This is a genomic window from Fluviispira sanaruensis, assembly GCF_004295685.1.
Lineage (GTDB): Bacteria > Bdellovibrionota_B > Oligoflexia > Silvanigrellales > Silvanigrellaceae > Silvanigrella > Silvanigrella sanaruensis.
Window position 1 is genome coordinate 2,781,201 of sequence record NZ_AP019368.1, and the last position, 81,300, is coordinate 2,862,500.

Sequence of the window (81,300 nt, forward strand, 5' to 3'; positions counted from 1 at the left end):
CAAATAGCTTGAATCATTTTTTATTCCATATTTTTAGATATGCATCTTTATAATTTGAATTCACTTCCAAACCTTCGAGACCAACTATTTTTTTGAGTGTTTCAGAAGAAAATAAGATAGGCTCAGATACATAACCACTGGGTTTTTCACCTGAAAAAGCTCTATTTAACTCATCAATAATTTGCCATCCTTGTGCATTTAATGGTTCACCAATTGTTGCTTGCTGCTGTGAATCAGCGGATTTAATTCTCTTAAATGCTTTTAATGAACCATCCCCTGCAGCAACGTTGATTATATCCGTTCTTTTGTTACTTTTTAGAGGACCATCCATTTTTATAAAGTAGTAATCATTAATTGCCAAAGTAAAGGTCCATTCCATACCATATTTTGCAATTAAACGTGGAACAGCTTCCGGTACAAGGACATCTGCTTTAGAAAGAGGAATGTCTTCAATCGATAATAGTTTGCATTTTTCACACTTAATCAAGGTGTCTTTCATTTGTTCCGTTTTTGCATTTGCCACAGCAAAACGGCTATCATTAAAAATAATCACCCCAATTTTATCTTTTCCAGAATTGATTATATAATCTGTAGCCATTTTAGCTACAACAATGGGATCTGTAGAAATATTTACAAATAAATCATAATAAGGCCCTGGATTTTCAGATGCATGCCAACCGACTACGGGTATTTTTGCTTTCCGGGCTAGAACTAAAATATCTCTATAATCATCTGGCTGAAAACCGCCTAAAATAATTCCGTCTGGTTTAGAATTAACAGTATCTGATAATCCCTTGCGCAATCTATCTGGATTGCCTTCGCCATCGAAGGTTTTTACTTTCCAGCCAATTTCATCTGCAGCATTTTCAACAGCCTTGTAAACCCCTAAAACCCCCCCATTTTTAAAGTCAGAGGCCACAAATACAACATATTTAGACTTCATTGCTTTCGGGCCATCGACAGGGCCTTTCCACTCTCCTGCTTTGATATCAAAAGACGCTAAAAACATTATTAAAAAGATGCACAAGAAGCGAATGCACTTAGCAAATGTATTCTTCAACATATTGCTCTCCAATGAATTGAAAAATATTATAAAGCTTCTTTGATATCTTGTAATAAATCTTCGCAGTCTTCAATGCCAATGGACAGGCGCAAAAGCGTCTCTTGAATGCCAGCACTTCTTCTTGCTTCTTCTGACATAGATGCATGAGTCATGCTTGCAGGATGAGCTATTAGACTTTCAATCCCCCCCAAAGACTCTGCCAAAGAAAAATATTTAAGTTTTGCAACAAATTCTTTGAGTTCTTGAAATCCCCCTTCAATTTCAAAACTGAGCATGGCTCCAAAGCCATTTTGTTGTTTTTTTGCGATCAAATGATCTTTATGACATTTGAGTCCTGGATAATAAACTTTTTTAATTTTAGGCTGTTCATTTAAATATTCAGCTATTTTAAAAGCGCTTTCCTGTTGCTTTTTAATTCTCACTTCAAGTGTCCGTAAACCTCTCAACGTAAGCCAGCTGTCAAAAGGAGCGCCTGTTAAGCCTGAAGCATTCGCCCACCAAACTAATTTTTCAAAATCATCTTGAGCTTTTGCAACGGCACAGCCTCCAACAACATCACTGTGTCCATTTAAATATTTTGTAGTCGAATGAATAACATAATCAGCGCCCAATTTAAGAGGGCTCTGGCCCAAAGGTGAAAGAAAAGTATTATCTGCGATGACTTTTGCTCCAACTTTATGAGCCAAATCAGCTACTTTTTCAATATCAACAATTCTTAATAAAGGATTGCTGGGAGTTTCAATCCAAACCTGCTTGGGTTTGAGCTCAAGCGCTTTTTTAAATTCATCAGGATCGTGTTGATCTACAAAAATAACATTTATTTGCTCTTTTTCTTTCAACGCATTGAGGAGTCGCCAAGTTCCACCATAACAATCATGTGGTGCTACAACGAGATCACCTTGCTTTAAAACTTGTAAAAGCAAATTGATCGCTGACAAACCTGAAGAAGTCACCACAGCACCATAGCCACCCTCAAGCTGATTGATCGCTTCTGCCAATAAATTTCGAGTTGGATTGCCACTCCGCGTATAATCATATTCTCTTCTTTTACCAATTTCTTCGAAAGCATAGTTTGCTGATAAATAAAGTGGTGGTATAACGGATCCATATTGGGAGTCTGATTCTATTCCTGCACGAACACAATTCGTTACCAACTGAGTATTCATTTAAAATCCCCTTCTAAAAAAAATTAAATTAAAAAATCATTTTACATAATATGTTTTAATATATTTGATATCTTTTCTGTTTCATTTAAATACGAATCATGCCCATAAATAGAATCAAAATCATAAACTTTTGTTTTTGATTTTATTTCTTTTGCAAATTGTGTAATTTGACTGAGAGGGGTTATTTGGTCGGATTTACAACAGATAAGACTCACATGTTTAGAAGAAATTTTCACAGCAGTGACTTTATGCTCGTTAATTGACTTTGAAAGATTCAAAAATCGTTCCGACGAGAATGAAGAAACGAAATCATCACCCTTTTTCTTAAGATAACTCACAACTGAATTGTCATGACAGGCAAATCTCGAATTTATTTCTTCACTGCTTCTGTAAGTGATTATTCCAAGTTGTCTTGCTGTTGCAAGAGCTTCTTTTTCGTTATCTGTTCCTCTATTCAATTCGACTATTTTTTGTTGAATGAGGCGCAGAGCATAGCTTTGCGGAACACTTTCATGCGAAGCACCTAAGGCTATAATATGCTCAATTTTATGTGGATACAATTCTGAAAAAGCTAATGCCACCATTCCACCATAAGAATAGCCAATAAAATATTTTAACTTTTCAACTCCGAGTTGTTTTAATAAAAATGAAATTGCTTCTGCTTGATCATGGGTCTTAACATTAGCAAAATTTAAATAATCAATACTAATAATGCAAAATTTATTGAGATCTATACATTTTTCATAACCAACAATATTGTCCCACCAGCCTTTTATTTGTTTTGCTTGCGATGAAAAAATATATTTAGTTGAAGAAATACCACCTTGAATAACAATTACCGGACCATTTAAATTGCCAGAAATTAAATAATCAATATCGATACTTTGTTTCTGTAAAGACCGATGATAATTTATTTTTCCACACCCAGCCTGAAATAAAACACTCTTTGCCATTTTTACACCTCTTTTATCGGACATAAAAAAGAAAGATCTTCAAAGATTGCTTTTGCAGTACCAACAGGTCCAAGACCTTTACCTAAGTAAACAATTTTTTTATTTCCAGATAAATTATATTGATAAGCCACACTCTCAGGTGTTGTATTTAATGGGGAATATAAATCAATTTCTTCATATTTAACGTTAATACTTCCAAACCTATCAACTCTTCCAACCAAACGTGTGGTTTTACCTTCTTCTTTGCGTTTCTGTAGTAAGTTTGGATTGAGACTTTCTATATGATCTCTCTTTATATTTTCAGGTAATATTTTCAGTCCAAAAACAATTTTAGCCACTATTGCAAGTTTTATTGCTGCATCGGTTCCATCAAAATCAAATGTAGGATCTGCTTCTAGTAAACCAAGTTTGCGCGCTCTCGCAATTCCTTCTTGTAAACTTAATCCCTGTTCAATTTGCTTTATGATTGCAGTCGTTGTTGCATTACCAACAATTGAAATATCTTGACAATTGTTTTTTAATTCTTGCAAATTTTTAACTAAATTAAGACCGGTGCCACCAATGACTGCATTGAGACCTATTTTATCGGGAAATTCTTCGATCAGTTCATCGGCTCCATAAGAAAGCGCATCCTTAGCAGCCCAAATAAGGTAACTACCACGTTTTAAAATTTCGCGAGAACGCATAAGACTTGTTCTAGCATTTTTAAGATCTGTAGGTGTTGCATCTATAACAATATCAGAATGATTTATAAAATCATAGCTGTTATCCGATATATATTCTGCATTTTTATAGGTTGAGAGCTTATATTTATTTTTCCTTTTAATATTTAAAATATTATCAATATCCAGTCCTGTAGAATCATATAAAGTGGATTTAGAATCTGAAGCACCAGTTAATTTATAATTATTTGAATTTAACAGCTCTAAAAAAGAGCTTCCAACATTTCCAACGCCTAAAATATGTATCGTAGAAGGTGCGATTTGCTGAGAAATATGAGACATATGTGTTACTCCAAAAAAAATTTAAAAAGTATATAAAATACTTTTGAACTCTGAAAATCAGAATTCTTTTTATAAAATTGGAGAACCCAGATGAATTACCTAAGAAGTGAGGATCTTTATGGGAGACGTGCATAAATAAAGATAAGCTTATGCACACTCTTTCGATCTCATCTACCGGCAAGCCACAATGGGCATCCGAAGGATTTGGCACCGTTCCAAAATCACTTAAAAAGTGTTTGGAGGTTGCCCCGGCGTCGTAGGGCCTGTCCCTCTGCCGGTCTTGATGAGTCAAGATGTTTTTTACTATACTGAAAAAAATTAAAGACGCAACAGTCAATCTTGAAAAGCGTCAAAATGACCTGAGCGATATATTTTCAAGCGAATCCATCTTTAATTAACAGTGAATTTCTTATCCCCTATGCGCAAAGAATAATTCATTGTTTTCTTCTATACTCTCAATTGCAGCATGACCTGGGAAAATATAGTATTTATTTTTTTCAATAATTATCAACATTTGATAAAGTTTTATTGGATAATACTCTGCTGGCTGTATATAATAATCCATTGGACAAAGATTTGAAATTCTTTTAGCTTCTGATCTATCAACATAAAAAAGTTCTGCTACCAGAGGATTTTTAGTGACAACTTCTCCGCTAATAGCATGAAGCGGTTCTCCCATAACATAGGCAACAGAACGATCTTTTGTCGTTGCCCAAATATAATCAAAAGTATTATCCTTATGCACACAAAGAAGATATTTTTTTTCACCTCGCTTGCTTTTTTGAAAATCTCTAAAAGACTTAGTTTTATTAAATGTTGATGAATATACATAAAATTGAGAAAAAATAGTGAGAAAAAATATTCCTAATTTTAAAAATTTCAATGAATAACTCCTTTTAATTAAAATAAATAGACAATTTTTTCAATCAAATTAATCAAAGCAGAATAGCAGCAAGAGTATCCATATTTAGGTTTGATTCATATATACCTCCACTCTAATGGGTTAAAAAAACCTATACCCTACATTACTTAATAAAATTTTAAGAAAATTCATCTGTATGTTTTTGCGTAATAGTTTTCTTTAATATATTTTTTTAATTTTATAATTTCTTCACATAATTAACCGATTGCCAAACCCGATAATGGGTCTATGTTAGATTGTGTATTGTTAATTTCTTTAATTTCCGAATATCCTGGAAAAATATAATATTCATTTTTTGCTTTAATAAGAATCATTTGATAAAATTTTTTCGAATATAAATCAGTGGGTTGCATATAAAAATCCTTTGAACAAAGGTATACAATATTTTTTAAAGAATCTATATTAACTTTAAAAAGATCCGCCAAAATGGGAGTGTTAAAAGTATTAACTCCCGTTACTTTGTTATGAACATTACCTTGAAAAAATGCTTAGGGGCCATCCATATTATGAGCACAAAAGAAAATTTTACTCTCTTTATCATTCACACAGAGTAGATATTTTACATCTGTGCTGCTCATTTCACGAATCTCATGAGGAGATACAAAAGCATAATTTTGTGAATATGCAAATCACTGTCCGTATACTGCTAGCATAAATAATATTAATTTTAAAATCTTCATAGAAGCTCCTTTCATCTGAGAAAAATTTACCCAATTGCCATTCCAGCTAATAAATCTAAATTGGAATTATTGCTTTTCTTATCACTCACTTCTTCTTGACCAGGAAAAATATAATAATCATTACTTTCACTAATAAACAACATTTGGTATAGCTTTTTTGAATTTGAATCAGCTGGTTGCATATAATAATTTTCAGGACAGATATTTAATATTTCTTTAGCATTTATTATAACGTTCACTTTAAAAAGATCCGTAAAAATAGGTGTGCCTAGTTTATTAATTCCAGTTATTTCATTATGAATTTTTCCACGAACATATGCATAGGAACCACTCGTATTCCTTGCCCAAAAATAAGATGAATTGTCCTGAGCATTTACACAAAGAATATATTTTGTTTCTGCATTCAAAATTTTATACCTTTCATAGGGTGGCATAAATATAACTGGTGCTGAATATGCAAAAGACTGTCCATAGACCGCAAGCAAAGACAACGCTATTTTTACAACCTTCACTAAAAACCCCCATTTTTTTTTAACTTCACGAAAAGTTAAACATTTATAAAAATCCATATTTTATTATATATAATAAATATTAAAAAATTTACTATATAAACAGTATATCAATCAATATAAAATGAAATTCTAGTTTAAGAAAAATATACTCATATTAATTAAAATTTTATTCGAAAATCTTTACCACAATAGACAAAGCAAAACCTCGTTTACACTAAACATTTAAAATTATTAGTCAACCGCATGAGAATATCATAACCATATTCAATGAAAATAATTTAAACAAAATAAAAATATTTGAAAAATTTAATAAAACAATAATTTGACTGTTTTAAAATCTACCCAATACTATCTTTGGATCTAAATTAAGAAAAATATGCATTTTATCTTCATTAAAGGCACTGTAATCCCACAATTAATACCTAAAGCAATACAAAGTAAGTTAAAGGTTTGAGATAGATGTTCCACATCCATCAGTGTTACTCGGTAAGTTCTGGAAACTGGGTATTTCCAATCACTTAATTCAAACCGAGTAGTAAGAAAAACATTTATACTTGAATTTTTAGAAAAACATTGTCCGTCTATTATTTGTGAAATTTCAGAATCACTGATGTTTTCATTTATAAAATTTAAAGAATGCTTTGCTGCGTTGTAATGATAAAGCTTCACTGTCACTATGAATATATCCGAATGTTAAATATAGTAATACGGGTAATTTTTCACCGCTAAGTGTTTCATCGATGAATTCTCGGACTGTTTTTCTTTCTAATAAACTATCCACGAGTTTTGAATGATCTAAAATATTCAATTTAGGTTCTGGTAGCTGAATTCATTAGTCTGATTTTCTTTCATATTCGAAAGATACAACTATTTTGTCATCTATCTCATTACAGTAAGATATATAGTTATCTGAAAATTCTTCTATAGTGAGTATACTATATTTTTTGGGTATACAGCTTTTGCCAATATGAAATATTTTTGTAATTGCTCCCATTTTCCATTCATATAGGCAATATTTTTCAAGTGGAACTAAAATTTTATTTTCAATAAGATCAGACTCTATTTGATTAAATGCATTAAATTCTACAAAATTCATTTAATTTTCTTTTACCATAAAAGTATCCTCGACTCTCATATGCTAAGTTTTTAAATGCCCTGCCTTTTGTTCTCTTTTTAAGCTGCTACAAAGCTGAAATTTCATTAACCAAAAGAATCCTATGTTTCTTTCATTTGAGTAGCAGCTGTGCTGGGTACAAAGGGGTTACAACCCACAAAATCTCTTCATTTCGTCAATTATCAATTTCTCTTCTTGTATAATAGAAAGATGAGTTGCATCATGAGCACAAACCATTTTAAACTGCTTCTTATCATAAATAACATTATGAATGTTATTCTCTTTTAAATCAGTTAAATATTTTAATACCATATTAACTTTTTCATTTGCAGAGCTTTTTTTGTACTTCATTGCTTTAAACAATAAAATTTTTGAATATTTTAAAGTTGAGCTGATTTTTTTATCTAAATAACTATTTTCAATATCATAATTTTCCACGACTCTATCAAAATCTTTTAAATTAACTTCATCAGAAGTATATTCTATAAATGCATCTAAATTTAATTTATTATTTACTAAAAATTCGTCATAATAAAACGAATCTAACAAATAAATATTAATTTCCTTAATATCTCTTTTTTCTAATATACTTGCTATTTCCAAAGCAATATAACCACCAAGAGACCAACCAAACAAATGATATTCTTTTTGTTTGGTCTGGCTCATTATCTTTTCAATTTTTCTAAGATAGTATTCAGCTAAAACATAAAAATCCTTAATTTTATTTTCATGAAAAATATTAAAGTACTCTACCCCATAACACTGAAAATCATTACTTAATGCAGAAGATAATTCAGAATATACTTCACAACTAGTTCTTGCAGGATGAATCATAAATAGATCTTTTTTATTGACTGCCTCATTCAGCTTTAAAATTGGATTATAATCATAATTTTCAAATATTTTATCCCCATAAATAACCTCATAATTGGCTTGTGAACGTTGAACCTCTAAACAATGGTTAATATTTTCTATTAAAGCATTATGAAAAGCATGGCCCAAATCTTCAGTTGTTTTTTTATTAACACCAGTTTCTATAAAGAAGGATAATTCACCATCTATAACAACTCCATTTGCCGAAATATAATTGTTTTTTAAATTCATTGAATACATAGATAATCCACTTTCTTCATTAACGATTTTCCAAGCACGCTTTCCATTTTCTTGTGGAAGATCACTTTTGAATTGTCCAAGATAATTAAAACTGATACTTGGTAAATCATCTGGAGAATAGTCGTGCAAAGCACCAAATCCGATTCCATTGTTTGGAACTTTATTTAAAGTATCTTTTACATTATTTATTTGCTTAGCAAGATCATTATTTGATTCAAAAATTACAGGATACATGCTTGTAAACCAGCCAATAGTTCTAGTAACATCACAACTAGAATCAATCTCTTCTCTTCCATGTCCTTCAATCAATATACAATGCATAGAGGCACCCATTAATTGCTTTAATGCTGAAATAAAGCTTGAAAGAAGAATCTCATTAATTTGAGTTCTATACGTTTTATGACAATCTACTAACAATTTCTGGGTCATATTATAATCAAGTTTTATTTCAATTTTATTTCTTATTCCATTTGGATCCATATATTTTTTAAATTCATTAGTGATTAGTGAATTTGCTTCTTTAATCCTAAACAAAACTTCATTCCAATAAACTTTTTCGCTTTTGTTCAAAAGTTTGTATTCTTCAATACATTGACTCCATTGTCTATAACTTGTTCCTTTGGTACATAAATTTTTATTATCATATAATGCTTGCAAGTCTTCTACTATTATACGCCAGCTTACAGAATCAACAAGTAAATGATGCAGAGCAACAAATACTCTTGTGCTTTTATCTGCAAAACCATGAATAAAGCCAAAAGCATACATTGGACCTTGTTCAAAATTAAAATCATCTTGCCATGATGTAAATATTTGATTAAGTTTTTCTTTAAATTTAATACTATTTTGATCTTCATTTAAATTTAAAATATCTAAATTTTTAATCTCTATTTTAGGTGCATCACTATCATAATACTGAGTCCATTTGTTTTCACAATTTTTAAACCGAAGTCTAAATGAATCATGATACTCAACTAACTTATAAATTGATTCCTTTAATTTCATAAAATTTATATCAGGTGTTTTTATAAGAAAAGAATGATTCCAATGCTCTTTCTTAGCAATTTCATTTACAAAAAACCACTTTTGTATAGGCATTAATGGAACCAATCCAGAAAGTATTCCTTGTTCGCTTATTTTAGGTATATTATTATTTTTTTGTTTATTTTGCATAAAAATAACTATTGAGGAAATAGTTTTGTATTTAAAAATATCTTTAACACTTATTTCAACATTCAGTTTATTGCGCATACTCGCTACAATCTGAATGCAAATAATACTATCACCACCTAAGCTAAAAAAATTATCTTGGAGGCCAATAGAACTATTTGGTAAGCCTAAAATACTTTCCCAAATACTACAAATATTTTTTTCCAGTTCAGTAATCGGAGCAATATAATTTTTATTATTTGTAAAAATAGGAGCAGGAAGAGCTTTTACATCTAATTTCCCATTAAAGTTTAACGGCAATTTATCGAGTGGTATATAAAATTTTGGTACCATATAATCTGGTAATTTTTCAGAAAGATAACGAACTAAAATTTGTTCAGAAATTTGATTTTCAGGGACATAATAACAAACTAAAATTTTATTATGGTTAGTTTCGGTACATTTATGCTCAGACTCCTTAACTATAACAGCTGCATGCTTTACACCCTGAAAACTTAAAACAGCGCTTTCGATTTCTGCAAGTTCTATCCGAAATCCATTAATTTTTACTTGACTGTCATTACGCCCTATGTATTCTAAATTTCCATTTGTTAATAACTTGACCAAATCGCCTGTTTTATAAATCCGTGAATTGACACAAGCTAGCTCTTCTTCATGTGTCTGGTATGGATTATTTAAATATTTTTCAGCTGTTAATTTATCTTTATTTAAATATCCACGACTTACACCAAGACCACCAATATAAAGCTCTCCTACTGCTCCAATAGGTAATAAATTTAAATTTGCATCTAAAACATATCCTCGAGCATTTGCTACTAATTTTCCAATCCAGTTTGCTTCGTAAGAATTTTTATAATTGTGAGCACAGCACATAACAGTAATTTCAGTCGGTCCATAACCATTAATAACTCTTTTATTTTTATATAAATATGCTTGAATAATTTCCTTAGGAGTTTTTTCTCCACCAACAACAAGTACATCTAAATTTAATATTTCAATTCTATCTAATAGAGCAGGAGGCATCACCGCAAATTGAATTTTATTTTCACTTATATATTTTGATAATAAATTAAAATCTTTACGAGTTTCATTATTCACTATAAATAAACAATTTCCTTGAAAAATACATGAACTTAATTCCAAAATATTCGCATCAAAAACATAATTTATAAAAAATAGACAATTAATAAATTTATTTCCAAATTCTTGAGAAATAAATTTTCGCTGATATGCAATAAGATTTGCAAAACTGTTGTGTTCAACGAGTACTCCCTTAGGTTTTCCAGTTGTGCCGGAAGTATATATCACATAAGCGAGATGATGGCTTCGAGTTTGAGTAATAATATTATTGCTGCTTTGGAGTAAGATCTCTTTTTCAGTTTTTTTAGAATCTACAAAAATAATTTTAATATCCAGTTTTGAATTTTCTATAACACTAAGTATGTTATTATCATAATTTAATAAATTTCTATATTTATCATTTGCTATTAATATTTTAGTATTAGTATCTTCTAATATAAATTGCATTCTTTCCGTTGGAAAGTCAGGATCAATAGGAACATAAGCCGCTCCTGCTTTTAACACAGCTAGAATACTTATTAACATGTATTCATTTCTTTCCAAACATAAAGCAATAAAACAATCGGGCATTATTTTATAATTTTCTCTTAGATAGTTTGCCAATTTATTAGCTCGCTGATTTAATTCCAAATATGTGAGTTTATTGCCATCTGCTACAATTGCAATATTGGAAGGGGTTTTTTCAACTTGCTCTTCAAAAATTTGAGATATTGTCTTATTTTTATCATAATATTCATAAGGATTTTTCCAGGATTCAGAAATCTTTTGGAAATGATCATTTGTTAAATAATTAATTTGCTTTAATCTAAATTCTTTATTTAAGTAAATAGTATTTAGTAAAGAAAATTCTGATAATATTTTTTTATATACAGATAAATAATTATCAATTGTTTCTTCATGAAAAAGGCTTGTAGCATAGTTTATACATATTAAAAAGCTCCCGAAAGAGTCGTCAATAAAAAGACTTAAATCAAATTTAGCCGGACTATACAAACTATTTAAAATAAAATCACATTCTTGTAAATTATAAAATAGATTTTCAGTTTCCTTTTCATTGAAATTTGAATGCTGCATACCAAATAGTGCTTGAAATAAAGGATGTTTACCTTGATCACGATTAGGAGCAAGTTCCTTTAAGAGCATTTCAAACGGTAAATCCTGATATGTTTGAGCTTCAATCACTTCACGGCCCACTTTTTTAATAAAATCAACCAAATTATACTCAGGATCTAAATATGCTCTCTGTACAAATGTGTTTACAAAAAATCCTATTAGATTTGAAAATTTATTATAATGACGATTAGAAATTGGCGAGCCAACAATTATATCTTTCTGACCACTATAACAACTTAACAATAAATAAAATGCAGAAAGGAATAAACTATAAAGGGATACGTCCAATCTTTTTGCAAGTTTTTTTAATTCATTTGATAAATTTTCATCAATTTGTAAATAAACATTTTTCCCATTATAATCAATTTGGGATGGTCTTTGTTTATCAATAGGAAGCTCTAATGCTTCATAACAAGAAAGCTTATTTTTCCAATATTCCAACTGTCTCTCTAAAATATCACCTCTGATAAAGTCTCTTTGCCAATGAGCAAAGTCCTTATACTGAAATTCTAATAATGGGATTTTATCTAATAAATTTGCTCTTTCAATTTTACTCTCATAGTAATCATATAAAGCGATAATTTCTTTTAAAAATATTCCAACGGACCAGCCGTCAAAAGCAATATGGTGTACAACAATATTTAAATAATTATTTTTTATATTATCATTTTCGAGAACATTAAACAATGAAATACGAATAGGTATATCTTTAGAAAGATTAAATGTAAAATTTATTTCATTTTTCAAGAGATATTCAAACTCATTTCTTGAAGTACAATCAATTTTATTTACCGTAAATAAATAACCTTCTTCAAACAATACATTTTGATATGTTTTTCCATCTTCAGACTCTATAATTACAGTCCTTAAAATCTCATGCCTGGAAATAATTTCCTTTAATGATAGTATTATAGAATTAACATTCACATTGGGTTTGATCTTATAAAGCATTGGAATATTATAGCTATTTATATTTTCGCTAATTTTTTCAATAAACCATAAACGTTCTTGAGCAAATGAAAGAACTTGATTCTCAAGTTTTGAATCATTAAATTTATGAATTATAATATCAGCGTTATTTTCAAATTTATTATCACTTAATAAATTATTTATATTTTTACAATCTAAAATATTTTTTAAGGAAATATTTATTTCTAATTTTCTATTCAACTGATTTACAAGTTTAATTGCAAGTATGCTATTTCCACCTAAGCTGAAAAAATCATCTTTAATTCCAACAGTACCTTTTGGTAAACTCAAAACCTCTTCCCAAATCAAACACATTTTATTTTCGATATCATTTCTTGGAGCCAAATAACTTTCATTCTCTTTCAATTTTGCATCTGGAAGAGATTTATAATCAAGCTTTCCATTAACAGTTAAAGGAAGTTTATTTAAATGAATAAAAATACTCGGAATCATATAATCAGGAAGCTTTTTTGAAAGATGAAGAGAGAGTTCTGATTCATTCACTTCTTTATCAGAAACATAATAACAAACTATTATTTTACTTGAATTTTGTTTGCTAAGCTCTTTTGCTAATAATGCAACATGCTTTATATTTTGAAAACCAATGAGAGCATTTTCAATTTCTCCCAACTCTATTCGATGACCTCGAATTTTAACTTGAGAATCATTTCGACCTAAGTACTCAAGATCACCTGTTTCTAGTAAACGAACTAGGTCTCCTGTTTTATATAATTTATTATTTATATTTTCTTTTTTTTCAAGTTCTGTTTGAAATGGATTATCTATAAACTTTTCACATGTTAAAATTTTATTATTTAAATATCCTTCAGCTACATATATCCCACCAATATAAAGTTCACCTGTAGCATAAATTGGCAGGACTTGAAGGTTTTTATTTAAAACATAAATTTTGCACTGATCAAAGGCTTTACCGATGAATGATCGATTTGAATTTATTTTAAGTTCTAAACTATCTGATGAAAATTTTTTAAGAGTCACTTCACCTGTCTCAGTTGGGCCATAGTAATTATAAAATGTTTTTCCTTTTGTTAAATACTTTTTAAGTGTTGTAAGTTCAATAGCTTCCCCACTAAGCATAACTTTATTTAATGATGTGAGTTGATTTATATCCACTTCTTCAAAAAACACTTTAAACTGTGAAGGTGCAAAATGGCACATACTTATATTATATTTTTTTATAATTGACTCAATTTCTTGAATATTAAAAGTTTGTTCTGAAATATAAAGCTTTATTCCTGAAATGAGTGCACAAAAAATATCCGAAAATGAAACATCAAAAATAATATTTGTTTTAAATAAATATGAATCATCTTGAGTGATTTCAGCTTGATTGATCATATATAAAATACGATTGATACAACTATCCTGACCCATCATGACACCTTTAGGTCTCCCAGTAGTACCAGATGTATAGAGTAAATAAGCTAAATTATTATTACTCGTAATTTCAAATGGGTTTTCCTTTTTCTGCATAGATATATCATAAATTATATCCTTTGAATCAATACAAATAGATTTTTTAGGATAAATAATTTCTATAGGTAATGAGTTTTCTTGATCAACCAGCACTAGAGTTGGCTTAGCGTCTTCTAAAATATATTGAATGCGATCATTTGGAAGATTTGGATCAATTGGTAAATAGGCTTTGCCAAGCTTTAAAATTGCAAGAATTGCTACGATTATTTTTTCACTTCGGTTTAAGCATATAGCAATAAAAATATTATCATTAATTTCAAATTTATCTTTTATAAAATGAGCTAACTGATTAGCCATTTCATTTAGCTCATTATAACTAAATTTTTTATCCTTATATATAAGAGCTACACTATTTTTAAATATTGAAACTTTTTCTTCAAAAATACTTGCTAATGTCTGCTTATGCAGTTTTTTATTCTCTGTTTTATTCCAATCATATACAATTTTATTAAATTGATTATCACTCATAAATTTTAGCAAATGACTTTCAATGAATGGATTATTTATAATTTGATTTATTATTTCTTTAACTACTGAAATTAAATTATGAATGGTTATTTCTTTAAATAACTCACCAGCATATTTAATTTTGAAATTAATAGAATAACCTTTCTCATAGACCATTGCAGTTAATGGATAGTCAAGCTTTTCAAAAATATCATCCATTCTTACTTTAATATTAATTCTATTTTCAAATTCTTTTGGTGTTACATTTGGATAATTTTCATAAACAAAAATATTATTAAATAGTCTTTGTCCATTATTATTAATTTCCGATAAATTTACATTGCTTCTTGAATTTATTTCATTAATCTGTTCTTGAATTTCTCTAATACAATCTATAACCTTCTTATTATATGAGTTTTTATGATCAACATAAATAGGTAATGTATTTATTAAAAGCCCGACAGCATTTTCAATTCCATCTATAGGAAGATTTCTTCCTGAAACCGTCACTCCTACAGTAGTTTGTTCACTATTAGCATAAAGACTGAGAGCTTTATGCCATGAAAATTGGAAAACAGAATTTAAATTTATTGAATTATTTTGACACATTTCCTTTAGATTTAAATAATCTTCACCATCTATAGAAAATGAATACTCCTTCGGACACTGTATATAACTATAACTGTTACATGATATATTTTGCTCTTTTGCTTCATCTGTCATTAGAGCGCATAAGTCTAGATGGTCTTCAATTTTTGAAATATATTCTTTCCAGTAATCCCTATTCTCATTTTTTTTGGTCATTATATACTTTTGAATTTCACTATATTTCTTATCTTGATTCAAATTGATTAATTTATTATCTATTAAATTCAAATATACCGAATGCACATAGTTTAATAAAATTGAGTTACTCCATCCATCTAAAATTGCATGATGGTTGCTAAACAAACAGATATATTTATTATCATTAAATTTAATCAAGTAAATTCGACTTAATTTCCCTTCTTTTAAATCATATCTTTTTAATCTATCATTTACTTGTAGTTTTTTTAAAAAATTATCTTTATTCTGCTCGTTTAAATCATAGCTTAAATCAATATAATTCCATTGTAATTCTGAGTCTTTTTCTATTATTTGAATAATTTCTTCTTCCCATGCAAAACGTAAACGAAGGTTTTCGTATTTTTGTACAGAAATTTCCCATGCCTTTTTTAATTTATCTATTTGTATATCATTTTTATATTCCCAAACAATTTGCTCCATATATGCATCATCTTTATCTCCTTGTTTTATAGAATGATACACAAACCCTTGCTGCAAACTATTAGCAAATAATACATCCTCAATCTCATTTTCATTCTGTAATTGATTTAAATATTTTTGACTTATTATATTATCAATATCACTACTAGTCAGGTATGTTCTATTTATATTTTTTGTAAAATTTACCAGTTCTTCGATTGACTCTTCGAAGTAACTACAAAGTTTTTTAGTAGATTCATTGCTAAATTGAGTTTCAATAATAAAAAAATAGATATCATTATAAACACCACAATTAACAGTAATAAAATTTTTATCTATATTTAAATTATGAATAGATCTCCCGCTATTTTCTATAGAAATTTGCCAATCTTTATTTTCAGACAATGATTTACGGCTTGAGTTATCAATCTTTCCTAAATAATTAAAGCTTATAAGTGGAAAATTATTTGAATGATAATTATAGAATGAACCAAAACCAACGCCATTAGCAGGTACATTCCTTAATTGCTCTTTTGTTAAAATTATTTGCTTTTTATAATCACTATTACTAGATAAACAGATTGGGTACATAGTCGTAAACCAACCTATTGTATTGTTAATATCAATTTCATCTTCTAAATCTTCTCTACCGTGATTTTCAAGTGCAACATATGGATTCGTAATATTTGTTAGCTTTGTAATTGCAAGAGAAAATGCTGATAATAGAATATCATTTATTTTAGTTTTAAATGTTTTATGACATGAATGTAATAAATTATGAGATAAATCTTTTGAAAGTTTAAATTCTTCTCTATGATTCTTAGAGTCAGATGAAATAAGTTTTGATAAAATTTGATTTTGTATTGAATTAACGCTATTGAAATCTAAAACTACTTTATCCCAATATTGCCTTTCTTCAGCATGAAATTTATGATAACTATTAATGTATTCAGTCCACTGCCTATAGCTTGTTGCTTTTTTAGCTAATTCTTTTCCATTGTAAAGAGAGTGCAGATCTTCTTTTATAATTCTCCAACTAACAGTATCAATTATTAGATGGTGAGCAGCAACAAACACTCTAGCGCTGCCATCTTTGTAACCTTCAATATACCCAAATGAATATAAGGGTGAATTTTCAATTGAAAATTCACCCTGCCAGCTTGTTAATATTTTATCTAGCTTTCTAGAGAATAAATCACTTTCTTCATATTCTGACAATGTTGTAATATCTAAATATTTTAAAACCACTTGTTGATGCTCAATACTGTAAAATTGTTTCCAATTATCTTCATTTTTATAATAATTGAAGCGAAATGCATCATGATGTTCTATCAATTTATTAATAGAACTTTCTAACTTTATTATATCTAATTTTTCTGTAATTATGAGAAAAGATTGATTCCAATGATGAGCATTTGGAAATTCGTTAGAAAAAAACCATTTTTGTATAGGCAACAGTTGAGATTCTCCTATTAACAGCCCTTGTTCATTTTTTACATTTATCAATTTATCATTGCTTAATATTTTATTAGCTAATATTTGAGCAATTTTTTCAACATTTTTGTATTTAAAAATTTCTTTCACGCTAAGAGAAATTCCATATCTATTACGTAAACGAGCGACAATTTGGATACTAACAATACTATCTCCACCAATTCGAAAAAAATCATCACGAATGCCAACACTATCTTTTGGTAAACCAAAAACTTCTTCCCATATAGAGCAAATTTTATATTCAAGATCGTTATTTGGCTTTATGTATTTTTCATTAATAAATAAATTCTCTTTAGGTAGAGCATTTTTATCTATTTTTCCACTTGAATTTATAGGTATTTCCTTGATAGGAATAAAAAAATGTGGAATCATGTATTCTGGAATTTTTTCAGACAAAAATTGAAATAATTCATTCCCATCTATTTTATTTTTAGAAATATAGTAGCATACTAATTTTTTATTAACAGAATCACTGTTCAAATCGTCAAGGCTTTTAGAAATAACAATTGCATTAATAATTTCACTATGAGCTAGGAGTGTATTCTCAATTTCACCAAGTTCAATTCTAAATCCACGAATTTTAACTTGAAAATCATTTCTGCCAACATATTCAATATTTCCATCAGGTAAATAACGTGCTAGATCTCCAGTTCTATAAACGCGTGAATTTTTATTATTAAATTTTTCATCTTCTGATTGGAACGGATTTTTTATAAATTTTTCTTTAGTTAAATCATTTCTATTTAAATAGCCTCGAGCTAAATTTTCTCCACCAATGAATAATTCTCCTATTGCTCCAATCGGCATAGGTGATAAGTCTGAATCTAAAATATAGCCTTTATTATTATACGTTGGTTTACCTATAATATTAACTTCATTTGCATTATTATAATGATAAATACTAAATTCAATAGTAGATTCTGTTGGTCCGTAGGCGTTTAACACAGTTATTCCATTATTTAGATATTTATCAACAATTTCCTTATTAATTTTATCTCCTGCGACGGCAAGTAATTTCAGTTTTATAATATTTTCTTTGTTTAAAATGACGGGAGGTAAAACAGCAAAATCTATTTTATTAGCACTTATATATTCTGATAATATATTAATATCATTTCGCATTTCTTCGCCAACAAGATGCAAACAATGCCCATTTAAAATACTTATACATAATTCCCATACATGAGCATCAAAAATATAGTTAGCATATGCTAGTGTATTTATATATGAATTTTCAATATATAAATGAATTGTTTTAGCTCTTTCATTTGCTATATTTACCACTCCTTTGTGCTCTATTAAAACTCCTTTTGGTTTTCCTGTAGTACCAGAGGTATAAATGACATAGGCTAAATTATTTTCTGTAATATCAATTGATGGGTTTATGTCTTTTTGGTTTTGCAACTTCCACTCTAATTCAGATGAATCTAGAGAGATTAATTTCAAAACAGATAGATAATTTTTAATTTCAGAATTGAAGCAAAGTAAATTTTCTTCAATTCTTTTATTTGTTAAAATTAATTCCAATTTTGTATCTTCAAGAATATATTGAATTCTTTCTTTTGGGTATTTTGGATCAATAGGTACGTAAGCACATCCTGCTTTAAGAGTTCCTAATATACCAATATACATGTATTCACTTCGATCCAGGCAAAGACCAATCATTGTTTCTGGTTTTAAATTAAAATTAGCTAAAAGATAATTAGCTAACTGATTAGATTTTTTATTTAATTCATAATAACTTAGAGAATTTTTTCCATAAACCAAAGCTTTTTGCGAAGGATTCTTTTCTACAAAATCTTCAAACCTTTGAATAATTGTTTGCTCAATCGATTTTGTATTTTCGAAACTATTCCAATTATTTATAATTTTATTATAGTCATTTTTATTCAAAGCAGAATATTTTTTTATATAGTTTTTATTTAATTCTTTATTATTGTATAATAAATCATTCACCACTTCGTAATAAATATATTGGTAAGTTTCAATAAATTTCTTAATTAATTCTTGAGAAATGATTTTATTCTTATAATCTATTCTAAAATTTATTCCTTGACTTGTTGTTTCTATTTCGAAAATAAATTCGATTGTTAACGCAATATTTGAATTTTCCATAATTATTGATTTTATTCCGTCAATTTCTAATAATATATTTTGAAAATTTGCGCTTGAGAAACTTACATTAGTTAAATTTTTCTTGGTTTTTGAAATAAGTTCTTGTATAGGGAAATAGTTATTTCTAATTTTTTCATCCTTCACAGATTTTAAAAATAATTTGGATTCATCAATAATTTCTTCGACTGTAATGTCATCATGAAAATTGAATGGTAGTAAATTAATGTTTACATTTGCTCCAAATATTAAATCAGCCCCTTCCTTAATAGAAACCGGGTAAGAAATGCAAAAGTTTTTCTGCTTAGTATACTTAAAAATAGTTATTGCAAAAATAATTTTAGAAAATAGATATGGAGTTATAACATATTTCTTTTTGATTTCATACATTTTTGAAAAAATCTCTTTATTTAAAGAAAATTTAATTTCACTGATTCCAAAGTATTCTTGGATACTTCTTTCAATTTCTAGACTAGACTTTTCTTTTAAGCGCGGGTCTTTTAAAAATGAAGTGTCTATCGATTCACATTCTAATATATTTTTTTTCCAGAAATTTAAATAAGACTCTTTGTTTAAATTAAGTTCGTTATATAATTTGCCAGAGGTATTTAAAATATTTTCATATTGGCTTGATAAAGAAAATTTATTATCTATATTTTCTGAGTTATAATATTTGATAATTTCGTTATAGTATTCTTTTGTGGACGCACCATCAACTAAGGCATGTTGAACCACATTAATAAATCTATATTTGTTATCCTTTATTTTAAATATTCCATATCTATATAAGGGCCCTTTTTCAAGATCAAACGGTTTCTCAATAAATGTATAAATATCATAATTATTATGAATTTCTTCAAAATATTCTAATTCAGAAATTTCATTATTCTTCACCCAATAGAACTCTCCATTATTTTCTTCTATGTGGGAGTTTATAATATAGTACTCTGAAATAAATTTTTTAATACTTTTCCTTAATTTATAAATATCCAAATTTCCTTCAAGTACCTGATCAAGAACCATGTGATAATCAGTACGAGATGGATCTAGTTTCCATTCAAAATAAAATGTTTTTTGAAAAGGAGTTATTCTTACTTCTCTATTCATAATTATTGTCCTTATTATATAAAGATTTATTTAAAATAAAATCTTGTAATTTTTTAATTAATATTTTCATATAGATCAGTTCCAAACAATTTTCAAGTTATGTGAGTGAGAGTTTATTTTATCTTAAAAAATTTAAAGTAACGAAGGAATCTTTAGAAAAAGGCTTGAAATTATACATAGAGTAGTACTCAGACATTGTCATATCAAAGAAATGCGAAACAATAATATAAATTTTATTGATAACAATAAAAATGCATTTTTATATTGCATAAATATCTTGAATTTATTCAAGATATTTATGTTGCCAAGCTCAAATTTGTAAGTATAATGTCTGAAAATTTAGTTTCACCTGCTATTCTCTTCTTTCATTAGTAAGAGAAGGCTGTCCGCTCAGGTATTTAGGTTTATAAAATTTTTCAGTCATAAAGTGATTTTAAGCAAGTGGAGACAAAAAATGAATAAAGAAGTTTTTCATAGTGACATTGCTATTATCGGTGCAGGTGCTGTTGGCTTATCTTTAGCAGCAAATCTTGCAAAAAAATACCCACAAAAATCTGTTGCACTCCTTGAACGACATGATGGTTTTGGTAGGGAAATATCTTCACGTAATAGTGAGGTTATTCATGCTGGAATTTACTATGGCAAAGAATCACTGAAAGCAAAATACTGTTTAAAAGGAAAGGATTTATTATATAATTTTTGTCGAGAATATTCAATTCCACATATTAAGTGCGGCAAATATATTGTCAGTTCATCTGAAGAGCAAAATGATGCTTTATTTGAAATACAAAAAAATGCTGCTGAGAATGGAGTCTCGCTTGAATTGTTATCAGAAAAGCAACTGAGCAAGGAAACAAAATTAAGTCATTTTAAAAATGCTCTTTATTCGCCTGAAACAGGAATTTTTGATAGTCACAAATATATGCAAACGCTTGAAAGAATGGCACAGGAAAAAAACGTATTTCTTGCATATAAAAACTCTTTTAATAAAATTCTGGACATTAACAATGATGAGATTATATTTGAAGCTTATGATGAAAAACAAAATTACTTCTACATGAAGTGTCAATATTTTATAAATGCAGGAGGACTCTCCTCTGCCAAAATTGCCAATCAGTTTTATCCTCACGAAATTTATAAAAACAAAGCCTGTCGAGGACGTTATTACTCATTATCATCAAAATACAATAATTATTTTGATAAGCTTATTTATCCCATTCCCGATAATGACTGTGTTGGAATACATACAACCAATGAGCTCGATGGCAAAGTTAAACTCGGGCCCGACTCCGATTGGACATTTGCTGAGACATATGAAGCAAGTGACCCAAGCCTCTGCCAATTCTTTGCTAAGGAAGATGATGTGAAAGAACTCTTTTTTACTGAAGGTAAGAAATTAATTCCGTCACTTACTTTAAATGATTTGACACAGAATTATATTGGCGTACGACCTAAACTATTTATAGAAAATCAACCAGAAGAAGATTTTAAAATCTTAAAGATTATAAATGGCAACACCCAAGCCATCCATTTGCTGGGTATTGAATCCCCAGGACTCACTTCTTCGTTAGCGATTGGGGATGATATTAAATTAGAATAGAACTCCCATTTATTTAAATGATGATATTTTAATCAAAAAAAACCAATTTATTATTAATATTATAAAATCATTGATTTTTATATATAATTTTATTTATTTTATAAAATATATTTGATTTTTACTTTATTTTGCATTATATAAAAAATGCCATGGCAAAATTAATTTTTCTTATAATTAAAAGTTATTTATTTAACTTAAATAAGGGATTTCATATTTATGCCAACTTTAAAATATTTATTTATACAATACTTTGCCCGAATAATTGCCATTAAAAAAGGCAAAGAAAAATTAATCTTCTGCTTTTCTATCCTCACTCTTCACTCATTTTCAGTCAGAGCAAACGAAATATCTGCGAATATTCCAGAACGTGTTTACAGATCCACACCCAGTAAGCCAGATAAAGTTTTTTCACAGGGTTTTCAGCGCTCACGGAATGAGCATACAGATTTATCAAGACATATTAATGGTGAAACTCAAGATGCTAGCGGCTTGATCAGTACAACATCAAGCATACAATATGCTTTTGATTATGCCGAAAGTTATGCTATGGGATGGTGGCGTGTTTCAGAGTTTTTTGTCTATGAAATTATTCCTGACGAAAATTTTGTCAGCGTCAGCAACACTTATTATCGAACTCTCCGTAACGAAACAGAAAGTGCTGCAAGAACTCAACTTGTGGAACAGCAATATACTTTTACGCGAGAAGATGAATACAGCGCTCTTTTTACGATTCCTCCAGAAAGAGTTATTGCGGCAACTCGCTTTGAATTTGATCGTGCTCTTAGAAGATTTACCCAACGCGAGAGAATCATAAATACGATTACCCGCGAGAATGAACACTCTCCACAATTGCAGGCAGCCATTCATCCAAACACATATTCTTTAGGAACTTTAGGAAATAGACAGTTTACTTATAACGGTATTTCATCGGGTTTCGCTTGCGTTGAACATACACAATCCTCTTCTTTCTCGATGAGAAAAAAAAGAAGCGCAATTAAAAACAGAATCTGTCCTTTGACACAGCTTCAGGTATTAGAAGCTCTCGAAGAGCCAGAAAAATTCTTAACAAGAAAATCTTTAAAAATTGCAGCTTCTGTTGATGGATATACTTACTGTCTTACAACTTATGAAAATTATATTTACTTAGATTATAAATGCAAAACGCCTCAAAAATGGAACTATACAGAGTTTGGTCAATTTATTTCAGAAATCAATGATGGAAAAAACCAGCAATACTATTGTATGACTGCACCACAAGATGATTCCGCCGAAGATTATGCAAGAATGCAAATTTGCGATCTTAATAACGACAAACAAATATGGAAAATTAAAAAAACTGAAAATGGTAATTCATTGATCTTTTCCTCAAATGGTTATGTTCTTTCAAGCTATAAAGAATATGCATATCTTAGAAAAAACTTTAAGGAAAACATGGCCATTAAATTAATGAATGCAAGCATGTTAAAAGAAAAACAAGCCAATGCACTCATACAATTTTCTGTAGATCCCCTGCAAATAAAAGATAAATATATTTTATATCCAACTTCAAATGGAAATGCTTATTTAGAAGTTGCAAGTTCACTTGTAAATTATACAAACTATTATAACGCTCACAATAACGCTTTATTCTCAAGTTATGGAAATAAAAATGCAGGACCTCAGGTTTGCTATTTTTCCTCTTTGTTAAGAGAAGGAGGAACTTCATGGGGCTGGGTGAAAGATGAATATTGTTCAACAAAAGGAAAAATGAAGAATGAACTCAGATGGATATTTGGCAAAAATGCAGTTACTCATAACGCCTATTCTTTATATGATATTGCTGACAATATCCTTCGTATAGATGATATCACTGGTTCAAAAAATAGATATTACGCATACACTGCTTTTAAATATTGGCCTGATAGTGATTCATTTGTAGAATTTTTTAATCTTACAGATATTCCTAAACTATATGCTGATACTTATAATAGTTCAGACTTATTTAATCCCAGCAAAGAACAAAGGTTATCATATGCATTTTCTGTGATCAAAGAAAAATATAAAACAAAAATTCATAAATTATTGGACTAGTTTTTTTGATCACTTAAAAAATTTCACTTACCAATAATAAATCATAAACTTATTTTCACTGAAATTATATTGACTAAATTTAACATATTTTGTAATAAAATTTTATGGAATTAAAATAAGGAAATAAATATGAACTTAGCAATTGATTTTTCTAAAACTGCACAAGATTATGCAAAACATCGAGTTGGTTTTCCAAGTGCACTGATTGCCCGATTAAAGCCTTTTTCCATTGGGATAAAGGGACAAAATGTATTAGATATTGGGACATCACTTACACCCACACTAATAACGTAACCAATGCTATCTCCACTGAACTCCCTACCATTATAAACTTTTCCTTTCACTGCACTGATGGCGAATTCATGGACAAAAGGCAATTCACAAACCGATGGAGCTTCAACAAATTTTCCACATTCAGGTTTTAATAAAAAGAAACCTGTATAAATTTTAGGTTTCGCCAAATATTTTTTCTCAAATACCTGTTCAGCTTTAAGCTCCTTATTATCCGCAAATATAAATTAAAGAAAAAAATATATGGGTTACCAATTTTCTATTAATTTCTATTTTTTGATTTTGCGCCTGAACTTGGACTTGCAGCGCTATAAAATAAAAAGGAATAATCGGACGCAAACGGAGCTGTGCTACTCTTATTTGAATTAACTTGTTTATTATTTTTTAATTGCAATAAATGCAGAATTTCGTTTGAAACTGATTTTAATTTATTTGCATTTGAACTTTGACTGCTTGGCATCTTTAAACTTGCATTTTGGTGACAAAATAAACAGGTTTTTGTTTGCTGAAAGTATGTTTCTAAGGTCGTATTTGCAACAGTCGTATTGGCAGGATCGGGTTGTTGATTACCATCTGGTAAAGGAATTCTTGCCCCAGGCTCAATCACTTCAGGACTGTTTGCCCAGACAACATTGACCAATTGGTAATTCAGAAATACGGAATTTGGATTAGCTTGTGCAATTACATTTTTCTGAACCCATGCATTCAAACCAGCAACGTTATTAGTAGAATCACTTGGAATAGGAGTTAAACGGACAACTTGTATAGGTGCATCATAAGGATCTTTAGGATAATTTGGGAAATAGGGATTTTGTGGAGTCGCACTTGCTGGTTGTGCATTTGGAGCACATTGATAATGATCTGTTTTTGGATCACAGTTTAAATTATAAAAAGTATACCAAGCAAGCATATTCTGTTTATTTGCATTGGGTGCATTGTTTATATGTTCAAACGTTGCCCAAATAAATTGGGGAGAGCGTTTGGTTTTATGAATAATATGCAAGCCCGTCAGCCCTACTGTCACTTCTTTAGGATTTTTTTCGTTTGGATAACTTACAATAGCTTTAGAAATTTTATAATAAGGCCAGGTTTTTGGATCAGGGAGTTCAACCCACGAAGCTTTTAATTCTATCGCACCTATCTTTCCATATTGTGAAAAAGTTGCTGAACCGTCGGGTAAGTTTATACCTTGAGTCGTAACAAATTTTTGTTGAACTTGTGCATTATAAAGTTGATTATCATTGATATAATTAAACTCATCTTGATTCACCCGTATTTCATACAACGCAAGTTTTCCTGCTTGTGAAGTTATCCATGAATTATTTGTTCCGGCTTGCCCAAATTCATTTAAATTTAACACTTCCGCATTATTTGCTGCTTTAGAAATGGAAGCCATGACTTTAAAACCATGCTTGGAAGTTTTTGCCATTGATTTTAATTTACTCTTCCATTGCTGAGGCAATGCCTGTTGACTGCACCAAGGAGCGGGTTTCTGTGCCTGAGCCAAGAATATTTCAGCGGCTTCTTTATATGTTTCCCACACAACAGGTGCTGTATTATTCGCTTTGCCAAAATCACTCGCTTTTACAGAATTATCTGCAGCACATGTACTTGTATCTGCAACCCAATTTAAAGCAAGAAATTGTTGCCAAGCAAAACAGTTTGCATTTGCTTGGGAGTTTGGCACCCCCATATCGGTAGGAATTGTAGAATTTAATTGTGGAGGCGCTGAGCAATTTCCAGGCACACTTCCTTGAGCGTATGCTTTAAATGATAAAAAATTATTTGAGGATAATATATAAGAAAAAATGAATACTAATAAAACGTTTATTCGTAAATAATAAATTTTCATTAATTTATTTCTCCTCAAAAATTAAAACTAAAAAAATATTAATTTGGACAAATTTTCTCACATATTTTTATTTATTCTTTTAAAAATTTTAGAGCGTCATGAAGGGAAAACATATATATATCCTGGTCCTGTCACGGCGGGGGGCATACCTGTTCCTGGATTATTGACTTGAATTCCATATAGTCCTGGAGTTGTATTTTTATCAATATTAACCGTTAAAGTAAGCATATTAAACACACTCGGGTATGAATTCCCTGGTGCAGCATAAGTCACATCTTGCAATCCTGCTTTTTGATCGACCGTAATAGCAATTCCTGAATTTGGCGCAGCAACCACTGTTGGCAGTGAATTTCCAGCCCCTTTAACGGCAGTAGAACAAATCAAGACCATTCTTAATCCCTGATCACCTTGCTTAACAGGAACAGGCACAATGACGGAATTCGTTGCGAGAGACATAGGGATATTGACTGGATTTGGAATTTTTGTTCCGTAATATGCATTCCAAATTGACTGATACACCATTTGCACTGGTTGCACTTGCGCCGGTGGTAGTTTTGCATCTTCAGTCGGATTGCTTAAGTTAACAGCGCAACTCACAGGTTCTAAATCTTTTGCGGGAAGACCACGCGCGAATAAACCAACATGATACGTTTGGGCAATTTGCCCAGCCCACTGAATAGGTGATGTCACTCCGCCTGAAGTGATTTTTATATCACCAATGGTTTTTGTCACACCCGCTGCGATCCATTTCGCAGGTATTTGAAAGACAGCATGGAGAATAAAATTCCCATTAAAAGGCTGATTGGTTACAGGATCAATTAACATTTCATGGCCACGCACAACTTGCCAGCAATCCGCTACGCTAGCACCTTTCGGGAGTTTGGGATCATCAAATAATTGATAATTACTGAAGTCTGGCTTCTGAATATATAAACCAATGGGATTGGCGAGAGAGACTCTTGCAGCTGGAGTGCCTCCTACCACTTGATTAACGGATTGACCGATAAAAGGATCGCTGTTGCGAAAGGATTGCCCATACTGACTGCAACAAATAAGGGCTTGAGGATTTACATTTCCAACGTTTCTTTGCACAGTGGCCGCTCCTGCCAATCCCACTTCTGTTTGCAGTGTATTTGGCGAACTTGTGAGGTGCATGGCACCGCCCGAAGCCGCGCTTCCACGCACAGACAGCGGCCCAGAGTTCCATTTATTTAACGGGTTATATGCTGGCTTTTGAGTAAAGGGATCGATAACAGGATTTCCAGAAATTGGATCGCGCAAATAAAGTTCTTCAACCTTCACACTGATATTATTTGGACTGTTTGTTGGTAAACCAAAATTAAGAGTTTCTTCATATTTTTTTGCCACTGTGTTGGGGTCAACACTCCATAGCGTGTACCAGTATTCTGGATTTTCACAGACAAAATCAACCCGGGTGATTTTCCCTGCGCTATTGCGTGTGACACTCCATTCACTGTATTCATCTTGCCAACCTCTCGGACCGTAGGGGCCATAAGCTTGCAATTCGCCTTTCCAATTCGGATTTGGACATAAATTAACAGGTATTTGTGGAAAAGAATGCCGAGCACCAGAACTATCTGTGTAATAACCAGTGTCTGCTAATTCAAACAATTTTTGTTGATCTAAATTATAAGGATTGGTCTCTGGATTATTTTTACCAAGAAAATAAAGAATTCGACGAGGAAAAGCGACCCAAGTGACTGGCAAAGCTGCTGTACCAGCAGGAATATCTGTTGTTGCTAAATTGTAATAATAAGATTGAGGTGGAGATGAAATAAACTTTCCTGTGTTATCAAGATAACCTTGATTCCAAGGATCGCCTGCGATGGATTGCTCTGTAAATGCATTGGCATTTAAATTCCATTTAAAATTGAGATCCACCTGAGCACTACCTGTTAAATCTTGAATAAAGGCAGGTGTGGAAAAGGGTGTATACGTAATTTTGTTACTTTTTGCTGTTCCTTTTGTTTTCTTTTCTACTGTTTCATTTTTAGTGCTTTTCTGAGTCATTTTTTGGGTCTTATTTGAACCGCTAACCATAAAAATTCTCCATCCTTTTTTAAAATTAATACTTACTTGTTCCTAAAAGTGGCATTAAAATTTGTTAATATAAAATCGTATAATATAAGAAATTTAAAGTCTCATAATGTCAATTTTTTAACTTATTACCTGAGGATTCAATACTCTTCAATTTAAAATAGATGATCTGATTTATAGTGAACTCATTAGGTCTGTTTAATAATTTGAGAATTTCACAGATACGAAGGATAATTGCTATGACTTATAGATTTTTATGCCAATTGGATTATTAAAACCTGTTCCTGACGATATACAATTATTTAAAGTACCAATTTCACTCACTTCACTAATGTAAATAGGTCCTTTATAAATTTTAATATCTGTTGGATTTACCAAACAACTTCCTGATCTTACTCATGAACATAACATACCATTTTCATTTTGCTTACAAACACTCACTGAACTACATACAGCATTCGCTATGAGTGCATACCCTTTATTAAAAACAATGCCGTTTGGTATTGAAAACTCACCACCTCCCGCATTTGCGCATAAAGGTAACTGACCATTATAACTTGCAGGACAAAATACAATAGTATAATTATTATTTGTTACATATAAATTATTAAAATAATCAAAATCGATGCCACTTGGATTATTAATACTATTTCCAGTATTTTTACACTCAGAGAGTGAACCATCGCTTTTGACTACACATGAAGTCACTATAGAGTTTGAATATTTAGATATATAGGCATATGTTATATTCTGACTTGCAGTTATCTTTTTACTCATCTCTTCTATTTCTTTTTTAAAAGAAAAAACATTATTACTAAAAATTACCGTAAAAACAAAGAACGCAATATATAATATTATTTTACTAAGAAAATACATCATATAAAACCTCCAAGTTTTTTTAATAAATTCTACTTTCTTTATTGTAAATTCAATAAAAGTCTCCCTTAAGTACTTCATTAAAAGTTAAAAAAATTATTTATTTTGAAAATAATATTTTTAAAACAAAAAAAAGAGCCTTAATTAAATTAAGACTCTTTTCAAATACAGATTATTTAATTAACAAACGATTAACCGTTCATGCTGTTAAGGAAATCATCGTTGGTTTCACAACGTTCAAACCTTTGGAGTAAGAACTCCATAGATTCAATCGGTGACATAGGATGAAGAACCTTGCGGAGAACCCACAAGCGATTGAGAGTTTCTCTACCGAGAAGAAGATCTTCACGACGGGTTGCACTTTTGTTGATGTCGATAGCAGGAAACACACGGCGTTCTGCTAAGCGGCGATCGAGTACAAGCTCCATGTTACCTGTCCCTTTGAATTCTTCGAAAATAACTTCGTCCATACGGCTGCCCGTATCGATCAATGCTGTTGCAATAATGGTAAGGCTTCCACCTTCTTCCACATTACGCGCAGCACCGAAGAATCTTTTTGGTTTGTGTAACGCGTTGGCATCCACACCACCTGTTAAGATTTTTCCACTCGGTGGCACTACGCTGTTGTAAGCACGGGCAAGGCGCGTGATTGAGTCAAGCAAAATCACAACATCTTTTTTGTGTTCTACAAGGCGTTTCGCTTTTTCAATGACCATTTCTGCTACTTGCACATGGCGTTGCGCAGGTTCATCGAAAGTACTGCTGACAACTTCTCCACGCACAGAACGTTCCATGTCCGTAACTTCTTCCGGACGCTCATCAATAAGCAAAACAATGAGAACAGCTTCGGGATGGTTTTGTGCAATGGAATTCGCAATATTTTGTAAAAGAATTGTTTTACCGGTCTTTGGTGGCGCCACAATAAGAGCACGCTGTCCTTTACCAATAGGCGCAAAGAGATCGATAAGACGTGTGCTATAAACTTGAGGATCGTGTTCAAGTTTAAAACGGAAGTCAGGGTGAATGGTTGTTAAGTTATCGAATAATATTTTCTCACCTGTGAAGTCAGGTGTTTCACCATTCACAGATTCAACTTTTAACAAGGCAAAATAACGCTCATTGTCCTTTGGTGGACGGATTTGTCCAGAAACGGTATCGCCCGTGCGCAGGTTAAAGCGACGGATTTGCGAAGGAGAGACATAGATGTCATCTGGCCCAGGTAAATAATTATAGTCAGGTGCTCTTAAGAAACCAAAACCATCGGGTAAGGTTTCAAGCACACCTTCAGAATAAACAACACCATTGCGCACAGCTTGTGCTTCGAGCAAAGCAAATACGAGATCTTGCTTTCTTAAGTTTGCAGCTCCGTCAATGCCCATTTCTTTTGCCATATGGACAAGGTCACTGATGTGTTTTTCTTTGAGTTCCTTAAGATTCATAACAGGAACTTCAGAGTTAAATTCAGGCTCTTTTTCATCACCGCTCACAACTGGACGAGGATTTTCTGATCTTCTGCCCATGTTTGGATTGCGATTCAAGGGTTGAGAAAAATTGTTTTGTCCTTGAAAAGAACGATTTTGATGCGGAGCACTTCCACTCTGCTGCATAGCAGGAGAAGCAGGGTGACTGGTTGAGCCTCCTCCTGCGTTCATAGAAGCTTGAGGAGAACCCATTCTATTTGGGGGAGGCGCATTCATACCAAACGGACGTGGTGAAAAGGAAGCTGCCGAAGAGCCCATTGAAGAGTTTGAAGAGTTTGAAGATGACATGCTCGGATTATTTGGAGAAGAAGGAGCATTGGATGAGTCTTTTGACCGCGTAAAGATACGACGTGAAGGCGTATAAGTAGAAATCCCTTCAGAATCCGAACTATCATTCGAATTTGCAGAAGTGTTGTTGTTCTCGCTGAAAAGATTGTTTTCATCGGGCGTTCTACGAATGTATCTTCTTGTTGTCGTTGTATTTGTTGTACGTTTACGGGATGAAGGTGACTCATTATCGAAGTCATCATTATTTTTGTCATCTGCCATGCTGAATGATTCCAAAAGAAAAAAAGTTGAAGGGAAAAATAAGAAGGGATTTTGGCTGGTTGCGCCATTTTAACGGACGGCTATGAAAGCACATATTTTTATAACAACCAACACTGCAAATGTCAAATCTTATTTTTTGTTCCACTCATCCTGAGTTTTAGAAAAAACTTCGGTGATTGTTTTTAAAGCGAAATCTAAACTTGACTCCTGAATAATTAACGGAGGAGCAAAGCGAATGGTAACGTCGTGTGTTTCTTTTGCCAGTATACCTCTTTCTTGTAAAAGTTCACTGTAAAAACGTCCATGTCCAGCATCTTTTTGAATTTCGATGGCATTAAGCAGACCTTTTCCACGCACTTCTTTCACAACATGAGATGGTAGGGAGGACAGAGTTTTTCTAAATTTTTCACCAAGTTTATATGCTCTTTGAGAGAGATCTTCTTCAACAATTATATCCATAGCTGTTTGTGAAAGAGCGCATGCAAGAGAGTTCCCACCAAAAGTTGAGCCATGATCGCCTGGTTTCAACACACCAATGACATCTTTGGAACCAACGACCGCTGAAATAGGATAAAATGCTCCGCCGAGTGCCTTTCCAAGAATAAGCATATCAGGATGGCAATCCTCGTATTGATGGGCGAAAAGCTTGCCCGTTCTCCCCATACCTGTTTGAATTTCATCTGCAATACATAAAATATTATTCTTTTTACATATAGAGCTAATTTTAGATAAGTATCCCTCTGGTGGAATGATAATGCCAGCCTCGCCTTGAATCGGCTCAAACAGAAAACCGACTGTATTTGGTGTGATTGCTTTTTCTAGGGCTTCGGCATCGCCGAAAGGGACTGCGCGAAAGCCACCACAAAAAGGGCCAAACTCTTGTTTGTACTGCAATTCACTTGAAAAGCTGACGATTGTTGATGTGCGACCGTGAAAGTTATGATCGCAGACGATGATTTCAGCGCTGTTTAACGGGATTTTCTTAACGACATAACCCCATTTACGCGCTATTTTAATAGCTGTTTCAACAGCTTCTGCTCCAGTGTTCATAGGCAATGCCATATCCATAGAGCACATTTCTGTGATCTGTTTGAGCCAAGGCCCCATTTGGTCGTTGTGAAAAGCACGGGAAGTCAAAGTGATTTTTTGCGATTGATCCATAAGAGTTTTTTGTAAACGTGGATGACAGTGCCCCTGATTGACAGCACTGTAAGCACTCAACATGTCCAAATATTTTTTCCCATCGATATCCCATACCCATTCACCAAAGCCTTTTGTCAGAACAACTTCTAGTGGATGATAATTGTGCGCACCATATTTATTTGCCAAATCTATATATTTTTTTGCTGACTCTGAACTCTTTGGGTTTGTCATAAGGTCACCTTTGTTCTATGTGATGCTGTGGATAAAAAAGAGAAACAAAAACATTGGATCTTTTTTATATCTTTGTTTCTCGCTTATCGCCAAAAAATTGAGGAATAAAAAATGAGCGCATTTCCCCACAACAATAAGCTACTAAAAAAACAAGAATTCTGTTGGATACACATAACTGACCTAAGAGTTTTTCTTTACTTAGGAGCCAACCAATATGAAGAGAAAATTGGGCAAAATTTGCGACTTGATGTCTCTCTCAAAATTCAACTCAACGATACCAATGATAAGCTTGAAAATACGGTCGATTATAGCTATGTGTGCGAATATATCACAGAAAAGATAAAAGAACTAAATAAAATTAAACTACTTGAGTTTCTTGCAGAACAGCTGCTCAATTCCATCGGCAGTAAATTTCCAAAAATTGCAGCGGCTCGAATTGCCATTGAAAAAGGCTATGTCCCTCTGCACAACTTTACCGGTAAAATAAAAATAGAAGCCGAAAAAGAATTTTATTAAAAAAAGGTGTTTCGCTGTTTACACGAAACACCTTTTCTTTTAGCTTTCTATAAAAGCTTTTAACTTTTTAGAACGACTTGGATGACGTAGCTTTCTCAAAGCCTTGGCCTCAATCTGACGAATACGCTCGCGCGTTACGTCGAAACTTTGCCCCACTTCTTCGAGTGTGTGGTCTGTCTTTTCACCGATCCCAAAACGCATGCGCAATACTTTTTCTTCACGAGAAGTTAAAGTCGCCAAGACTTTTTTGGTTTGGTCGGAAAGACTTTGGTTTGCCACGATATCGATAGGCGCACCATGGGTTTTGTCTTCCAAAAAGTCTCCGTAGTGATTGTCTTCTTCTTCGCCAATAGGAGCTTCGAGAGAAATAGGTTCGCGGGCAATCTTCATCACCTTACGTACTTTTTCTATACTCATGTCCATGCGTTGTGCAATTTCTTCGGGAGTGGGTTCTCGTCCCATTTCCTGAACAAGCTGACGGCTAGTCCTTACCATTTTGTTAATAGTTTCAATCATATGCACAGGAATACGGATCGTGCGTGCTTGGTCTGCAATCGCACGTGTTATTGCTTGGCGAATCCACCACGTTGCATACGTACTGAATTTGTAACCACGACGGTATTCAAATTTTTCGACTGCTTTCATCAGGCCAATATTACCTTCCTGAATAAGATCGAGAAACTGAAGTCCACGGTTCATGTATTTTTTAGCAATCGAAACAACAAGGCGCAAGTTTGCTTCAATCAGCTCACGTTTTGCTTCTTCCGCAAAGCGATTTGCATTGTTGATCACTTGGTACTTTATCGCAATTTCACTTCTGCTTAAGAAACATGCTTGTTCACTGGATAAAATTGCGTTTTGCGCAGAGATATAAGTGTTTTTAAAGTTTTCCCAATCTCTTTCAGTCAAGAAATTCACTTCGATAGGTCGAGAAGCGTTGTTGTTACAATAAGCGGCCAAACGAGCTTCATCGAGGCGCGTTCTCACTTTAACTTTATTGATTTCTTTCATGCAGTCAGAGACAGACTTTGCATGCGTATCGAGCTCTGTTACGATCTGCTGAATAATACGACGATTTACGTTGATTTCCTTGATAATTTCAAACATCTGACTGCGTGATTCATTGAGAATTTCACGTTCATGGTTAGAAAGTTTATCAAGCCCCTGTAAGCCAAATTTATCTTCAATTTCCACAGCTGTGTTCGCAAGCTTCATAAAGCTTTCGACAAGGACGCGCACGCGTTGCGATTGACCTTCGTCGTTGGCTTGATCTTGCTCATCATCAAAACCTTTAACCAGGTTTTTGGCTTTGATAATACCGTCGATAAATTTCTGCCCCACATCGCACATATGGTTGATACCTATGCGCAATGAAACCAAATGCTCGAGCAGCTTATTTTCTTCATTTTCAATTTTCTTAGCAATTTCAACTTCGCCATCGCGAGAAAGAAGGGCCACTTGACCCATTTTTCTAAGATAGACACGCACGGGGTCATTGCTACGGCCCGCGGCATCGAGATCTTCTTCTTCACCACCAAGGTCAGCGCCAAACTCTTCCGCTGCTAAGAAGTCATCTTCTGGCAATGCAGTTGGGTCTTCGGATTCGGAGTCGACTTCTGCGAGAAGATCTTCTTCCTCATCTAGGGTAAAGTCATCTATTTCTTCATCAACAGCTGCTTCATCGAAAGAATCTTCCTCTTCGGAATCTGCTCCTTTGCCTTTTGCTTGCTTTGTAGGCTTTTTGGTGAGATCTGGTTTTGCATCTTTCTTTTTGGCATTTGCAGCTGCAGCGGGAGATGCACTGGCAGACGCTGTTTTTTTGTCTTTTTCTTCGATTTCTTGCACAGCAGGAACTGCAGCCTTAGCTTCTTTTTTGATCAAAACAACTTTATCTGCAGACGGTTTTGCCTTTTTATCTTTGCTAGAGTCCAGGTTCTTTAAAGAATCTGCAGGCTTAGCTGATTCTACAATTTTAGCAGCAGGAGATTTTCGCGCAGGGCTTTTTTTAGCCACGCTTGCTTCTGCGGTTTGTGCTTTTTCAGTTGCCGAGTATTCATGAGACTTTTCAACGGCCCTTTTCGCTGGGCTTGCTGCTTTTGCAGCAGTTGTTTTCCCGCCGGCACCCTCTGCTTTTGCCCGCACTATTTTGACTTGTTTAGGCGCTGCTAGGGACGCTGTTTGCTCATCCTTGCCTTTTGCCACATTGGCAGCAGGAACGGATGCAGCTTGGGGCTCTTCTTTCCCTTTTGCTGCTGAAGCGACTGGAGAGGTTAGTTTAACTGATTTTTTTGCCGCAGACGGGACTTTGCTCGTTTCTTTATCACTCACTTTTCCACTTTTCTCTAACTTAAAAGGACTTGATTTCTCCCCAAGTTTTTCTGCCTCTTTAGGCTCTTTTTGGGGTTTAACGACATGATGTTTCAAATCTTTTTCAGATTTGACTGCAGGAGTTTTTTTTACTTCCTGAGCAGCCTCTGGTGAGTCTTTAGAAACATGTTCAGATGATTTTACAGATTGTTTTTTAGTCAAAGGCTGATTCTCTTTTTTTACTGTCTTAGATGGTTCCGCAGACTTTGCTTGAGGCTGAGCTTTCGCAGGAGTCTTTTCTACTTTTTTTGCCTGTGGTGCAGGCTTTGCGTTCATAGTTTTTTCTTTGCTTTGGGTATGCTCAGAAGCACGTTTCTGACTACCAATGACTGCTGACTTTGACTTGGAATTCGTCATATTTTAAAAACCCCCAAGAATCACAAAACAAAAAACTATTCGAACAGCGATGCTTGAATAGCACAAAAGAAATAATTTGAAATGATTTTTCTCTCATTGCAAACTAAAAGATTCGAAATTGCTAAATTTTGTACGTCGTCGCATTCTCTCCTTGACAAGATCTTGAAATTGCTTATCTATCTCGTTATCAAAATGAAAACTCGAAAATGCCCGAAGAGCGTTATCAATATATTCGAGTTCAAGGTGGAGTAAAGTCTCTGCAACAAATGATCTCAATCCACCGCGTTGCGATGATAATTTTACGTTTCGCAGCTGAAACCTTAAAAACCCAGAGTTTTTTAGATCCCAAATATTTTTTAATGATATCATGGACACATTGCCAGGCAAGCCTTCCTTCAACAATTCCTCCTTATGAAATTGTAATAATACATGCGCTTCCGAAGTCATATAAGCAATAAGGAGCTTCGCATGAGAAGAAAATTCCCAAGAATTCAAGCTTTCTAAATCTAGCAAACAAACATAAGGATTTTCAATCATTATGGCTATGAATTCAAGAAAAACTACAAAACTTTGCGCAGTCATTTGATGATTAAGTGCTAAAGCACAATATTTTTCATCACTCTCTTCACCGCTGCAAAGACCTTGAGCCACATTTCTGAGTCGCTCCGGCAGCTCAACAAATTTTGAGTGCACAAGGGTAAAGAGAAATTTAACTTCATGAGCATTCAGAACGGGCCAGTCATCAAGAATATCTGATTTCTGAACAGAGTGTTCTTTCGCAAGCAGAGGTCGATTTGCAACGAAAGAGGTTTTCCCCATTTCATTGCGCAAACTCGAAACTGTCATATTAGAAAAATATCTTTCACACAAAAAGCTCAAGACTTCATTTTGGGTAGAAAGATCAGGATGCAGAGCAACCAAAGAGAGCACTTGTTCTTTCACTAAACTAAAAAACCGCTCGGGTTGAGAGTTTGACTCAATCTGCAGCCATTCGCAAATTTTATGCAACAAAGGTATGCGCTGCTCTGCTAATTTAAAAAACCGCTCCACCCCAAATTTTTGGATAAATTCATCTGGGTCTTTTCCACTGGGTAAAAGCATATACTCTATATCTATCCCAGAGTAAGGAAACGCAACTGAAAAAGATCTTTTTGCAGCATTTTGTCCCGCATTATCACTATCAAAACATAGGACAATTCTTTTTGTCACTTTAGTTAAGATTTCCATATGCGCTTGAGTCAATGCTGTTCCCATGACAGCAACCGTATTGGTGACTCCAGCATTAACCAATGAAATACAGTCCATATAGCCTTCAACGACAATAACATATCCATAGCTGACAATCGATTTTAATGCACCATAAAAATGGAATAAAACCTTAGATTTTGCAAATAAATCGGACTCAGGTGAATTAATATATTTTGGCATTTCTTTTGCTTGCAACACAGAGTTTTTTATAAACAATCTTCCTGCCAAAGCAACAGGAGATCCATCTGCCCCATAGATTGGAATAATAATGCGATCATGAAAGAGATCGAAATATTTTCCCTGATTCAATCGAGGTTTTATCAATCCCAATTTTAATGGTGTTTCACAACCGATAAAATTATTTTCGACTTTACGGGATAAATCATTGCTCCCGGGGCAAAAACCCAAATTCCACGCAATGATTTGCTCATGCGAGATCCCTCTTTCTAAAAGATAAATCTGCGCTTCCTTGCCTTTCTCGGACATTAAGATTTTATGGTAAAAAAGAATTGTTTTATTTAAAAAATCTTTTTCACTCGCAACTTTTTTTAAATCTTTCGCAGGTAATATCTCTACTTTCTCAACCATTTTTATATCTTGAGAGTTTAGCTTCTTTACTTCCTTTATTGCATCTTTATTATCCTGTTTATACTTTAAGTTATATCTAATGTTACTTTGCGTTTGAAATAAAATTTCTTTCGCCGAACCAAAAAATACTTGACTTAATTCACTAAGAATTCGATTTCTCCGTTCAATATTTTCCAATTTATTTAAAACGGGTAGTATAATTTTCTTAAATTCTTCCACTCTTTGCGGTTGAGCAACCGATCCCGTAACACGTGCGGTTACTTCATTTAAAACTAATTTTATCTGCCCAAGCCAATTCTGCAGACCATTGCTATCATAATTCATTAAAAACGCACTGAGTCCATTTGTCATTTTTGGAAATCTTATGATCTGTAAAGAAATATCCTCAATATGAATATTATCAACAAAGGTTTTCCATAAATATGCGTTGGCAGATTTGGAATCATCGAGAATTAATGTAACAACAGGAACTCTTTTAGCAAAGGTTTTCGTTAAATTTAAATCTAACTTATCGCCAATACATAACACGGTATTTGCAATATTTCTCTGTGCTAAAAAAAGAAAATCATTCATATTTGTTACGACAAATAATTGTTTTGCTTTTGCTGCATAGGAACGCGCATTCTGCCAATTTAACACCGGTAAAAAAGACTTAGGATAGGGGCTGTATTGTTCGAGCTCTGTAAATATCTGCTGACAATCTTCTGCATTTTTAATGGAGTCAAGCGCTATTTTCTTTGAAAAAAGAAAACCTGTTACTTTTCCACTGTCTTTATAAACAGGAAAGACCAGACGTTCAGACAAGTCAAACGGTTTATGATTGCCAAAATCTCTTTTACTTACAAAATCACGGCACGCCTGTATTGTTCCAGAATAAGCAAAATCAATTTTACATTGGTTTATTAAAAATAAATAGAATGCACAATTTTCTTTTTCTGCTTTTTCTTTAAAGGTTAGTAGATTTTCTTTAAAGAAAGCTTCCATATCCATTAAATTTTTATTCTGCTTCTCAAAAAAAGCAGCGCTCAAATGACTTTTAGGACCTTGATCGCTTGGGCTTTCATACTCTAAGGGCAGTTGATACATTTCCGCTAGACTTTGCACAGCCTCACGAAAAGAAGCGCCTGTCCTATGCATTTCATAATCGATTAAATTGCCATGTGCTTTGCAGGCAAAACAATGATAATTATCTGTATAAATACATAAGCTTGGGGAAGTATCTTGATGAAATGGGCATTTGGCAACGGAGTGACTGCCCGAACGCTTAACCTCTAAGTAGCGTTTGAGATGGTCTGGTAAGTTGACAGAATCAATAATATTTTGAATAGATTGCTTGCGAAGCCTCAAATAAGAACCTCACCATTTGTTGAAGTTTTTCTTCTCCACTCCGAGGAGTTTGAACCTATCACACTTTGAGCTCTGAGGAAAAAAAAGAGAGAGCCGTTTTTCACAACTCTCTCTTGCTTTAAAGCTCTCTTTTAGCTCTCCAAAGACTCATTAAGACATGAGTTTCTTTTGTTTTTTTAGAGCGCGCTTACGAGCAGCCATACGTTTTCTCTTAATTTTAACAGAGGGTTTTTCATAGTGCTCACGTTTGCGAATTTCAGAGAGAATACCTGCTTTTTCGCATTGCTTCTTAAAACGACGCATCGCGCTTTCAAAGGTTTCACCTTCTTTAATCTTTACAACTGGCATATTGTTCACCCCCCTTCTATATATTCTTCCGAGCATTAAGCCTCAGCCCTGAGCTCGAGAGGAGTGCATATCTTATAATTTCAAGAATGACAAGGGTTGTTTGGAGGATTTTGCGGAGAAAGATGTATATTGGTATCCACTTTCTACCCCAGCCTGTGAAGCTCCTCTTGAGGAGCTAGTAAATTACTTAGATTACATCTGCAAAGCACTGACAACGCCATCAACGGATGATATTTTTATTTGGATTGGTTCGTTAATTGTATCATTATACCAACTCTTCGCAATTAAATTTAATACTCCTTCATAAGTTCCTGCGGATTTAATAATTTCAGGATTATCTACAGAAATGAACTTAATTGATAGTTTTTCTTTAGCAGGGAAATTATCAGCATATATACCTGATTCCATATCAAACAATTTTTCGTCGCTGTTTATAAATGCTTTTAATTTAATTTTTAATTCAGAATTGTTCTGATTATTAGTCAATTTAATTTTTAAAACACTGCCTGAAGTAACATTTACCCAACGCCTTTTAGTTGGACTTACTTTAGAATCTTCTGCTAGGAAATAATGAGAAGAATATTTAGGACTGTATATTTTAGAATTAAATATTGTTTCACTAAATGGAAACACTTTGAATATAGGGCTGTTATTGTTTTGAATTTTATCATCTATCATATTAAATACATAATAACCTAAATATTTATTGTTACTTCCTTTTTTATAAAAGAGAATTTTATCAGCAAATTTTTGAATTAAATCTGTATTCTGAATTTCATTGTTACCAATATCTGGAAATTGACTTAAAAAAGCTTTTTTATATTTATCAGTAAAAGCTTTTTCTTCTTTATCATTAACATCTGAAATGATAACTGGAAGAGGCAATTTATTTTCATTTTCTTGTGATGGACCAGCGATATCTATTGAAGACAATACTCTATTTTGATTATTAATTATACAAGAAATTTCAGCTTTAGTATATGTTATATTCATAGTTGGTAAGTTCACATGATAAGCATTCATCATTCCATCACGTAATTGCTTATCATTAAGCTTAAATGCTTTGATCTCATTGTCTGACTTAGTGATAGCTAACCAACATCCTTTATCCATATTAGATGTTTGTAAATCATAAATATATCCCATATTCCCATATAGCCCTGGATACATGTGACTGGGCAACACACCCTTTGGGTCATATAAACCAATTAGCGTCAAGATAGGCACTTCAAATTGTTGAGGAATAGGGCGCTCAGAAGCAGATATGATCATTTCTTTTAAATCATCATCCCAATGTTTATAGCCTGTTGGACTATCACTCGTTATTATGTCAAATGTAGATAAGTTTTTTTGAATAAGTTCTGTCGTAAATGGAGTATATTGGGTAAATTTAGAAATATTTCCATTTATCTCTGCACCAGCCATAGGATCAGTATTAAAAGAAAAACCCTGCCATTTAGGTCTTGGATATACTCTCCCATTTTCCTCAACATCTTTCAAATTTTTTCCCCATACCAAGGTACTTATCATTTTATTCTTATCGGCATTATAACCCCATCCAGAATTCGAATTAAAGTAATAATTTTCAGGACCTCCTGGATAATAACCCAATTCATAATTATGCCCTAGTTCGTGGCTAAATTCATTACCTTCTGCTTCAAAGAGAGTTGCTAAACCGCTGCCTCCGCTCCATCCATGTATTACATTACTTTTATTTTGATAACTTCCAGTCCCCCTATGTATTTGGATTTGTTTAAAATACTGAGGATCTTTTGAAGAGCTATCTGAGCTTGAAATACCTGAGTTTGCTTTATTTATTCCATATCCAAATAAGTTTTTGAGAATTTCCTCTCTCATATCACCATTATGTCCATCACCCGTCGTAGAGCTTAAATTATTAGAATCATAAATAATTCCATTTGGCATTACAATTTTATCCGATATTTTAAGAGGCTGGTAAGTACCAACTTTTAATTTTGCAACTGGGATAGTTTGAAAATAATCTAAAGCGAACTTATGTGGATTTTTTTCCATTTCCCCTTTAGGCTGTAGTTCACTTAACATGGCTAATCTAAAATTCGTTAAAAATAATTCAGTTGGCGGAGAAAATTTTAAATTCTCAGCTTTTAAGCTCCCTTTCTGTTTTCTTTGATTTACAAAAGTTAAAGAAAGACCATTTTTCATCCATGATCCTGGTAATTGCACGCTCCAAGACTTTGTTGAATACTTAACCTCATGTTTATTTAAACTATCAGGAGTCTGATCGCTCTTGGGAAAGTCTATTGGAGTCTTCATATCCAATATTCCAATTTCATTTCCATTAATGTAAGCAATGACTTTTAAACTCGTTATATAATCTTGATCATCTTTTTGCGGTGTGAATATTAATAAAGCTTTACGGTTTGGAATCAGTTTTATTGCATCTGTTGGTGAAATTGTTTTAGTTTGAGCAAATTCAATCATCCCCATTAGATCATTACCATCCAAATTGTTATTGAAAGGTCTATCATCTATAAATCCAAGAATTTTAAGCTTATTACCATTATCTACTGAAACTATGGACTTAAAACCTTCTGCTTTGGACTTGGGATCTTCTGCTAAAGATTTATAACCCTCTGCTAAAGTATTAGGACCTTCTGCTTTGGACTTGGGATCTTCACCTAAAGTATTAGGACCTTCTTCTGTGGACTTGGGAACTTCTGCTTTGGACTTGGGATCTTCTGCTTTGGACTTATGAGCTTCTGCTTTGGACTTGGGGACTTCAGATTTGGATTCAGATTCATCAACTTTGGATTTAGAATCTTCTACTTTGGATTTAGAATCTTCTACTTTGGATTTAGAATCTTCTACTTTGGATTTAGAATCTTCTACTTTGGAATTAAGTGCTTTCTTCTCATCAATAAAATCTTTTTCAGGTTTTTTTTCAAAATTTATTTCATTTTTCTTATTATAACTATATAATGCAGTTGTTAATATGCATACAGGAATAAAATATATCACATTTTTAGAAATCATAAAAACCTTATAAATACATTAATATATGAATCAAAACATTTTATTTTTAAAAAAATAAAATGTTTTGATTCATATATTGCAAATCATGAAATGTAAAGGTTATGGATATTTATACTTTCACAACAAAGTATTTTATGTTTATTTGAAAAATAATTGTTTAAATTGAATATATACTATTATGCAAAGAATTAATAATTCTCTAGGATATGTTAATAAAATTTTATTCCGGTGAAGAACAAAGAATTATTGCTTTTGGAGTCAATATTTATGGTAGGGCAATGGTTGGTGCTTTTGTTTTAAGAAATAGAAGGGAGTCGATTTAAAAGACCATTTACGGAAATTTTTATGCATAAAAATCAGCTAAAACAGTATGAAGAAAAATTTAATGCTGAAGGTGATATAAGTGAGTTTATGAAAGATCCTGATTTTGAGATCACCACAATTGAATTTGAACCTAAAACTATAACCGTTAGATTATCTGATCCATTACTTAATTATGTTCAAAGTTTTGCGAAAAAAGACAATGTATCATAACAAAAAGTTGTGCGCCAAGCACTTGAAGAATTCCAGCACAAGTCTAAGAAGAAAAATAAAAAAGATTGTTAAATAAAAGTACAAATTATGTGTCAATAGAAATAAAAAAGATAATTTATAATGAAATGAAAAGAAATTATTTATAAATTCTTTTGGTTATGATTTATATTCTTGATCTCTTTATTCTACTCCTAACCTTCAAAAAAAATGACAAAAAATAATAAAGATTATATTTTTTATTAAATTTCACTTAGAATAATTGTGAATTCATATTTCTAAATGATGTCGAAAAAATCTCTATAAAATATCCTACATTTAAAGGAGATCTATTTAAGATTATTTATATTTGGTTTTGTATTTGCTATTAAAGTCTTTTTTATTATTAACCGTTTCAGTAAAAAACACAAAAAAAGCACATATAATTCACCTGCAAAAGAAATGGAAACAAAAAAAGTCCAACCATCCGTTGGAATTATGCCAAAGAATCTGTCATCACCCTCGCACGAAAATTTAAAGTTTCATTAAATTGATTTTTAAAACGGAAGATATTTATGAATAATAGCAATAATAATCCATATGAAAATAATTTAAATTTCGAAGAAACCGATTTATTTGATGATAATTCTTATAAATATTTTCTTGATCAAAAAATTTCATCTGTTACATTAAAAGCTTCTAATCATGCGTTGGATTGCTATAATTCCATACACTTCCATTATTGAACCAATCTTCTATATCATTGAGACGCTTTTTTACAATTTCCTCCGAATCTCCTTCAATAATAAAAGATGCAATATTATCTGTACTTTTTTGCGCATCCATATAATTTTGACCAATTTTCCCCGTTATGTTATATTCAACTACCCATTCTGGTAGATTGCTACTTGCTAACTTTTCAATTATTCCATTTTGTGGCGGAATTAAAATGAAACCAGCAAGAGTTTTTGGAACATTTGGAAATTTTAATTCTTGAAATGTATTGATTTTACATTGACTTTGAATCCAATATTTATCAATATTAATACCATATGCAAATTCCAGTGTTTGTCTAATTTTACCCCCGCCACTTCTAGATGCAATCTCACATAAAACGAGTTTGTCTTCCGGAGTGTGAAATATTTCTGCATGAAAAGCTATATTTTTATATGTTGGTAAAGCATTAATAACTTGACAGGTAAATTCTTTAAGCCTATTAAAAAGTGGATTATCTTGGCTAAAGTATAACTTTTTAACGATTTTTTACTCTGAAATTCAAGACATCCAGATTCGTAAACTGATGGAGAACTAAATACAATATTATCATTTAAATATAAACTATCTACATGATACATTTTTCCATCTATAAACTCTTCAAGCATAGTATTTTTAAAAGAATTGACATTATACATATCGTTCATACAATTTATCTTTATTGTATTGAAAGAACCTGAACCATCAATTGGTTTGAGTATTAAAGGAAATTGATTATTTTCTGCAAATGTAATAGCTTCATTTAAGTTCTTAGGTTGACAAAAATTTGCGATTAAAATATTATGAGATTTCAAATAATTTTTCATTACAATTTTATTTCTATATGGCAAAAATTGTTTATATGTTTGTCCATCAATATTAAATTCATCTCTTAATTTTGCACATCGCAATATATCACATTCTGATTTACCTATAATGAATCTAACTCCATATTCTTTAATTATTGATTTTGCATACTCCAAAACCTGATCATTATTATCATATTTAGAAAATTTTTTTATTGCTTTATATTTCGTATGTGTTACATTATAGGTATTATCACAAATTAAAAATAACTCATCTTTTATTGGATCAAGCCATTCTCCAAAAGGAATATGCATATTATTTGAATTACTAAAAATTAAAATTCCCATAAAATTTCCTTATGATCTATTTATGAAATAAAGAATGAGATGCATCATAAATAAGAATTGTTGTTTTAGGAATAACTTCTTTAATTTTTTCATAAGAAAATTCTCTTATTGGACAACTATCATCGATTAAAATAAGAGAAGGTTTTTCAATAGAACACTGCTCTTTAAGCCAATTTATATCAATTTCACTTTTACAATCTAAAATTTTTAGATATTGCGAGCGTCTTTCTGATCGCTTTATTATTGATGTAGTAGCAAAATGACCACCTTCTAACGGATTCAAAGATAATATTAATTGTCCTGGTTCAGTTAAAGATAGGACAGTAGTTATTGTAGCATGAACTCCAGACAACAATCTAAAATCAATAAAATTTGCGCTTAGTAATTTATATGCAGTTTGTTTTGCATGTAATTCAAACTCACGAATTTCAAAAAAATTTTTAAAAATAAATCCATTCTTATTTGTTAGGCAGAAATCTTCTTTTTCATTTGATAAATGATACCTCTCTCCTAAATTCATATGCAGAAAATGCTTAGAAAAATTTGACAATTTATTTTCGTTTGCATGCAAAACTATACTTTTGTCAAATTTTTCTTCCAATTTTTTTGATTCACTTAAAAAGCGGTTTATCTTTTTATATTCATTAGAAAGGGAAGGAATAAAGTATTTATCATCACAATCTAAATTTTTTTTAATATCCAAATAAATGTATTTTTCCTAAAATTTTGGGTGTTAAAAATTGCTTAAACCTCCTTATCACAAATTTTTTTAATAAACAAGTATTGCAAGGATATATTTTAAATTCCCTGAAAGAATATATTTACATTTGCTAATTTATATAAAATATTATTTATTAAATAATTTATATAATTGATAATCTATTATTTAAATTGAACTGTATTTAATATATTGAATGAGATTTTTAGCTCAACTTAGACTAAACTTGGAATTTAACATACCATTGACTAACTTCTTGATTGCTCAAAATGGAGAATAACCAATGGCGGAACCGATTTTGTTCCCGTTCTCACCGACGTCATTAACCAACATTTTAATCACTCCGACAAACCCACTTCTGTAATAGTTGTAACAGATGGAGAGCCGACCGACGGAGTACAAGGTCAACGCAGTTTGACAAACTTGATCCTCGAAACAAGCAAAAAAATGGAAAGTAACAATGAATTCGGAATTTCGTTTATTCAAATTGGCGATGACAAATACGCACGGGATTTCTTAAAAAAACTCGATGATGATATGGTTTCTATTGGCGCGAAGTTTGATATCTGCGATACAAAAACCTGTGATGAAATAGAAAATATGTCCCTCGATCAGGTTTTACTCGATATTGTGAACAACTGAATTATTGAAAAAAACAATTGATAAATAAAAAAAACCCCTGGCGATTTATCCAGAGGGTTTAAAATTTAAGGCTGCACAGAGCTACTCTCCCACACTTAAGAGTGCAGTACCATTGCCGCAGACGGGCTTGACTTCGGAGTTCGGAATGGGATCCGGTATTTCCCCGTCGCAATCAGCACAGCCAAAGCGTTAAAACTTTGCTAGAAGGTAGCTAACTGGCTTATGCGAATAAGTCAAGGGAAATGGGGAGAAATTAAAAAGTTGTATGAAATAATGCACTTACCCTAGACAATCAAAGCTTTAAAATTCTTCATTGACATGCCTAGAGTTTAGTTTACTTTAGTAAAGCAGTTTAGTATACTAAACTTAAACCGATAGGTGATATCAAGGATGAATAGTAATTATCGTGTGTTATTTTGGGTAACAAAAAACTGTGAAAAACCAGTAGCTAAATGAATGAAAAAGTTAAGTAAAGAAGACCAGCATTATGACTAAAATGAATTTTAACAAGAATGATTATGACAAATTTCAAACTTTAGATGAGCTTGAAAAAGAAATATTTTCTGAAGATGAAATAAACGACATTCATGCACGTGCTTTAAAAAGAGCAAAAGCTCGAAATGAAATGACTGAAGCCGTTTCTAAAGCGCTTATACAATACATGGCGAGCCATCACCTTGGGTTCAATCAATTCAAAAAACAACTGCATATGAGCTCTGCAACGCTCGCAAAAATTCTAAAAGGCAACTCAAATCTCACATTAGACACCATCGCTGAAATCAGCGAAGCCACAGGTCTGAAAATAAGTCTTCATATTGGCTAATTAAATATCCCTACCCTATAAAAACCTCATAAATGTGTCCAATCGGACGATAACATCCGTATGTTATTAAGGAACTACGGATGCAAAAATGAGCAATAACAGTGAATTAAACATTTTTGTCAGTACATTCTTAGAAGAGGCGCGTGACAACCTTGAGCTTTGGGAAAAGACATGCCTTGACTTGGAAAAAAATCCTTCCCAAGAATTATTTGCGACTTTATTTCGCTTAGCGCACAATTTAAAAGGTTCTGCACGATCAGTAGGTCTTGAAACCTTTGGATCTTTCATCCATAAAGTAGAAGATATTATTTCACTTCTTCGCGATGGGCAAAGAGAGTTTAATATCGAATTCATAAGTTTATTCTTTAAATGTCATACCATTTTAGATAACTGGTGTGAAGAATTACATAAAGATTTAAATTATACGCCAAAAGATTTATGTGAATTCGAAGACTATATACGTCAATTTAATCCCTCCATGAGTGAAAATAAGACTGAAGATCAAAGTTTTGGTGTTTTTACTGAAGAAGCACAACCAGACAAAGTCGAAATTAAAAAAATAGCAGAGCCAATTACAAAAATAAATTCAAGCAATAAAATAGATACTATAAGGATTCCTATTAATAAAATTGAAACAATTATGAATCATATAAGTGAACTTTGCTCCAATCACTCCATTATTTTTCACTGTAAAAATAATAATAAATATAACTCAAATTCATTTAATAATGCAGTTAATATTTGCAAAAAAATAATTAAAGAATTACAATCAAATGTTTTTTCCCTGCGAATGGTTCCACTCACTTCTATCTTTCAAAGACTTGAAAGAACGGCCGTCTCTTTGGCTATTCAGCAAAATAAAAAAATCGAAATAATAATGGATGGATCGCATATTGAAATTGATAAAATTATTATTGAAAAAATAATGGATCCTTTGGTCCATGTCATTCGCAATGCTGTCGATCACGCCATAGAGCATGAAGAAGAAAGAATAAAAAAATCTAAACCTTTGATCTCGAGCATTAAGATTTCAGCAATGCAAAATACAAGCCATGTGATCATAACAATTACAGACGATGGAAGAGGGATCAATGCAAAAAATGTTTTCCAAAAAGCAGTGCAGAAAAATATGGTCGCAGAAAATGCTAAACTCAGTGAACAAGAAATTTACCAGTTTCTCTTTTCTCCAGGTTTTTCAACTGCAGAAAAAATAACAGAAGTTTCTGGCCGTGGTGTTGGTTTAGATGTCGTAAAACAAGTATTACATGAGATAGGTGGCCATGTAAATATTCAAAGTCAAGTTGATATTGGTTCAAAATTTGAATTTCATTTGCCATCAAATCTTTCAATTATAGAAACTCTTATTATTAAAACTGATAATTTAAATTACGTCATTCCTATTTCTGAAATAGAAGAAGTTCTCGATTTATCTAAATTCAAAATAGATAATGTCACAAACAGTGAAAGAATGCTTTTTTTAAGAGATACACCCGTCATAATTAAAAATCTCAACAGTTATTTATTAAATCATAACAAAGAAGAATCGGATATTAAGATAAGTCATAATTCAGCAGTTTTAATTGAATTCAATAAACAGCTCTATGCATTTGAAATCGATCACATCATAGGAATTGAATCCATTGTCTTTAAAAAGAAAAGTGAAAAGCTGAATGAAATAAAATTTTTCACAGGATCGGCTGTTTTACCGAATGGAGAACCTGCTTTTATCTTAAGTCTGAAAGAATTAATTTCTCAGTTAGTTCTTCCAAATATTAGTATTATTCATAATGAAATATTTGAGAATAAAATTTGATTCAAGAAAATGACAATCAAAATCTATTTTTAGTCTTTCACTTAAATAATGAGATTTATGGCACAAACTTAATGCAAGTGCGTGAAGTTATAGAAAGACAAACTCCCAAACCCGTGCCAAATACCATTCAATCTTATCTTGGTGTTATCAATGTCAGAGGCGAGATTATTGGGGCTATTGATTTACGCTTACGCTTTGGCTACCCAAGTTTGGGCACGCCAGCAAATAATTCAGCAATGATAGTCATAAATTTACCATCTGGAACTTTAGCAGTTATAACAGATCAATTGGAAGGCGTCTTCCACCTAAATTTTTTAGAAAATGGACAAAAACCTAAAATCGAATCCTCGATCCGAAATGACTATATTCTAGGAATGTGTGAATTTAAAAATAAAATTATTACAATTATAGATCTCTATTCAATTTTAAATACACAAGAAATAACGAGCTTAAATCAAATTCATAATGAAAGTAAGGAAGCAATATGAACTTCAAAAAAATTTATTTTTCCATGCGATTTAAAATAATTTCTTCTTTACTTATAATTATATTTACTCTATGTTTTGTCTCAATTTACCAACAATTAAACAATAGCAAAGATATAATGAAAAAGATGGAGTATATTCTGGAATCAGAATCACTCAATTTAGGAAATGCAATTGCAGCTCAATTTTATGAACGCTATGGGGATGTCCAAGCTTTTGCCATCAATCCTGTCTTTGCAGAAAATGACAGAAAAAAAATGCAAGAAGCTTTAAACCAATATTCAAGTCTGTATGGAATTTATGATGTCATTTTATATGTAGATATACATGGAAATTATATTGCCTCAAACTCTTTATCACCAAAAGGTAAAGAAATTAACAATCAATTATTAAAAACTGAAAACTACGCAAAAGAAAAGTGGTTTCAAAATGTATTGATGAAGAAATTTACTGAAGATTCTGAAAAAAAATTTCAAGGCACATATTTTGAAGGACCAAGTGAAGATCCAATTGTTTCTAAAGTTTTTGGCGATCATGCATACACAACATCTTTCAGCGCTCCCGTATATGATAAATCTAAAAAAATAATTGGCATAATTACCAATCGAGCCAATTTTTCCTATTTGGAAGATGAATTAATTCAAGTTTATAAAAAACTATCTAAACAAGGATACTCCAAAGCAGATATTTCTTTGCTTGACGCGAATGGTTTTGTTATCTCTGAATATGACCCTTCTTATAATACTTCAACAGAAGTAAAAAGAGATTTTAATGTCCTTAATAAATATAACTTCTTCGAACAAAACTCAAGCCAAAAAGAACTTTTTAATAAAACAGGTATGGGCATTACATATTCTTATAATTTAAAGAAAAATTATGACTCTATTGGGGGATATGCTCTGATCGACTCCCCTAAATGGATCCCATCCATAGGCTGGACTGTGCTCATCCGCTCAAATGTAGATTTTTTCTTCAGCCATATTTATAATTTAAAATATAAATTTATTATGACAGTTCTTGCACTTGGCTTACTATCGATTTTAATCGGTTTCATTATCATCAATGCAATTAGTAATAAATTTATTAATATCAGTGAACATCTCAAAATATCTGCAGCCAAAACCTTTGCAACCGCTAATAACATCGCTATATCATCAGAAACCGTAGCAAATTCGACAAACGATCAATCCGATGCCATGCAACAAAGCGTGAGCGCAATGAGTGAAATATCAAGTATGATCACTCAAACTGTTGAGCATGTTAAAGACTGCAGTATTTTTGCTTCCACTGTGCAAGAAAAAACTGATAAAGGCAATTTAATAATGGATAAATTAACAAACTCAATGGAATCCATTCAAAATGCAAACACAGATCTACAAAATATGCCAAACATTATAACCGAGGTTGCAAATAAAACTTCAATCATTAATGAAATTGTTTTTAAAACACAGCTTTTATCTATCAATGCATCAATCGAAGCTGCCCGCGCGGGCCAACACGGAAAAGGCTTTTCTGTAGTAGCCGAAGAAGTTGGTAATTTAGCATTAACAAGCGGAAATGCTGCAAAAGAAATTCAAATTCTTCTGCAAGATAGCCACAATCAAGTTTCTCGTATTATAGAAATCACATCTAAAAAAATTGTTGATGCCCAATCTGTTTCATACGAAGCAGCAAAAGAATTTGTTACTATTTCACAGGAAATTCAAAGTATAAATGATCGTCTTAAGGGTATTACTCTAGCAACAAAAGAGCAGCAAATTGGAGTTCAACAAGTCGTGAAAGCAATGTCAAAAATGGATCAAGCTACAAAGCAAAATAATTCCTCAGCATTTGAAGCAAAGCATCTTGCTAAGGAGTTAAAAAATGAAGGTATGGTTGTTGAAAAAATTATGAAAGCGATACAAGTACTTATTCTTGGCAATTTTAGATTTAATCATAAAACAAACAAACAAACACAATTGATCGATAATCTATCGGAATCTTGGGAAGAGCAAGTGCCACGGAACAATAATGAAGTTGAAAACATAACAAATTCTAATATTGAGGTTAATAATTTAATTGCAAATATTGAGAAAAATGTCACTAAATCTCAAAATGATGAATATGATAAAAATGAATTAACTGCAGAACACATTTCATTCAAAGAAAATAAACATTTATGAAAATTGAGTTAGATTGCGATGAAGTTCAGTACTTATTAAATCTTACTTATGAACTAACAGGAATGCAATCCAATTCACCTCAAATCCGAGATTATATTCTAAATAACGTGAGTCAACTTATCTATCTTGCAGAACTATCAAATTTAAAAGAGTATTTAACCCTTATTCATAATAGCAAAGATGAGTATCATAAATTCTTATCTGCTATAACGGTTCACACAACAGGATGGTTTAGAGAAACCGAGCATTTCACTATTATGGTTGACGAAGTTAAAAATTTAATTCAGAAACACAATCGAAAATTCATTCGCGTTCTCTCAATTCCCTGCTCAACGGGTGAAGAAGTCTATTCCGTCGCCTTAATTCTAAACTCAATTTGTGAAAACATGGATAATATAGATTTTATCATATATGGCTTCGATATCGATAAAAATTCAATTAAAAAATGTAAAAATGCCGTGTATCTAAAGTCAAATTTAAATAATATTCCTTATCAATTTCACAAAGAACTTCTGCTTGGAGAAAATGAAGCGAAAGATTACTTTGCACTCAGTAAAAAAATCCGCTCACATTGCACCTTTATAGAAGGTGACATCAGAAATTGCAGTTTTTTACCTCAGATAGAAAACTTAAATCCCACAGATGATCAGAATAATATTTTTGATATTATTCTATGCAGAAATTTATTTATCTATTTTGATCAAGCAGCTTCAGAAAACGTAGTCTCAACGTTTAAAAGTATCATGCATGAAAACAGTCTCATTTTCCTAGGCCACAGTGAAAAAATAGATGCAAAGAAATTAAACCTTATGCACATTGGTAATTCAATATACAAGAAAAATTTAGATAAAAATACAATTAATATGGAAGAAAAAGTTGAATGCATTGCGGTTTATTCTTGCGCAGAGATCCATAAAATAAAACCATTTACAGATCGAATCCAAAAAGAGTTCAAAAATTTTATATTAATAAATTCTCTTGAAGAATTGAAAAGTCCGCAAGTGTATAAGAAGATAAAAATATTAATTATTGACAGTGAATATAAGACGCAAGAGTTAATAAATTTCTTATTTCAGTTTATAAAAGATATTAAAAAAAATTTTATTCTAGAAGCGATTCTGTATCCGAATTCTAAATCAAAACAAAGCTTAAGTGCTTTCTATGAAAGCCAAATTTTTAAAGACTTTCATGATTGGAGGGATTTCGAAGCTCAGTCATCTAAAATTATTCTTTATTTAAAGAATTTATTTTTATCTCTGGAAGAGACCACCTTTGATTCTAACGATTCAAATACATTGACTCTAAAAAATCAAAAGGTACGCAAATATTTAAATTCTTTGCTCCCCCAGTTTATTGCCATTGGCGCAAGTACAGGTGGAACAATTGCCCTTGCAGAGTTATTAAAAAATTCTCCACAAAATTTCCCGCCTATACTTATCGTTCAGCATTTACCCCACATATTTGCCCAAGAATTTATTGATAAACTTCAACAGACAACAGGATTGAAGTATATCTCTCCCAAAAAAAGACCAGAGCTACAACGCGGACACATTTATCTTGCCGATGGAGATAATCATATCGTTGTGAAAAAATATGGAGAGAAATTGCAAGTTGAACCTGATTTATCACCTGCAAAAAAAGAATTACGTCCCTGTATCGATATTTTATTCGATTCCCTTGCGCGTACAAACGCAAAAGGGATTGGCATACTTCTTACAGGAATGGGAGACGATGGTGCTCAAGGGCTTCTTAAATTAATGAAAAATGGATGCTTAACAATGACACAAGATGAAGCTTCTTCAGTTATTTATGGCATGCCAAAAGAAGCAGATAAGCTTGGCGCCAGTTGCTTTAGTGGCAATTTATATGAAATTCGTCATATTCTTAATAGTCTTAAGATAAAGTGAGCTGAAAAAAAACTTTATGAAAAAATAATCCACCATAAGGCCTAATTTATAAAATACATTGAAAATATTGATATTTCCACTGCATTTTTCTACTATACGAGAACGTTCAGGACAGCCTATTATTTTCTCTTGGAGAACTAAAGTTAATATGCTCGAAAATATATATGAAAAAAAAAGAACTCAATTACCCAAAATGTTCTTCAATGAAATAAAATCCATTTTACCCAAGGATAGAATTCATAACGACCCACTCTATCTCAATGCCTATGCTCACGATGCCAGTCACTATGTCCTTATTCCAAAGCTTGTTCTTGTGGTTGACGACGAAGATGAAGTGCAAAAAATATTACGGCTTGGCAAAAAATTTCGAGTCCCCATGACTTTCCGCGCTGCGGGTTCATCTCTTTCGGGCCAAGCCATCACCGATTCCGTCCTTCTCGTGCTCAGTTGGAAATGGCGCAAGCATAAAATTTTAAATGAAGGTAACGAAATTTCGTTGCAACCTGGAGTCAAAGGCAAAGACGCCAATCTCTATCTTGCAAAATACAATCGGAAAATCGGCCCCGATCCCTCGTCCATCGATTTTGCGAAAATTGGTGGTATTGCCGCGAACAATGCCAGTGGGATGTGCTGCGGAGTAAAAAATAACAGCTATCACACTATGAAATCCATCCGAATTATTTTAAATGACGGGACTCTATTAGACACTTCCGATCCAGAATCTATCAAGAGTTTTAAAAGAACACATAATAAATTATTAACTGAACTACTCCAAATACAATCTTCAATTAAGCAAAATGCTAACTTAACAAAAAAAATTCGGGCAAAATACGCGATAAAAAACACAGTCGGTTATGCCCTCAACTCCTTTCTTGACTTCACCGATCCAATCGATATTTTAGCCCATCTTATGATTGGCTCAGAAGGAACATTAGGCTTTATTTCTGAAATCACTTACACGACCCTTCATGAAGAAAAATATAAAAAAGCGTCCCTTTGTTTTTTTAAAAATATCCGCTTTGCCATGGAAGCAGTTTTACTTTTAAAAGATTGTGAAACCTCGGCCGTGGAGTTTATGGACAATGTTTCGTTAAACTGCACAATCGAGCATCTTGGGGAATTTATGCCAAAGGAGTTTGATCCCACAGCAACAAGCGCGCTTATAATTGAAATTCGTTCTGACTCAGAACGTGAGTTAAGTAGAAAAAATTTAGATCTGAATGATATTATTTTAAACAGTCCAGGCTCTATGGGAATGACAGAATTTTATGCCGATGAAAAGTATAAAAAGATTCTCAAAATTCGCAAAGAAATATTACCCATTGTCCAAGGAAATAGAAGTGCAAATGCAATGGCACTGCTCGAAGATATTGCTTTCCCACTCGAAAAACTTCCGGAAGCCATTGACGATCTCAAAACACTTTTTATCCAACACAATTATGAAAAAACCTGTTTGTTTGGCCATGCAAAAGATGGAAATTTACATTTTATTATGGAACTCGATTTTGCCAGCAAAGAAAGTATAAAAAATTACGAATTATTTATGGAAAATTTAGCCACACTGGTTGTCCAAAAACACAACGGTTCGTTAAAGGCAGAACATGGCACAGGCAGAAATATTGCCCCCTTTGTCGCATTGGAATGGGGCGAAGAGGCTAATGCCATTATGTATGCTCTCAAAAATGCTATCGACCCAGAATTTATTTTAAACCCCGATGTCATCTTATCCAGTGATAAAAAGATTCATTTAAAAAATTTAAAAACAATGCAAGAAGTAAGCAATGCTTTTGATAAATGCACAGAATGTGGAGCGTGTGAAAGAATATGCCCTTCCTATGGGTTGAGCCTGACACCGCGCCAAAGGATAGTTTCCTTACGCACTATGCATGAACTTAAAATTAATATGCAAACTAGAATTTTTAAAAAAATGCAAAAGAAATTTAAGTACCATGGTTCGGAAACATGTGCTGCGAGTGGAATGTGCGCTGTGGTTTGTCCCGTTGGGATTGACACTGGAAAAGTGATTAAAAGCTGGCGCGCAGAACAGCAAAATATTTTCAAGTATATTTTCTGGAATACACTTGCTCAATTCCACGCAGTAACAAATTTTATTGCAAAATATTTTTTAAAATTATTAAGAAAAGTTCCTTAACAAAGGCTAAAACAATGAGTGATAAAAAAGTTTATATTTTCCCTTCGTGCGCAAGTAAATTGTTTGATAATAATCATAAAGAAACTATGATTTACAAACTTGAATCCATTTTGCGTAAACTCAATTACGAAGTGATATTCTTAAATCTAACCAATGAATGCTGTGGTCTTATGTATGACAGTATGGGACAAAAAAAGATTGCCGAAAAAAAATTGAAAAATATTATCAAAAAAATAAACGCATTGACAGGCAATAGCAATGCCCCCATTTTAGTTGAAAATTCGAGTTGTGTGCTAGAAATTCTAGCTTATGAAAAACTGGAAGAGGAGTTACCAAATTTTAAAGAAACAATTGCGTTTATACACAATGAACTTAAAAATTATCCTCTAAAAAAGCAAAAAATAACAGCCATGCTCCATGTCAATTGCAGTGTGACCAAGTTAAAAAAAGGGGGGGAAGTTGTTTCTTTAGCTAAACGCTGTGTCTCAGAAATCATTATTCCAAACGATATTTTATGCTGTGGATTTGCTGGCAGCAAAGGCTTTACTAATCCTGAACTCAACATAAATGCTCTTAAAAACCTGCGAGAACAGATCCCAGAAAGTTGCCACATCGGTTACACATGCCTCGAGACCTGCGCTCTCGGCTTTTCAAAGCACAGCGGAATTCCCTATTCCTCTATTTATCATTTACTCGATGAAAGTATGTGATAAATTTTTTAAAAAAATATTCATATTGTTTTGCTTAAAATTTTTCCATTTTTCAATTCACAAACTTCATAAAATTTGTTAATAAAATCTAAGAACGTCGATTTTAGATTTTATTTTTTAAGAATTGTAAGGAAAAATAAAATGACACTTTATAAAGAAAAAGAAGTGCTTAAAATTGCCCAAAAAATAGAAGATGAGTTTCAGACTCTTTACAAACTGCCTGAGCGAATAGAACCATGGAAGGGCTATTTAGTGCCCGTCCAGAAATACCTTATTTTAAACATTTATTTATCTAACATTAAATTGATATTTATTTTTTAAGTATAGGATACTCTTCAGTCTATTAAAAATAGATTGATATTCTAATAATTTAGTTTAATATCGTACTATATTTTCTCTTTTTATATATAAAATTTACACTTTGTTTGCGATAATTGTTAAATTATATGAAAATAACACAGACCAAATATAGCATTTATAACCAGATAAACCTTTCCATGTTGTGCGATCTAAACCAAACTCTCTTTTTAATGCCGAAATTTTGCTTTAAATTACAGCACAAAACTTTTTTAATTTATTATAAACGTAACTACTTTTAACCATTTCCAAGATTTTTAATCCACATATTTTTGTAAAAAATACATCTGTAACAAAGGACTCTTTGTATTTAATACATTATCTTTAGAAGAAAACCCGCCATCCGCTTAAATCTGAAGAGGAAATCTTTCATAAATGATTATTTTGTGCGTTTACAAGATCCATGAATTTAATTGCGTCTGATGGATTTCCTTGTTCAATTTGACAATCCAACACTAAATTACTTTTGCCAGTGATTAAAAATATTTTATACCCAAACTCAACTTCCCTTCGACTTTTTACAATAACATCTGTGTGTTCTTCAAATTTTGAAACTACTTTTTCTTCTGATTTAAAAATCTTATGATCTATAATCCTAAATATAGTTTGTGCTATAATTGCTTCTAAATGAGTTCTTACATGTTAAAATTACTCAATTATTTTTAAAACTTTTTTTCTTTTTTTTAAGAGATTCTGCTACTTTAATATAAGTATTAATATGATTATAATTATCACCAGACTTCACTATTAAATCCCTGTAAAATCTTATATTTTGATCATACCCCCCATTTCAAGTTGACACTTTTTCACCGAGAAATGGGGAGTCAATGGACAAGTTAGCAGAGCCGCGTAGGCGATTCGGGTACCAAGAAAAACGTGCAATTTTGGAAGAACATTTCAATTTGGGGTTGAGTTTATCAGTACTTTCTCGTAAGCAGCAGATCCACCCTGTTACTCTGTATAGCTGGAAAAGGAGCTTAAGTATTACTGAAAGTACAATGAAATCAAAGGACAAAGAATGGCTCAGTGCTCGAGGCTCGATTTATAGAGATAAATCAGTTCAAAATATTGCGAGAAGCCTTGGTTTAAAGCCTTGCTATGCCGCTCCATACAGCCCTTTTCTAGCAATGGAATGGCTGAAGCATTTTTAGGCACATTTAAAAGAGATTATGTTTTTGTCAATGATTGTTATTTTGCTGATTGGGTTTTAGAGCATTTAGAAAAATGGTTTTACGATTATAATCATTACGCACCTCATTCAGGACTTGCAATGATGAGTCCAGTGCAGTATCAAAATTCACATTAATCATGTGTCAACTGAATTGTGGTCCATTGCAATTTTTTCTTCGGTATTTGTATTCAGAGTTAAAATAACCATGCTTTTATCAGGTTTACAACTATATTTCAATTTCTTTTTTTTCAAATAATTATTATTACTCAACTCATTTTACTGAAATACATTTCTTGATAGAACTGTTATACAATCATAAATTAAAGAAGAATCCGTTGGTCTATGTATATTTGTTTCCACCACAGTGCTATCAACTCGTACAGTTCGTCCTTTCTCATATCCTTTTTTCCTGCATATTTTAGCAATATTATATTTATCTTTTCCCATATTTTAAAAGATATTTCTTTAATATTCTCTTGAAGTGATGAGTCTGAGTAATATATACTAAATGGTAACTTTACAAAAGCTCTTCCAGACTGTAAATCTGCTAAATGAAATTCAAGCTCTTTATATGTCCACTGCCTTTGCTGTTTTAAAATTGCTGCGCGAAATACCATCTCAGATGACATTCCTGCCGCCCCTTTATTGCTTACTATTTTCCTTCGGAGAAGATCCTCGTGAACCCAATCTAGTATTTCTTCATGTTGCTCTAAAATTTCACATGTGTGCATCGCTGATGACTTACGTTTGTCATGGTACCCCAATCACCTAGGTGGCTCTGCTAACTTGTTCATTGACTTCCTTTTCTTGCTGAAAAAGTGTCAACTTGAAATGGGGGTTGCGATCATATTCCTTTATTTCTTGTATGATTAAATCGTGTGCGTCAGCAATACTTATATGGTTTGTCCCATATGCATTTATAATATTTAATTGACTATTTGAGTTTAATAATTCTGCAATTCTATTATCTTGTATATTTAATAATAAAATTTCATTTTCTAATGTTTCTATATGATCACTATATAATTCCTTCGCTTTAAATAATATAACTCTGGAAAAATTAAGTTTGTTTGGAATTTTTTGATTTGCTAATAAATTTTCAATTTTTGTGTTTAAATATACCTTATCTAAATATTCTTCGTTATGTATAACATTATTCATATTTTTGAACTTATTCAGGTTTTTAATGAATTCATAAAATTGATTTTTATCTAATTTCATTTCGAATTGTGTTCCACCATGATTGAATGTATCAAGTAAATATATATAAATTTGTTTCCTGCCCCTTTCTTCAAGTTGCCTTGCCATTTCTAAACAAAAATAGCCACCAAGTGACCATCCTAGTAAATGAATAGTTTCATTATTATTTATATTTTCATCCATAATTCTTAAATATAAAGCTGCTAATTCTGAAATATTTTTTATTTTATTTTCATGATGAAGATTATAGTTTTCAATTCCATAACACTGAAATAATGAAGTTAGTTTTTCTGCTAATGGAATATAAACTTCACTCCCCGAATGGGCGGGATGTACCATAAACATTTTTTCTTTGGCATATGAATTGTTTAGTTTAATAATTCCTTTCAATGAATTTATTTCATTCTTAATTAATTCAGAAAGTTTCATTATATTTTTATGAATATAAAATTCAGCTAAACTAATATTAACATCAAAATTTTTATTAATTTTATGAAGTAATTCAATTGCATTAATACTATTGCCACCAATTCTAAAAAAGTCATCAGAAATTCCAATTTTTCCGCTAGGGAGTGATAACACCTTTTCCCAAACATCACATAAATTGCGTTCCAATTCATTCCTTGAAGGCATATATTGTTCATTTTTTTCAAAACTAGGTTCAGGTAGTGCTTTAATATTTAATTTACCACTGGAATTTAAAGGCAACTGGTCTATTTTTTCATAAAAACTAGGAACCATGTAGTCGGGCAATTTAGTACTTAAATACGAATTTAAATTCTCAATAGAAATTGGATTATAAGCAACATAGTAACAAATTAATGTTTTATTATTATTATCATTTTCACTTGTTTCTTTTTGTAAACTTTTTGCAATTACCGCAACCTGATTCATACCAGGATAAGTTAACATAACATTTTCAATTTCACTCAGTTCTATTCGATGTCCTCTTATTTTGATTTGATTATCAATACGACCTATATATTCAATTTCACCGTTTTCCGTTAAACGAACTAAATCACCTGTTTTATATAATTTAGAATTAATATTTAAATTTTTTTCGATATCTGTTTGATAAGGATTATCTATAAATTTTTCGTTTGTTAATTCACAATTGTTTAAATATCCTTCGGCAATACAAATTCCACCCAAATATAGCTCTCCAGTAGCATAAATCGGAAGAAATTGAAGGCTTTTATCTAACACATATATATTTGTATGATCAAATGATTTTCCAATATATGAAACATTAGACTTTAATTTATTATCAGAGCGAGGAGAAGAAAACACTTTGACTGTTACTTCACCTGTTTCAGTAGGGCCATAATAATTATAAAATGACTTTCCTTGATTTAGGAATCTTTGAAAATGTCTAAGTTCTATTGATTCACCACTAATCATAATTTTATTTAATGATTTTAGATGATTCAAGTTAACATTATTAGAAAATATTTTAAACTGTGAGGGAACAAAATGGCAAATGTTAATATTATTTTCTTTAATTAATGTTTCAATTTCATTTATATCAAATATTTTCTTTGTTATATAAAGTTTTCCGCCCGATAATAAAGTGCAAAATATATCAGAAAAAGAAACATCAAAAATGATATTAGTTTTAAATAAATATGAATCATTATCGGTCATTTCATTTGTTTTAATCATAAATAAAATACGATTCACACAGCTAGCTTGGCCCATCATGACACCTTTTGGTCTTCCAGTAGTTCCAGAGGTATACAATAAATATGTTAAATTATCACTGTTAATTGGTTCATTTAAATTGTGATAAGGTTGCTTATGAATTTTAAGTAAAATGTTTTTTGAATTAATGCAAATCTGTTTCTCTGGATAAATATTTTTTATAATATCTTTTGTATCATTTTCAACCAAAATTATATCAGGATTAGCATCATTTAAAATATATTGAATACGTTCTTTAGGAAAATTTGGATCAAGTGGACAATAAGCTTTACCAAGTTTTAATATAGCGAGTATTGAAATTATCATTTGTTCGCTTCTGTTTAAACAAAAAGCTACAAAATGTGTTTTACCTATTTCAATATTTGTCTTTATAAAGTTAGCAAGTTGATTCGCTCTAATATTTATTTCCTTGTAACTAAATTGTAAATTATTATATACAAGGGCAGTTGAATTTGGATTTTTATCTACCTGCAGTTCAAATAATTTAGTTATATTTTGAGATTTATTTATAAAATTTAAATTAGAGAGTGGATGATTAAATAATTTTAAATTTCCTTTAGCATTATTAAATATAAATCGAGAAATTAACATATCTAATTTTTTATCTTCTAAGAAATAAGTAAGTGTTTGATTATAAATATTCATATAATTTTGTATAAATAAATTTATTAAGTATTTAGAAACATTTTGATGTTTATAATCAAGCCTAAATTTAATTTTTTGTGCATCAGCTTCAAATTGAAATATAATATTATGTGAAAATCCTATATTAGAATTTTTAACAACAGAAGCATCAATATCATTAAAACTTAAAGAATATGATTGAAAATTAGAACTTGAGAAAATAATATTATCATATTTACATTTCATTAAATTATTAACTTCATAGTATGGAATATATCCATAGTTAACATTATTTTGTTTTAATTGTTTTATAAATAATATTGATTGATTCATAAGTTCTTCAAAAGTTAAATTTTCATGTATTGAAAAAGGCAAAAGATTTAAATTAACATGAGCACCGAATTGTAAATCTATTCCTTCTTTAATTGAAATTGGATAACAAATACAGAAATTATTTTGTTGAGTATATTTATATAAAGTAACTGCATAAATTATTTTTGAAAACAAGTACGGTGTGATTTTATATTTTCTTTTGATATTACTAATAATTTGTATTTGCTCTTTGTTTAGTTCAAAATAAATTTCACTAATTCCAAATTTACTTTGAATTGAATTATCATTTATTATATTTTCTTCAAAATGACTAGAAATATTTAAAAAATCAAGCGATAATATTTCGCAATTTTCTAATTTAGTTTTCCAAAATGATTTAAAATTTTTACTATGCTGATTAATATATTGATGCAAATTCTCAGACAGATCATTAATTGAATTAATTATTGATAAGTTTGTAAATAATTCTTCACTATTATTATTATAATAGAATGATAATTTGTTGTAGATATCAATAGTAGATAGGGCATCTAGTAAAATATGATTACCAATTAGTATGAATCTAAATTGATTCAATCCTGTTTTAAATAATAAAAATCTATATAATGGTCCATTTTCTAAATCAATTGGTTCTTTTATGTAATTATGATAGTCATACGTTAATAATTCATTTTCAATGTATAATAATTTTGATATATTATTATTTTTTACCCAATATAATTCATTATTTTCCATTATAATATGTGAATTAAAGAGGACATGATGATTTACAAATTGAACTAACCCTTTTTCTAACTGTTCAATGTTTAAATTTCCATTAAGTTCTTGATCTAATACTATGTGATAGTCTGTTCGATTTTGATTTAATTTCCACTCATAATAAAATGTTTTATGATATGGGGATAATTTAATTTTATATGTCATGTTTTAGCTCCAATCATATATTTAATATTTAATCATGATAGTTATAATTAGTACAAAAAGTTTCTTCCCTATAATATCTATCCAAAATAGCCCAAGTTAACCGCAGAATACAAAAGAAACTCATAAATACCTATAGAAATTTAAAGAGACTTGCTTTCCGCAGGCTTAAAATATAGACAAAATGAGTAACTAAAGATAAAGGTTTAGTCGCAAAAAAAAATCTATCCAAGAGTCACCTATGATATGTATTACAGTACCAAATGAAATTCGTAAAGTAGCAGACCGCTATAAAGATTTAATTTTAAAACTCCAAGCAATTATAATTGTATTTGTGTTCTTTTATGCTTGCATCTGTTTGGGATGAAGAGTTTATCTTCTACCGCAAGGGAATTAGGATGGAGTCAATCCCTTTCGACCATTCAAAGTAATTTATTACATAAGTTTACTGCAAATCGATTTATGAGAAGGTTACGTTCGGGAGCTTTGAATAAATTATAAAATGAAATAAATAATGAAGATTTTTGTTATGCAGTTGATGAAACTTCAAATATAAAGACAGGGAAAAATGTGTTTAGTATTGGTAATTGGGGTAAAAGCAATAATAACGTATATACGGGCCAAAAAAAATTTGTCTTTTCTCTTGTAAATAAAATAAAAGGTTATGTATTATCTTTTACTTTATTTTATCTGTGAAAAAATTGATGGTAAAGTTATTCAATTTGGATATGAGTTAGAAATCAAACTTTTAAAAAATATTTTTGACAAAGGATATCCAATTCTTCCTGTCGTATTAGATTCTAGTTTTGACTCGATATCTTTAATGAAGAGTTTAGATGACATGAAAGTTCCTTTTTGCATTCATACAAAAGATAATCGAAAGGATAGGCATTGCAAATCACCTAAAATGCCTTGGAAAACATGGAAATCTCATTATAAAAATAAAACGAGATACAGTGTCAAACTTTTAAAAACTGAGCATCAAAAAAGGTCAAGGAAAACAAAGTACATACAAGAAAGCTTTGTATATATTAAGGGAAGAAAATCAATATTAAAATTAATTGCAGATTACAATAAGTTAACTGATTTCTGCCATTTTGCAATTTACGTAACTAATGATCTAAAAATGAGTGGCGGATTTCTATATGAACTTGGTAGAAAACGCTGGTTGATCGAAGAGCTATTTAGAAAATTAAAGCAAAAATTATCTTTTGGTAAGCTTTTGTGTACGGGTAAGGTAGCAGCAGATCTTTCCATCTGTCTGCCATTTGCATTAATTATCTCCTTACATTTATCACCGAATGAATGACACCAAAAGAATGTACAATCTATAACGATTGGGACTAAGATTGATAGAATTAAAGCTGAAAATTTTGAAATAAGTCTTTATATAATTATACATAATACAAGTCATTTAATCGCCAATAAACTAAAAATAAGAAAGAGAAAAGACCGAATCAATAAAAAACCCATGGATTCCTTTGCGGAAGAACGAATTGCTTGTTAAGTCGTTGGAGGAGAAGAATATTTTTTGTTTTTATAAATTATTTTCTGGAAACTTGGGTTAATTTTGATGACTACGCAATTTTACTTCGTTTAATTCAACTAAACTGTGGTGGACTTCCTGATGGAGCACAAGGAGAAGAAGTCTTTAAATTTGATCACGTTGTCATAGACGAAGCACAAGATTTTGGCGCTTTGGAACTGATTGTCCTTTTAAATTCGGTCAATTCTCGCACAGGTGTTACTATAGTTGGTGATGTCAATCAAAAAATTGCTCCTGGAAAAGAATTTGTCAGCTGGGATGAACTCGCAAAACTTTTAAACATGGGCGAAGCAAAAGTCACTCGCCTTGAACTTGGCCATCGCTCTTCATTGCCTATTATGTGGCTTGCCGACCATGTCATTGAGTCTGAGCCTATTTTACAGGGTCGAGAAGGAACGTATCCAGAAGCAATTTCCTTTGCTTCACAAAAACTTATTATAGAATACCTTGCACAATTTATTTTAAAAAGAATCAGTGAAGAACCCAATGCGCATATCTGTATTGCCATGCGTTATAAAAAACTTCGACCTACGTATTTAGCAGAATCAAATAAATTATTGGCTGATAAAAATATCGATATAAGAGCGGCTGAACGTGATAATTTTGCCTTTCGTAAAAGTGTTACGTTAACAAATGTTCACCAAATAAAAGGACTCGAATTCGTCTCCGTAATTGTTGTCGATGGCGATATTTACACTTGGACGTGCGATGCCGAATCGTGAAGACTGCTCTATGCGGCTCTCACGCGTGCCCAAGAAAACTTTATCGCTGTGTGCGAAGGACAACCAACCCGCCTCCTTACTTTTCTCGATGATCAAAATTTTTGTAAACCCTTCGAACGCTTTATTACTCAACAAAACTATAAACCCGTTGAACTCAGAGATGAAGAAATTGAGGATGCATTTCATATTACGGAATTGTGAGAGTGGGGGTTAAATAAATTTACTTTATATGCATCTGTTTACAGATATACAAAATACTTACCAGTATAAATATTTTACACTAAATCACCAGGAAATACTGTATTGTCCTTAATAATAGGATAATAATTATATCATAGAGGGCACGATGAATGTTTTTGAGTTCAATGAAGAGAAAAGTATATCTAACAAATAAAAACACGGCATCGATTTCGTCGAAGCACAAGAGCTGTGGGATGATAAAGAAGGGATTGAAGTTAAAGTTAATTATCCTATCGAAGAACGATTTATTTATATTGGTATGATAAATAGCAAGACATGGAGCGCTGTATTCACTAAGAGAGGGATTAAAATTAGACTTATTTCTGTACGTAGGTCAAGGGATAATAGAAATAGCCTTAAAAAAAGTTTCCTAAATTTATCTTTCATCATTGAGGATAAAGCCTTTGACAACATATTCTTTCAGAGTTTGGGTGGCCCAAATCCTAAATTGAGTGGCTTGCTTTGCATTGACTCGATACCAAACAGCGATAGTCACATCGAGGTTATAAAAATCGACGTCACGATTTACCTTGCGATCTCGATCACTTTGAACTATCCGGAAATTCCGGATAGTTCTATCTTCTTGTAATTATTGGTATTATAAATTGACTTAATATGCTTATTTATTGTGCGAACATCAATTTCAAAAACCTCTGCCACTTTCTTTTGCGAAAGCTAAGAGCTTTCATTTTGGAAAAAGACATCGATTTTTCTCTGCCCTTCATTGCCAGCATAAAAAATAATTTCAGATTCTATAAATTCTTCCATAGTTCACCTCTTTAAATATTGTCTTTGAATTTAAAAAGTCATTTAATACATTATTTATTTTTGGAAAACATTATAATTATTACTTTGATTTTCAAATCTGCAAGAAAAACATACTCTATTCAGAAGTTTTGCACAAGCCATAATGCCCCATTAACAAGCAATTATTTTTTGTGCCTTGTAAAAACTTAAAGATCAAAATAAAACAGCGAAAAATGAACTTTTAATAAAATAAATCTCAAAATTAAATTTTCTTGTTTACTTTTTAGTAATATACAAAATTATTTTAGAAAAAACCAAGATCTAGAATCACATTAAATTCTAATTAAATTTTATAATTTCGTTTTATAATATAATTGAAATATAAAAAATAAAAACGTGCATAAGAAAATTATCCAAATACGGAAAACTATAATTAAATAAAATTGATATTAAATATTGGTAATCTATTTAAAAGAAAATTTGAAAATTGGTAATCTATTTTAATAAAATAATTTTAAAATTTTGCACTCCAATATTATTAGTGCTATTTCTCTCTTTTTAAAAAAGGAGCTTTTATGTCCTCAGAGAGTCACCTTAAAAGGCAATTGATAAGGTATAAAGATCTTTTAGTAAATTTTTCAAGAAAAAATAGAGAACTTTATTATAAAGAGGTAAAAAATTCATCGATAAATTTATCTAAATTTCCTTTTCATCTAAATAAATTATCCAAAAATATTGAGAGTAAATTTTCACCCATTAAAGTATTAGACTCATCCTTTTCAAATAATTTAAAAGGAGATGTGTTAGATCTACATGAATATTTCATGTTTGATAAAATCAACGAGATAGAAAATATCCAAAATTTTACAAATAAACTTGATAAAATAAGAATTGCTGATGAAAAATTTCAAAGAGAATTTGGTATTTCTGGAGCATGGATATTAGGACCATTCTTATGTTGGAGAGCATCTGCGCAAATTTATAAGAGTGAATTTATAATTTCTCCTCTATTTAAAGTTCCTGTTGATATTATAAAAGACAAAAAAAAGAGACTTTCTCTCACCTGTGAGACTGACACACTCCAATTCAATCAGTCCTTATTACTATTTCTAAAGCACAATTATGGGATTGATATTTTAGATAATCTCAATTTCGATGATCCAATAGAAGCATTAAACTATTTTAAGTCTGAGTTAAGCAAAGTTGGAAAAAAAATCATAGAATCTGATTACACAACTCTTCCAAAGACACCAAAAAAAGTAAAAATTATTCGTGATGAAAATGGCGACGTAATTGAACGAGTGCAATTAAAGCTAGAAGAAGAACTTTCCACAAAAGAACTTGAAATTTATAAAAGTGTAACAAATACAGAGTTTTTATTAATCGATGTCTTATATCTAGACCAACTGAATACGAATCGAGCAATGCTTATTAATGACTATGATGGAATACTTGACATAGGACATGAGCATTCAATTTTAAATGAACTATTCAATGGCATAGCAGCTTCATCAGAGCCAGTATTAGACAAAACACAATTAAAAGAATTAGATTCATACCAAGAAAAATACAACCACTTCGTTGTAGATATAGACGGTTCTCAACATCGGGCCATCGATAAAGCATCAAAATCGAGAGCAATTGTTATTCAAGGTCCACCAGGTACAGGAAAAAGTCAGACAATTGTCAATCTTATTGCAGATTATCTAGCGAAAGGAAAGAAAGTTTTATTTGTTTCTGAAAAGCGTCCTGCACTCGATGTTGTTTTCAATCGTATGAAAGGCGCAAATATCGAGAGCCAATCTGTGCTCATACACAGTAGTGACTTAAATAAAACGGATCTCTATAAATCTTTTCTTGAATTATCCGAACTCAGACCAAATGAAAAAGAAGAAAAAGAGTGGATAAATAAAACGAGTTCCTTGGATAGAATTAAATCTGAAATTAATAAATACGCAGAAATTTTACAATCTGAACATCACCCTAGTTTATTAAAAATTGCCGATCTTATTTGTATTGCAGGAATGCATAAAAAAAATTATTACATACCTGAAATATACCAAGAATTTCAGCACTTGGATTACGATGCTATTTTGGATATATCAGAATCTCTTTCATTAATACAAAATATACTTATAAAACATCCAAATTTTCAAGAAAGTCCTTGGATAAATAGATATGACTCAACGATTAACTCAACTGGATTAGATTATGCGCTTAAAGTGCTTAATAATAAATTATGTAAAATATGCGAAGAAAAGAAAAAAATAAAATCAACTCTTATCAATATTAGTAATGAATATGAAAAATATCCCGATAATTTTCATTTTGAATCCATACCATTACTCTATGAAAACACTGATATTTTTGAACCATTTTGGAACACATTAGGAACAGGGGCAAAAATAAATTTTTCCGCTCTTAAAGAAAAGATTCTCGAAGAGCAAAATATTTTAAATAATAATTTTAAGCAATACTCTCTTATAAAAAATGATACTCAATTAGAAGTAATTATTGAACTTGAACAATATTACAAAAAAAGGCGGGGATTCTTTGATTGGTTTAGTTCTGCTTTTTGGTCTTATCGAAAAATTAGAAAATCTGTCTGTCCCATTTGGGATGGAACAGCAGCAATATTTAGAAAATATATTGAATACAATTCATCTTATAGAAAAATAGGAGAATATTGTAAAGAGATTATGAAAAACTTCAAGTTTGATCGTAATAATTTATTAGAACTTGAGACTTTATTAAAAAGTAATTTTTTAACTCTGGAAAAAATTTCTCTTTACTTAACAAATGCGAATAATTTTTTACCCAAAAATCTTTTCGAGAAATGCCATATCTCATCAAATAATTTTCAAATTGTACAAAATGAAATAAAATACTTAAATAATTTATTCGATCAGAACAAGACGTTAATAGATGAAACAGAAATAATTTGGACTTCACTAAAAGGATATATTTCTAAACTTCCAGAAATATCCAATTTAGAAGAAAAATGCAGATTTATTCAGTTATTAATAACAAAACAAGAAGACTTAGAATTCTTAGACCAAGTAGATATTCTCTTAAACGAAATATCCACAAGATATCATTTACCAAATTTAAAAGATAAAATTGTTTCGCTTTTATTTAATAAACAAAATAATTGGTCAAGTATTTTCACTTCTTCTGTTTTAAACGGCTGGGTTGATGAAGTGCAAGCTAACCACCATCAACTTCGCTCTTATAACAACAATGTTTTAGAAGATATTAATAAAAAATTCGTTGCAGCCGTTGAAGATCATAAAATATTATCACGCTTTGCATTACATCAATCCTTTGCAAAAAGATGGACTGGAATAAATAGCGATCGCAGTGGATTACCGCTTCTTACTAAAGAAGCATCCAAGCAGAAAAAAGTGTTATCGCCAAGAGAAATTATGGAAAAAGGAGCATTAAATACTATGTTCCAACTCAAACCTTGCTGGCTTATGAGTCCATTAAGTATCAGTCAAATATTACCACTTAAAGCGGGTTTGTTTGACGTTATTATTTTTGATGAAGCTTCACAAGTAAGAGTTGAAGACGCAATTCCTTCTATTTTTAGAGCTAAGACAATGATTGTTGTGGGTGATGATAAGCAAATGCCGCCTACTACATTTTTTTCAGGCATTTTACCGGATGACGATGATGATGAGGAAGAGGAAATATCTCCAAGCATACTTGATTTAGCAATACAATCTTATCCCTCAGTGCTTCTTGAATGGCACTATAGAAGTCGCTCAGAAGCTTTAATAGCTTTTTCTAATCGAGCATTTTATGGGGGAAGGCTTATAGCAGCACCAAATCCACAAACTTTAAGTTCAAATAAATCAATCCGATTTACTGAAATACAAGATGCATATTTTAAAGGAAAAGAAGGAAATGAAATAGAAGCGGAAATTGTCATTAATCATCTCATTAAACTTTTAACAGAAAATGCCAATAGATCATTTGGAATTATTGCCATGGGCATATCACAAGCAAATGCTCTGCAAAATGTTCTTGAAAATAAAATGTCTGAAAATTCAAAAGCTGCAAAACTTTTAGAAAATGCACTTAACTTTAAAGAAGGTGATGCTGATGCAGGATTATTTATTAAAAATCTTGAGAATGTTCAAGGAGACGAAAGAGATCAAATTTTATTATCAATTGGCTATGCACCCTCAGCACCAAATAAGCAACTTCGCCTAGGATTTGGACCATTATCGAGTAGAGGTGGAGGTAGACGCTTGAATGTTGCTATTACAAGAGCAAAAAATGGCATGAATATTTTTTGTTCCTTTAATCCAAACTCCATACCGATTGATGAAGAAATGTTCTCAACCAATCCTGAACTATGTATATTTGGTCGTTACTTACGCTATGCAAAATCAATTTCTGATGGAAATACTGAAACAACAATGGCAATATTAAATTCATTTCCAGTTTCAGGAATAATTACCACAAAAAAACCTTCTAGATTTTCCTTAGACGTAAAAAAGAAACTCGAACAAAGAGGACACTATGTATCTGCCGAGATAGGTTCGAGCGGATTCTACATTGACCTAGCAATTCATCATCCTAATGTGCAGAGCAATTTTATCTTAGGTATTGAATGTGATGGAGCAGTTTTTCATTCCACACAATATGCACGCGATAGAGATAAAATTCGCCAGAATTTATTAGAATCAAGAGGGTGGAAAATAATCCGGATCTGGTCTTTGGATTGGTCAAAGAATTGGGAAAAAGAAATATTGCGCATTGAAAATGCACTGCAAGCACTTTTAATTAATCCACTCAAAAAACATAATTTCTCCTCTGAGTCAGTCAGAGTAAGTTTGTAGAAAAAAATCCATATTAGTAATTTAAGACATGTATTTTTTCTAGGCAAAACTTTCCACTTAGATCCTTCTTTTTTCTGTCGACAAACATAAAAATAAGGAGAGGGGCGAGTATGAAAGGTTCTCAGATAAAATCATTAGTAGTTTATGTGTTATTTTCAATAATCCATATCTCCTGCAACAAAGGCAACGGAGGCACAGATTCAAATAATAGTGAACAGGCAAAAAACATAAATTCTTTGCTTAATTCAACGCCTGATAAAGCTAAATATATAGCAGATTCCATTACAATTGCTCCCATTAAAGTTACCGATAAAGCAAATAATTGCTTTGCCCATATTAAAACAGAAATGATTGGTTTCTCACAAATTATAAATGATTATAAATTAGTGTCTGGCAAAATTGGCGGACAGAAAGGTTTAGCCCCAGCAACAGGTGTTTATGAGATTATCATTAATGGAAAAGCAAGAAAGTTATTATTTAAGCAAGGCAGAAATGATGGAGAAAATATAGCAGAATATATCGCTGCAAATTTTTATGCTTGTTTCCTCCAGGGATATGGATCTACAGTATTCTATGCAATCAGAGATAATTCTATTAATCCAAAAATTCATAAAAAAGCTGACTTACATGAGGAAGTCTATGTTGGAACTATATTTTTTGAACAATATAATGAAATTTTTAAGATTATGGGCCTAAAGGATCGACCAACATTTTTAACATTTCATAAAGAAAGCATTAAAGATTTTATTATTAAAAATATAGATACAAATTTGGGTGATGTGATTGCTGTTGCTTTATGGCTGGGTGATTATGACACGCATACTGCAAATATAGGCACAGCACTTGTGAATAATAAAAAAGAATTTGTGAAGGTAGATCATGGCTGGAGTTTTGCATATTTTACAGACACTATGAACTATAAAAGTGTTCCATGGTCATTATTGAAGGCAAAAGGTAAGCCGACGAATCATTTTGGTGATTACGACCGTGAAGGTTTTTTTACTAAACCTAATGGAAAATTTTTGAATAAAATAAAAGAATTAAAATCTATTGAAAAAGAATATATTCGTCTTATTATACAATATTCATTTGCTGAAACAGATAAATTCTTTGAAGACTCTGGATATAAATCCTTTGGAGAATGGATTGGTATTGAAGAGAAAGTTCTATTAAACTCAGATAAAACTGTAAATAAAAATAAATTAATAGATTATTTAACAGATAAATTATATAAAAGAGCACAAAATGGTATAAAATAATTTCATTATTTTATTAATCTTTAATTTAGAGTAAGACTGAATACATCCTTTTTTACTAAAATTAATTATTGAACTAAAAAATTTTAAATTGTTTTTAAAAATTAAAATTTAATGTCTATCTCTTTAGACAAGTTTTTCTTTTAAAACGGAGAGTCTCACAATGAATGATATAAATGAAACAAGCGTTCTGCAAAAAGCAAAGATTCTTTGGGATTTTCTTTGTGCTGGAAAGTCACGCACTCAATGTGATTTAATTGTTGCTTGCGGCTCTTATGACTTAAGAGTTTGTGATTATGCCTGTTCACTAATAAAAGAGGGATATGCTGAGAAATTAGTATTCTCTGGCAATACAAGAAACTGGACAAAATATTTGTGGAATAAAACGGAAGCAGAGATTTTTTACAATAGAGCTCTCGAACACAAGCTTCCATCAAAGAAAATTTTTCGAGAAGAGAGAGCAACAAATCTTGCAGAAAATATTTTATTTTCAACTCAACAGTTTCCGGATGCAAAAAATATACTATTTCTTACGAAAGCGAACACGGTGAGGCGACTTGGACTATCCATACCAATACAAAATCCAAATATTAGTTATAATGTAGATGCTCCTGAATATGAGTTTCCTTGGGGTGTTTCTAATGCAGTTGGTATTTTTGGATTAATTGACGAAATGGTCGGTGATTTGCATAGAATAATTGAATATCCAAAATTAGGTTATCAGTTAGAATGCATTGTTCCTAACGAAGTATTAGATGCATGGGAATATTTAATCAGCAAAAAATTCGATAGACATTTATTGATAGAAAAAAAATATTGACAACTCTTATTTAATATCTTAATAAATTCATGATAACATTTTTTTTAAAAAAATTTCTTGATAATTCTTTTAATTTTAAAATATATTAAGGATAATTAAATGAAAATACTCGGAGTCACAAATAACGATCAGGCTGGAGCGTGCATAGTTGCAAATAATTCTGTTCTCTGCACAGTGAGTGAAGAGCGTTTCACACGGATTAAAGATCATAAAATTTGGCCCGAAAAATCTATCAATTATGTTCTAAATGAGCTAAACATAACCTTACCTGAAATAGATTATATTGCTTATGGATAGAATGCGGGATTTTCTGCAGAAAAACATTTACCACTTTATTTTGATAGAATCTGTGATCAAGCTCTTCGTAATTCTTCCGCTTTAAAATATTTAAAGAATCGGATAATTGATGAAATAAATAATGATAAAGAAAAAAGATTGGAATTTGAAAGCTTCATTTTAAAAAATAAATTACAAGAAAAAGTAATTTATATCGATCACCATGAGTGTCATGCTATCGGAGCATTTATTTGCTCCTCGTTTCAAAAATCTCTTGTAATCACTTGTGATGGCAGAGGAGACTTTCAATCTTTTACAGTAAGTTTATTTACAAATTCAGGTTTTGAAGTTTTACAAAGAGAAACAAGCATCGATAGTCTTGGATACTTTTATAGTTGAAGGGGTTAAACAAATTTATATATTACCTTGCATGGGTGATGGAGGATTAGCTCTGGCCGCAGCGGTATCTGTTCCATATTTAAAAATGAAGAACAAAGTTCATGTTCCAAATATGTTACTTGGTCCAACTTCTGGAAAAACAGTTGATAATATAAATCTTCTAAATTTAAAATATCCAACTTTAACTTATTTTAAGCCAAATGATATTTATAAAACGATTGTTAATTTACTTAAGAATAACAAAGTTATTGGTTTATTCAGAGGTAGAATGGAGTTTGGACCACGCGCACTCTGCAATCGCAGTATTATTTATCATTGCAAAGATAAAACAATAAATGATTGGCTAAATAAACGGATGAACAGAACAGAATTTATGCCTTTTGCCCCTGTAGTAAGTGAAGATTTTGCAAGTCGATCTTTTAAAAATTGGCAGTATAATAATATTGCCGCGGAATACATGACAATTACGTATGATTGCGAAGAAAAATTTATAGAATCTTGTCCCGCAGTTGTTCATATAGATAATACTGCTCGACCTCAAATCGTTTATAAAAATAAAGATCCTTTTATGTATAATTTACTATCAGAATGGTATAAAGCATCTGATCAGGTTGCCTTAATAAATACTTCATTTAATAAGCATGAGGAACCAATCGTTTGTGATGCAAAAGACGCCTTCGATGCGCTCAAATCAGGAATGATTGATTTTATTGTTATGAACGAAGAAATTATTGTGCATTTAAAAGAAAGAGAAACTTATAATTAATAATGAAAAGAGCTCTTTTATGATATATTCATTGAGTCAAATATGATAACACACCGTTATTTACAATTAATATATATTTTATTTTTTGCTGTAGAAGGGGTTCTTTATGCACTTTGGCCTGTGTGGTTAAAAACAATAGGATTTACTGTCAGTGAAATTGGATTATTAATTGCTGCTGCATTTTGGCCTCAAGTAATATCTAGTTTTCTTTTAGGATATCTTTCTGATTGGAAATATAATTCAGCTATTATTGCATCACTGCTTGCTCTTATTTCAACGATTTGCATTATTTTTTCTTTAAGCACTTCATCACTTCAGCTTTATATTTTAATCTCGATTATATATGGAGCAGCATGGACTTCGGTATTGCCCATCAGTGAATCTACATTGATAACCTCAGAAAAACAGGGCGAGATAGATTATGGTGCTACGCGCTCTATTGGTTCAATAACTTTTATAATTACTTCAGTTTTGGCTGGATTACTTGTGGCAAATTATGGCTATAGTATCGTTCCAAAATCAATGATTCTGTTCATGTTCCTTACCTTCATTACTTGCCTCGGACTTGCAGCTTCTCGAAAAAAATTTAAAGAACTAAACTCTAGAAAAAAATCCCCAGAAAAAGTCCGTGCACTGATGAATAAGCAGTTTTTCATTATTATATTTTCGTGTGGATTGATTTAATTGAGTCACGCTTTATATTTTTCAAGCATTTCTGTATGGTGGTCTAACAGTGGATATTCTGCATTTTTTATCAGTATATTTTGGGGAATAGCAGTCATCGCTGAAGCATATTTTTTTGCTATATCACCCAAAATTTTGAAAAAAAATTCAATTGAAAAATAATTATTTTTTCTGCATTGTTCGCATCCTTAAGATGGATACTTTTTCCATTTACAAACTCAATCGGAGAAATTATTTTATGGCAGTGTTTACATGGTTTAAGTTTTGCTGCTTATCACGCTGCACTTATGAGATATTTAAGAGACTATGTACCAGAATATTTACGAGGCACTGCTATTGGCTTTTATTATTCATTTGCAGTTGCTTTACCTATGGGCTGCATGATGCCAATCTCATCTTTTATATTTGAAAAAATGGGTTCGTCAGCATATTTTTTAATGGCAATTATTTCACTATCAAGTGCATTCATTTTATATTTCAGTTTTTCTAGAAAAAAATTATCATTGGTGTCAAAATATGAATAATAATTTCAAATTTAAAGAAATCGCTTTTGATATGGACGGTGTCCTTATTGATTCTAAAAAAATTATTGAAAATAATTGGTCACAAGCAGCCAAAAATTATGGGCTTAAATTAACTTCAGATGATATACAGAACTCCATTCATGGCCGTTCAGGTGAAGAAACATTAGACCTTATATTTCATAAATTTAGTCCGCAAGAAAAACGTCAAATAAAACAATTAGTAGATAATTTAGAAGAAACATCCTCTTGCCAGCTTTTAACTGGCGTACTAGCCTTTATTAAAGAAATTTCTTTGTTAAAAATTCCAATAGTACTTGTAACAAGTAGTTGGAAAGAAAGAATTCTATTTATATTAAAAGAACACAAACTTGAGAATATATTTTTACATATAATAAATAGATATGATGTCAAGAAATCAAAACCGTCACCTGATTGCTATTTATTAGCAGCTAAAAAACTTGGTATTGCTCCTAAACACCTCCTTGTTTTTGAAGACTCCATAAGTGGTATTCAAGCTGCCGTTGAAAGTGGAGCTCTCTGTATAGGTGTAAATAATGATTTGATGGAAAATTACGGTTGCAAAGTAACAATTAAAGATTTTACAGATTTAGATGTAATATATAAAAGGCCTCATATTATAATCAAATTTTATGAAAATGAATTTATCTTTGATAGTTCTGTTTATTCTTCATTCCAAGTTGACCTTCCATGTAACATGAAATAAAATATCTAAGTCAAAGAATATAGATTTTGAGAAAATAAAAAAATACTTCGCTTGTTTTGCTCATTGATAAAAACATTTTTGGAGGAAATATCTATGCGAAATATGTTAAAAACTATTTTATTTTTATCACTCTCCTTCTTCTTACAGAATATATATGCAAGCACTTTATTTAATAATTTAAGCACCACACCTAACACTACAAATATATTTAGGTCAAATGTCTGGTCAGCATATCAATTCACTATTGATAAAATTTCAATAATTAATTCCGTGGAATTGGATGTCGATCAAAATTCAGTCAACGGATTTACTCAATTGCCAAGCGCAAAATTTCGAGTTTATCTAGATAATAACGATAATATTGGCAATCCGGTCACTCTGGGGACTGCAACAGATAGTATTAGCGCATATATCCCATACAGTGAGAACAATAAATTGAATGCCTTTTTTAAAGGAGCAAGTATTGTTCTTCTTCAACCAGGAAAATACTGGATTGTATTCACAAATGATGCTGCAAATGTCGATTATTTTGTCGTAACTAAATTCACACCAAGCTCAATTGGCATGTCGTTTACCGGAAAAGCAGGTTATGTCGGTAATATTACTTATAATGGCTACATCCCGCATATAAAAATTGATGGGAACACTCTCGCTCCTTAATTGATGAGTATTTAAGCCATTTATAATCCTTACGTTAAACGGATTCTTCTATAAAAGGAGAACAATCTTCTCGCACACGCGGCTGCAGTACCGCTTTGACAAAGCATTTCAGCGAAGATAAATTCGCGAAAATTTGAAAGAAAATACATATATTTGATTTTATGAAAGAAGCACTTGCGCTTAAATTTATGAATGTTCACAAAAAAATAAAACTCAATTTATCATACATGAATGTAACCACAATTACTAATTTTTTTTTCTCAAATATTAACGCACGATGACAAAACTCAGAAATATTTTTTTTCTGGAAAATTTTAAGTTTTTTTTACGGGTATTCCATTTTGAGATTTGAATTGAGATTACAAAGCTATATTTTGCAAAAAAACTTTGCTATAAATAGAAAATTATTTACATTTTTAAAATGAGTTATATGCAATTTTTAAATTTAATAATAAATATAAATAGAATGTGCTTCTAATACCATTAATCCCTTGTGCAGCATGTGAAAAGCAAATATCGTTAAATGCTCTTGTATACACTAATTGTGGAGAGATATTTAGCAATTTTATAAAATATCTAAAATTAGCGAAGATTATTAATTTTAATTCTGCTTTATTTTCTACAAGAATATACCACCAGAAGCTTCCATCCTTTGTACATTAACCCGTTTTGCATTTTTAGTGCACAAAAAAGCGACTACTCCTCCAATGTCATCTGCTTCACCTATGCTCCCTAATAAAATCAGTTCAGTTCTGCTAAAAGACTCCCACACCATCACTGCATCTGCTAAACTCATAACCATATTATTTCAAAATTCTCTGCTCGAACTAGTAACAAATGCTAATTATCGTTTTATAGTCATATTTTCTCCTTAAAAAAAATTTTTCAGTGAGACTCCAGCAAAGATAATTTACTATTTTCTATTCTGAAATTTAAGAATTTATTAAAGTGATTAGCTAAATCTAAATTCCCAAATGAAGCATTGTAATTTCTAAAATTATATTTTTCTGATATAATAATAATTGTTTTTGGTAACTTAATTGTGTTACGTAATAATTTTCTTTCATATACGACTAAGGCTAATAAATCATGGCACTTATTGATAAATTAACAGGATGGCATTCGAATCAACCCCTTTTTAAAACCGATGTACTTAGGCTTAGTGGGAAAAAATTTACTGATTTTCCAATATATCTTACAAAATTTCCTAAAAAATTTCCGCCATATATCAATTTAAATTGTGATTTTTTCTTTCAAGAGAAAGTAAATACATGTGGAGATGCAAGTATTCAAATGCTAGCTTCATTTCAAATGCTTCATTTTGGCACAAGCTCAACTTTAATTACAAATCTCAAAAGCATTAATAGCCTTATTTCCAAAAAACGTGGAATGCTTACAGGTCTTTTAGATGATGATATGCATAAGGTTGGAATGAATTCAGTTAACTTACCCCATCAAATACGAAATAATATGAATCATTTCTGTTCCTGGGTTGCATACGCACTCTGTTACTTAGGACCACTTATAACAACGATAAATATCTGCTATGGTAAAGTTCCTCATGCAGTTGTTATTAAAGGTGTAGAAAATCAAACTCTGTTGATACATGATCCTTGGCGAGGCGCAAATCAATACATCCATTATAAGAATTTTATAAAAATTTTTCCTGAATATTGCGAAGATTTTCTATATCTACCAAATATAAAATTAAATAAAATATACCCCTCCCGAGAATCTGATTTACTAACAAACCTATCTTCTCCATTTTATATGGATGAACCAAAACTTGTTCCTTTATACAAACCTTCTTCTCTTTTAAGACCAATATTTGTTTAGACTTTGTCGTTATTTATAATTTTGTTTATTGTAAAAACTTCTTTTTTTCTTCTCTAAATTTCCAGCAAAATAATCAAACTTAACCAATCCAAGCTCCTCTTGCATAACGTGTACACCAATAAATAAAAAATCCTAAAGAATAAACGAAGTAAATTAATAGAATAAACAATCGAACTTTTTTAGAAAATATTTCAAGAATTCTTCCAATGACATAATAGAAAAGAGGAATTGCAAATATAAAACGTGATGTGCTAAAAAAACGATCATAACTCAAAAATTGAATCGCACTGTGTGCACACGAAAAAAGCAAAGCGAGCCAAAAAATGATATCCACTTTTTTTACACCGCCTATCTCATATTCAAGAGCAAATAGTGATTTTTTTGTGTATGTAAAAATCAGAGCTATTAATAAGAATATAAGTGGAAACCAAAATGCCTGAAGATCCCAATTCAAAACATTGTCGGAGCCTCCTACAGAAATGGGAGAAAAAACCACATCCCAATGAAGTCCTAAAACTCTATCCCAAGAGTTTTGAGCTTTAAAGGAAGCAAAAAGACCAAAACCTTTCCAGTATGAAAAGAAAGCAAAGGTCAAAAAGCCTAAAAACATAAAGAGGAGTGTGTACAATAGTACAGAATATGATTTTTTATTGTTAGTATCGAATTTCCAAATTATAAATAGAGTCATTAATATAGAAATAAGAAATGGAGCAAAAATTGGTCTTGTTAGCCCTAGAGAAAAACTGACTATACATATAACGAAATAATCTAAATTAAAAAATATCGGATTTTTTTTATTCCCATTATTATTTAGTATTTTCCTTATAAAATATAGCCAAAGACTGAATTCGAATGTTGCTAAACTCTCAGTATAACCAATACTATGAAAAATTGAAAGCGGATTAAAAACAAAACAAAGAAATAACAATAACGCTGTACTTTTATCAAATGATTTCTTTAAAAATAACCATAAAAAAGGAAGAGAAAGAGAAAAAATAAAAAAAGCTGTAAAATTTGCGACACGCATATAATTAGAAGTCGATGTAGCTGTAGCTATCCCCTTTATTAATAAAGGCCATAAAGGAAACATAGCAAAATCAGAAATAGAATTGTAGCCATTTTTAGCTATATTAATATATATATCGATATCATTTGATTGTTTTTCTAGTAAGAAATACCTATTAAATCCTTCAGGCTTAATAAAACAAAACATAACTATCATAGTAATGAGATAGAGAAGAATAGAAATAGAAATAATCTTAAATGATTTCCATTTTTCAATTCTTTCAAAAATTTTATCAAATGACATATTTTTCCTTTAATTTTTTTATTAAAAATTTCTCACTTTATCTTCTTATTTAATTACTCTTTTTCTATTTAGTAAACAAGTCAAATTTTTAAGTTTACATTTACAAATTCGAGTTATCAAATTTCGAAAACTTTGAATGTAGCTATAAGTTGACATTTATAAAAAGCATGTTTAAATTTACTTTAAATTAATGTGAACAAATCGAGGAAAAACAACTCATGCAAGATAATCAATATTTTGGTAAAAATTTATTAAAATTTTTAGATCAAGGCTCTACTTTAGTTAACATTGGCGTGTTTGATGCAGCTTCAGCAGCAATAGCTGCAAAATTTCCTGAAACAAAAGGTTTATTTATTAGTGGACTCGGTTACACATATTCACGATTTGCTTGGCCTGATGTTGGATTAATTAATTCAAATGAGATTATAAATGCCGCAAAAATAATCAGATCGAATCACCCAAATTTATTTTTAACATGCGATATCGACTCAGGACTTGGAGGAAAAGAACAAATAAGAAGGACTTGTACAGAGTTAAAAAACTTAGAAGTTTCCGCCATCCAATTTGAAGATCAAACTTTAGATGATAAAGTTTGTGGCCATTTAGCAAACAAAAAGGTTCGTCCTTTAGAGGAATCTATTGATCGTTTATCAATTGCCCTTGAGTCTTCTTACCCTGTTCAAGTTATCGCCCGTACAGATGCTTCACTCAAAAATGAAGAAGCTTTTAAGCGATTAGATGCTTTTATAAAAGTAGGTGCAAAGATTGTTCTTGTCGATGGTATTGATGAATGTGAATTGCAAGATGTTATAAAATTCGTAAATAAAAGAGCACATTTAATGGTCAATATCGTCGATGGAGGAAGAATAAAACAACACTCTGTTGACTATTTTCAAAAGTTAGGTATTTCCATTGTAAACTTAAGTGCACCTCTACTTTTTACAGCAATGCATGCTATGAACGAAAGAATGAAGTCCATGATCCGAAATAGTTGGGCTGAAGTATCAGAGAATAAAATGGGGTTAACTACTATTAATGAAATTATGACGCAAAATTATAGAAACTTTTTAGCCAATAAAAAATAAAATTTAAAATTTAAAATTCTAT

General features: G+C 31.2%; 57 protein-coding genes, 1 rRNA gene, 2 pseudogenes and 1 riboswitch (1 of these 61 cut by a window edge). Of the genes and pseudogenes, 32 read left to right on the forward strand and 28 right to left on the reverse strand.

What is annotated here, in order from left to right; genetic code table 11:
* Window positions 1–7, forward strand: the 3' portion of a protein-coding gene (locus EZS29_RS11715) for a c-type cytochrome (RefSeq protein ID WP_172603919.1). It extends 335 nt beyond the left edge of the window; 7 of the gene's 342 nt are visible here — the last part of the coding sequence; its start codon lies beyond the left edge, outside the window; the stop codon is at window positions 5–7.
* 6 nt (window positions 8–13) lie between these two features.
* Here the strand turns inward: EZS29_RS11715 and EZS29_RS11720 are convergent, their stop codons facing one another.
* The 9 genes from EZS29_RS11720 to EZS29_RS11755 all read right to left on the reverse strand — a co-directional run bounded on the left by EZS29_RS11720 (window position 14) and on the right by EZS29_RS11755 (window position 20,761).
* Window positions 14–1,063, reverse strand: a complete 1,050-nt coding sequence (locus EZS29_RS11720) for a substrate-binding domain-containing protein (RefSeq protein WP_130610817.1) — start codon at window positions 1,061–1,063, stop codon at window positions 14–16.
* A 26-nt stretch (window positions 1,064–1,089) separates the two neighbouring features.
* The gene (metB, locus tag EZS29_RS11725; RefSeq protein WP_130610820.1) at window positions 1,090–2,229 is read right to left on the reverse strand and encodes a cystathionine gamma-synthase; all 1,140 of its coding nucleotides are present in this window, start codon (window positions 2,227–2,229) and stop codon (window positions 1,090–1,092) included.
* 41 nt (window positions 2,230–2,270) lie between these two features.
* Window positions 2,271–3,182, reverse strand: a complete 912-nt coding sequence (locus EZS29_RS11730) for an alpha/beta fold hydrolase (protein ID WP_172603920.1) — start codon at window positions 3,180–3,182, stop codon at window positions 2,271–2,273.
* 2 nt (window positions 3,183–3,184) lie between these two features.
* Window positions 3,185–4,186 (reverse strand): hypothetical protein, encoded by a 1,002-nt coding sequence (locus EZS29_RS11735; RefSeq protein ID WP_130610826.1) that lies wholly within the window; start codon window positions 4,184–4,186, stop codon window positions 3,185–3,187.
* Window positions 4,187–4,350: 164 nt separating this feature from the next.
* A riboswitch (SAM riboswitch) is annotated at window positions 4,351–4,476 on the reverse strand.
* A 119-nt stretch (window positions 4,477–4,595) separates the two neighbouring features.
* Complete coding sequence (locus EZS29_RS11740) at window positions 4,596–5,069, reverse strand: hypothetical protein (RefSeq protein WP_130610829.1); 474 nt, start codon at window positions 5,067–5,069, stop codon at window positions 4,596–4,598.
* 236 nt (window positions 5,070–5,305) lie between these two features.
* Window positions 5,306–5,461, reverse strand: a complete 156-nt coding sequence (locus EZS29_RS15980; RefSeq protein ID WP_172603921.1) for a hypothetical protein — start codon at window positions 5,459–5,461, stop codon at window positions 5,306–5,308.
* A gap of 353 nt (window positions 5,462–5,814) precedes the next feature.
* A complete protein-coding gene (locus EZS29_RS11745) occupies window positions 5,815–6,300 on the reverse strand; it encodes a hypothetical protein (protein WP_130610832.1) in 486 nt (161 codons plus the stop codon).
* An 832-nt stretch (window positions 6,301–7,132) separates the two neighbouring features.
* Window positions 7,133–7,396 carry a hypothetical protein gene (locus EZS29_RS11750; protein WP_130610835.1) on the reverse strand — a complete coding sequence of 88 codons (264 nt, stop codon included), beginning with the start codon at window positions 7,394–7,396 and terminating at the stop codon, window positions 7,133–7,135.
* Window positions 7,397–7,561: 165 nt separating this feature from the next.
* On the reverse strand, window positions 7,562–20,761 hold the full coding sequence (locus EZS29_RS11755; protein ID WP_130610839.1) for a non-ribosomal peptide synthetase: 13,200 nt from the start codon (window positions 20,759–20,761) through the stop codon (window positions 7,562–7,564).
* A gap of 454 nt (window positions 20,762–21,215) precedes the next feature.
* On the opposite strand from EZS29_RS11755, the gene EZS29_RS11760 reads away from it, so the two are divergent.
* Together EZS29_RS11760 and EZS29_RS11765 are read left to right on the forward strand one after the other, a co-directional pair.
* The gene (locus EZS29_RS11760; protein WP_130610842.1) at window positions 21,216–22,361 is read left to right on the forward strand and encodes an NAD(P)/FAD-dependent oxidoreductase; all 1,146 of its coding nucleotides are present in this window, start codon (window positions 21,216–21,218) and stop codon (window positions 22,359–22,361) included.
* Window positions 22,362–22,577: 216 nt separating this feature from the next.
* Window positions 22,578–24,431 carry a hypothetical protein gene (locus tag EZS29_RS11765; RefSeq protein ID WP_130610846.1) on the forward strand — a complete coding sequence of 618 codons (1,854 nt, stop codon included), beginning with the start codon at window positions 22,578–22,580 and terminating at the stop codon, window positions 24,429–24,431.
* A 167-nt stretch (window positions 24,432–24,598) separates the two neighbouring features.
* On the opposite strand, the gene EZS29_RS11770 is transcribed toward EZS29_RS11765, so the two are convergent.
* The 7 genes from EZS29_RS11770 to rocD all read right to left on the reverse strand — a co-directional run bounded on the left by EZS29_RS11770 (window position 24,599) and on the right by rocD (window position 32,912).
* Window positions 24,599–24,892, reverse strand: a complete 294-nt coding sequence (locus tag EZS29_RS11770) for a hypothetical protein (RefSeq protein ID WP_130610849.1) — start codon at window positions 24,890–24,892, stop codon at window positions 24,599–24,601.
* A gap of 92 nt (window positions 24,893–24,984) precedes the next feature.
* Window positions 24,985–26,574, reverse strand: a complete 1,590-nt coding sequence (locus EZS29_RS11775) for a hypothetical protein (RefSeq protein ID WP_130610853.1) — start codon at window positions 26,572–26,574, stop codon at window positions 24,985–24,987.
* Window positions 26,575–26,670: 96 nt separating this feature from the next.
* Window positions 26,671–28,635, reverse strand: a complete 1,965-nt coding sequence (locus EZS29_RS11780; protein WP_130610856.1) for a hypothetical protein — start codon at window positions 28,633–28,635, stop codon at window positions 26,671–26,673.
* Between the two features lie 234 nt (window positions 28,636–28,869).
* Window positions 28,870–29,010, reverse strand: a complete 141-nt coding sequence (locus EZS29_RS15985; RefSeq protein ID WP_172603922.1) for a hypothetical protein — start codon at window positions 29,008–29,010, stop codon at window positions 28,870–28,872.
* Window positions 29,011–29,028: 18 nt separating this feature from the next.
* On the reverse strand, window positions 29,029–29,511 hold the full coding sequence (locus EZS29_RS11785; protein ID WP_130610859.1) for a hypothetical protein: 483 nt from the start codon (window positions 29,509–29,511) through the stop codon (window positions 29,029–29,031).
* Window positions 29,512–29,699: 188 nt separating this feature from the next.
* Window positions 29,700–31,115 (reverse strand): transcription termination factor Rho, encoded by a 1,416-nt coding sequence (gene rho, locus EZS29_RS11790; protein WP_425460369.1) that lies wholly within the window; start codon window positions 31,113–31,115, stop codon window positions 29,700–29,702.
* A gap of 552 nt (window positions 31,116–31,667) precedes the next feature.
* Entirely contained in the window at window positions 31,668–32,912 is a 1,245-nt protein-coding gene (gene rocD / locus EZS29_RS11795) for an ornithine--oxo-acid transaminase (protein WP_130610862.1), read from the reverse strand.
* A gap of 111 nt (window positions 32,913–33,023) precedes the next feature.
* On the opposite strand from rocD, the gene EZS29_RS11800 reads away from it, so the two are divergent.
* Complete coding sequence (locus EZS29_RS11800) at window positions 33,024–33,428, forward strand: dihydroneopterin aldolase (RefSeq protein WP_130610865.1); 405 nt, start codon at window positions 33,024–33,026, stop codon at window positions 33,426–33,428.
* 39 nt (window positions 33,429–33,467) lie between these two features.
* Here the strand turns inward: EZS29_RS11800 and rpoD are convergent, their stop codons facing one another.
* The 4 genes from rpoD to EZS29_RS11820 form a co-directional block, all read right to left on the reverse strand.
* Entirely contained in the window at window positions 33,468–36,152 is a 2,685-nt protein-coding gene (gene rpoD / locus EZS29_RS11805; protein WP_130610868.1) for an RNA polymerase sigma factor RpoD, read from the reverse strand.
* A gap of 93 nt (window positions 36,153–36,245) precedes the next feature.
* On the reverse strand, window positions 36,246–39,335 hold the full coding sequence (locus tag EZS29_RS11810; RefSeq protein WP_130610871.1) for a toprim domain-containing protein: 3,090 nt from the start codon (window positions 39,333–39,335) through the stop codon (window positions 36,246–36,248).
* 150 nt (window positions 39,336–39,485) lie between these two features.
* Window positions 39,486–39,683, reverse strand: coding sequence for a 30S ribosomal protein S21 (gene rpsU, locus EZS29_RS11815; RefSeq protein WP_130610874.1), 198 nt, complete (start codon window positions 39,681–39,683; stop codon window positions 39,486–39,488).
* A gap of 192 nt (window positions 39,684–39,875) precedes the next feature.
* Entirely contained in the window at window positions 39,876–42,698 is a 2,823-nt protein-coding gene (locus EZS29_RS11820) for a M66 family metalloprotease (RefSeq protein WP_130610877.1), read from the reverse strand.
* Between the two features lie 345 nt (window positions 42,699–43,043).
* On the opposite strand from EZS29_RS11820, the gene EZS29_RS11825 reads away from it, so the two are divergent.
* The gene (locus EZS29_RS11825; RefSeq protein ID WP_130610881.1) at window positions 43,044–43,232 is read left to right on the forward strand and encodes a CopG family antitoxin; all 189 of its coding nucleotides are present in this window, start codon (window positions 43,044–43,046) and stop codon (window positions 43,230–43,232) included.
* A 551-nt stretch (window positions 43,233–43,783) separates the two neighbouring features.
* A complete protein-coding gene (locus tag EZS29_RS15990) occupies window positions 43,784–43,954 on the forward strand; it encodes a hypothetical protein (protein ID WP_172603923.1) in 171 nt (56 codons plus the stop codon).
* A 411-nt stretch (window positions 43,955–44,365) separates the two neighbouring features.
* Here the strand turns inward: EZS29_RS15990 and EZS29_RS11830 are convergent, their stop codons facing one another.
* Both EZS29_RS11830 and EZS29_RS11835 read right to left on the reverse strand, forming a co-directional pair.
* Window positions 44,366–45,115, reverse strand: coding sequence for an ATP-grasp domain-containing protein (locus EZS29_RS11830; protein WP_130610884.1), 750 nt, complete (start codon window positions 45,113–45,115; stop codon window positions 44,366–44,368).
* A gap of 16 nt (window positions 45,116–45,131) precedes the next feature.
* Window positions 45,132–45,818, reverse strand: a complete 687-nt coding sequence (locus EZS29_RS11835; RefSeq protein WP_130610887.1) for a PLP-dependent aminotransferase family protein — start codon at window positions 45,816–45,818, stop codon at window positions 45,132–45,134.
* Between the two features lie 429 nt (window positions 45,819–46,247).
* Between EZS29_RS11835 and EZS29_RS11840 the strand changes: the two genes are divergently transcribed.
* Entirely contained in the window at window positions 46,248–46,475 is a 228-nt protein-coding gene (locus EZS29_RS11840; protein WP_130610890.1) for a vWA domain-containing protein, read from the forward strand.
* Window positions 46,476–46,543: 68 nt separating this feature from the next.
* Here EZS29_RS11840 and rrf read toward each other — a convergent pair.
* Window positions 46,544–46,658 (reverse strand): 5S ribosomal RNA (gene rrf / locus EZS29_RS11845).
* Window positions 46,659–46,962: 304 nt separating this feature from the next.
* Between rrf and EZS29_RS11850 the strand changes: the two genes are divergently transcribed.
* From EZS29_RS11850 to EZS29_RS11895, 10 genes are all read left to right on the forward strand, one after another.
* Window positions 46,963–47,298: a helix-turn-helix domain-containing protein gene (locus tag EZS29_RS11850; protein ID WP_130610893.1), complete on the forward strand. Its 336-nt coding sequence runs from the start codon at window positions 46,963–46,965 to the stop codon at window positions 47,296–47,298.
* 88 nt (window positions 47,299–47,386) lie between these two features.
* Window positions 47,387–49,111 carry a chemotaxis protein CheA gene (locus tag EZS29_RS11855; RefSeq protein ID WP_130610896.1) on the forward strand — a complete coding sequence of 575 codons (1,725 nt, stop codon included), beginning with the start codon at window positions 47,387–47,389 and terminating at the stop codon, window positions 49,109–49,111.
* Complete coding sequence (locus tag EZS29_RS11860; RefSeq protein ID WP_130610899.1) at window positions 49,108–49,599, forward strand: chemotaxis protein CheW; 492 nt, start codon at window positions 49,108–49,110, stop codon at window positions 49,597–49,599. The genes EZS29_RS11855 and EZS29_RS11860 overlap by 4 nt, the downstream gene beginning before the upstream one ends.
* Window positions 49,596–51,758: a methyl-accepting chemotaxis protein gene (locus tag EZS29_RS11865; protein WP_130610902.1), complete on the forward strand. Its 2,163-nt coding sequence runs from the start codon at window positions 49,596–49,598 to the stop codon at window positions 51,756–51,758. Before EZS29_RS11860 ends, EZS29_RS11865 begins: the two co-directional genes overlap by 4 nt.
* On the forward strand, window positions 51,755–53,665 hold the full coding sequence (locus tag EZS29_RS11870) for a chemotaxis protein CheB (RefSeq protein WP_130610905.1): 1,911 nt from the start codon (window positions 51,755–51,757) through the stop codon (window positions 53,663–53,665). The genes EZS29_RS11865 and EZS29_RS11870 overlap by 4 nt, the downstream gene beginning before the upstream one ends.
* A 148-nt stretch (window positions 53,666–53,813) precedes the next feature.
* The gene (locus tag EZS29_RS11875; protein ID WP_130610908.1) at window positions 53,814–55,817 is read left to right on the forward strand and encodes an FAD-binding and (Fe-S)-binding domain-containing protein; all 2,004 of its coding nucleotides are present in this window, start codon (window positions 53,814–53,816) and stop codon (window positions 55,815–55,817) included.
* A gap of 14 nt (window positions 55,818–55,831) precedes the next feature.
* Complete coding sequence (locus EZS29_RS11880; RefSeq protein WP_130610911.1) at window positions 55,832–56,527, forward strand: heterodisulfide reductase-related iron-sulfur binding cluster; 696 nt, start codon at window positions 55,832–55,834, stop codon at window positions 56,525–56,527.
* A gap of 141 nt (window positions 56,528–56,668) precedes the next feature.
* Window positions 56,669–56,848, forward strand: coding sequence for a hypothetical protein (locus EZS29_RS11885; protein ID WP_130610914.1), 180 nt, complete (start codon window positions 56,669–56,671; stop codon window positions 56,846–56,848).
* 863 nt (window positions 56,849–57,711) lie between these two features.
* Window positions 57,712–58,035 (forward strand): transposase, encoded by a 324-nt coding sequence (locus tag EZS29_RS11890; RefSeq protein ID WP_130610917.1) that lies wholly within the window; start codon window positions 57,712–57,714, stop codon window positions 58,033–58,035.
* On the forward strand, window positions 58,017–58,190 hold the full coding sequence (locus EZS29_RS11895) for an integrase core domain-containing protein (protein ID WP_130610920.1): 174 nt from the start codon (window positions 58,017–58,019) through the stop codon (window positions 58,188–58,190). The genes EZS29_RS11890 and EZS29_RS11895 overlap by 19 nt, the downstream gene beginning before the upstream one ends.
* A gap of 185 nt (window positions 58,191–58,375) precedes the next feature.
* Here EZS29_RS11895 and EZS29_RS11900 read toward each other — a convergent pair whose 3' ends face one another.
* Both EZS29_RS11900 and EZS29_RS11905 read right to left on the reverse strand, forming a co-directional pair.
* The gene (locus tag EZS29_RS11900) at window positions 58,376–58,684 is read right to left on the reverse strand and encodes a hypothetical protein (RefSeq protein ID WP_130610923.1); all 309 of its coding nucleotides are present in this window, start codon (window positions 58,682–58,684) and stop codon (window positions 58,376–58,378) included.
* Window positions 58,685–58,823: 139 nt separating this feature from the next.
* Window positions 58,824–62,837 (reverse strand): non-ribosomal peptide synthetase, encoded by a 4,014-nt coding sequence (locus EZS29_RS11905; protein ID WP_130610926.1) that lies wholly within the window; start codon window positions 62,835–62,837, stop codon window positions 58,824–58,826.
* 661 nt (window positions 62,838–63,498) lie between these two features.
* Between EZS29_RS11905 and EZS29_RS11910 the strand changes: the two genes are divergently transcribed.
* From EZS29_RS11910 to EZS29_RS16360, 4 genes and pseudogenes are all read left to right on the forward strand, one after another.
* A complete protein-coding gene (locus EZS29_RS11910; RefSeq protein ID WP_130610929.1) occupies window positions 63,499–64,143 on the forward strand; it encodes a transposase in 645 nt (214 codons plus the stop codon).
* 191 nt (window positions 64,144–64,334) lie between these two features.
* The gene (locus EZS29_RS11915) at window positions 64,335–65,102 is read left to right on the forward strand and encodes an AAA family ATPase (RefSeq protein WP_130610932.1); all 768 of its coding nucleotides are present in this window, start codon (window positions 64,335–64,337) and stop codon (window positions 65,100–65,102) included.
* 48 nt (window positions 65,103–65,150) lie between these two features.
* A complete protein-coding gene (locus tag EZS29_RS15995; protein WP_172603924.1) occupies window positions 65,151–65,303 on the forward strand; it encodes a hypothetical protein in 153 nt (50 codons plus the stop codon).
* A gap of 202 nt (window positions 65,304–65,505) precedes the next feature.
* A pseudogene (locus EZS29_RS16360) lies at window positions 65,506–65,670 on the forward strand (BrnT family toxin); the annotation flags it as partial.
* 48 nt (window positions 65,671–65,718) lie between these two features.
* Here EZS29_RS16360 and rhuM read toward each other — a convergent pair.
* The gene (rhuM, locus tag EZS29_RS16365; protein ID WP_216678745.1) at window positions 65,719–65,913 is read right to left on the reverse strand and encodes a RhuM family protein; all 195 of its coding nucleotides are present in this window, start codon (window positions 65,911–65,913) and stop codon (window positions 65,719–65,721) included.
* A 751-nt stretch (window positions 65,914–66,664) separates the two neighbouring features.
* On the opposite strand from rhuM, the gene EZS29_RS11925 reads away from it, so the two are divergent.
* The 9 genes and pseudogenes from EZS29_RS11925 (at window position 66,665) to EZS29_RS11960 (ending at window position 77,048) form a co-directional block, all read left to right on the forward strand.
* Window positions 66,665–70,939, forward strand: a complete 4,275-nt coding sequence (locus EZS29_RS11925; RefSeq protein WP_130610935.1) for an AAA domain-containing protein — start codon at window positions 66,665–66,667, stop codon at window positions 70,937–70,939.
* Between the two features lie 110 nt (window positions 70,940–71,049).
* Window positions 71,050–72,198, forward strand: coding sequence for a hypothetical protein (locus tag EZS29_RS11930; protein WP_130610938.1), 1,149 nt, complete (start codon window positions 71,050–71,052; stop codon window positions 72,196–72,198).
* A 160-nt stretch (window positions 72,199–72,358) separates the two neighbouring features.
* Complete coding sequence (locus EZS29_RS11935; protein WP_130610941.1) at window positions 72,359–73,015, forward strand: YdcF family protein; 657 nt, start codon at window positions 72,359–72,361, stop codon at window positions 73,013–73,015.
* A 99-nt stretch (window positions 73,016–73,114) separates the two neighbouring features.
* Window positions 73,115–73,690: pseudogene (locus EZS29_RS16145) on the forward strand (carbamoyltransferase N-terminal domain-containing protein).
* Window positions 73,671–74,456 (forward strand): carbamoyltransferase C-terminal domain-containing protein, encoded by a 786-nt coding sequence (locus EZS29_RS16090; protein WP_216678672.1) that lies wholly within the window; start codon window positions 73,671–73,673, stop codon window positions 74,454–74,456. The pseudogene EZS29_RS16145 and the gene EZS29_RS16090 overlap by 20 nt, the downstream one beginning before the upstream one ends.
* Window positions 74,457–74,498: 42 nt before the next feature.
* Window positions 74,499–75,140, forward strand: a complete 642-nt coding sequence (locus EZS29_RS11945; protein ID WP_130610944.1) for an MFS transporter — start codon at window positions 74,499–74,501, stop codon at window positions 75,138–75,140.
* Between the two features lie 176 nt (window positions 75,141–75,316).
* Window positions 75,317–75,664: an MFS transporter gene (locus EZS29_RS16370; protein ID WP_172603925.1), complete on the forward strand. Its 348-nt coding sequence runs from the start codon at window positions 75,317–75,319 to the stop codon at window positions 75,662–75,664.
* Window positions 75,657–76,388, forward strand: a complete 732-nt coding sequence (locus tag EZS29_RS11955; protein ID WP_130610947.1) for an HAD family hydrolase — start codon at window positions 75,657–75,659, stop codon at window positions 76,386–76,388. Before EZS29_RS16370 ends, EZS29_RS11955 begins: the two co-directional genes overlap by 8 nt.
* 93 nt (window positions 76,389–76,481) lie before the next feature.
* On the forward strand, window positions 76,482–77,048 hold the full coding sequence (locus EZS29_RS11960) for a hypothetical protein (RefSeq protein ID WP_130610950.1): 567 nt from the start codon (window positions 76,482–76,484) through the stop codon (window positions 77,046–77,048).
* A 619-nt stretch (window positions 77,049–77,667) separates the two neighbouring features.
* On the opposite strand, the gene EZS29_RS16000 is transcribed toward EZS29_RS11960, so the two are convergent.
* Window positions 77,668–77,844 (reverse strand): hypothetical protein, encoded by a 177-nt coding sequence (locus EZS29_RS16000; protein ID WP_172603926.1) that lies wholly within the window; start codon window positions 77,842–77,844, stop codon window positions 77,668–77,670.
* Window positions 77,845–78,137: 293 nt separating this feature from the next.
* Here EZS29_RS16000 and EZS29_RS11965 point away from each other — a divergent pair, with 293 nt between their 5' ends.
* A complete protein-coding gene (locus EZS29_RS11965) occupies window positions 78,138–78,884 on the forward strand; it encodes a papain-like cysteine protease family protein (RefSeq protein WP_130610953.1) in 747 nt (248 codons plus the stop codon).
* A 79-nt stretch (window positions 78,885–78,963) separates the two neighbouring features.
* Here the strand turns inward: EZS29_RS11965 and EZS29_RS11970 are convergent, their stop codons facing one another.
* Window positions 78,964–80,193, reverse strand: a complete 1,230-nt coding sequence (locus EZS29_RS11970; RefSeq protein ID WP_130610956.1) for a hypothetical protein — start codon at window positions 80,191–80,193, stop codon at window positions 78,964–78,966.
* Between the two features lie 218 nt (window positions 80,194–80,411).
* Here EZS29_RS11970 and EZS29_RS11975 point away from each other — a divergent pair, with 218 nt between their 5' ends.
* The gene (locus EZS29_RS11975; RefSeq protein WP_130610959.1) at window positions 80,412–81,278 is read left to right on the forward strand and encodes an isocitrate lyase/PEP mutase family protein; all 867 of its coding nucleotides are present in this window, start codon (window positions 80,412–80,414) and stop codon (window positions 81,276–81,278) included.
* The last annotated feature ends 22 nt before the right edge of the window (window positions 81,279–81,300 follow it).

Bases quoted from the DNA above. Each gene is read 5' to 3' on its own strand.
- EZS29_RS11750 (WP_130610835.1), bottom strand. From the start codon at position 7,396: ATGAATTTTGTAGAATTTAATGCATTTAATCAAATAGAGTCTGATCTT.
- EZS29_RS11825 (WP_130610881.1), top strand. From the start codon at position 43,044: ATGCATAAAAATCAGCTAAAACAGTATGAAGAAAAATTTAATGCTGAA.
- EZS29_RS16000 (WP_172603926.1), bottom strand. From the start codon at position 77,844: ATGAGTTTAGCAGATGCAGTGATGGTGTGGGAGTCTTTTAGCAGAACT.
- EZS29_RS15990 (WP_172603923.1), top strand. From the start codon at position 43,784: ATGAATAATAGCAATAATAATCCATATGAAAATAATTTAAATTTCGAA.
- EZS29_RS11850 (WP_130610893.1), top strand. From the start codon at position 46,963: ATGACTAAAATGAATTTTAACAAGAATGATTATGACAAATTTCAAACT.
- EZS29_RS11875 (WP_130610908.1), top strand. From the start codon at position 53,814: ATGCTCGAAAATATATATGAAAAAAAAAGAACTCAATTACCCAAAATG.
- EZS29_RS11895 (WP_130610920.1), top strand. From the start codon at position 58,017: ATGGCTGAAGCATTTTTAGGCACATTTAAAAGAGATTATGTTTTTGTC.
- EZS29_RS11890 (WP_130610917.1), top strand. From the start codon at position 57,712: ATGGACAAGTTAGCAGAGCCGCGTAGGCGATTCGGGTACCAAGAAAAA.
- EZS29_RS11780 (WP_130610856.1), bottom strand. From the start codon at position 28,635: ATGGTTAGCGGTTCAAATAAGACCCAAAAAATGACTCAGAAAAGCACT.
- EZS29_RS11820 (WP_130610877.1), bottom strand. From the start codon at position 42,698: ATGATTTCTAAAAATGTGATATATTTTATTCCTGTATGCATATTAACA.
- rocD (WP_130610862.1), bottom strand. From the start codon at position 32,912: ATGACAAACCCAAAGAGTTCAGAGTCAGCAAAAAAATATATAGATTTG.
- EZS29_RS11905 (WP_130610926.1), bottom strand. From the start codon at position 62,837: ATGACATATAAAATTAAATTATCCCCATATCATAAAACATTTTATTAT.
- rho (WP_425460369.1), bottom strand. From the start codon at position 31,115: ATGCAGCAGAGTGGAAGTGCTCCGCATCAAAATCGTTCTTTTCAAGGA.
- EZS29_RS11735 (WP_130610826.1), bottom strand. From the start codon at position 4,186: ATGTCTCATATTTCTCAGCAAATCGCACCTTCTACGATACATATTTTA.
- EZS29_RS11855 (WP_130610896.1), top strand. From the start codon at position 47,387: ATGAGCAATAACAGTGAATTAAACATTTTTGTCAGTACATTCTTAGAA.
- metB (WP_130610820.1), bottom strand. From the start codon at position 2,229: ATGAATACTCAGTTGGTAACGAATTGTGTTCGTGCAGGAATAGAATCA.
- EZS29_RS11945 (WP_130610944.1), top strand. From the start codon at position 74,499: ATGATAACACACCGTTATTTACAATTAATATATATTTTATTTTTTGCT.
- EZS29_RS11900 (WP_130610923.1), bottom strand. From the start codon at position 58,684: ATGTCATCTGAGATGGTATTTCGCGCAGCAATTTTAAAACAGCAAAGG.
- EZS29_RS11775 (WP_130610853.1), bottom strand. From the start codon at position 26,574: ATGAAAATTTATTATTTACGAATAAACGTTTTATTAGTATTCATTTTT.
- EZS29_RS11930 (WP_130610938.1), top strand. From the start codon at position 71,050: ATGAAAGGTTCTCAGATAAAATCATTAGTAGTTTATGTGTTATTTTCA.
- EZS29_RS11935 (WP_130610941.1), top strand. From the start codon at position 72,359: ATGAATGATATAAATGAAACAAGCGTTCTGCAAAAAGCAAAGATTCTT.
- EZS29_RS11800 (WP_130610865.1), top strand. From the start codon at position 33,024: ATGAGCGCATTTCCCCACAACAATAAGCTACTAAAAAAACAAGAATTC.
- rpoD (WP_130610868.1), bottom strand. From the start codon at position 36,152: ATGACGAATTCCAAGTCAAAGTCAGCAGTCATTGGTAGTCAGAAACGT.
- EZS29_RS11865 (WP_130610902.1), top strand. From the start codon at position 49,596: ATGAACTTCAAAAAAATTTATTTTTCCATGCGATTTAAAATAATTTCT.
- EZS29_RS11760 (WP_130610842.1), top strand. From the start codon at position 21,216: ATGAATAAAGAAGTTTTTCATAGTGACATTGCTATTATCGGTGCAGGT.
- rpsU (WP_130610874.1), bottom strand. From the start codon at position 39,683: ATGCCAGTTGTAAAGATTAAAGAAGGTGAAACCTTTGAAAGCGCGATG.
- EZS29_RS11925 (WP_130610935.1), top strand. From the start codon at position 66,665: ATGTCCTCAGAGAGTCACCTTAAAAGGCAATTGATAAGGTATAAAGAT.
- EZS29_RS11975 (WP_130610959.1), top strand. From the start codon at position 80,412: ATGCAAGATAATCAATATTTTGGTAAAAATTTATTAAAATTTTTAGAT.
- EZS29_RS11765 (WP_130610846.1), top strand. From the start codon at position 22,578: ATGCCAACTTTAAAATATTTATTTATACAATACTTTGCCCGAATAATT.
- EZS29_RS11720 (WP_130610817.1), bottom strand. From the start codon at position 1,063: ATGTTGAAGAATACATTTGCTAAGTGCATTCGCTTCTTGTGCATCTTT.
- EZS29_RS11885 (WP_130610914.1), top strand. From the start codon at position 56,669: ATGACACTTTATAAAGAAAAAGAAGTGCTTAAAATTGCCCAAAAAATA.
- EZS29_RS11910 (WP_130610929.1), top strand. From the start codon at position 63,499: ATGTATTATCTTTTACTTTATTTTATCTGTGAAAAAATTGATGGTAAA.
- EZS29_RS11955 (WP_130610947.1), top strand. From the start codon at position 75,657: ATGAATAATAATTTCAAATTTAAAGAAATCGCTTTTGATATGGACGGT.
- EZS29_RS11830 (WP_130610884.1), bottom strand. From the start codon at position 45,115: ATGGGAATTTTAATTTTTAGTAATTCAAATAATATGCATATTCCTTTT.
- EZS29_RS11970 (WP_130610956.1), bottom strand. From the start codon at position 80,193: ATGTCATTTGATAAAATTTTTGAAAGAATTGAAAAATGGAAATCATTT.
- EZS29_RS15980 (WP_172603921.1), bottom strand. From the start codon at position 5,461: ATGCAACCCACTGATTTATATTCGAAAAAATTTTATCAAATGATTCTT.
- EZS29_RS11785 (WP_130610859.1), bottom strand. From the start codon at position 29,511: ATGATGTATTTTCTTAGTAAAATAATATTATATATTGCGTTCTTTGTT.
- EZS29_RS11880 (WP_130610911.1), top strand. From the start codon at position 55,832: ATGAGTGATAAAAAAGTTTATATTTTCCCTTCGTGCGCAAGTAAATTG.
- EZS29_RS11730 (WP_172603920.1), bottom strand. From the start codon at position 3,182: ATGGCAAAGAGTGTTTTATTTCAGGCTGGGTGTGGAAAAATAAATTAT.
- EZS29_RS11965 (WP_130610953.1), top strand. From the start codon at position 78,138: ATGGCACTTATTGATAAATTAACAGGATGGCATTCGAATCAACCCCTT.
- EZS29_RS11960 (WP_130610950.1), top strand. From the start codon at position 76,482: ATGCGAAATATGTTAAAAACTATTTTATTTTTATCACTCTCCTTCTTC.
- EZS29_RS11755 (WP_130610839.1), bottom strand. From the start codon at position 20,761: ATGAATAGAGAAGTAAGAATAACTCCTTTTCAAAAAACATTTTATTTT.
- EZS29_RS11870 (WP_130610905.1), top strand. From the start codon at position 51,755: ATGAAAATTGAGTTAGATTGCGATGAAGTTCAGTACTTATTAAATCTT.